A 99887-nucleotide genomic window follows, 5' to 3' on the forward strand; every position below is an offset into this window, starting at 1 on the left:
TCAGCGCTTTCCAGCCCCGCTCCAACCTGCTACGGGTGCTTTTTGAGCCGCAATCCCGTTTAACCGACTCCGTTACTTACGATATTACGGCCTGGGCGCTGCCTTATGCCTACGGGCTGCAGGCCTATGCACTGCGCCAGCAACTGGCGCCGGCAGCAGATTCATTGACGGCAGCCGGGGAAGAGCCGCCATCGATCAACCGGCCCTATGCTTACCTGGCGCCCTGGAACAGCCTGCAGGATGTAAAGCTGCTGACTGCCCTGCTGCAACGGCACATCAAGGTGCGGTATGCGGAAACCCCGTTCACCATGGGCGGGCGCAGCTATCCGCCGGGCACCCTCATCATACCCAGGGCCGGCAACGGGGAACTGGGCGGCCGGTTTGACACCTATGTGAAAGCTGCAGCCCAGGCAGCCCGGGTACGCCTGGAAGCAGCCGTGACCGGCTTCGTAGATAAAGGCACTGATTTCGGATCGGATAAGGTGCGCTACATCCAGCCCCCGCAGGTAGCCATGCTGGCAGGAGATGGCGTTTCTTCCCTGAACGTGGGTGAAATATGGCATTTCTTTGAGCAGCAGATAGGCTACCCCGTTACCCTGGTGAACCCGCAGGATATCAAGCGGATCAACTGGAAAACGGTGAACGTGCTCATTCTGCCCGACGGGCACTATGATTGCCTCGAAGATAAAACAACTGTCAACCGCCTGAAGGAATGGGTGAGCAGCGGCGGCCGGCTGATAGTCCTGCAGGACGCGCTGGCCCAACTGGCGGAAGGCGACTGGGGCTTCCGGCTGAAAAAGGAGACGGAAGACAAAGACAGTACAAAGGTGGACGCTTACGCGGCCCTGAAGACCTACGCCAACCGGGAACGGGAGCGTGTAAAGCAATTCATTCCCGGCGCTATTTACAAGGTACAGTTAGATAATACCCACCCGCTGGCATTTGGATACCCCGATGAATATTATACCCTGAAGCAGGACGACCATATCTATGAATTCCTGGACGAGGACGGCTGGAACGTGGGCGTGCTGAAAAAGGACAACTACCTGAGCGGTTTTGTAGGTACGGATACCCGTGCCCGCCTGAAGGACGGCCTGCTGTTCGGCGTAAGGGAAATAGGCAGCGGGCGTATTATCATGCTGGCGGACAACCCGCTGTTCCGCAGCTTCTGGGAAAACGGCAAGCTGCTGTTCTGTAACGCGGTGTTCCTGGTGAACTAAAACCGCTTGATATTACAGCCAAGCGCAGCAGTAGTGTTCACTTTTACCGGCTTGCCGGCCAGCATTTCATTGATGGCGTTTTGCAGGTGCTGCGTTTTTACTGCGCCTGCATTGCCGGGACTGTCGTCAATAGCGCCTTTGTAGGCCAGGCGCCCGTTCTTGTCAAACAGGTAGCATTCCGGCGTATGCGCCGCATCAAAAGCGGCGGCTATCACCGCTTTCTTATCCATTACATAGAACCAGTTGTATTGCTGCGCCGCGGCATAGGTTTTCATGGCAGCCAGTGATTCTTCTCCATTATGCAGCGTGGTGTTGGAATTGACCAGGATCACGCCTACCTGGTGCTGTAGCGCATATCCGCAAATAGCTACCGTCCTGGCCTGGTTACGCAGTATATAAGGGCAATGGTTGCCGGAGAACATTACCAGCAGGCCATTGCTGCCCCTGGCTCCGTTCAGGGATATTTCCCGGCCGCTGATATCCTGCAGCTTCACATCTGCGCCGGGAATAGGCGCGCCAATTTCCAGGGAAGTTTCCTTTGGATAGAAGGCGGTAAGCAAAGCACAGGCGATCAGTACGCAAAAGGTACGCATCATGTTGCAGGTTTTTGGTTGGACAGGTATAGGTTGATGGTTTAATATTTTAAATAAAGGTAATGTAATATCGGCGATTGTGCAAATGGATGGGCCGCACATTAAGAAAGGCCCTGTATCTCAACAGGTTCGTCTTCCATCCTGGAAGCGGCTATTTCTTTCAGGGTGCTGATGCTCACGTTCAGCTCAAAACCAATGAGCAGTATGAAGGAGTTGAAATAGAGGAACAGCATCAGGATGAGGATGGTGCCGATGGAGCCGTATATCTTGTTGTAGTTCACAAAATTGTTCACAAAAAGAGAGAAGCCCAGGGTGACCAGTATCATCAGCATGGTGGCAAGGGTGGAGCCGGCGTTAATGAATTTCCATTTTTTGGCGGTAGCGGGCGCAAAACGGTAAATGACCGCCAGCATGGAAAAGAACAGCATCACAATGAGCAGCCAGCGCACCAGTTGCACGCTTTTTCTTACCAGCTCGCTTTCTACGTGCAGTTGGTTAAAAATGTAGCGCAATATTGTGCCCTGCGCGATGATCAGCACAACGGTGATCAGCAGCAGGAACACCAGCACGGCGGTCAGTTGCAGGGCCAGCAGCCGGGTTTGCCACCATTTTCGCTGTATAAAGCCGGGCTGCATCTTGTTGAATGAGCGCATAATGCCCATCAGGCCGTTGGAGGAGTAGAAAAAGGCCATCAGGAAAGCGATGGACAGCAAGCCGGTGCGGTTGGTGTACAGGAAATCATGGATCATGTTCCGCACGATCATGTAGGTATTGTAGTTGGGCGTTACGTCCTCCGCCAGCCGGTACAGTGTGGGCTCTACGTTCTTCATGGGAATGAAGGGCACCAGGGTGAACAGAAAGATGAAAAAAGGCGGTATGGCCAGCAGGAAATTAAAGGAGATGGCCGCCGCCCGGTCGGCCAGGCTTTTGCTTTTGATTTCGCGGAAAAAGAATGTCAGCACATCATATAAAGGCAATCCCTCAAAGCCCGGCAGCACCCATACCTTGCTCTTGTCCACCAGTTTCTGGAACAGCGTTGTATTATGTAGCCTTGTTTTGAGATTGAGCATAAGTAATTTATCTCAGTAACCCAAGCGGTTCAATGCAGCCTGGTATTGGCGGGCATTCTGCAAATGTTCCCGGTAGGTGGCGGCAAATGCGTGATACCCGGAGAAGTCAGACCGCGCACAAAAATACATATAATCTGTTTCCGGGGTATTCAGCACCGCCTCCAGGGTTTTGGATGATGGCGTACAGATAGGTCCCGGCGGCAATCCTGTATAACGGTAAGTGTTATACGGAGAATCATACAGCGTGTGGCTTTCGCGTATCCTTTTCAGGCCAAAGTCCTGCAGGGCAAATTTCACGGTGGGATCGGCCTGCAGGCGCATGCCTTTGCGGTAGCGGTTCAGGTACACGCTGGATATCAGCGGCTTCTCGTCATTTTTGTTGGTCTCTTCCTCCACGATGGCTGCCAGTATGGTCACCTCGTTAAGGCTCAGGCCCAGGCGCCGGGCTTTGGCCTTCCGCTCTTCCGTCCAGAACTGTTCCCTGGCTTTTTCCAGCTTGGCAAAGGCGCCTTCTGCGGAAGTGTTCCAGTAATACTCATAGGTATTGGGCATGACGGCGCACATCACGGTATTGGAGTCCAGCCCGAACTGGCGCAGGTATACCTGGTCCTGCAGCAGCACCCGCAGTGCATTGGAGTCGGCCTCCAGGTTGCTGCAGAGCTTCTTTACCAGGTCTTTCTTCGTACGGAGCTTGGTGATCACCAGCTTTACCGGCACCTGCCGCCCGGAACGCAGCAGCCTTACTATCTCGAAGTTGCTCATTCCTTTCTGTATCTGGTACCGGCCGGCCTTCACACGGGTAGGGTAGTTCAGTTCCCGCGCTACCCAGTCAAAACTGTTGCGGCTGCGGACAACGCCCTGTTCTTCCAGTCCTTCCAGCACATCCTGGTAGGTGCTGCCGGTGCGCACGTAAAAATATTTCTTGTCGCCGAATGCTTTCGTGTTAGGGCCGAATACGCGATAGGCCACGTATACCGCTGCGCCTGCTACCAGTGCGCAGACAATGACAATAATACGCCTGATCCAGATGGTCCTGCCGGAGCTTTTAGTGGTGCTGTGTCTTTTGTTTCCCATAGCAATAGTGTTCGCCGGCAGGAAAGGGGGACCTGCCAGACGGGTACCGGTTACATAAAAAAACCTCGCTTTTTAACGGCGAGGTGCTGCAATTAGTTTTAAGGAACTGATTATTTATTCTCAGCCGGCTGTTGCTGCTGCTGTGCCGGTTGTTGTTGTTGCTGTTGCGGCTGAGCTGGTGCTGCATTGGGCAGAGTGGTGGTGTTACCGGCCGGGGCAGGTACGGTTCTGCCTACGTTCCGCTCTATTACACCGGGCGCCTGCTGGGTGCCTGCATTCTTATCTACGAAAAAGGAGGAGGTGAGGCAAAGCACTGCAATGATGGCAGCCAGTATCCAGGTGCCTTTTTCCAATACATCCGTCGTCTGGCGCACGCCTATCACCTGGGTGCCGATACCGCCGAAAGAGCCGGACAGCCCGCCGCCTTTAGGATTCTGCACCAGCACAAAAAAGCCCAGTAACACACATGCCAGAATGATCAGTATACCAAAGAATAATAACATAATATTTTCTGTTAATTTTTATCTGTTTCGGACTGCTGCAGTTGCTGCATTTGCAGTTCCTGAATCTTTTGCGCAAAATAAGCGCTTTTGTCGGGATTAAGCAAACTTAATTTTTGATAGATCTGGATGGCGGTTTGGTACTGCTGCTGCCTGGCCCAGATCTCCGCCAGGGTCTCGGAAACGATATCGTCATTCAGCGTAATGGACTCCATGGCCATCTTTTCCACTGCTTCGGATACCTCCGGTTCATCATCCTCGTAAAGACGGTGTAACTGCTGTTGGTACCAGTCCTTACTGGCCCTGTGGGAGAAGCTTTGCTTCATTTCCCGCAGCCAGTCGGTAAAACTCCTCATTTCTGCCTTGCCTTTTGCATTCATTTCTTCTGCATTTTCAGGTTCTTTCAATCTTTTGTATGCAAAATAGTCATCGGTATAGAGGGGTTGGAAAGTGAGGGTGGTTTCCTCTTTTTCCGGTATGTCCAGGGGGAATATCCTGATCGGTTCTTCTTCTGCTGTTCCGGGAGCGGGGGCCGCCGCTGCTTCAGTTTCGGTTTCTTTGGTATTCGTGGTAATATCGTCCTCCGTTCCGGGGGCGGGGAATGCTTCCGCCGGCGCGGATGGCGCGTCCTCGAATACAAATACGGGTGTTGCGGGTATTTCAGGCGCAGCAGCAGGAGCTTCGTCCGCCACCGGGGCTTCCTCTTCCTGCGTTTCTTCTTCCTGCACTGCATCTTCCGTTGGCGTGCCGGCTATGGCTTCACTGAAGGAGAAGGTTTCCTCAACGGGCGCTTCCGGTTCCGGCAGGGTCGCTTCCCAGGTTGCTGGTACTTTCCCTGCTGCGGGCTCCGTTTCTTCAGGAGCAGCGGTTACCGCCTCCATGGTTGCAGGCTCCTCTTCCCCTGCGGGAAGATCAATATCCTGTATAGCGGTGGTATAGGTATCCGCAGGTTCCTCTTCCGGCTGGCCGGCTTCGGTTGCAGTGTCGGTTTCGACACGGGCGTCTGTTTCCTGGTAAGTAAAAGCGGGAGCAGGTTGCGGCTCCGGCTGTACCGGTGCCGGCGCTTCCACCACGGCCGCTTTTTCCAGCTCACCGGTTACAAACTGGTAAAAATAATGTGGGTTATCGCTGTACAACTGCGCCTTTTTAACGGCGGGCGCATGCAGGCTGGGATAGTGTTCATAATTCTTCCGGGCCAGCAGCAGGCGGGCAGTGGTAAAGTACGGGTATTCCGCCACCAATTGATCCAATGCAGCTTCTGTTACCTGCGATAGCGCCGGTTGCTGAAAAATATGCTGGATGATCCTGTTTGCGGTCATAAGCTGCTAAAGTATGAAAAATATACTATATCTGTGGGTTACCAGTTTGCAAAAGCCCGGTTAAATATAGCGTCTGTGATCTGCGGTATAATGGTTTCGTCTAACAGGCTGTTCTCCACCTGGCTGGGCAACTGGCTGGCCTGGAAATCGGCTGACTGGGAAAATGATTGTGTCCAGCCTTTTTTATCTACACCCACTCGTTTTACAAAGACAACATTCATGGTCACGGTGAGGCGGGAAGTGGCCGCCTGGTCTACATTGGTAACCGCGGCATTGGAAAAGGAATACCCGGTGACAGTGGCCCTGAATTCATAGTCAGCATTGTCATCGTTCACCTGGGTCAGCTTTGTCTGTGACTGGATCTTCTGGCGCAGCCTTTCCGTAAGCCGTTGCGCCAGCGTAGGGTTGTTGATGGGCGCCCGGTTCTCCACGAAACGGATGTTCACGGTTTTGGCATCCGGTTCAACACTGGCGCCGGTAGCGGAATATTTAACGGTGCAGCTCCCCAGCGACAACAGCAGGACTGCAGCGGCAGCACCTTTCAGTAATCTTAACATTATGATGAATAATTAAAGTTAATCCCCAATATTATACTCTTTCAGCTTGCGGTATAAGGTTCTTTCTGAAATACCGAGGTCCAGCGCGGCATCCTTGCGTTTGCCTTTATGTTTTTTGAGCGCTTTTACGATCAGCTCTTTCTCCTTGTCGGCAATAGAAAGGGTTTCTTCCACTTCTTCGTGATGGTCTATTTTATGGTCATGCAGGATAATGGCCTGCGGGGGCGCCAGCATGTTACCGGGCTTACCGCTTTCAGCCTGGGCATAGCCATGGTGCAGCATATGATCCTGATCTTCCTCCTGGTAAGCGGCGGCATGCGCCAGGCTGGGATTCTGCAGGATGTCGAAGAACATTTTCTTCAGCTCCGTTACATCCTTTTTCATGTCAAAGAACAGCTTGTACAGGATATCCCTTTCGCTGGCAAAATCGCTGCTGCCCTGCTGTGGCGCCGCCAGCATCGGCAGGCGGGAAGCATGCGGTATGTCCGGGAGGAAGCGTTTTAATTCCTGGGCGGTCACCAGCTTGTCCTGCGCCAGCACGGAAATCTGCTCCGCCATATTCTTCAGCTCGCGCACATTTCCCGGCCAGGGATAGGACACCAGCAGGTTGCGCGCCTCGTCATCCAGTTGTATGGAGGGGGTTTTGTACCGTTCGGAGAAATCCACGCAGAACTTGCGGAACAGCAGGGGAATGTCCTCCTGGCGGTCGCGCAGGGAGGGTACCCGGATGGGCACCGTATTCAACCTGTAGTACAGGTCCTCGCGGAACTTGCCATGCTGGGTATGGGTGAGCAGGTCGCGGTTGGTGGCGCCTATCACCCGTACATCTGTTTTCTGTACTTTGGAGGAGCCCACGCGGATAAATTCCCCGGTCTCCAGTACGCGCAGCAGGCGGGCCTGGGTACCCATGGGCATTTCCCCGATCTCGTCGAGGAAAATGGTGCCGCCGTTCACGGTCTCGAAATAGCCTTTGCGGTTGTCTACCGCGCCGGTAAAGGAGCCTTTTTCATGGCCAAATAATTCAGAATCAATGGTTCCTTCGGGGATGGCGCCGCAGTTTACCGCGATGAAGGGGTTATGCTTGCGGGCGCTCAATGCATGTATGATCGTGGAAAATACTTCCTTACCTACACCGCTCTCGCCAAAGATCATGACTGTCAGGTCTGTATTCGCCACCTGTGCGGCTACCTGCAGGGCATAGTTCAGTGCAGGTGAATTTCCGATAATGCCAAATCTGTTCTTAATGGACTGTATTTCCATAGCGTCAACCTCCGGCTTAATGTTTTGATATCATGTTTGCGCTACTACTTTTCCTATTAAAGTAGCGGCGGTACAATCTTCTACTTTTACATACACGTACTGCCCTTTATGGTACTGTTCCCTGGGGAATACGATCACCTTGTTCTGGTCGTTCCTGCCAAAAAGGTCCGCTTCGGAACGTTTGGAGGTGCCTTCCACCAGTACCCTGAAGGTTTTGCCCAGGTCTTTCTGCATGCTTTCCAGGGCATGGCGGCGGTGCAGCTCCACCACTTCAGCCAGCCTTTGCTTTTTTACCGTTTCGGGCACATCGTCCTGGTAGCGGCGGGCAGCCAGGGTACCGGGCCTTTCGGAGTAGAAGAACATATAGGCCAGGTCGTACCGGGCATATTCCATCATGCTGAGGGTATCCTGGTGGTCTTCTTCCGCTTCCGTGCAGAAGCCGGTGATAATGTCCGTAGACAGGCCGCAGTCCGGCAGTATCTCGCGGATGCGGTCCACCTTTTTCATATACCATTCCCGGGTATAGGTACGGTTCATGAGCTGCAGTATACGGGTGCTGCCGCTTTGCACGGGCAGGTGTATGTAGTTGCAGATGTTATCGTGGCGGGCCATGGTGTACAATACCTCGTCGGTAATATCCTTGGGATGGGAGGTACTGAAGCGCACCCGCAGCAGGGGGCTGATCTGCGCCACTCTTTCCAGCAGCCCGGCGAAGGTGATGGTTTCCTCGTTGCCGTTTGCGGGAGAGGGGCCTACCCAGTAGTAGGAGTCTACGTTCTGGCCCAGCAGGGTCACTTCCCGGTAGCCGTTGTTGAAGAGGGCTTCGGCTTCCTGTACAATGGAGTATGGGTCGCGGCTGCGCTCCCGGCCACGGGTGAAGGGCACCACGCAGAAAGTGCACATATTGTTGCAGCCCCGCATGATGGATACAAAGGCGGTTACGCCGTTGCTGTCCAGCCTTACGGGGTTAATGTCCGCATAGGTCTCTTCGCGGCTCAGGAGCACGTTCACGGCTTTCTGACCGGTTTCTGCTTCCTCTACCAGGGCGGGCAGGGTGCGGTAGGCATCAGGGCCTACTACCAGGTCTACCAGCTTTTCTTCTTCCAGCAGCTTGGATTTGAGGCGCTCCGCCATACAGCCCAGCACGCCTACCAGCATACCAGGATTGCTTTGCTTTATCTTGCGGAACTCCTGCAGGCGCTTGCGTACGGTCTGCTCCGCCTTTTCACGGATGGAGCAGGTATTGAGCAGCACCAGGTCGGCTTCTTCATAGTTGCGGGTAGCGCCAAAGCCTTCCTGGTTGAGTATGGAAGCCACGATCTCACTATCGTTGAAGTTCATCTGGCAACCATAACTTTCTATATAGAATTTCTTGTTATATGTTTGGGCATCTGCTGCTACCGGGGCGTATGCTTCACCCTGGCGGCGTTCATCATGCACTTTGGTAACCTGGTCCAGCATGTCCTTTCAGAAAAATTTTAGAAAAGCAAAAGTAATAAAATAAATGGAAAAATGACAGAATGGCAGCGGTAAGGGATTATATATGTTCCAGGATGAATTTGGGATCAATTTTCAGGTGCCGGTAGATGGCTTTCAGGAACGTTGCATCCGGCTCCCTTTTACCATTCAGGATCTGCGAAAGCTTGGATTCCGTTACCCCTAAAAGGGCCGCCAGCTCTTTCTGCTTCATGTTCATTTCAAACATCTTCATTTCTATCATGCCGGCCAGGGTAGTGGGCATAGGCAGGGCATAGTGCGCATCTTCATATTGTTGCGCGGCTGCTACAAGGGATTGGAGGTGGTTTACATCTTCTTCCGTAAGATGTTGCTCTCCCTTTTTCATAAGGGCATGAATTTCCTCCATCACCATATCATAATCCCTTTCTGAAGAGATTACTGGGCGAAGGTTTGTGGTCATAGTCAAAATACTTTAAGCTTTTAAGGGATATACACATCACCCATGCATATCAATTGGGCCTCGCTGTTAAAGGTCGTCCAGGTTCACCTTATCGTATTGTGCATGCGTGCCTATAAATCTTATATACACGGTACGCACTTTAAAAATGATCCGGGCAATTAAACGATAATCATTGCCCCTGATATTAAAAATGTAAAGATTATTACCTACATAGTCTACATGGTTAAAGGAGGCTTTTACCTCTGCAAAATTACGCCAATCCGCCTGAAATGTAATTCTGTACCAGTTCCATAAGGGGTCAATAGAATCAGGATGCATATTCGCAAATTCATTGATCACCTTGCGTGCAATAATGACCATTTTACGCTGTCTGATTTAAACAAAGGTAAATAATTAATTGTTGTTTCTGAAACAAAATTTCATTTAATGAAATTTTAACTAAAATATTTAGTATTCACTGCGATAAAAAAAGGCATAGCAGCCTTATTAACAAATTAACGAGAGAAAGAAATTAGAGCGGAAAACGGGGCTCGAACCCGCCACCTACGGCTTGGGAAGCCGTCGCTCTACCAAATGAGCTATTTCCGCTTGTCCGGAACATCCCAACCGGGATCATCCGGGCATCAAATGTAAGGATATTTTAAAAATATTATACACTTACTTTCTTCATTACCCAACTGTCCCTTAGGGGTACCAGCCAGCGCTGCTCCATTTCCTGTTTGGTGAGCACGGTATTGTTGAGGTAGAGGGTATCCTCGTTGATAAATCCCTTTTCAAAAGCATAGGTTACCTGCGCCATGGGCAGCAGCTCCAGTTTGTCCTTTACCACGAAGGCCAGCAGCAGGCGGTCAAAAAGATTTACGTCGTACTGCCGCTCCAGGCTTTTGATAACCCGCACGGAGCTGTCTGTACTGCAGCCGCTTACGCCGGTGGCGCTTTCGTCGGCCATCAGTACGATCACCTGGTTAAAAAGCAATTGCCCCCAACCTTTTACCGGGGTGCCATGGGAATTCCACTGGGCGGCAAATTGTTGCAATTGCTCGTTTATTTCAAGGCTTTCCCGTTCATTGAACGGGCGGTTGCTCTGGTATATCCATATGCGTGACGACGGTGCAAAGCCGGCAGGCAGTAGTTGTTGTATCGTGTTTGTTGTGATCATCATGCTGCAAAATTACGATATTCCGGGGCTAATCGCCCAATTGCCGGGCTACGATCTCCGCAATGTCCAGCACCTGCACGCTGTCTTCCCTGCCTTCTTCCTTTACGCCATCGGTGAGCATGGTCATGCAGAAGGGGCAGTTGGAGGCAATAACGGAGGCGCCGGTGGCCACTGCTTCCCGGCTGCGCTCAAAGTTAACGCGGGTATTGCCCTTTTCCTCTTCCTTGAACATCTGTGAGCCGCCCGCCCCGCAGCAGAGGCCATTGGTGCGGCAGCGCTTCATTTCCACCAGCTCGGCATCCAGGGCTTCCAGCACCTTGCGCGGCGCTTCATAGATGTTGTTGGCCCTGCCCAGGTAGCAGGAGTCGTGGTAGGTGATACGGCGGCCTTTGAAGGAGCCGCCTTCCTGCAGTCTTATTTTTCCTTCATCTATGAGCTGCTGCAGGAAAGTGGTGTGGTGCAGCACCTCATAGTTGCCGCCCAGTTCGGGATAATCGTTACGGAATATATTGAAGCAGTGTGGGCAGGCGGTTACGATCTTTTTTACCCCGTAGCCGTCCAGCAACTGTATATTGTTCTGGGCCATCATCTGGAAAATGAACTCATTGCCGGCCCTGCGCGCGGGATCGCCGGTGCAGCTTTCCTCCTTGCCCAGTATGGCAAAGCGGATGCCCGCCTTGTCCAGTATGGTAGCAAACGCTTTGGTGATCTTTTGTGCGCGCTGGTCAAAGCTGCCGGCACAGCCCACCCAGAAAAGCACTTCCGGGGTTTCGCCGCTGGCGGCGTATTCGGCCATTGTTTTGATATTCATTCCTCTTAGTTTGCAATTGGCAGTTTGCAATTAGCAGTCAAGTAAGATAGTTTAATAGTCTGCGTTGTACAAACTGCAATTAGTTATTTAAGGTTTACTGTTTTAGGTTGATATTTTTCAGGATACATTTGCATATGATATAATAATCTGCCAATTTCCAACATTTGCTGCATACAATGTTCGTAATCTTGTTTGTTCAAGTAATTACAACTTAATGCAAAGTCCAACCAGGTTTGTGTTTCAGTGCTTTCCATATCTGCATCGGATATTTTGGCAATAAAATGAGCGGGATAAATCCTTTTACGGTAAGCTTCTGCAATATTTATACAAACAGCTCTGGAAGATCTTCTGATCTGATCAATGAGACTATATTTTTCTTCTTTTGGAAACTGTTTTGTGATCTCAAATATTCTCATAGCTACATCAAAAGCCTTTTTATATGCAATCAAATCTTTATGGGTGCCCATTGGATGAAATTTGTTAATTAATTATTTTACTATTTGCTTTGATAACTGCCCACTGTCAACTGCCAACTACCCATCCGTCCCGGTCGTCCGGCGAGAATTTCCAGGGGGCCATGTTATTCTCAATATTACTGAACATCATATTCCATTCGGCGGGCGCATTGGACTCCTCCATGACGAGGTACCGGCGCAACTGCAGGATGATGTGCAGCGGATTGATGCCCACCGGGCATTCTTCCACGCAGGCGTTGCAGGTAGTGCAGGCCCACAGCTCCTCCGTAGTGATATGCGCATGCAGCAGGGTTTTGCCATCCTCCTCAAACTTGCCCTGCTGTTTAATAATGCGGCCGATCTCCTCCGCCCGGTCCCGCGTTTCCATCATGATCTTGCGGGGAGAGAGTTTTTTACCGGTGATATTGGCCGGGCAGGCGGCGGTGCAACGCCCGCATTCCGTACAGCTATAAGCGTCCAGCAGGTTCTTCCAGGTAAGGTCCGGCACGTCTTTGGCGCCAAATTTAGGAATGCCGTCGGCCGGTGGCTCGCTGCCGGCCTGTTCCGGCTGCAGCATCAATTGCACTTCCCTTTGTACGGACGGCATATTCTCCATTTTACCTTTGGGCCGTACATCGGTGTAATAGGTGTTGGGGAAAGCCAGTACAATATGCAGGTGCTTGGAGTAAGGCAGGTAATTGAGGAAGGCCAGTACGCCCAGTATGTGGAGCCACCAGCAGGCGCGCTCCAGGACCATGAGGCTGCTGTTGCTCATACCGTCCAGCAGCGGGGTGAGCAGGCCGGATATCCAGAACGATCCGGTGGCAATGTAATGCTCCTCTCCCCGTGACTGCAGCACCTGGTCCGATGCGTTCATGGTTAGGAACAGCAGCATGAGCGCTATTTCCGTGATCAATATATAATTGGCGTCTGAACGGGGCCATCCGTCCAGGTCATGGCCGGTAAAGCGCCGTATTTTCAGGAGGTTGCGGCGCACCAGGAAAATGGCGCAGCCAAGGATCACCAGTACGGCCAGTATCTCAAAGCAGCCGATGAGCACCGGGTACAGCCCGCCCAGCACGGGGGCAAAAAGGCGGTGCGTGCTCAGCGCGCCGTCCAGTATGATCTCGAGTATCTCTATATTGATAATGATAAAGCCCGCATATACGAAAAAGTGCAATACGCCCACCAACGGCTTCCTGAACATCGTTTTTTGTCCCAGCGCAAACAGCAAGGTATTGCGCCAGCGTTCGGCCGGGGTGCCGGCCGGGGTAATATCCCGCCCCAGCAGTATATTGCGCCTGATGTCCCGTACTTTACGGGCAAACAGGTACACGGCGGCTACCAGGACAATGATAAATAAAAGCTGCTGTAACAGATGCATATTCCAGATTTGACTTTTCTAATTTACGGTTATTTGGCAATGTAAGTAAATATCGTATTATTTTTACCACCTCAAAGCATTCATATGAGTACAAGGAATGTGATCCTTAATGCGGACATTATACAAAAGAAACTGGAGCGCATCGCTTATGAAATATACGAGCATAACAGCGGGGAGAGCGAGATCATCCTGGCGGGCATATGGGACCGGGGCGTGATCCTCTCGCAGCGCATCGCGGAAATACTCCGGAAGATCGCGCCGTTCAATATCCGGCAGATGGAGCTGCGCCTGGACAAGCAGCACCCGCTGGAAGTACAGTTGTCCGAAACGACGGACCTTACGGGCAAGGTGATTGTAGTGATAGATGATGTGGCTAATTCCGGGCGGACCATGTTGTATGCGCTGAAGCCTTTCCTGCAATACCTGCCTAAAAAGATACAGACGGCGGTGCTGGTGGACCGCCAGCATAAATCATTCCCCTTGCTGGTAGACTTTGTAGGCTTTTCCCTGGCTACCACGCTGCAGGAGATGGTGATGGTGGAGGTGGAAGGGGAGGAGATCCGGTCGGCGTATTTGATATAAAAAATAAAAAAGAAAAAGTAAAAAAGAAAAACCGGTAGCGGCTCATTGCAGTCTTTTTTACTTTTTCTTTCGTTACTTTTTATTTATTTCAGCTTCATATCTTTTATAATCTGCTGTATGCGGTCGTCCAGCAGCTTGTTCACCCGCTCAAAGTCTGCAGCCCCGGGCAGTGGCGCCTGTACGCTGAAATAGAATTTGATCTTTGGCTCCGTGCCGGAAGGCCGGGCAGATATCTTGCTGCCGTCTTCCAGGATGAACTGCAGCACATTGGAGCGGGGCAGCTCGATCGGCTGCACATCGCCGGTCTTGAGATCCTTTACCTGCTGCAGTTGATAGTCGTATAATTTAACCACCGGGGAGCCGTTGATGGTGGCTGGCGGTGCATCGCGGTAGCCGCGCATCATTTCCGCAATTTCATCGGCGCCGCGCATGCCCTTCTTGGTAATGGAGATCAGTTGCTCTTTGTAGAACCCGTACTTCACATAGATATCGATCAGTTGTTCGTACAGGGACCGGCCTTCGTTCCGCGCATAGGCGGCCATTTCGCAGATCATGGCTACGGAAGCAATGGCGTCCTTGTCGCGCACGTTATCGCCGATCATGTAGCCATAGGATTCCTCACCGCCGCAAATAAATTTCTCCTGGCCTTCCTTCAGCCGTATCAGGTCCGCGATCCATTTAAAGCCGGTAAGCACGTTATAGCAGCGCACGCCGTTCTTCGCGGCAAATACGTCTATCAGGTCGGAGGTAACCACCGTTTTGCCCACAAAGTCCGTAGGGCCGGCCAGGCCTTTCTTTTTACGGCCTTCAATAATATAATTGAACAGCAGTACGGCGGTCTGGTTGCCGTTCAGCAGTATCCATTCGCCCTCCAGGTCTTTTACGGCAATGCCTACACGGTCGGAGTCCGGGTCGGTGCCCAGCAGTATGGCGGCGTCCAGCTCCTTTGCCTTTTTGAGGCCGATGCTCATGGCTTCGGATTCCTCCGGGTTGGGATATACCACGGTGGGGAAATTGCCGTCCGGGGTGGCCTGCTCTTCCACTACGTGCACATTGGTGAAACCGAAGCGCTTTAGAATTTCCGGGACCAGGGTAATGCCGGTGCCATGGATGGGGGTGTACACGATCTTCATGTCGTGCCGGGCAGCAATGGCGTCCGGGTTGATGGAAAGGCTTTGCAGCATCTGCAGGTAGGCCTCGTCCGCTTCCTTGCCGATGAGGGTAATGTTGGCCTCGCCGCCGCTCCATTTCACCTCATCAATGGAGGAGATGTTCTCCACCTCCCGTATTACATTCGCATCGTGCGGGGGCACCAGTTGCCCGCCATCTTCCCAGTAGGCCTTGTAGCCGTTGTATTCCCGGGGGTTGTGGGAGGCGGTGAGCACCACGCCGCCCTGGCACTGGAGGTGGCGGATGGTGAAAGAAAGCTCCGGCGTGGGGCGCAGGCTCTCAAACAGGAACACCTTGATGCCATTGGCCGCCATTACATTGGCCGTTACTTCCGCAAAGTAGCGGCTGTTATTACGGCTGTCATGGGCGATGGCTATTTTTATCTCTTCAGTAAATGCTTTTTTAAGGTAGTTGGCAAAGCCCTGGGTGGCCATGCCTACGGTATATTTGTTCATGCGGTTGGTGCCTACGCCCATAATGCCGCGCAGGCCGCCGGTGCCGAATTCCAGGTTACGGTAAAATGCGTCAGCCAGCTCATCGGGGTTGCCCTGCTGCAGTTTTTGCACGGCCGTCACGGTCTCGGGGTCAAACCCGCCTTTGAGCCATTGTGTTACTTTGTTTTCAATAATAGTATCCATGGTCCTAATTTATTTGTGGTCAAATATAAAGAGTAAAAAACGTTTTTTCCGTTCCCTGTTGCTCCTAATGTTAGTAAAACAAGTAATCCACATATCATTGAAAATTGGGGGTAATAGTTAATTTTGCGGCTATGAGGCGGTACGAAGATTCTTACAGGCAAAAGGGATTGCGCAGACAATTGGTAGATAATATCCGCCAGAAGGGCATTACGGATGAAAATGTACTTGCGGCCATTAACAACATTCCCCGGCATTATTTCCTGGACACCGCCTTTGAAGGCATTGCCTACGAGGACCGGGCTTTCCCGATAGGGGAGGACCAGACGATCTCCCAACCCTATACGGTGGCTTACCAAACCCAGTTGCTGGAGGTAAAACCTTTTGAGAAGGTGCTGGAGATAGGCACGGGCAGCGCCTACCAGTCCTGCGTGCTGGGAGAGCTGAAGGCCAATGTATTTACCATTGAGCGGCAAAAGAAGCTGTTTGACCAGGTAAAGCAATTCCCCTTCAAATCCCGGTATCCTACCATTCGCTTCTTCTACGGCGACGGCTACGAGGGCCTGCCTACCTTTGCCCCTTTTGACAAGATACTGGTAACGGCTGCTGCGCCGGAGATACCGGAAAAGCTGCTGAAACAGTTGAAAATAGGCGGTAAAATGGTGATCCCTGTCGGCGGGCAGGACGTGCAGCGCATGCTGCGCATTACCCGTACCGGCGAAGACGACTATGAAAAGGAAACCTTTGACAACTTCTCTTTTGTACCTATGCTGACCGGGAAAAAGTCGTAGGCGCGCCGCCTACAACCTTTGCATCCCTTCCTGCCCGGGTATTTCCTCCACCGGCTCGTCCGGCTGTCTTTTCTTTTTAAAGAGGTTCGGGTCCATTTTCCCGAAACGGTAGCGCAGGTTCAGCCTGATAAAACGGGTGGCGCGCTTGCGTTCATAATTCTGTATGAAGGCGTCGGTCTCATACCGGGTGCTGAACTGCTGGGTGTTGAGCAGGTCCGATATGTTCAGGGAAATGGCCAGGGCGTTGTTCTTCAGCATTTCCTTGCGGATGCCCAGGTCCATGCCGTTCATGGCCCGGAAGGTGCCCTGCGGCAGTACCCTGGGAGAGCGGTAGTGCCCCTGCAACTGTACGTTGAAGCGGGCCGGCAGGCGCAGGTTGCTGTTCACCCGTACGCCATAGGTCACGTACTCGTTGGACAGGGTGCTGTTATCACCGGCGCCGGTAAGGCGGCTGTATTCCAGGTTGAAATTGCTGGTCACGTTCCACCACCTGAAAATATGCAACTGGTAGGTGAAATTACCGCCCCAGTCTTGGTCCGTAGCCAGGTTCATGGGCATGGTGGTGGTAACCCCGGTAGTGGTGTCCAGGGTGCTGATGCGGTCTATATCGTCATTGGCCTGCGAGTAATACACCCCGGTGTTCAGGAAGTCGCGGGACTCCGGGAAGTAGGAGGAATAGTTCACTTCAAACTTGTGGGTGAGGGAAGGCTGCAGCTCCGGGTTACCCACGCGGATGTTCTGCGGGTCCGAGTTATTCACGTAAGGCAGGAGCTCGTCAAAATTGGGCCGGTCCACCCGGGTGGCGTAGTTGAATATCAGGCTCTGGTCCTCGTTATGGGGCAGGTTGTATTTGAGGAACACGCTGGGGAAGATGTTGAAGAAACGGTTGTCCACCGAGGTGTCCCTGCTGTAGGAGTACCCTTTCAGGCTGGCCTGCTCCACGCGGGCGCCTACCTGGTAGCCCAGGTTGCCCAGTGCGCCCGCCATGTTGGCGTAGCCGGCATAGACGTTCTCCTTGTACTCATAGCTATTGGAGAGCTGCTCGCTCTTTTCATATGCCTGGTTATCCCAGTTGTATAGCAGGGCGTTGTAATCATTTTCATTTTTGCGGGCCGTGGCCCTGAAACCGGCCTCCAGCTTACCTTTTTCGCCTAAGGGGGTAGTATAGTCCGCCTGCGCGTTCAGGAACTGGTTGTGGCTCCGGCCGGTGTTGGACTGTTGGTCGGGATCATCTGTACCGCTGTTGCCCGGCTTTTCATACAACGTATAGTAGTAGCTGTTATTACTGCCGTGGTTATTGCTGTAGCTCACATAGGCGGTCAGCTCCTCATCCTCCGTATCGGTGGTATGCCGGAAATGGAGGTTGGTATGGGTGTTCGGGTTATAGTGGTCGCTGGTGTTATTGCGGTTGCCGTATCTCAGCGGCTGCTTGTCCGCATCCAGGTAGCTCAGCAGGATGTTGTCCTCGCTGTTGCCGTTGCCGAAGTTCAGGCCCTGCACCAGGGTGATGGTATTATGATCGTCCAGGTAATAATCCAGGCCCAGCCGCCCGCCGTGGGAGCTGTTTTTGCTGGTATTGCGGCTTACCTGGGTAAAGTAGGAGGTGTTGCTGCTGTCGGGCACCAGGTTCTGGCGGTTGCTGTAGCCGCTGCCATTCCGGTTGTCGTAGCGCCCGTAATAGTTGCCGAAGAAGTTGAACCGGCGCATGCGGAGGTTGGCATTGGCGCTGCCGTAATATTGCCCGCGGGTGGCTGCCCCGGCGTTCACCATTACATTGTAGCCGATGGCCTTGTCTTTTTTCAGCACGATGTTGATAATGCCACCGCCGCCCTGGGCTTCAAACCTGGCGGAAGGATTGTTGATCACTTCCACGCGCTCGATGGTCTCGGCGGGTATCATCTGCAGGGCGGTCTTCGGATCGCCGAAGGGGGAGGGCTTGCCATCTACATAAATGGTAACGCTCTTGCCCCGCAGGGATATGTTATCGTCAATGTCCACTTCCACGCTGGGAATATTTTTGAGTATATCCGTTCCTGTGCCACCGTCGGCCGTTACCAGGCTGCCGGCGTCAAACACCTGCCGGTCTATCTGCATGGAGAAGGCGGGCTTTTCCGCTTTCACTTCTACGGTAGACAGCGTTTTGCCGGCGCCCTGCATCTTTAAGGCGCCGAGTGCGAGGGCAGGTTTGGCAGCGGTTACCTGCAGGGCTTTTTCCAGTTTGTCGTAGCCCATGAAAGTAATGCGCAGCACATAAGGGCCTGCGGCTATGCCTGCAAAGCGGAAACTGCCGTCGGGCTTTGTATACATGCCATAAGCTACGGTGGAATCCGGTAAATGCAGCAACACTACGGAGGCATACTCCACGGGTTTACCGGTAGCAGCATCCAGCGCTTTGCCGGACAGTTGAATGGTGGATAGATCGTTCTTGCTTTGGGCCACGCTGTAGCAATAGCTGTACAGCAGTGTGCAAACAAACAGTAAGCGCCTGTACATCATCAGTGGAATAATAGCATTTGGTCTCCCGTAAAAGTAGAGATATAGGCGTTAAACAGATGCTATTTATGATGAATGGCGATAATCAGTTGTTAACTGCGTAGCTGCGTAGCAGCAGGCATTGCGCTTGCCTATACGCTAACTGCTACGCAGCTAACAGCCGGCTTTACATGCTCTGGCTGGGATCGCCCTGCATGTTCTGCATGTTCTCGCGTTCAGCCTTCATGTTCTTGCGTTTGAATATCTGTGAATCAAACTTGCCGAAGCGGTAAGAGAAGGTGAGGCGCAGTATGCGCGATTCCCGCTTGCGGATATAATCCTGTGTGAAGGCCGGCGCCACCTGGTTCAGCTCGTACTGCCGGGTGTTGAACACATCGGAAAGGCTGAGGGTGAGCGAGGCCGCTTTGTTCTTCAGGAAATCTTTTTTCAGTCCCAGGTCCACGCTGCTCATGCCTTTGATGGTGCCCTGGGCGGAAGCCGGTATCATCATAAAGCCACGGCCGCCGCCGCTGTTGTTATTGGGCAGCGCAATGGTAGGCGCCTGGTAGTTGCCGCTGACCTGCAGGGTGAAATTAGCCGGCAGCTTCAGCTCGGAATTGATCTTGGCATTCCAGCTAAAATCGCTGTTCTTATAGGTTTCCTTGTCCTGCGTGGTGGTTATTTCCATGTGGTACAAGTTGGTATTAGCGGTAATGTCCCAGATGCCGAAGAGGGTTTTCTTCAGCGTCAGCTCCGCGCCGTAGGAGTTGTTGTGGTCTGCATTCACAAAGGTGGTGAGCAGCGTGTCTTTTCCCAGCGGCGTGCTGATGGTGGACAGCAGGTTGTTGGTGTTCCGGAAGTAGGCGGTGCCCAGGAAATTGCTGTTCTTCCAGTTCTTTACATAGGAGAACTCAACGCTGTTGGTATATTCCGGCTGCAGGTTGGGATTCCCTTCGCGCTGGTTCAGCGGGTCCGTATAGTCCCGGTAGGGGATCAACTGGAAAAAGTTGGGCCGGGTTACGCGGCGGGAATAGTTCAGTTGCAGCTCCTGGTCATGCTCCAGCTTACGGGTAAGGTATACGCTGGGAAACAATCCCGGCCTGGCTTTGGTGGGCTTGAACGTTTTACTCTCGCTCGGTATCTCGCCGGAATACACGTATTGCTCCACGCGCAGGCCGCCCTGGTAGCCCCACTGGCCAAAGGTGCCGGCATAGTTTACATAACCGGCATAGATCTGTTCCTTGTATTTATAATCGTTGGACAGCAGGTCGTTGAACACGTACTGGCCGGTAGCGGTATCCTGGTCAAACACATCGTAGATGCTGCTGTAGTTGCGCAGGGTGGTTTTCAGGCCCAGCTCCAGCTTGCCGTTCTTGCCGATGGGATCAGTATAGTCCGTCTGGATGGTGAGGAAAGTGGTTTTGCCATCGGAATGGTTGTTCTGCAGTATGGGCTGGCCCGTAGCGTTGCCCGCCGGGGTAAGCGGCTGGGTGCTGAAGCTGCCATTGCGGCTGTTGGTGCTGCGGTTGTAGCTGGCATCTGCCGTCCATTCCCTGTTGGGCTCTGCAAAGGTATGCTTGAAGCCCAGTTGGGTGGTATAGTTGCGGAAACCGAAGTTATTGTTGTTGATACGGCTGCTCAGGGAGTCGCCTTTGTTGAAGGTGCTGCGCAGGTCCTCGTAGTTCTTGAAGTTGCCATCCACGATGTTCTGGGAAATGGAGATGGTGTTCCGGTTGTCCAGGTAATAATCCAGCCCGATGCGGCCAAACTGGAAACGGGGAGTATTGCGGCTGTCGCTGTGCTGGTAGAGCGAGCTGGTATCGCCGTTGATAAAGTTGGTGCGGTCGGTAGTGCCGTCTCCCCAGTTGCGCATGGCGTTGATCATGTAGTTGGCGAACACGTTCACCTTGCCCTGGCGCACGTTGATATTGCCGCCGCCGTTATATTTATCGCCCGTGCCGGCGCCTGCCATGATCATACCGTTGATGCCGGCTTTCTTGTTCTTCTTCAGCACGATGTTGATGATGCCGGACATGCCTTCCGCATCGTACTTGGCGGAGGGGTTGGTGATCAGCTCCACGCTTTCGATGGCATCCGCCGGTATCTGGTCCAGGGTGAGGGTAGAGGGCTTGCCGTCCACGAATATATTGGGGGAGGCGTTGCGCACGGTCACGTTGCCGTCAATATCCACGTTTACGGCCGGCACGTTCTTCAGCACATCCTGGGCGGTACCGCCCACGCTCACCAGGTTGCGGTCTACGTTGAACACCTTTTTATCGATGCCCATGGTAAAGGCGCTTTTCTGGCCGGTGACCTCCACGGTGCCCAGCAGTTTGGCATCGGCGCGGAGGGGAATGTTGCCCAGGTCCTGGTCAATGGATTTGGGGCTGATGGATACGCGCTTGTAGATGGTTTCATACCCCATGAACGTAATGCGCATATTGAAGGTGCCGAAGGGCAGCTTTTCCAGGCTGAACTCCCCGTTCTCCCTGGTGAGCATGCCATTTACCACGCTGGAGTCGCGGAGCTTCAGCAAAGCGATGGAAGCGTAGGGGACGGGTTTTTTGGTGGAGGCGTCCACCAGCTTGCCATACAGGTGGCCGATCTGCGGCAGGTTCTGGGGGCGCTGCCCGCCTGCGCCCTGCTTCCCCCCGGTGCCTGCTCCCGGGGCGGTGATGATCTGTGCAAACAAGGGGGCTTGCCCAAGCAGGACGGCAGCCACCATTAAATACCATTTGTTCATCGGTGTTTCTTCTATTGGTTGTCAACTGGTGGCAAAAATATCAGTCCCCTGTATAGGTTGCGGGCCATTATGACGAGTGGGTAAATTATGCCGTGGAAACCGGGAAAAAACGCGGTAAAAGGTCTTAACACTAGTTAACAGTCAGGGAAGGGAAATTCCAAATTCCAAATTCCAAATCCCAAATTCCAAATCCCAAATTCCAAAAATACTGCCGGCTCATTAATGAACAGGTAACGTTGCTCAATTGCTGAGTCACGACCGCCACTTTGGGATTTGGTTTTTGGGATTTGGAATTTGGAATTTTAAAACGGTTGCGTCATCAGCAGTTGTACCAGCCCTATCACGAAGCCCAGCACACCGCCCAGTATTTCCACGAAACGGAATTCCCTGGACATAATGCCCTGGAGGATCTGCTCCAACTTGTCGGAGGAAAAGCCGGCCACCTTTTCTGTAACGATGCGTTCCAGGTCCAGCTCGTCTTTAGTATTCTGGAGGTATTTGTCGATCATAACGGGGAAGAGGCTGTCCAGTTCGGCCACCAGCACTTCCTTGATCTGCTTGATGGTGTTGTCGCCAATGAACATGGAGAGCACGGGCATGGCGTCCGGCAGTTTTTTGCGGAGAAAATGTTCCAGGTGGTCTTCCACCACGGGGATGATGCTTTTGATCTTCTGCGGGTCTGTGAGCTTCTGGCGGATATCTTCAAAAGACAGCAGTTCATCGGCTACCAGCTTGCCCAGCTTTTCGGCAAACTGCCGCTGCCGTTTTGGAAAGATGCCCTGCAGGGTAATAAAGCCCAGCCTGCGGGGCTCCCGCGGGTGGAACAGCATCTTAATGGCGATCCAGTTGGTAAACCAGCCTATGAAGGCAGAAATGAACGGTATCAGGTATATCGTCATCAATCATCATCTTTTAGAGAGGGCAAAGAAAGGGAAAAAAGTGCTTAGTAACTACTTGTTGAGGACCGGTGGCGGGTGTCAGCAACTTTTTTTGTTTACATTTGGAAATTGCGCATGAATTACTTTATCTTTGCAGTCCTGAAAAATCGAGATGGTGGCTATAGCTCAGTTGGTTAGAGCACCAGATTGTGGTTCTGGGGGTCGTGGGTTCGAGCCCCATTAGCCACCCCACCGTAAAAATTTCATGGAAGGGCTTCTGTAAAAAGAGGCCCTTTTTTTATGCGCAATTCCCTATTTTGTACCTGCCCTGGCATCACTTAATCTACGCTTATGCATGAAACCCAACAAACCTTCCGGCGTCGCGCCCGGAAATGGCTGCAGCAAGCCCTCACTTTTATCACTCCTTCCCGGGCTACCCTGAAAGCTGCCGGCATCGGGATACTGATCGCTGCCTTGCTGTTCCTGGTCTTTACCATGGCGGATGGATTGCTGTTCAGGGGAGTGGGATTCGGGTATTACCTGCTTGCGCTGCTTAGCCGCGTCATTCCTGCTTTGCTGGCGGCCTGGCTGATCAGCCGGGCGGTGTTCCTGGCCGGCAAAACGCCTCCTTATTTCAGGATGGGGGTGGCCTTTACCATTTTCTGCATCCTTTATTTCTTCCGGCTGCGGGCGGCCGGCTGGATATTGATCACGATGCTGATCCTGTTCCCGGCGCTGCTGCTGGGGGCATTGTCCTACTGGCGCAGGCACCGCGGGGAAAAATGGTCCCGGCCTCAAAAGGTCCTTACCCTGCTTGCGCTGTTCACCGGGCTGGCCGGCATTATCATTGGCCTGTACCTTTTCCGGTATCCCGGCAACCCGGTGGCGCCTACCCGGAACTATAAAATGACAGCCCCGCTGCCGCCGGCTATTGCGGCAGCCGATCCTTCCCGGCCGGGCAATTATAAAGTGTCCTTCCTTACCTATGGCTCGGGGAACGACAAGCGCCGGCCGCTATACAATAAAGCCGTGAAGATCAAAACCCCCACGGTGGATGCCTCCCTGCTGCTCAAATCCTGGAGCGGCATCTATGGTAAATTACGTACCTGGTACTTTGGTTTTGATGCTACCGAACTACCCCTGAATGCGATGGTATGGTACCCGGAAAACCTGCAGGGGCCTGCGCCGCTGGTGCTGGTGGTACATGGCAACCACCTGGCGCAGGACTGGTCGGAGCGGGGGTATGATTACCTGGCGGAACTGCTGGCCAGCCGGGGATATATTGTAGCGTCTGTGGACGAGAACTTTATGAACACCAGCTTTACGGACATCACCTCGGGAGGATTGAAAAATGAGAACGGCGTCCGGGGCTGGCTGATGCTGAAGCACCTGGAGCGCTGGCGGAAATGGAACCGGGAGCCGGGCAATCCTTTTTACCACCGGGTAGATATGGACCGCATTGCTTTAATGGGGCATTCCAGGGGAGGAGAGGCCATGTCCCATGCGGCCCTGTTCAATACCCTGCCCTGTCACCCGGACAATGCCAGCGAGGCGTTCGATTTTAATTTCAATATCAAAGCCTACGTGGCCATCGCCCCGGTAGACGGGCAATACAAGCCCGCCGGCATATTGGCGCCGCTGAAGAACATCAACTATTTTGTGATACAGGGCACGCACGATATGGATATGAAGTCATACGGAGGCCTGAGCCCCTGGCACCGTATCCGGTATGACGATGGCTATACGGGCTTTAAAGCGGGCTTGTATGTGCATCATGCTAACCACGGGCAATTCAACACCACCTGGGGAAAATATGATGGCAGCAGCCCTTACGCCAACCTGTATAACATTACCAATGTAATGCCCGTCAAAGACCAGGAGCAGATCGCGAAAGTGTATATCAGCGCTTTCCTGGATATAAACCTGAAAGGTGATACAGCCTACCGGCCTCTTTTCATGGATTACCGGTACGGGCGGCAATGGCTGCCGGAGCAGATCTATTTCAACCAGTTCGAGGATAGCCGGTCCACTTTCATTGCCCGCTATGAAGAAGACCTGGACCTGCGGACGGCTACCCTGCCGGGCGTATCCATTGCCGCCAGACACCTGAGCGTATGGCGGGAGGCCCGGCACGACCTGATGTGGAAGGATCATATCAGCCGTGCTGCGTATATCGGGTGGAGCAGGGAAGGGGCGGACTCTTTGCCCGGACGGTATACTTTTATACTGCCCGACAGCGCCCGCCTGCAACTGGCGGGCCGCTCGCTGGTGTTCAGCCTCGCGGAAAGTAAGGAAAGCGCCCGTCATGTCAGGAAAGGGAAGCAAGCGAAGGATGAAAAGAAAGCTGAAAAGAAAGCTGAAAAGGAAGAAAAGGACGAGGCGATCGACTTTACCCTGGAATTAACGGACCGGCAGGGTCACCAGGTCCGCTTCCCGTTAAGCGCCTGTGCGCCATTACAACCGCAGATACAGAAAAAACTGGCAAAGTTCGCTTTCCTGAGTAAGGATGATGATGCGGAGTCGATCCCTGACTTTTTTTATTATAACCTGGATATGCTGCAAAAGCAGCACCCGGCTTTTTTGATGAACAGCCTCTATAGCATCGGCTTTATTTTTGACCGGACAGCATCGGGCGTGGTGATACTGGATGATGTTGGGCTGATGGAGCTGGGGCAATAAAGAAAACTGGTCGCTTAAAATTGCATCTTTTGGCAGTGTAACTTAAAAATGCCATATTTATGCATAGAATACTGTAAAATAATGAAAGCATTGCACATAAGGAAAAGAGGAGACCGGGTTTCGCTTCCGGAAAAGGAATTTAAAAAGTTATTGGCAAAAGCAGAAGAGCTGGATGATATTAAAGCTTATGACCGGGCTATGAAGAAAATCAATTCCGGTAAAGCAGAATTTGTGACGCTGGAAGAAGTACTGAAGGATATGCCTAAACCCAAATCAAAGCGCTGATGATATGTATAATGTCATCCTTGAGAAAGGCGCACAGAAGAAATTGTACAAACTTCCTGCCAGAGAACGGGAGAAGATCACCGAAAAGATAAAAGCACTGGCGGGTGATCCCCGCCCGCCGGGCTGCAAGAAATTAATGGGAAGGGAAGGTTACCGTATCAGAGTAGGTAATTACCGGGTAATTTACAATATACACGACAATATTCTTACAATCTTAGTAATAGATATAGGCGACAGAAAGTCAATTTATGATTAACTGTTTGCCTGTATCCCTCACTAAAACTCATTCCGCCACATCATGCTTTCTACCGGCTTCACGGTACGGTTGTTATATTTGGCATTGCCTTTCTTATTGTAAAAGGTAGCCACTTCGCCTTCCACCACAAAATAGATCAACTGCCCGATGGGCATGCCGGCGTATACACGTACCGGTTGGGCGCAGGAAATTTCCAGGGTCCAGGTGTTGCAGAAGCCCACGTCCCCTTTGCCGGCAGTAGCATGTATGTCTATACCCAGGCGGCCGGTGCTGCTTTTGCCTTCCAGGAAGGGCACATGGGCATGGGTCTCGGTATATTCTTCCGTCACGCCCAGGTACAGGGTGCCGGGTTGCAGTATGTAACCCTCCGCCGGTATCTCGAAATGCTCGATCTCATTATGCCGGCGGGCGTCCAGCACACGGTCCTTATAGGTAGCCAGGTGCCTGCCCAGGTGCACGTCATAGGAGTTGGTGCCCAGGTATTTCCGGTCAAAGGGCGAGATCACGATGGTCCCTTTTTCAATTTCTTCCAGGATGCGTGTATCAGACAGGATCATGTGTTAGTTAATTTTGTATTAATTTGGCAAGATATGCCATTAATACGTACCATACAAATGGATCAGGGCACCAGGCTGGGAGTGTGGAAAATAGGTGAACAAGAGGGCTTTTTTCGTACCAGGGTCAATATATCCCCGGAAATACATCATCCCCATAAGCGCCTGCAGCATTTTGCCGGCCGTTACCTCCTGCTGGAGCTGTTCCCGGATTTTCCCGTACCGGAAATACGTATCATGGACAGCCGAAAGCCGTACCTGCAATGCAACAGCTTTCACTTTTCCATTTCCCACTGCCAGGATTATGTGGCCGCCATTGTGAGCAAAACCAGGCCGGTAGGCATTGACATAGAGGCCATACAACCCAAGATAGAAAAGGTGTCCCACAAGTTCCTGGGCCCGGCGGAGCAGGCGTTTATAGATCCGCTGCAGGGCCTGGCGCATAAAACCGTGTGCTGGAGCGCCAAGGAAGCGGTCTACAAATGGTACGGGCTTGGAGGCGTTGATTTTAAGGAACATATGCAATTGGAGCCCTTCCTTTTTCACCCGGCCGGCTTTATATCCTGTAATTTTAACAGGTTGGATACAATTGCACGGCTATATTTGCAATATTATGTGATGGAAAGCGAGGAAGGGATGGTGCTTGCCTGGACGGCGAATTAGTTTGGAACCTGTAAAAAATCAGACAGCTTGAAGATATTTTTAATCGGTTTTATGGGCGCCGGCAAGACCTATTGGGGAAAACAGCTTGCCGAACACTGGGAACTACCCTATTATGACCTGGATGAAGTGATCGTGGCGGAGGAAGCCATGGCGGTCAGCGACATTTTCGCGACCAAAGGGGAGGACTATTTCCGGGAAAAGGAAAGCGCCCTGCTGCGGGAACTGGGGAAAGAAGAGCGTTTCCTGATCTCCTGCGGGGGCGGTACGCCCTGTTTCCAGGATAACATGGACTTTATGAACGAGAACGGCATCACCATCTGGCTGAACCCGTCCGTACCCGTCATGGTGGAGCGCCTGCAGCGCAAAAAGTACAAGCGCCCGCTGATACAGGACCTGCCGGACGAGGACCTGACCGCTTTCATAGAAAAGAAGCTGGCGGAGCGGCAGCCGTTCTACCAGCAGTCACAGCATATCATTGACTCGGATCATATCTCGTTGGAAACATTTGAAATCGTAAAGCATGCATAAGGGTTTTTTAGTCTGGGCCGCTGTGCTGGGCGGACTGGCCGTGATATTGGGGGCATTTGGGGCGCATAAGCTCAGGGAGCTGGTGCCGCCGGAAACCGTAAGCACCTTCCAGACAGGCGTTACTTACCAGTTCTACCACGTATTTGCCCTGCTGGCAGCAGGCATTTTATACGCGCATATACCCGGGCCTCAACTATTATGGGCCGGCAGGTGTTTTATAGCGGGCATCCTGCTCTTTTCCGGTTCACTCTACCTGTTAACGGTACTCAAAATGACCAATACCGTTGGGCTGCGGGGTGCAGGCATCATCACGCCCATTGGCGGTGTAGTGTTTATTGCGGGATGGATCAACCTGTTATTGGGAGTTTTAAAGATCAAATGATGGTAAAAGTAAAATACTGGCTGCTGGCCATGCTGCTATGCATGGGCCAGGCAGGCGCCGTATGCGCACAGGACCTGGAGCACGATATTTCCGGCACCTGGTACGGCGTGTTCAGCAACTACATGGGCGAAAAACAACGCCTGCTGGTAGTGCTGGAAAAAGATAAGCACGGTTACCACGGGCAGCTCAGAAGCCCGGACAAGACGGATGTAGCGCTGCCAATGGACAGTGTGACCTATGCGCACGGTATATTACGCTTCCGGATAAACGAAATAGGGCTGGCCTACAAAGGCGGCTGGGATGCCGCCAACCACCGGTTCAACGGCCACCTGCAGCAGAGCGGCGACGAGTTCCCGCTGAATATTTCCAAAGACGAGATCCGGCGGGAAGCGCTGTACCGCCGCCCGCAGGACCCGCAGCCGCCCTTTGACTACCGGCAGGAGGAAGTGATGTTCAGCAGCCAGGACCCCGGGATAGCGCTGGCCGGCGCCTTTACCCGCCCGGCAGACAGCGCGCGGCGCTACCCGGCCGTGATCCTGCTCAGCGATGCCGGCCCCCAGAACCGGAACGAGGAAATGCTGGGCCACAAGCCCTTTGCCGTGCTGGCGGACTATCTTACCCGCAAAGGCATAGCCGTGCTCCGCTATGACGATCGTGGCGCCGGCGCCAGCTCCGGTAATTACGAGGCGGCTACCCTGGACGACCAGGCGGCGGATGTGCGTGCGGCCATCGCTTACCTGCGCAGCCGCAAGGATGTGGATGCGCAGCATATCGGCCTCCTGGGCCAGGGCGAAGGCGCCGCCGTAGCCCAGATCGCAGCGGCGGGCAATGACAGCGTGGCTTTTGTAGTGTCCATGGCCGGCCCGGGCCTTAGCGGCCGGCAACTGCAGGAAATACAGTTAATGCAGGTGCTGCACGCCGTGCAGGGAAATGCGCAGGACTCCGTTATACAGCAAAACCTGCGCTATGCAAAGCCCTGGTTTGACCTGCTGACTTCGGCAACCGACCCGGCCGCCGTGGCCGAACAGGGACCGGCCATCCTGCAGGAACTGTACCGGCACATTCCCAACCTGTATGCGCTTATGAGCGAGCAGCGCTTTGTGGAAGCCTCGCTGGCAGCACAGGCTACGCCGCACCGCCTGTCCGTTATACAGCACCGGCCGGCGGAGTACCTGGCGAAAATACGCTGCCCTTTCCTGGCCGTGAGCGGCGCGGCAGATGTGCAACTGGATGCCGGCAGCAACCTGCAGGCCATAGAGCAGGCGCTGCTGAAAGGCGGCAACCAGCAGGTAACGGTACGCAGCTTTGAAGGGCTGAACCACCTCTTCCAGCGCTGCAAAACCTGCCGCATAGATGAATATAGTTCCCTTGACCAGACAATAGATCCTGCCGTACTGGAGTTTATAAGCAGGTGGATGGCGGCGATCAGCAGCTTATGACGTACATATGGGCACATCCGCACATTACTAAAATATCTTTCCTATTTTTGACACCATATTATGTCAAAAAATAAACTGAAATCAGAAAAACCGGAGAGCAAAAAGTTACGTAGTAGTGCACCTGACGCGAATACGCTGAAGAAAGACAAGGAAGCAGAAGTGAAGGTGAAAGAGCTGGTAAAAGACGAGCGCACGCATAAGGTATTGGGGATGATATGTTTGTTGTTGTCCGTGTACTTTTTTATTGCCTTTACCTCCTACCTGTTCACCTGGCAGGAAGACCAGGATAAGGTGTTCCGTTATTCCGCTGACGTATTGTTCATGACAGACCTGAAGGTAGACAACCTGCTGGGCAGGCTGGGCGCCTTTGTTTCCCACTGGTTCTTTTACAGGGGCGTGGGCGTAGCATCCTATTTCTTTTGTTACCTGTTCTTTATCCTTGGGATCAATTTCATTGTAGGCCGGCGGGTATTCCGTATCTGGCGCAATATCAAGCATATACTGTTCGGGCTGTTGTTCATCAGCACCGGTATGGCCTTCATTGCCATCCACGATGGTTTCCCCTGGGGCGGCGCCCTGGGCGATGCCATTAACCGCTGGAGCATCGGGTTTATCGGTAAAACCGGCACCGCCCTCTTACTCATAGTGGCCGGCCTTTCCTGGCTGATCTGGAAATTCAATTTTGATTTCAAATGGCCGGAGCGCAAGCCGCGTCCGCCCAGGGCGGTACCGGAACCGGCGCCTGCGCCCGTTTCCACTGCTGCGGCCACTGCCATGGTGGCCGCGGAGCCCTCCGCCAAGCGTAGAAATGCGCTGAAAGGCGACGGCGGCGTAATGGTGATCCCGCCCAACGCGGACAATGAGCCGGAAGAAGATACCGATATGCAGTTGGTAGAGCGGGAACAGGCGCCCGCCGGCCCTGGCATCACCTACATTCCGCCCGCCCCGGACATCCCATTGGAGGAGGAAGAGGAGCCGGCAGCAGCCGAAGAGCCGGAAGAGGAAGAAGAAGCCGGGCCCTTATTATATATAGAGGAAACGGTAGAGCCCGCGCCTAAAAAGAAACGCACCCCGCCGGAAGAGGTGGCCTTCGAGATAAAGGAGCTGAAAGACGCCGAGGAGGACCTGCCGGAGGATGTGGAGCTGGTGCGGGAACCGGTACATGCGGATCCTTATGACCCCATGCTGGACCTGCGCGATTACCAGTACCCCGGCCTGGAGATGCTGGAATCGCATGTGAATGAGAAAGTGGTGCAGGACGCCGGGGAGCTGGAAAAGAACAAGAACCAGATCATTGATACGCTCAAGAACTACGATATTTCCATACAGAAGATCAGCGCTACCGTAGGGCCTACCGTTACCCTGTACGAGATCGTGCCGGCGGCCGGTGTGCGCATATCCCGTATCAAGAACCTGGAAGATGATATCGCCCTGAGCCTGGCCGCCCTGGGCATCCGTATCATTGCGCCCATACCGGGCAAGGGTACCATCGGTATAGAAGTGCCCAATGTGAAAAAGAGCATCGTGTCCCTGAAGGCGCTGCTGGCCTCTGAGAAGTTCCAGCACAACAACATGGACCTGCCTATTGCCATCGGCAAAAAGATAGACAACGAGAACTTTATTGCGGACCTGGCCAAAATGCCGCACCTGCTGATGGCAGGGGCTACCGGCCAGGGTAAATCCGTGGGTATCAACACCCTGCTGGTATCCCTGCTGTACAAGAAGCATCCTTCCCAGCTCAAATTCGTGCTGGTGGACCCGAAAAAAGTGGAGCTGAGCCTCTACAAGCTGATAGAGAAGCATTTCCTGGCCAAGCTGCCGGGAGAGGAGGACGCCATTATCACGGATACCAAGAAGGTGATCCACACCCTCAATGCCCTGTGTATTGAAATGGATGTGCGCTACGACCTGCTGAAAGAAGCCGGCACCCGCAACATCCGGGAATATAACCATAAGTTTGTGCAGCGCCGGCTCAACCCCCAGAAGGGGCACCGGTACCTGCCTTTCATTGTGCTGGTGATAGACGAGTTTGCCGACCTTATCATGACGGCGGGCAAGGAAGTGGAAATGCCCATCGCCCGCCTGGCCCAGTTGGCCCGCGCCGTGGGCATCCACCTGATCATCGCTACGCAGCGCCCGTCCGTGAATATCATTACCGGCACCATTAAGGCCAACTTCCCGGCCCGCATCGCCTTCAAGGTATCCTCCAAGATAGACTCCCGCACCATCCTGGATATTGGCGGCGCGGAGCAACTGATAGGCCAGGGCGATATGCTGGTGTCCTTTAACGGGGAGCTGGTGCGCCTGCAGTGTGCCTTCGTGGATACGCCGGAAGTGGAGAAGGTGGCGGAGTTCATCGGAGATCAGCGCGGCTACCCGGAAGCCTTTATGCTGCCGGAGTACGTGGATGAGAAGGAGCTGGAAGGCAAGGAGTTCAGCCTGCAGGACCGGGACCCGCTGTTCGAGGAAGCCGCCCGCGTGATCGTGCAGAACCAGCAGGGCTCTACCTCCCTGCTGCAGCGCCGGATGAAGCTGGGCTACAACCGCGCCGGCCGCCTGATGGACCAGTTGGAGCAGGCGGGCATTGTAGGGCCTAACATGGGCAGCAAGGCCCGCGATGTAATGGTTAAGACAGAGGCCGACCTGGAAGAGATACTGAACACCTTATAGCGATTTTGGCATTTCTTTAACGGGTGTTTTAAACGTACCGGCATAACATTTGTCTATTGTTGAGTAGAAACAGAAAACCAAAATATACTTAAACGATGAAGAAAATTGTATTAATGGGCATGTTGATGGGGAGCGTGGTATTTAACAGTGTGGCGCAGTCCGGGGGGCAAAATGATCCGAAGGCCAAGTCTGTACTGGATAATGTGAGCAAAAAATTCAAATCCCTCAAATCTGTAGCAGCCGATTTTGTACTGAAGGTGCATGGCGCCAATAACAGCGTGGCAGATTCCCGGAAAGGTACCGTATACCTGAAAGGGCCTAAATATAAAGTGACGATGGAAGGGCAGGAGATCATCAGCGACAACAAGACCTCCTGGACCTATTCCAAAGACGTGAACGAGGTGACGATCAACAGCGTAGACCAGGGCGCAACCACTATTACGCCTGCCAAATTATTTACCAACTTCTATGACAAGGACTTCCTGTACCGCCTGGCCGGGGAAACCTCCGAAAAGGGCAAAACCCTGCAGAACATAGAAATGACCCCGACGGACAAATCCAAAAGCATTTTCAAGGTCATTCTTTCTGTAGACAAAAAACAGCAGAACATTGCCCGTATGAAGGTGTTCGAGAAGAACGGCAACCAGTATACTTACGAGATCACCAATTTCAAGCCTAACGCCAATGTGTCAGACGCTACCTTTACTTTTGATCCCAAAAAGTACCCGGGAGTGGAAGTGGTAGACCTGCGATAAGGCATGGTATAAGCATATATGGATGTGCTGATGGATATGCACGGGGATTTCGTGCTGCTTCATCAGCACATTTACATATTAGCATATCAACACATTATTACCTATCTTTGGCAAGTTTTTAATTAAAATTAAGCAATATGGCATACGACGTAATCGTAATTGGTAGCGGCCCCGGTGGATATGTGGCTGCTATCCGTGCTTCTCAGCTTGGATTTAAAACAGCCGTTGTAGAGCGGGAGAGCCTGGGCGGTATCTGTTTGAACTGGGGATGTATCCCTACCAAGGCACTACTGAAATCGGCGCAGGTATTTGAATATATACAGCATTCCAAAGATTACGGCATCAGCGTGAGCAAGGCGGAAGCAGATTTTGAGGCCATCATCAAGCGCAGCCGCGGCTCTGCAGATAAAATGAGCAAGGGCGTGCAGTTCCTCATGAAGAAGAACAAGATAGACGTGCTGATGGGTACTGCCAAACTCAAAGGCAAAAACCAGGTGGAGATTACGGATAAGGACGGTAAGACCTCTGTACAGGACGCCAAGCATATCATTATGGCTACCGGCGCCCGCTCCCGCGAGCTGCCCAACCTGAAGATAGACGGCAAGAAGGTGATCGGCTACCGTGACGCCATGGTGCTGCCCAAGCAGCCCAAATCCATGATCGTAGTGGGTTCCGGCGCTATCGGTGTTGAGTTTGCCTATTTCTATCACAGCCTGGGCACCAAAGTGACCATCGTTGAGTTTATGCCGCGCATAGTGCCGGTTGAGGACGAAGATATTTCCAAAGAGCTGGAAAAGATATACAAGAAGAAAGGCCTGGAGATCATGACCAACTCCTCCGTTGAGAGCGTGGACACCAGCGGCAGCGGCGTAAAAGCCAGGGTAAAGACCGAGAAAGGCGAAGTGACCCTGGAAGCAGACGTAGTGCTGAGCGCCGTGGGCATTACCGCCAACATCGAGAACCTGGGCCTGGAAGCTTTAGGCATCAAAACCGACAAAGGCAAGGTGCTGGTGGACAAGTACTACCAGACCAATGTACCGGGCATCTATGCCATTGGTGATATGGTACCGGGCCAGGCACTGGCGCACGTGGCTTCCAAGGAAGGTATTGTTTGCGTAGAGGCCATCGCCTATAACGAAAAGAAATACGCGCACAAACCGGAGCCGATCGATTATATGAATATCCCCGGCTGTACTTACTGCGCACCGGAGATCGCTTCTGTAGGCTATACCGAAAAGGCCGCCAAAGAAGCCGGCTACGAAGTGAAAGTGGGCAAATTCCCCTTCTCCGCTTCCGGTAAGGCTATTGGCGCCGGCGCCCCCGAGGGCTTTGTAAAAGTGATCTTTGACGCCAAATATGGCGAATGGCTGGGCACCCACATGATAGGGGCCAACGTGACAGAGGTTATTGTACAAACCGTTACCGCCCGTAAGCTGGAAACCACCTACCAGGAAGTACTGGATTCCATCCACCCGCACCCGACCATGAGCGAAGCCGTGAAGGATGCCATAGAAGCTGCGTACGGAGAGGCAATACACCTGTAATAATACGAATGTGCAAATATGCGAATGTGCAAATGGTTGTTCCATTTGCACATTTTTATTTTGTGCACATCAGAGCTTCACGATCTTCCGCACGAATACCCGCTTCCCTTCTTCATATACCGCTACAATGTATACACCGGGTGTTAGCGGGGCCACGTCTATGCTTTCCTGCATGTTGCTGACCACGTAAGTTTTTAACAGGCGGCCGCTGATGTCGCTGATTTGCACCTGCCGTATTTGCGGCGCGCTGCTGAGCAATTGCAGGGTATTGCCGGCCGGGTTGGGGTATAGCAGGAAGGTATTGCCGGCCCCTATCATGGCTACCGATACGGTGTCGGAGTACAGCATGCGCCCGTCCGCGGTTTCCAGGCGCACCCGGTAATAATTGGTGCCGGCATGCGGCGCATTGTCCGGTATGGTGTAACTGAGATTGCCGTCCACCGGGCTGGATTGCAGCACGGTAAAGCCGGTGGGGGCCAGCTTTTCCCACCAGATTGTCTGCAGGTTATACAGGCTGCCCAGGCTAAGGGTGAGCCGTACCTGTGCATCGTCCACCGGGTCGGCCAGCAGGCTGGCCACATAGCAGCTCAGGCCCTGGTTGCGGTAGTCCAGGGAATAGCTTTTCTGCCCGGTCCACCCGTCGGCATGTACGGCGCCGACGGCCAGCCAGGTGGCGTTCAGATCCTGTTTGTGTATAACCACGAAGGTGTCACGGGTAAGGGTATACCTTTCCAGGTATTGTTCCCCCAGCGCATATACCTCGTAGCTGCCTGCCCCTGGCAGGCCGGTCCAGTACAGCAGCAGGGAATCCGTACAGTCAAAGCCCACGCGCGGCTCCGGCGTGGGCGCAATAAAAAAGGAAGGACTGATGTAGGCGGTATCGGTCGTTTGCATGCGCAGCCAGGCCCTGGAAAATACCGCTGGCACGGCCCAGTTGTAGGAGCCGTCCGCCAGCGGCTGGTCCTGTACGATGCTTTGCCAGGTGACCCCACTGTCCAGGCTATACGAAATATTACCATTGCCATCCAGGGAGGTGGCCCAGCGCAGGGGCACGGTACTGCCGGCGGCCAGCAGGCTTCCCGGGCCGGGATGGTCCCAGTTGAAATAGCGGGCGGGTATGTATTCATACACGATATAGTAGGCCTGCGGCCCACGGGGAACATTACTACCGCTTACGTGTATACGTATTTCCCCGGAGGGATGATCCACTGTTACCTGCTCGGTATTGTTCAGCGTATCCCGGCCGCGGTGCGCGGGCGCCAGCAGGGAGTCCGCATCCGGGTAAGCGCTCAGTATCCAGGGATCGTAGCGGTTGCCGGCAGCATCTGTTACCCAGAGGTCCAGGTCATTCACCAGGGCTTTGGGGGCGTCGGCCGCGGCGGGTGGGTCGTTCCAGCCGATGCTCACCTTGAGTTGCTGCACCCCCGCCGGTACGGTAAGGGAAAAAAGCTGGCTGCTGCCTGTGGTGACGGCGCCGGAGCGGAAACGTTCTTCCTGCACCGTTTGCACGGCGCGGAGCGCATTCACCGCCCCGAAACCGCTGCTGTAGTCCACCTGCGGGGTGCCGGTATCGTCCGCGCTGTTGATCAGCAAGGTTCTCAGCAGGGCGGTGGAGGGCGCGCGGCCATACTGCTGTATGTAGGCATCCTGTACCAGGGTGGCAATACCACTGGTGAGTGCAGCAGCATTGGAGGTGCCGTCCAGGCCATAAGCTACCAGCTCGGGTTTTACACGGCCGTCGTAGGCGGGGCCTTTGGAACTGGTGGCAGGCACATGGTTGCTGCCATCTGTAGCGCCGGCCACCAGCACGTTCTTGGCCTGCTTGTAGGTGCCGGACAGGTTGGCAAAGCCGGGCATGCCGCTGTAGATGCCGTTGCCCGGGGCCTGGTCGCCATCGTTGCCGGAAGAGAACACGTGCAGCAGCGTATCCATGGTAGCGGTTTGTTCATCGTAGGCAATGGATTCCGTGCCGTAGTAATTCTCTATGCCGGTGCCGTAGGAATGGTTCTGCAGCCGGATGCCCAGGGCCTGGTATGCGGCCGCATCGTCCGGCAGCAGCTTATTGTCCGTACTGGTGCTGTTAAAGTCCGAGGAGCTGAGGAAAGCCTGCATGGCTGCGCCCTGCCCTTCCGGGGCGGAGTTGGCGGCGCCGGCTACGAGGGTGGCCATAATAGTGGCATGCGCATCCACACTGGTGGCGGCAATGCCGGAAGCCATATACCGGCCCTGTATGTCCGCATCGGTGGTATCGAACAGGTTCTCTTTCAGGGATACTACCATGTTGCGGCCCTGCAATTGCGGGTACTGCCGGTGCACCGCGGTAATGCGGTTCAGTGTGAGGTCATTGTTACTGATCGCGGTTTCGGTGCCGGGCCGGCGCAGGGCATCTGCAAAGCGCAGTGCCGGTTGGGCAATGAAATCCGCCCAGTCACTTTTTTTGACCCGCATAATGGCGATGCTGCGGCTTACCTGCCGGTATATGCGGCACCAGGCGGGCAGCGCCAGGCCGGTATCCAGGCTGGCCTGCACGGTAATGCTGTCCGCATCCCGCAATTGTTCCAGTTGCCGCAGCAGGACTGGTGTGCTTTTCCAGTTGCTGTTGGCCGCATAGGTATACGCCACTTTGCGCAGCAGCGCGGTATCGGTGACTGCCTGCTGCAGGATATAATGATGGCGGGTAAGGGCCTTTACCAACCCGTAAGGTTGGAGTGCATTTTTACCGGGATAGGCGCGAAATTTTACCAGGTAAAAAACGGATTTATGCCGGGCAGGTTGCGTAGTGCCGCTATCCGTTAAAATACCGTAGCGTTGTAATATAGTGTCTTTGCCAGGTTGTTGCCGGGCCGGGAGCTGCAGGGAAACAAACAGGAACAGCAGCGCCAGTAGCGATCTTGCGACGATGAGTTGCATGCAGGGAAATATCATTGTAGTGCGCATATTAAAGCTACGGCAAATCAGTTGCACCTCCCAATTTTTTATATTGCTTAAGAAAAATGTTTTTTTTAAATTATTTGAATGTTGTAATATTGGAAACGTGAAAAATGAATGAGCGACCCAGCAGACCAAGATCTAATTGAAAACAAGCAAAATCTAAATCCGAACTGTTTTAGCAGAGCACAGGTTACAGCACAACGCACTATGTCTGACGTTTAAATTCAGGACTTCTTCGTACGGTTATTGGTGAAAAAATGAAAGGTGGAACGCCCCGTTTCACACCGGCAGTATTTTGCCTGTACCTTTCCTTTAACCGAGATCATACAACCCTTTCTGACGCCCGCCATCGGGGCGCCAGCGTCCTGCGTATGGCCGTACTTATCCTAAACACACATATACTATGCAAGAGCAAATCAAGTCGATTTTCCAACAACCAAAACCCACAAGTATGATCAGACAAGTAACCCTTTCGCTGGCTGGCTGCCTGCTGGCCGGCGCCCTGTTCATTTCCTGCCAGAAAGAGAGCAATGAAACGGCACAACAGCCGGAAGCCGTTTCACAGGATGTATTGCAAGCTATCAGTAACAAAGGTTTCAGCACCGCCGGCGTAAGAAAAATAGAAGGCGGCTACCTGGTAGAAGGCGATATATTGCTGGATGAAGAGGACCTGGCTTCCACGCCCACCTCTCCCAACCTGCGTATTGCAGAAGTGGAGCAGTACCGCACCAACAACCTGGTGACCGCGCTGCCCCGCGTGATCACCGTTCGTGTGAGCGGTTTAAGCCAGGCCTTTATTGACGGCACCGACCTGGCCATCTCCCGGTATAATGCATTGGGCCTGCGCATTACTTTCCAGCGCGTGACCAGCGGCACTGCCAACATTACCATACAGGGCTTTTACCAGGGCCCCAGCGGCGGCTTCATCACCCTGGGCTCTGCCGGTTTCCCCACCAGCAGCGGCAACCCTTACAACACGATCCGCATGAACACGCACCCGCAGGCTTACGGCTCCAATCCCAATGTAAATTATGTGGGGTCTGTGATACAGCATGAGATCGGGCATTGCATCGGCTTCCGCCATACGGATTACATGAACCGCGCTTACAGTTGCGGCAGCGGCGGTAACGAAGGTTCCGCCGGCGTGGGCGCCGTACATATTCCCGGTACGCCCACCGGCTCGGATGCGGCTTCCTGGATGCTGGCCTGCTCTAACGGCGGCAACCGTACGTTTAACGCAAATGACCGGGTAGCGCTGAATTACCTGTATTAATGAATATGCGGATGTGCAGCCTTGCACATCCGCATATTTTTACGCCAGTTTGCATTCGTAGACAATGGAACTGCAGCGGTCCGTTTCCTTCAATCCTTTCCGGTAGGAGCGGAACCCGTGCCAGGCGCCGGCCAGCATGCGCTGATGGCCGGTTTTGTATTTTTCGCTTAGCAGGCTTACATAAAAGGCGTCGAACACCATGGGGTGTTTTTTCACGATCTTCAGCCGGTGCTGCTGCAGCAATTGTTCCATGGAGGAAGGGGAGAAGTGGTACAGGTGGCGGGGCACGTCGTAGGCGGCCCAGTACTCACCGTAATATTCCGCATCGGGGGAGGTATAGTTCGGCACTGCGATCAGCAGCGCGCCTTCAGGTTTCAGCAGGGTATGTATCTGCCGCAGGTAGGCATGCACCTCATGCACATGCTCCAGCACATGCCACATAGTAATGGCATCGTAAGCGCCGGCGGGCAGGGAGAACAGCTCCTCCACCGGCAGGGCCTCCACTTTATATATTTTCTGCGCGTTCTGCCGGGCCTGTTCATCCGGTTCCAGGCCGGTGGCCTGCCACCCGTTCTGCCGCATGTAATGCAGGAAGGCGCCGGTGCCTGCGCCGATGTCCAGCAGGCTGCCCTGTTTGAGACCGGTAGCGGCGCGTACCCAGTTCTGCTTGGAGCGGAGGGTGATCTTCCTAACGCTGTGGTATAAACGATTGATGATGCCTTTTTTCGTTTCGGAATGACTGATGTATTCCTGGGACTGATAGTAGCGCCCGATGTGGCTGCTGTCGGGTACGTGCTGCGTAAACCGGCCGGTGCAATGGCCGCAATGCCAGATCTCAAACTTTTCTGCTGATACCGTATGGTCCTTTGCTGCAAGTGCCTTTCGTATGTTGGACGACCCGCAGAGCGGGCAGGTATTGTAGTAAATCAGATGCATGCTGTAAAAATAGTGAAAACTACCTATGTTCTCCCCATACCTTCCGCAGGGTGTCGGCAATTTCTCCCAGCGTACAATAGTTTTCCACGGCCGTTACCACCAGCGGCATCAGGTTATCTTCCGTGCGGGCGCCTGCTTCCAGTTGCTGCAGCAATGCCTGCACCTGCTGGTTATCCCTCCTGGCGCGCAGCGACTGCAGGCGTTCGGCCTGTACCCTGCGGATGCTGTCGTCTATGCGGAACACGTCCGGTGCGGCCTGCTCTTCCATTGTGAATTTGTTCACCCCTACAATGATCTTTTCGCCATCCTCCACCTGCTGCTGGTATTTGTAAGCGCTGCGCGCTATCTCCTCCTGCACAAAGCCCTGCTCTATGGCGCTTACCGCGCCGCCCATCGCATCAATGCGGGCCACCAGGTCCCAGGCTTTTGCCTCTACCTCATTGGTAAGGGCTTCTACGTAGTAGGAGCCGGCCAGCGGGTCTACCGTATCCGTTATCCCGCTTTCATACCCGATGACCTGCTGGGTGCGCAGCGCAATGCGGGCTGCTTCTTCCGTGGGCAGGGAAAGGGCTTCGTCATACCCGTTGGTGTGCAGGGACTGGGTACCGCCCAGGGTGGCGGCCAGGGTTTGCACGGCCACCCGTACAATATTGTTGTGCGGTTGCTGGGCCGTGAGGGTGCTGCCTCCGGTTTGCGTATGAAAGCGCAGCATCTGCGCCTTGGCGTCCGTAGCGCCCAGGGAGCGGGTAATGTTGGCCCACATGCGCCGGGCGGCCCGGAACTTGGCCACTTCTTCAAACAGGTGGTTGTGCGCGTTGAAGAAAAAGGACAGGCGCTGTGCAAACACATTTATATCCAGTCCTTTTTCCAGTGCGGCTTTCAGGTATGCCTTGCCGTTAGAGAGGGTAAAGGCCAGCTCCTGCACGGCATTGGCGCCTGCTTCCCGAATGTGGTAGCCGCTGATGGAGATGGTGTTCCAGCGGGGCACTTCCCGGCTGCACCAGGCAAAGATGTCGGTAATGAGCCGCATGGAAGGTTGCGGGGGATAAATAAAAGTGCCCCGCGCGGCGTACTCTTTCAGTATATCGTTCTGGATGGTGCCGGACAATTTTTTCAGGTCTGCGCCCTGTTTTTTGGCCAGGGCCACATACAATGCCAGCAGGATGAATGCCGTGGCGTTAATGGTCATGGAAGTGGAGATATTTTCCAGCGTAATGCCTTTGAACAGCCGCTCCATATCTTCCAGGGAATCAATGGCTACGCCTACTTTGCCTACTTCGCCCTCCGCCATGGGATGGTCGGAGTCATAGCCTATCTGGGTAGGCAGGTCAAACGCTACGCTCAGCCCCATTACGCCCTGCCGCAGCAGGTAATGGTATCTTTCATTGGAAGCCTCCGCCGTGCTGAAACCGGCATACTGCCGCATGGTCCACAGCTTGTCGCGGTACATGGTAGCATGTATGCCGCGGGTGTAAGGGAACTGGCCCGGCAGCTCCGTTAAAGGTACCGGCTGGGTGTATACCGGTTGAATAATAATGCCGGCATCTGTTACGTGTTTTTCCATAAACAATGTTACATAATTTTGTTCTTTTGCATATGTTCATTTACGGCATTTTATTCATCACACTGGCATTGGCGTTACTGAGCCTGGTGCTGATGCTTACAGCCACCGGCAAACCTTTCCGGTATGGCTGGTCCCGTTTATTGCTGGCCCTGACCCTGGGCCTGTTCGTATACCTGTATGGCACCTGGGTGTACCTTACGGTGCATGCCAAGTTTGCATTCGGCATCTGCCTGCTGCTATGCCTGCTGTCCGTTTTTTTCCGTAAAAAAAGGGGGGCGGCGCCACGCGCCTGGAAGCGGGTCCTGTCACTGGTATGGGCAGGGATATTCATCCTCCTGTGCACCGGTTATTTTACCGGCACCACCGGCCTGCGGCAGCAGCGTATAGAACTGGCTTTCCCGCTGAAAACGGGCCGCTATTTTGTGCTGCAGGGCGGTAAGGGGCTGCCCACCAATCTTTTTCATTTCAGCCTGCGGGGCGCTATCTATGCCATGGACATCGTGAAGCTGAACGACTGGGGCGGCCGGGCCGACAAGATATTCAGCCGCCGGCTGGAAGACTACGAGATATTCAACGATACTATTTATGCGCCCTGCAGTGGCCGCGTAGTGCGGGCATACAGTGATAACCCCGACAATATCCCCCCCAACATGGACCGGGGTCCGCAGAACACCAACCAGGTGCTGCTGGAAACGGATTCCAGCTACGTATTCCTGGCGCATATGAAGAAGGGCAGCGTAGTGGTGCATGAAGGCCAGTGGGTGCAGCAGGGCCAGGCGCTGGGTTGCGTGGGCAATTCCGGCTTCAGCTCGGAGCCGCACCTGCACATACAGGCACATGCCAAAACCACTCCCGGATCGCCCTGGTACATGGGAGAGCCCTTGTATATCTCCTTTAACGGCAAGGGATACCTGCTGTATGAGGTGATCCGGCCGAAAAGGGTAGAGATGGTGAAGAAATAATTATCTCATTATTTTTTTGGCTTCCGCGTTCAGTATCTGCGCGGCCACGTCTGAAGGGGATTCACCGGACTGCAGGAAAGTTTCCAGTATCTGTTTGTTCAGCTCCTTGGCCGGTGCGTCCGGCGGCAACTGGGTGGCTATCTGGTTAATGAGGGTGATGGTCTGTTCTTTCAGCGTTTTCACGGTTTCCCATGCCGCGGGCGATACATAGATCTGCTGGGAAATATTATGGTCAAACTCCGCTTTGATAGTCTGTACCAGGGATATCTGCATGTCCACCACCGTCATTTCCGGCTGGTATACCCGGCTGATGAGGCTTTGCGGGTTGATGCGTTCCACCAGCAGCACCAGCCGCTCATAGGCCTGTAACTGTAACGGCAGTACGGCGCTCTGCGCGCTCCTCCCGTCGCCGCTGCCGGCTGTGTCAGGTTCCTGTTTTCCCGGCTTGCGTAGCAGGTCCTTAATGGTCATATATACCAGTGCAATAGCGCCTATTGTGATAACGATGTAAAGTAATGTTTGGCTGGAGGGCATGGATCGGTAGTAATTTTCATGCAAATATATATAAATAATTTGCAGATGTGCGAATGTGCAGATATGCAAATGAATTTCATTTGCACATCCGCACATTTGCTTAGTGGCGCTTTATTTCAGCGCAGCCAGGGCTTTCTGCAGCCTTTTTACGCCTTCCTCCAGCTTTTCCATGGAGTTGGCGTAAGACAGGCGGATACAGTTGGGCGCCTGGAAGGCCGCACCTGATACCATGGATACATGACCTTTGTTCAGCAGGTACATGCAGAGGTCATCGGCATTATTGATGGTAGTGCCTTCGGCGGATTTGCCGAAGAAAGAGCTGGCATCCGGGAAGAGGTAGAAAGCGCCCTCCGGCTCGGATACTTTCAGGCCGGGAGTTTCAGAGAGCGCTTTGTACACGAAGGCGCGCCTTTTCCGGAACTCCTCCACCATCGCCTGGGTAGGGGCCAGGTCGCCGGTAAGGGCGGTGATGGTAGCCCTTTGGGTGATGGAGCAGGTGCCGGAGGTGAACTGGCTCTGGATCTTGTCTGCTCCTTTGGCCACTTCCAGGGGAGCAGCCATATAGCCCAGGCGCCAGCCGGTCATGGCAAAACCTTTGCTCAGGCCGTTGATAATGATGGTGCGCTCCTGCATGCCCGGGAACTGGGCGATGCTTTCGTGCCGGCCTACATAGTTGATATATTCATAGATCTCGTCGGAGATCACGAACACGTTGGGATGGCGGTTAAATACGGCTGCCAGCGCTTCCAGCTCGGCTTTGGAGTACACCGCGCCGGAGGGGTTGCAGGGGCTGGAGAACATGAACAGCTTGGTTTTGGGCGTAATGGCCGCTTCCAGTTGCTCCGGCGTTATTTTAAAGCCATTCTCCAGGCTGCAGTTCACAAATACGATCTTGCCCTCGGACAGCTTTACCTGTTCGGAATAGGTGACCCAGTAGGGGGTGGGAATGATCACCTCATCGCCCGGGTCCACCACGCTCATGATAGCGTTGATCAGGCTCTGTTTGGCGCCGGTGGACAGCACGATCTGTTCCGGTGTATAATCCAGGCCGTTGTCCCTTTTCAGCTTCTGCACCACTGCCTGGCGAACATCCAGGTAGCCGGCTACCGGCGTATAGTGGGTATAGCCGTCGTCTATGGCCTTTTTGGCCGCTTCTTTAATATGTTCGGGAGTATCAAAGTCTGGCTCCCCGATGCTCAGGTCTATAACGTCTATGCCTTGTGCTTTCAGCTCCCGGCTGAGTTTAGACATTTTGATCGTTTCTGGCTCCGAAATGCGTGATAGTCTTTCTGCTATTTTTGTCATGGAATGATGGATTGAGCGGGACAAACCTACAGTTAATCAGGTTAAAATCAAAGAAAAAACAAAAGCTGCCATGAACATTCATGGCAGCTTCGCGCCGTTGCCGGTTGTAAGGCTATTGTGCGGCTGTAAATTGCCTAGAAATAACTGATCACGGTATTAACCGTCGGCTTGTAATCGCCGGTAGTGCCTTTCAGGCCCGTGTAGTAAATGGTAAACACGCCTCCCGTTTGCAATGGATATAATGGGCTGGTATTTTCCGCCAGTACGGAGTCTGTGCCGGCTGCCTTCACTGTTAGCCTGGAGGTGCCAACGGGGTCTAACTGCATAAAACCGCTTCTCAGCGCGCCGCCGTCATAGCTGCGCATGCTGTCCACCTTCTTGCCGTCTATAAACAGGTCCACTGCGCCTTCGCTGGGGCTGAGCTGGTAAAAACGGTAGTTGACCTTGGTGTTGCTGGCATTGGTGAAATCGTTCTCTACTGCCCTTACCTGCGGGTTTTCCCCGTAGATCACCATGGTGTAGTATTTAGTGGAGTCAAAATTCGCCAATATGCTGCCTACGGTGCTGTCCTTGCCACCGGCTTTGAATACAAATTCCTGGGTGCCCCCGTAGGTATAGTAATCGTCTATCGCCCCGAACTTGAAGGGCCCGTTGTTGGTAAGCTTGGTGCTGTTATGGAAAATGTCCACGCCTGCGCTATAGGTGGATGCATTCAGAAATACGTATGCTGCCTGTGGCCGTTGGGGCGTCACATTATCATCCGATTTCAAACAGGCGGTAAACCCGGTTACAGTTACTGCAAGGGCGGCGGCCCAAAGACGATACTTTTTAGTCCTCATCACACTGATTTTTTTATTGATTTGATATTGGTTAAAAGTTATTGCTATTTATAACGTGAAAGATCCGGCCGGTATTTTCTTTTACGCTGCAGCTCATATTCATACAGCACCTGCCCCAATGCTTTCAGGAAGGGTTTACCGGTCTCGCTGTATTCGTAACGGTTTCCTATCACCCCGTTCTTATTTACATACACTGTGGCGGATACCATGAACTCTACCTGGTGGGTAAAGTCCGCAATATAGGCTACATCCGTTAAAAACCCATAAGCCCATCCCGGTTTGTTAAAAATGCGGACGCCTGGGGGCACCTGCGCATTTTTTTCTCCGCCGAACAACAGAAATTTTACATATGCCGGGTAAAATTCCGTGGAATCGTAGGCCGGGTGCCCCGTTGCTGCAGGCAACCGGGACATGCAGCGGTACAGGAACCGGTAGTCGTTCTCCGTTAAACGGAAACGGCGTTGTTTTGTTACAGCTTCCGGAAAAATTATGCTGCGCAGCAGGTCATGTACGGCGGTGAGCGGCAGGCGGTTACGCTCTGAGAAGTCCATGGGCTGCTGCACCAGCACCCGCTGCGGCGTATAGTAGGCCCGGCCTGCACTGTCGTGCCGGGGCGCAAAGGCCAGGGTGCTGTAACGGGCGGGCTGCCGGTACAGCACTTTCCCGTCCCGCTCAAACCTGAGGGCATTGGTGTGGCGCTCGGCCTCAGTGGAGAGGCGCAGGCCGGTGCGGTGCCGGATCTGTACCCGGGTGTACCTCATTTCCCAGAGGCGCCGGTTCAGCTCCTCCTGTCCTATGAATTCATACAGGCGGTTAAAGGCGTCGTTATCGCTCACCAGGAATATTTTCCGGATGTAATGGGCAATGCTGGGCAGGCCATTGGCCGCGGTGCTGTCCTGTAACACGGCCGGGGTAATGCCCGGCAGGCTGTCCGTGTACATAGGTGTTTCCCGGTCCAGGCCGGGAATGGCCAGGTCGTTCAGCTTTTCCAGCGCCAGTGCGGCCCCCGGCAGCTTTACGGTAGAGGCCGGGTAGAAATAACGGTCCGGGTCCACCCGGTAATAATAATCCCGGAACCGGGGGCGGTTGCGGGCGTCCCGGTCTATCCGGGTGTAAATAACCTGTACGTAGAAGGAGTCCGGGTAGCGAAATACAGGCCCCAGCCTTTGGGCATGCGCCTGCAGCAGGGTGTCCAGAAAATTATCTGTAGCGGGATAATGGCGGGTTTGTATATATTTGCCGGTGTTGCACGCAGATAGCAGGAGCAGTAAAAAAACGGGATAGCGCATATCGGACAGATTGGATAAAAAATAGCACAAAAAGCCCATTCCAGGCAGGGCTTTAATATATCAATTTAAATTCTATCTTTGCAACTCTTAAAAAAAATTTATAAACCCGTACGAATATGCAACTAAAGGGACTGGTTAGACTTTTTGCCGCGGCGTTGATCCTTATATCGCTGTACCAATTGTCCTTTACCTTTTTGGTGCGCAACTACGACAAGAAAGTAGCGCAGCAGGCCAAAAACGATGTAACCAAAAAAAATCCTACACCTGAACAGAAATATCCGGACAGTAAGGAGCTGCGGGCTTTTTACCAGGATACCCTGAACGACCTCGTTAAGCTGAGAAAACAAGCGATACTGGACAGCGTTGGCAACAAGCAGATTGCCGGTTTCCCCTGGTACGTAACCTACACCAAAGCCAAGGAAAGAGAACTGAACCTGGGCCTGGACCTGCAGGGCGGTATGAACGTGGTGCTGGATGTAAGCGTGGAAGACGTGATCCGCGCCCTGAGCGGCCAGTCTAAAGACCCGGGCTTTAACAAGGCGCTGGAGCTGGCGCGCCAGCGCAAGAAATCCAGCCAGTCCGATTTTGTGACCCTGTTCGGGCAGGCCTACGAAGAAGTGCAGCCCAACGGCCGCCTGGCTACCATCTTTGCCAATGCCTACCAGAAAGATATTGACTTCAATTCCTCCAACCAGCAGGTGCTCAACGTGATCCGCCGCGAGGCCAGCGCTGCCATCAGGAATACCTACCTGGTGCTCCAGAAACGTATTGACAAGTTTGGCGTAGCCCAGCCCAATATCAGCCTGGACGAGAATAAAGGCATTATTTCCGTGGAACTGGCCGGTGTGGACAACCCGGACCGGGTAAGAAGATACCTGCAGGCCAGCGCCAATCTGGAATTCCGTGAAACTTACAAGAACGACCAGAACTTCGTGGTAGGCATCCTGCAGCCGGCCAACGAGGCGCTGAAGAACGCCCTGGGCGGCAGCACGCCGAAAGCAGACACCATCGCTCAACAGGCGGAAGCCGCCCCGGCCGATACCGCCAAGGCAGATACTTCCGCCACCGGCAGCCTGGAAAGCTACCTGGCCAAGGACAGTGGAAAAGGCGGCAAAGCCGATTCCCTGAAGTCCCAGGCTGAGCTGGACCAGGACTTTGCCAAAGCCAACCCGCTGTTTTCGGTACTGCGCCCTTATATCTCGCAGGACGGGCAGATCATTCCCGGCCCGGTAGTGGGCGTTATCCTGCCCAAGGATACCGCTACCTTCCACCGTTACCTGCAGATGCCGGCCGTTAAGAGCATTTTGCCCAAAGACCTGGTATTTGCCTACGGACAGGAAAACAAGGAAGACCGCAACGGCGCCATCGAAGTGTACGCCCTGAAGGTGAACCCGGCCAACCCGGCCCCCCCGGTAAGCGGCGAAAGGGTAGTGGACGCCCGCCAGGATTATGACCAGAACGGGCAACCCGAGATCAGCATGACCATGGACAACATCGGCGCCCGCGAATGGAGAAAGCTCACCGGCGAGCTGGCCCCCACCAACCCGGACGACCGCTCTACCTATAATTATGTAGCCATTGTGCTGGATGATATCGTGTACTCCGCTCCGTCCATCCTGGGCGAGATATCCGGCGGCCGTTCCTCCATCACCGGCAGCTTTACCGTGGAAGAGGCCAAGGATATGGCCAACATTCTGAAATCCGGTAAAATGCCCGCTCCCGCGCAGATCGTGCAGGAGCAGATCGTAGGCCCCACCCTGGGTGCGGAGTCTATCGCTGCCGGCGCCAAATCCTTTATCATCTCCTTCATCATCATATTCGCCCTGATGCTGGTGTACTACAACACCGCTGGCTGGGTGGCCAACATTGCGCTGATCCTTAACCTGCTGTTCACCGTAGGCATCCTGGCCTCCCTGGGCGCTACGCTTACCATGCCCGGCATTGCCGGCCTGGTGCTCACCATCGGTATGGCAGTGGATACGAATGTGATCATATTTGAAAGGATCAAGGATGAGCTGAGCCGGGGCAAAACCTACCAGCAGGCCGTAGAAGACGGCTACAAACGTTCCTACGCCCCCGTGCTGGATGGTCACATCACCTCCCTGCTCACCGCCATCATCCTGTTCTACTTCGGTTTGGGCCCGGTACTGGGCTTCGCCACCACCCAGATCATCGGTTTGCTGCTGTCCCTGTTCTGCGGCATCCTGGTATCCCGGATGGTGACTGACTGGTGGACCAACAAGAAAAGGCACTTCGAGTACTTTACACCGATATCCCGTAAAATATTCAAGCACGCGAACTTTGATTTCGTAGGCAAAAGAAAGATCGCCTACGTGATCTCCGCCTTCGTGATGATACTGGGCGTTTCCTCCTTCTTCCACGGCTTTAACCACGGCATCGACTTTTCCGGTGGCCGCAGCTTTACCGTGCGCTTTGAGCAGCCGGTGAATGAAAATGAGGTAAGGGAAGAGCTGAAGAAGGAGTTTGAATCCGAGCCGTATGTAAAGACCATCGGCGGCAGCAACAACCAGTTGAGCATCACCACTTCCTATAAGGTGGACGAGCAGAGCATCGCGGTAGACAAGGAAGTGACCCAGAAGCTGTTCCAGGGACTGAAGAAACATTATGATCCTTCCGTTACCTACGAAGCCTTTGCCTCCCGTTATATTGTAGGGTCACAGACCGTGTCGCCCACCATTTCGGACGACCTGCGCGCCGGCGCCGTAAAAGCCACCGTGCTGTCGCTGGTAGTGATCTTCCTGTATATACTGCTGCGCTTCAGCAAATGGCAGTATTCCATCGGCACCATCTTCTCCCTGCTGCACGACGTACTGGTAACGCTGGCGGTGTTCTCCTTCCTGAAGGACATTGTGCCCTTTACCCTAGAAATAGACCAGCATTTCATTGCGGCTATCCTGACGGTAATAGGCTTCTCCATGAACGATACCGTGATCGTGTTTGACCGGATACGCGAGTATTTCCGTGAAAGCAAGGGCGGCAACCGGAACACTATTATCAACCGTGCGATCAATGATACGCTGAGCCGTACCATTATGACCTCGCTCACGGTGTTCCTCACCATCCTGATCCTGTTCATCTTCGGCGGCGACGTGACCCGCGGTTTCGCCTTCGCCATGCTGATCGGTGTGATCATCGGTACTTATTCCTCCATCTTCGTGGCAGCGCCCGTACTGGTGGATTTTGACAGGCGCAACGAGCTTTCCAACGAAAGCGAGGCCGTACCTGCCAAGAAAGTAGCGGAGCCCGCTACCGCAAAAAAGTAACACGGCAACTAAATGTTTGATACCGGTAAAAGTCCGCCTTCCAGGTGGACTTTTGCTATTTTAGTCATTTCACCCCCCTTATTGGCAGCCTGGCCCCCGGAAATGTGCCTTTAATTCCCCGGATTTCGCCATATTTGGCGCATGCAACCGGTTTTTGAGAAGAAGATCATCTTATACAGCTCCCTGCTGGTAGCCTTGCTGATGAATATTCCCAAGCTGCTGCAGGTGCGCGGCAACGGTTGGGTGAGCCAGTTCGTGACCTTTAACCTGCCGGAGGTCATTTTCCAGCTCGGTTACAACTTCCTGTTCTGCTGGCTGACGTTTGAGCTGAACCTGCGCTGGTTTCCCAGGCTGCGGCCCGGGAAGGGCGGGACGGGCTTTGCCGTTTATCCCTTGTGGAATTTCGGGTTGCTCCTGCTCTTTTCCGCCATTGGCATATTTACGCAACGGCATTTGTTTGCGGACACCTCGCACCTGCCGCTGCGTTTTTACCGCGCCACGTATTTTGCCCGCCTGGGCCTAAGCCTGGTGCTGGTGATGTTGATGGTGCGCATTATTTACCTGCTGCGGCAGGCGCAGGCCCGGGAGCTGGAAACGGAGCAGCTCAAAAGCCGCTACCTGCGGTCCGAGCTGGAGCTGATGAAGCAGCACCTGAACCCGCATTTCTTTTTCAATTCCCTGAGCACGCTGTCCGGCATTGTGCGGGAGAACCCGGCACGCGCGCAGCAGTTCATCAGCCACCTGTCGCGTATTTTCCGGAACCTGCTGCAGGAGCAGCAGCAGTTGATACCGCTGAAGGATGAGCTGCAGCAATTGCACTCCTTTACAGAGCTGCTGCAGATGCGCTTTGAGGAAGGCATTGTTATAAAGGTGGAGGTGCCGGTGCGCTACCTGGACCGGCAGGTGCCGCATCTTTCCCTGCAACTGCTGATAGAGAATGCAGCCAAGCATAACCGCGCTTCCGCCACGCAGCCTTTGCGGGTGGAAGTATTTGTGCAGGACGAGGAGATATGGGTGAGGAACAACCTGCAGCCCGTGCATTTCCCGCAGGAATATTCCGGCAAGGGCTTGCTGAACCTCAATGAGCGCTGCCGGATACTGCTGAAGAAAGAGATCACCATTCTACGTACGGACCAGCATTTTATTGTAAAAATACCATTACATGCATAGTACGGCGCCGCTGCAGGTGCTGATCATCGAAGACGAGCCGGTAACGGCCAGGAACCTGCAGCATATTTTACAGGAAATAGACCCGGCCATTACCGTGGCCGCCATTTTGCCCGGCGTAGCGGAATCCGTAAACTGGCTGCAGCAGCACCCGGCCGCCTGCCAGTTGATATTCATGGATATCCGCCTCACAGACGGGCTTTCGTTCGAGATATTCGGGCAAACCAGGGTGGAGCAGCCCGTGATCTTTGTGACCGCCTACAACGATTATGCGCTGCAGGCCTTTAAGGCTAACGGTATCGACTATGTGCTGAAACCTTATGATGCGGAGGAGATCAGCCAGGCCCTGCAGAAGTTCCGCAGGTTCGCCGGCAATGGCCCGGCTGCCGGCGCCCGGGAGCAGGTATTGCAACTGATGAAGATGCTGCAGCAGGAGCAGCCGGCCTACAAGCAGTCCTTCCTGGTGCATTTCCGGGAAAAGCTGCTCCCCCTGGAGGCCGCGCAGATCGCCTGGTTCTACACGGCCAATGAAGTGGTGCAGGCCTGCACTTTTGAGCACAGGCAGTATACCATTGATTTTACCCTGGAGCAGTTGCAGCAGCAACTGGACCCGCAACTGTTCTTCCGGGCCAACCGGCAATTTATCATCCAGCGCAGGGCCGTGCAGGAAGTGAACTTTTTCTTTAACGGGCGCCTGCTGGTAAGAACCCTGCCGGAAGCCACGGAGAAGATACTGATCAGCAAAGCCCGTGTGCCCGCCTTCAAGGCCTGGATGAATAATTAGCGGCTAATGATTTCGCCCCCCAACCTGGCCGCTTCACCCGTTCCCTGCTTTCCCGTCTTCGTATTCCGGTGCAATTTGCTGCTGTATTCTTAAATGCACAGTTATGCATAGTACTATCGGACATTACAGGGGAGGCATACTGTTGTTCATCGCCTTCCTGGTCATCGCGGAAATGATATGGAGCTGGCGGCGGGATAAAAAGGCGTACCAGTTGAAGGAAACCCTGGCCAATATTGCCATACTGACCGGCTTCCAGCTCTCCAAGTTCCTTTTTGCCGGCTACCAGCTCACGCTGCTGCATTTCTTTGCCGACCTGGCGCCGGTACATTTGCCATTTAACATATGGGTATTCCTGGCCTGTTTTATCACGGCGGATTTCCTTTATTATTGGTTTCACCGCGCCTCACACGTATGGAAGCCCTTATGGGCTTTTCACGTGGTGCACCATTCCAGCCCGTTGATGAACCTTACCACCGCCTACCGCCTTCACTGGTTCAATGCGCTGGTAAGCCCGCTCTTCTTTATACCTGCGGCGCTCCTGGGCTTTCCACCGGGGCTGATCGTGCTCTCTTATGCGCTGAACCTGCTGTACCAGTTTTTCCTGCATACGGAGGCGGTGGGCAAGCTGGGGCCCGTAGAAGGCATTATCGACACGCCTTCCGCCCACCGGGTGCATCACGGGAGCAACCCGCTTTACATTGATAAGAACTTTGGCGGCGTGCTGATGATCTGGGACCGCCTGTTCCGTACCTACCAGCCGGAGACGGAAAAGGTCCGGTACGGCATTACAGAGGGTTTTATCAGCCATAACCCTTTTGTGCTGATGCTGTACGGGTTCAAAAAACTGTTCAGGAAAAGATCAGGGGAAGTAAAGGACGCTTCAGCGGCCGGTTTATCCGCTTCACCCCTGCAGCCATAACCTATGGGGGCGTTAAACGGTCCAAGGTAAACAACAAAAAAAACAAATAGTAACAACATGAAAAAGCAACAATTCTTACTACGCATGGCCGGCGGCCTGTTGGTACTGCTGCTGGGCCTTACGCCCATGGCCCTGCGGGCCCAGTCCATGGAAGACTTCAAAAATTCCACCCCGGAAGAGCGGGCGCAGATGCAGACGGAATACCTGAAAACCAACCTGGGCCTGGATGAGCAACAGACGCAAAAGGTATCCGGCATCAACCTGAAATACGCAGAAAAAATGCAGTCCGTGCTACAAGGTTCCGGCGGCCGGTTCGCCAAAATGAAAGCGGCCAAAAGCGTCAACCAGGAGAAGGACGCGGAGCTGAAGCAGGTGTTCACTTCAGAACAGGCCAAAAAGTATGATGAAATGAAGGCTGAGATGAAGGCTAAAATGAAGGAAGCCATAAAAGAAAGGAAGGCACAGCGCAGTTAGTTGAGCTGTTCAGTATATAGGTTAGATCAACCCGTTCCGGTTTCTCCGGGACGGGCTTTTTGCTTGTATGCCCCGCTGCCGGCGCTCAGGATACCGGTACGGGCTCCTCTTCCGGTACCGGCTCGGATTGGGACATATTTTCCCTCAGCCAGCGGAGGGCGGCCGGGTTGTGCTCCAGGCCAAAGAAAAGGCGGTTCAATGTAGCAAATTCCTCCGAGAACAGTAGCTGCTGGTAGTCGTCCAGGGTTTGGGCCTGGCCCCGCAGGTTGATCTCCGTGATCTTTTCCACGATAGGCCCCGGAATGTGGAAGATGCCGGTTAGCTCCTCCGGCCGGGCATAGTTCAGTATCCTGCCGGTGCAAACCTTGTAGCAGGGCACGTGAGGACTAAAAGGGAAATCCGTGCATTTGCAGTGTTTCATTGGTTGGTAATATTTATTTCGTAGTCTTCAGTCTTTTATGGCGTTACCGGTAATATCCACAGGAGCAGGTAGGCCAGCATCCAGGCGGCAAACACCATCACCCCGCAAATGAACCAGTTGATCTGCCGCCGGAACCGCAGGTTCACCTGTTCCACGATCCCGTCCAGGTATACCTTTTTCACAAACAGGCTGGCCAGGTAGCCGCGGGTGACCCGCTGCCCCCAGTACACGGACAGGCAAAGGGATACCCAGCCCAGGATATAGATCAGGTAGATAGCCCTGTAAGGACCGCTGGTTTTCAGGTAGTTATTGTCCAGCAGCGCCAGCAGGGAACCGCCGATGATCAGCAGGGACCAGCCGCTGATCCTGTTGGATTCTTCATGAACGATCCGTAAAGCCTCGGTATGGGAGGGACGGGAAGGCTGCTTGCCAGGGGACCAGGACCGGGGAGGTGCCATATCATGCTGGTTTTTGGAGTTACCACTGGTGTATATCTGTTATAAATGTAGGCTTTTCCCCCGGAATTTGCTATATTTGCATTTCGCAAACCTACTTACTAGCTCGGCGAATTGCTGGGCTTTTCTATTTATCTGGGACACCCATTCTACTTACTACCCGATACCTGGAACGGACTGGCATTGCCGGTAAGCTAACCTATTGATCATTAATATCATAGATATATTGATCAATACAGGCATTTTGTCCCGGGGGACTTATTTACAAATAAAAACAAATCAATATATGGACCAGCTAAAACTAAAGTTGCAGGAGTATTACCAGCGTTACCGGCAATTGGATCAACGGGTGAAACCCGGAAAAGAGGAGGTGGGGGACATGGAGAACGATATCCTTTCGCAGTTCGGACTGCCCGCTTCCAAGCGTTTTGTGCAGATCCTGCATGATTTCGTGAACCATGCCCAGGTAAACGACCACCTGTTGGATTACGTGAGCAAAAAGCTGCGTTCGGCAGCCCGAACATATTTATTATCACCTGTTATGTCAGACGTTGAAGTGTTGAACCATGCGCGCAACCAGAAAAGGAGCCCGTATGATGTGCTGCCTGAGCTGGGCTATACCGTGCATGAGTATGCCCTGTTCCTGGTAGGAGAGCTGCTGTACCGCCGCAATATGGCGCCGGTGGATGTGCTGGACGAGCTGAAGAAAGTACAGCATTTTGACAGTTGGAATGAGCTGTTGCTGCTGAGCAAGATCAGCCATTACACTACCCATGAGCTGTATGCCCGGCTCAAAAAGCAGGAGCTGCGCTTTGTAGACGATTTTATCCTGCACAGCCGCCGCCAGGAGTCTGCCAAGGCGCCTGCGCAAAGGGCCACCCCGGAGGCACAGGGGTACGTGCCTAATTATCGCACGATCAGCAAGCTGCAGGTGGAAGATATTGTGTTGGACGAGCATGCGTCTCCCTGCCTGTATGGCAAGATCCGCTCCGGCAACCGCTACAACCGCATCAGCATCGGCCTGGAGTTTTCCGAGCTAAACCAGCTCCTGATGAGTAGCGGGGACATGGGCGTGGCTGTCAGCGACCTGATCAAAAAGAAGCTGGCGAACCCTGCCGCAGAAAAACCCACGGTTATAGATATACGTACGGAGTTTGGCAAGATGCTGCGCCTGGAAAACTGCTTCCTGGAAGTGTACAAGCCCCAGCACCGGGAAGGCCAGGAATGGATAGAGGACAAGGACAACTTTTATTTCGTGGGCAAGATCCTGACCCGGAAGGAGTTTGAAAAGCGCGCCAAAGAAACCGAGATCAAGGAAAAGATCCAGGAATGCCTGGAACTGATAGGCGGCTCCTATGTACATTACCAGCGCCTGCGCCGTTTAGGCATTACCGATGAGGAGGCCAAGCTGCGGGCCGGTCTGCAGGACGAGCTGCTGTTCAAGCTTTCCTCTTTCCTGCATAAGCTGAAAGATTAACATAGCCGGTTGACAGCCGGCAGACCACTGCCTGTTATTGTAGTAATGGTGCAGGAAGCGGCAGCGGTCTGTAGTCTGTAGACTATGGTTATGAACTGTTAAAGTGAAAAGGCTGTTTCAGTTCTGAAGCAGCCTTTTCTTTTGTGCCCTGTACAAAGTAAGAGGCCGCCTCCTTACCGAGACGGCCCCTTTGCGCCCTGATTGATGATGCTCTCTTCCCTGTTCCCGGGACGAGTATACTGTGAAACGAAAAAACTTTTCAGTCTTTCCTTACAAACATAGTATATAAAAATTCCTTATTCGTTAATCTGATGTTAAGCCGCCCCGTTTTTTTTTAACCGGCAGGTAATTGCCAGCCATTGGCCATTAAAAAACAGGGGTTCGTCGGGTGAAACAGCGGATAGCCTGTTTTTTTTCCATGACCGCGAAGGTTCTGTCTTACTTTGTCGTCCAATAAGGTAGCATGTTCAACTATGATACAATGATACAACGTAGCACCTTACTGGTATTCTTTATACTGGCCGCAGCGCCCGCGCTGTGGGCGCAGGACCTTTCGTTAAAAGGCATACTGCAGGACGGACAGGAAAAGTTTCCCCTGCCCGGCGCCACGGTAAAGCTTACGGCTGCAGGCGATACCAGCCGGGTGGCCGGCATGGTGACTGATGCCCGGGGCGCATTTACCTTTGAGCACCTGTCACCGCAGGTATACCGGCTTACCGTGTCCTTCCTGGGCTATAAGGAAATGACCCGGACCATCCGCCTGGGGCCGGGCACGCAGGACGCCGGCATACTGTACCTGGAAAGAGGGTCCACTACCCTGAAAAGCGTTACGGTGGAGGGCCTTATCCCGCCTGTGCAGCAGAAGGGCGATACGCTTTCCTACAACGCCAGCGCGTATAAAACCAACCCGGACGCCACCGCCGAAGACCTGGTGAAGAAGATGCCGGGCATTACCGTGGAAGGTGGGACCGTAAAAGCCCAGGGCGAAGATGTGAAGAAAGTGCTGCTGGACGGCAAGGAATATTTCGGGGAAGACGCTACCCTGGCCTTGCGCAACCTGCCTTCCGAAGTGATAGACAAGATAGAGGTGTTTGACAAGCTGAGCGACCAGGCGCAGTTTACCGGCTTTGATGACGGCAATACCTCCAAGACCATCAACATTGTAACGCGGGGCGGTATACGAAATTCACAGTTCGGGAAAGTGTTTGCCGGCTATGGCACGGACGACCGTTATATGGCAGGCGGCAACATCAGCCTGTTCAACGGCGACCGGCGGATCTCCATCATCGGACTGGCGAACAACATTAACCAGCAGAACTTCGCCACCCAGGACCTGCTGGGCGCGATCAGCAACAGCAGCGGCGGCCGGCGCATGCGTGGCGGTGGTGGCCGTGGCGGCTTTGGCGGCGGCGCGGCCGGCAATTTCCTGGTAGGGCAGCAGGACGGCATCACCAGGACCAATTCCTTCGGTATCAATTTTTCCGACCAGTGGGGCGAAAAGGTATCCGTGAGCGGCAGCTATTTTTTTAACAACACCAACAACCAGAACGACCAGTTGACCAACCGGGAAACCTTCCTCAGCGCCGATTCCAGCCAGTTCTATGATGAAAAGCAATTGACGGACAATACCAATTACAACCACCGCATCAACCTGCGTATTGAATATAAGATAGACTCCGCCAACATGCTGATCTTTACGCCCGGCGTGAGCTTTCAAAAGTATGACGCTTTTTCGCAGACCAACGGGATCAACTCCTTTGCGGATGGCAGCCTGCTGAGCCGCTCGGACAATTTGCAGACCAGCAATACATCCGGCTTTAATGCCAATAACGGCATCCTGTTCCGTCATGCCTTCCCTAAAAGAGGCAGGACCATTTCCCTGGGGCTGAACTTCAGCGCCAATGACAAGGACGGGCAGCGCAACGTGGAAGCGTTCAATACCTATTATAAGGGGCAGACGGGCCTGGACGATTCCACCCGGCAGCAGTCCAGCCCGCAAAGCAACGGCTACCAGCTCTCGGCCAACATTGCCTATACGGAGCCGGTGGGCAGGAGCGGTCAGTTGCAGGTGAACTACAACCCGAGCTGGTCAAAGAACAACGCGGACCAGCAAACCTTTTTGTTTGACGATGCCAGCGGCAAGTACGCGATACCGGATACCAGCCTGTCCAACGTGTTTGACAACACCTACCAGGCGCAGCGCGCGGGCCTTACCTACCGGGTGGGCAACCGGGACAAAATGTTGGCCCTGGGACTGTCTTACCAGTATTCTGAGCTGAACAGCAACCAGGTGTTCCCGCTTAGCACTACCGTGCACCGCACCTTCAGCAACCTGCTGCCCAATGCCATGATGCATTACCGGTTTTCCACCAACAGCCGCCTGCGCCTGATCTACCGGGCCTCTACCAGTGAGCCCTCTATCAGCCAGTTGCAAAACGTGATCAATAACAGCAACCCGCTGTTCATCTCCACCGGTAACCCAGACCTGCAGCAACAGTCCACGCACCTGCTGATCAGCCGTTACAGCTTTACCAATCCCGGCAAGGGGCTGAGCTTCTTTGCCAATGTATTCCTGCAGAACACGCAGGACTACGTGAGCAACGCCACCTATGTGGCATCGCAGGACTCCGTACTAACGCCTACGGTTACCCTGTACCGGGGATCGCAGTTGTCCAAGCCCATCAACGTGGATGGCTACTGGAGCGTGCGCTCCTTCCTGACCTTTGGCGTGCCGCTGCAGTTCATCAAGACCAACCTGAACTGGAATGCCGGCTTTACCTGGGCGCGCACGCCGGGCGTCATCAACAATGTGATGAACACGGCCAACAGCTACAACTATAACCTGGGCGCCGTGTTTTCCAGCAATATCAGTGAATACGTAGACTTCACCGTTTCGTATTCCGCTAATTTCAATGACCTGAAGAACAGCATACAGCCTACGCTGAACAATACCTATTTCTCCCAGGCCGCCGGCCTGCGGCTGAACCTGTTGTCGAAGAACGGCTGGGTGTTCTCCAACGACCTCACCAACCAGTTGTACAGCGGCCTTACAGACGGGTTCAACCAGCAGTACTGGCTGTGGAATGTGAGCGCCGGTAAGAAGTTCCTGAAAGGGCAGCGTGGAGAGCTGCGGGTAAGCGTATTTGACCTGCTGAACCAGAACCGCAGCATTACGCGCACCAATACGGAGACCTATGTGGAGGATGTGCAGACGCAGGTGTTGCAGCAGTACTTTATGCTTACATTTACTTATAAGATAAAGAACTTCAAGACCAATAAAGCAGCTTCGGAACCGGAAGGGGATGAGGAAAGGTTCCGCCGCCCTGACGGGCTGTTCCGCAGGCCGGGCGAAGGGCCGCCTCCCGGGATGATGAGACCGGGCGGAGGAGCGGGAATGCCATAAAGTAGTCAAAATTGAGCAATTTGAACAGGTTCACGGATCAGCATTTAACGGAAGCGCTAAAACAGGGTGATGCAACCGCTTTTAAAGAGCTGGTGGAAACCTTCCGGGACATGGTGTACAATACGGCGTTGGGCATTATCCAGCACGAAGCGGACGCGGAAGATGTAGCGCAGGAAGTATTTGTACAGGTGTACCAGTCCATCGGCACTTTCCGGGGAGAGGCAAAGCTCTCTACCTGGCTGTACCGCATTGCAGTGACCAAAGCGCTGGATCATGTGAAGAAGCAGCACAGGAAAAAGCGCTGGGCCGTGGTGTACAGCCTGTTTGGCGAGCAGCAGGAAACAGTGGCCGCTGCAGCGGACTTTCATCATCCCGGCGTATTGCTGGACAATAAGGAAAGGGCGGCCGTGCTGTTCAAAGCGCTGGAGCAGTTGCCGGACCGGCAAAAGGCGGTATTTGTGCTGCATAAGCTGGAAGGGTTGCCCGCGAAGGAGATCGGAGAGGTGATGCAGATGAGCCAGGCCACTATAGAAGGCCTGCTGCACCGGGCGCGGAACAACCTGCGGAAACTGCTGGAAAAATATTACAGGAATGAGCAGGAATAGCAAAGGTTTTGACAGGAAAAAACGTCTAATGAACAGGAGGCGGGAGATAGGAAGTAGGAAGTAGGAAGTAGGAAGTAGGAGGTAAGAAGTAGGATAGAGGACGATATAAAAAAAAAGTCGTGAAAAAGAAAGACAAACAACAGGAAATAGAGGCGATTATGCGCAGCCTGGATGGCGCCGGCAGGGCCAGCGCGGGGGATTTCTTCTTTACCCGCCTGCAGACCCGTTTGCAACAGAAAAGCAGTAGCGCCTGGGAGCGCGCTACGGGCTGGATAGCCCGTCCCGCAGTGGCCATTACCGGGCTGCTCCTCATCCTGCTGCTGAACAGCATTATCGTGGTGCGCCAGGTCGAAAAGCTGGCGGACGGCACGGACCAGGCATCGCTGCAGGCATTTGCAGAGGAGTACCGCCTGGAGGTGCCCACTTTTTATGACAACACTGATAAAACGGAGTGACAATGGCCATAGCTAAAAACAAGGTATTACTGATCATAGTGGGCGTGCTGCTGCTGACCAATATCGGCATGCTGCTGTTCTTCCTGAACCTGAAATCGCCCGGCGGGCGCTTTACGCGCAACATAAAGGGAAGGCAGGTTTTTGTGAAGGTACTGGAGGAGAAAGTGGGATTCTCCCCCCAGCAGGTAAATGCCTACCAGGAGCTGCGCAGCCGGCACTGGACCAAAATGAGGCCGCTGATGACCGATATGCGCAATGCCAAGGACAGCTTTTACCGGATGCTGTACCGGCCGGAGGCAACGGATTCCGCGCTGCAAAACGCGGCGGCGCTTATCGGGCGCAGGCAGGCGGCCATTGACCTGCAAACGTTCCATCATTTCCAGCAGGTGCGCAACCTGTGCAACGCTTCCCAGCGGCCGGCATTTGACTCGCTGATACACCAGGTGGTGTACAAGATGTCCGCACCATTCCGCCGGGACCGTGACAGCCTGCGTATCCGCCGGATACGGAGGTAATGCTTCAACATGTTTTCCGTCATTTATTTACAATAAACATTACAATCATGAAAAACAGGATCTTTTTAGCACTGGCCTTTTTACTGGCAGGCCATATGACCATCCAGGCGCAGGGCGGTATGCAGCGCCGTACCGTGGAAGAAAGGGTAAAGATGACCATGGACAAAATGACGCCCGAACTGTCCCTGAAGGAGGACCAGCAAACAAAGTTCAGCGAAGCCTACACCGAGTTCTATAAGAGCATGGACAAAATGCGGCAGGAAGCCCGCGAAAGCGGCAACCGCCCCGACCGTTCCGCCTTTAAGAAACTGATGGACGACCGCGATGCGAAGATCAAAGGTTTCCTGAGCGAAGACCAGTACACGAAGTACACCGCAGCGATGGAAGAGATGAGGAAGGACCGTGGCGGCCGCGGTGGCGGTGGGCGGCAGCGGTAATTTAATGTGCTGACGTGCGATGTGCAGGTGAAAGGAAATTCACCTGCACATTTGCATATTAGTCCATCTTGTATTGTTGTTTCAGCAGGTACAGATAAGGCGGGAACATGTGATGCACAAAAACATTTTTGCCATCGTAAGGGAATTGCTCATCATAGTCCTTGCCGGCGTAGAGTATGACCGGTGAGCCGGCCGGCATATAGTGGTGGCTGTTCACAAAATCCGGCCTGGCATATCCCGGCACGGACTTACGCACCTGTTTATAGGCCAGTTTTCCCAGTATCCGCTGCATGCGGCGGCTGGCCCTCCTGGAAGCGCGGTTGAGCCGCCCATACATATAGTTGATGGCCAGGCGCGCCATGAGCTTTTGCTGGCGGGTCCGTTTCTTTACATCCGCAAATGGATTGACCGCCGTAAAATCGCTGGTGGTCTGCAATGAAAAGGGCGTTTCCGGCACCCAGTCCCGGGTGCTCACTACCCTGAAACCCCATCCTCCCCGGGTAATATAATCAAAGTCATACGCGTAGTACAGGTTCCCCGGTTTGGGCGCCGCGCTGCAATAGGTCTTGAAGACAATGTCCTTCGGAAATGCGGGATCATCCATGTATTGCAGGTAAGAGCGCAGCAGGAACGCAATGGCGCCACCCTGGCTATGCCCGATGATGATGAATGCGCGCACGCCTTTGCCGTAGTATTCCTTTATTTTAGCCACTATATCCGGGGCCATGGAGGCCAGGCCCAGCAGCCAGCCGGCCATACAGACGGCCAGGAAGCATTTGGGTAAGCGCATCATATATTCAATGAGTTATAACAGTTTTACCGCTGCATCTTCCCAGTTCAGGATACGGTCATAGCCCTCTATGTGCACATTGTGGTGACCGGTGAACAGGTAGGGCTTACCCCTGAAATGCGTGAAGTTGCGGGTAAGATCGTCTATCATAATATCCGTTTGCACCAGGCTTTTGTCGCCGCAAAGGCAGAACTGCCGCCAGCCAAGGAAGGGGAAGTGCTCCATCAGCCACTCGTATTTATCCTTCAGTGAGTTGGGAAACTCCATGGCGGCGGAAACAATGTACAATTTATACTTTTTGTTCAGCTCCTCCAGCACCCGCTGCGCGTGCGGGAATACGGGCAGGTCCCGGAAAAAGCCGGGCGTGTTCAGGTATTCCAGCACCGTTCCCTTATGGTCTACGGGCAGCGCTTCCGAAAGGGTTTTGCCCCAGAGCTCTTCCTCGGAGAATACTTTACCATAATCACGGTAATACCATTCCCGTGCCTTGGTGATCGGGTCTGCAATGGTTTCGTCCATGTCTATGGCGATAGACAGTGGTGAATGATCCGTCATAAACAGCTATTAGTGGTTAGATGAACAAATATAGCCAACCCTTAATAAACCTGTTCCACTCTACCCACGCTGCCATCGGCGCCGATGCCTTCCACCACTACGCGGAAGTGAGTGGTAAAGTCATTGTTATAAAAAGATATTCTGGCCGTGTGCGAAAGGGTATCCACCGGCAGGTTCGGGTTCCAGTACAGCGTGAGCCGCTTGTCCGGCAGGGAATGCACCTCCTTGTGCAAGGCATAGTCCGGTGAATAGAACTCCTTCACCACGGCATAACCCGGCTTCCGGTACAGCTCAAAGCCCCGCATGCTGTCGTCGCCGCCTTCGCCGCCTTTCTTCGTATATACGGCAATAGCGCCGTTAGCGCCGCCAAACCCGCCCATGAAGGGGGGGCGGAACACTTTCACCATCGCAATATCCGTTACCGGTATACCGCTTAGCATGCTGGCGTCTGAAGGCATTTCGTTGAGGTACAGGGCCGGGCGGCCGCCGCGCCACATCAGGCTGGGATCATTCAGGTTGCCGGTGATCTGCAGGCCGGCTACGCGCGACTGCAGGTACTGGAAGATGTTCATGTAGCTGTTGTTCTCCTTCGTCATGTCGAACGTATAGCCGTCGCCGCCGGCAAAGAGCCCGGTGGCGTAGCGTTTTTCCAGGGATTCCTCCTGGCGTATCTTCCGTTCGGTGATGTTCACTTCCCGCAGGAGAATGGCCCGGCTGCTGATGGAGCGCCTTACCCGGTTGCCGTCATCGGCAGTGGCCAGGTAGTCCTTCAGCACGCTGTTATCCAGCTTGGGCGGCAGGCGCAGCGGGTAGGCAACGGTAACCGGCGCCGTATTTTCGAAGAAGTGGGTATTGAATTTAACGGTAACATCCTTCCAGCGCTTTTGCTGGTCGTTGCCCTGGTAGTATACCAGCGCGGTGTCCAGGAAGGACAGGTTGGGAATGGAGAACTCGCCCATGGCGTTGGTAGGCGCGGAGGCGATCACCGTGGAGCTGTCTGTTACCTGTTTGATGATGAAATCCACCTTGCCGTTCATGAGCTGGAAGCGCCCGTTGTTGGTAAAGGCGGTGCCTTTGAGCATGATGCCCTGCTCGTATTCGAAGGGCGTGGACGGGAACTGGTTGTTGAGGATCTGCTGCCAACTGAAGCGCCGCCAGCCGTTTGTCATCATCACCAGGTCCAGCGCGTGCAGGGTGGCCTGCGTGGTGTCCCTGAAATACCAGGCCGGGTTGTGGATGTATCCTTTCAGGTCGGAGGTGAGCAGCAGGTTGGAAACTATGTTGTTCTGGTCCGGGTCCTGCTGCACCAGGTCGGCATCCGTTACGGATACGGACAGGATCGTGGACAGGGAGTCCGGTACTTTCAGTATCAGTGTGTTTTTGGTGCGTCCTTCCTTGTCCAGGTCCGTTTCCTCAATGTGCAGGGGCAGCAGGTCCATTTTGCGGACAAATGCCAGCCTTTCCGCCAGCGGCTCGCCGCGCTTGCTGAACAGGGTGAGCTGCATGATGCCGGAAGGCATGTATTGCGTAGGCACAAAGCCGCTGATGCGGCCTTCGGACACTTTCAGCGGCGCCTTGTACACCAGTTGCTGTCCCATCTGGCCGATGATCACCAGGTCGTCATACGCGGTATCTTCCGGGTTGGCGATCAGCGCCTGGTAGAACACGCGCAGCCCGCGGTTGTATACTTTCAGCCCCACGCCGCTGGTTTTCACGGCGGGCAGCTCAAAGGTCTTTTCCTGGCCGTTGGCGGCCTTTACCTGCGCGCGGTAGGTAGCGCCGGCCGGCGGCGCCAGGTCAAATGCGCCCATGCCGTCATGGATGGTCCTGATCTCCGCTACTTTTTCGCCCTTGCCGTTCTGCACACTACCGCTTACGGCTATAGGATAACCGTTCTGATCCACCGCCTTGAAGGCCACCTGGTTGGGCTGCCCCTTGATCAGGTCACCGCCTTCGGGAAAGAACTGCACGGAGAAGTCCGTTACCCTGGCGCTGTCGCGCGGGGCCGGGTTGTTCTTTCTCGGGTCAAACACTTCTATGGTACGGTAGTACAGGAAATTATGGTCAAAGTTCAGCATCCAGGAGGTATAGGCCCTGATCTGGTACATGCCGGGCTTCTGTGTTTCCGGCAGGTCTATATTCCCGGCTGCGCCGGCATTGCCCACGGCGAAGAGCTTCTTTTGCACGAGGGCGCCATTCTTGTCCAGCAGCTCCACGTACAGGTTGGCCGCCCGGGTGTCCGGCAGGCCCTGCAGGGTTAAATAGGCTTTGAACCACACGGTTTCCCCGGCGGCGTAATAATCTTTATCCAGGTGCAGGTATACCTTTTGCTGCGGGTAACGGCCCGCAAATTCTTCCAGCGCCTGCACGATCCTGTCGGACCAGTGATCGGCGGGTTTAAATGTAAAGGCGCACAAAATGATCAGTACACAGGCAGGGAGCCACCACTGCAAACGCAACAGCTTTAAAAGGGTGCGTAGGTGTTGCATGAAAAAAAATTTAATTCTCGATGGTTTAGCAAATAATGCTGCACAATTTATACAATATAAGAATACGAGGGGTTTACTTATTATTGCGCATTGGTTTTAAGAAAATTTTAGGATGCTATACAGGCGTGCCTGTTCCTACATCCGCAGGCTGGATATTTTTTTATGGAAAAGAGACTCATCGTGATCGGTGGCGGCGCAGCAGGCTTTTTCTGCGCGGTGAATGCGGCCCGTATGTGCCCGCAACTGGAGGTGCTGCTGCTGGAAAAAACCGGCAAGCTCCTGTCCAAGGTAAAGGTGTCCGGCGGCGGGCGTTGTAATGTAACGCATGCCGCGCCAGACATTTCCTACATGGCCCGGCATTATCCCCGGGGACAGCATTTCGTAAAAAAGGCGTTCGGGCATTTCTTCGTGCCGGATACGATTGACTGGTTTGCAGCAAGGGGCGTGACGCTGAAAACGGAGGCCGACGGCCGCATGTTCCCGGTAACGGACAACTCCCAGACCATTATCGACTGCCTGCTGAGGGAAGCAGACCAGCATAAAGTAAAAGTAATGTTGCACCAGGAGGTGGCCGCGCTGGAACCTTTACCCGGCGGGCGCTGGCAGGTACGCCTGCAGCAGGGCGCTCCCCTGGAGGCGGATTACCTCTGCGTGGCGGCAGGCGGGTATGCGCAGGCGGCAAAATTTGATTGGCTGCAGGCTACCGGCCACGAAGTGATGGCACCTGCGCCTTCATTGTTCACCTTCAATGTGCCGGGCCATCCGCTTACGGCGCTGATGGGGGTGAGCGTACCGGCCGCGCAGGTGAAGGTGGCCGGCACCAAACTGCAGGAGCGGGGCCCGGTGCTGATCACGCACTGGGGGCTGAGCGGACCGGCTGTGTTGCGGCTCTCCGCCTGGGGCGCCCGGGAGCTGCAGGGATTACAGTACCGGTTTACCGCCCTGGTGAACTGGGTGCCGGCCTACCATGAGCAAAGCCTGCGCGATGCATTGCAGGAGCTGCGCTTTTCCCAGGGCGGGCAAAAAATGTACCTCCGCAACCCCTTTGAGCTGCCGCAGCGGCTGTGGCAGTTCCTGTTGCAGCAATCCGGCGTGGAGGAGGAAACCCGCTGGGCAGACCTGCCCGCAAAAGCCCAGCACCTGCTGGTGAAAAACCTGTCGGGCATGGAGCTGGCCGTGCAGGGGAAAACTACTTTCAAGGAAGAATTTGTGACCTGCGGGGGGATTGCCTTACCCGGGATCAACCCCGCTACCATGGAAAGCAAAATAGCGCCCAACCTGTTCTTTGCAGGGGAAGTGATGGATGTGGACGGGATCACCGGCGGCTTTAATTTCCAGCATGCCTGGACAAGCGGGTGGATAGCCGCCAGTAGCATAAGGAGTAAAATGTAATCCTTCGCGGATCACTTTTCACTATTCACTTCCAGGTAATGTATGCCCGGAGCATAGTCTTTTTCCAGCGCCTGCAGCAGTAGCTGAAAGTGGGCCGGTTCTCCCAGGAAATCCGTTTTGGTAGTGTCTATCATCAGGGTGCGCACGGCGTGCTGCCTGAGGTATTGGGTGTACATGCGCTGCACTTTCTCCAGGTAGTCGTCCCCGATCTGCTGCTCATAGGAGCGGTTGCGTTTCCGGATGTTCTCCTGCAGCCTGGAAACGGGCGCGTTCAGGTAGATCAGCAGGTCTGGCTGTACCAGTTGCGGGTTGATGATATCGAACAGTTTCTGGTAAAGGTTGTACTCTTCCTCCGGCAGGTTGATCTTGGCAAAGAGCAGGCTTTTGACGAACAGGTAATCGGACACCACCAGGTCGCTGAAGAGGTCCTGCGTTTGCAGCATTTCCTTTAGCTGCTTGTAGCGCTCCGCCATAAAGAACAGCTCCAGCGGGAAAGCGTACTCCCGGGGTTTTTCATAGAATTTCGGCAGAAAGGGGTTGTCGGCAAACGCTTCCAGTATCAGCCGGGCGTTAAAATGCCGCGCCAGCATGTGCGCCAGGGTGGTTTTGCCGGCCCCGATGTTTCCTTCTATGGTGATAAACCGGTAGTTCATTTTTAATGTTAATTGCTGACAGCCAGTTTCCGTACCGGGCTTTCATCTTTACAATTGGCCAGCAGGGTGCGGATGGGCTGGTGCAGCACCGGGTGCTCCCAGTCCGGCAATATCTCGTTGAGCGGCACCAGCACAAACTGGCGGTGCTGCATGCGCGGGTGCGGCAGCTTCAGTTCCGGCAGGGAAATGACCTGGTCGTCATAAAAGATGATGTCAATGTCTATCACGCGGGCGCCCCATTTTTCCTGGCGGATGCGGCCAATGTCCCGTTCTATTTTCAGCAGGGTATGCAGGAGGGGCAGGGGGCTCAGCGGGGTGCTGATCTGCAGCGCCTGGTTCAGGTAGTCCGGCTGCTGTACGTTTCCCCAGGGAGCGGTCTCATAAAGCGCCGATGCTTTTATCACTTTTCCGGCCTGCTGACCGATGAGCGCTGCCGCCTCTTGCAGGTGTTGGGTACGGTTCCCCAAATTGCCACCTATAAGTAATATTGCTGTATTCATGTATATTTATCGGCGCAAAAGTAGCCATATTCCGTACATTTGAAAATGTAAAATTTCAAATGTAAAAGGGGAAAAAGGAACAGGAAGAAAGGAAAAAACCGCAAAAGAAGAAAATAAACTCGCGCCACTTTTCCCTTCCTCTTTCTCCCTTTTGTGTTTTATATTCAGCATTTTACATTTGATATTCTAATGTATATTTTATGCGTAGTTTTTTAAAATTCTTCCTGGCTTCCCTGCTGGCATTGGTGATCTTCTTCGTTATCGGTTTCCTGATCCTGCTCGGGATAGCAGGCAAGGCCCTCTCCCCGGAAAAGGTAGTGATAGACCCTAACGGCGTGCTGGTGATAGAAACCAGCCAGCCTTATGCGGAGCAAAAAATAGTGAACCCGCTCAATGCCCTGCTCCACGGGGAGGCCAACGAAATACCCGGGTTGTATGATGTAGTGCGTTTGATAGAACATGCCGCCACGGACGATAATATCAAAGGCATTTACCTGAAAACCAACGGCAATCCCAACGGCTTTGCCACTACTGAGGAAGTGCGCAAGGCGCTGCTGGAGTTCAGGAAATCCAAAAAATTCGTATATGCGTATGGGGAAGGTATCAGCCAGCAGGCTTACTACCTGGCCTCCACGGCAGACAAGATCTTCCTGCACCCGCAGGGAGGGCTGGACTTTGCCGGGTTTGCCACCCAGATCATGTATGTAAAAGGCACTTTGGAAAAGCTGGATATTCAGCCGCAGATATTCTACGACGGCAAGTTCAAGAGCGCCACCGAGCCGTTCCGCGAAACGAAAATGACGGAGGCTAACCGCATACAGACCAGCGCTTTCCTGGGCGACCTGTACGGGCATTACCTGTCCGGCATCAGCGCCATGCGCAAGCTGGACACTGCTATCCTGCACCGCTATGCGGACCAGGGGCTGATACAGAACGCGCAGGACGCGCTAAGCCACAAGCTGGTAGACGGGCTGAAGTATGACGACCAGGTGATGGAAGTGCTCCGTGCAAAGCTGGGCCTGAAAAAAGATGCCGACATCAACTTTGTGTCCCTCGCCAAATATGAAAGCGCGGCAGATTACCGCGATGCTTCCGGCGAGAACAAGATCGCCGTATTGTATGCACAGGGGAGTATTGTAAGCGATGAAGGGAATGAAGATGTGCTGATCAGCAGCGAAAAATACCTGCAGGAGATCCGCAAGCTGCGCGAGGACAAAAGCATTAAAGCCATCGTATTCCGGGTGAACTCTCCCGGCGGCAGCGCGCTGGCTTCCGAAACCATCTGGCGGGAGCTGGAGCTGGCTAAAAAAGTGAAGCCCGTAGTAGTATCCATGGGCGACTACGCCGCCAGCGGCGGGTATTATATTTCCTGCATGGCGGACTCCATTTTTGCCCAGCCCAATACGCTGACCGGCTCCATCGGGGTGTTTGCCCTGCTGCCGAACCTGCAGAACTTCTTCAAGAATAAACTGGGCATCACCTTTGACGGGGTAAAGACCGGGCAGTATGCGGACCTGGGCACCGCCACCCGCCCGCTGACCGAAACGGAAAGGAAGTTTGTCCAGAACGCCATTGACAGCATTTACAGCACCTTTAAAGCCAGGGTAATAGCCGGCCGCAAGCTGAGCCCCGCCGTAGTGGACAGCATTGCACAGGGGCGCGTGTGGAGCGGCGTACAGGCGCAGCAGTTAGGCCTGGTAGACCGGCTGGGAGGCGTGAACGAAGCCGTTGCCTGCGCCGCCCGTATGGCAAAAGTGTCCTCCTCTTACCGCCTGCGCGAGTACCCGGCAGTAAAGGCCCCGCTGGAGAAGCTGATGAAAACCCTGGGCAATGATGTGCGCACCAGCATGGTAAAACAGGAGCTGGGCGAACAGTATTCCCTGTACCGCCAGGTAAAGCGCCTGCAGGAAATGTGCGGCGAAGTGCAGGCCCGGTTGCCGTTTGATATGATCATCCGGTAAGGGGCATATTTGCACATCCGCGCATTACTCCTTAGCTTTACGCGATTTTTCTAAAAGCAGATCATATTTATGGCGGTGCAGTACAGTCAGTGGAGGGCCATGCTGGCCATTACAAAAGCCAGCCTGCGGTCAATCTTCAGAAGCCCATCCACCGTGGCGTTCAGTATAGGTTTTCCTTTGGTATTTATCCTGGTATTCGGTTTTATCGGTAGGAGCAGCGTAACGGTAAAAGTGGGAGTGGCCCCGGGTGCGGACACCGGCAGCTACATCTACCGGGGACTGGCGGCCGTGAATACCATCAAGCTGGTACAGGAGCCGCCGGCCGAGATGGAGGACGATATGATCAAAGGGCGTATTACCGCCATTGTAAATATTACTGACCGGCCCGGGCAGGGCGCTGTACCCGCTTACGAAGTTAGCGTTCGTTCCTCCACTGCCGGCGTAGACAAGATACACGTATTCCGCTCTATCCTGACGGATGTGATCAACCGCATAGATGACCGCTTTTACCAGCGCCCTTCAGTGGCGCACCTCAGCAGCGTGGTAGTGCCGGGCCGCGCTTACAAGACCATTGACTTTATATTGCCCGGTATGCTGGGCTTTTCCCTGCTGAGCGCCGCCGTATTCGGCACTGCTTTTCTTTTCTTCAGCCTGCGGCAAACACTGGTATTGAAACGTTTCTTCGCCACGCCGGTAAAGCGCACGCACATTATACTGGGCGAAACCTTTTCCCGCCTGCTGTTCCAGCTCTTTGGCGCCATCGTGATCATCGGGCTGGGGCATTTTGCCTTCGGTTTTACGCTGGTGCATGGTTTTGTTACTTTTATTGAAATGCTGATCCTCTCGCTGTTCGGGCTGGTGGTGTTCATGGGCTTCGGTTTCCTGGTGAGCAGCGTAGCCCGCAATGAAAGCACCATACCGCCTATTGCCAACGTGATCAGCATGCCGCAGTTCCTGCTGGCCGGCACTTTCTTTTCAGTAGACGCGCTGCCTTCCTGGCTGCAGCCGGTATGCCGCATGATGCCGCTCACTTACCTGAACGACGCTTTCCGCAAGGTGGCCTTTGAGGGGCTGCATTTGTGGAATGTGGGACTGGAACTGGGCGTGCTTACACTCTGGGGCGTGATCATTTACGCCGTTACCATCCGGGTGTTCAAGTGGGAGTAAACGGCCGATTATCACCTTTTTTTCTTAATTTGGCTGCATGCAAGTCCTGTACATTATCCTGGGCGCTTTGGCTATGCTGATACTGGGCCTCTTCGTTTTTTCCCTTTACCTGCCTTCCCGCTTAAAGATCGAAAGAGCCTTACTGATGGTTGCACGGCCCGAAGTGATCTTCCGGGAAGTGGATACGATCCGTAACTGGGAGCGGTGGTCGCCCTGGCACCAGTTGGACCCCGCCATGAAGATCGTGTATGGCGAGAAGGAAAGCGGGGCCGGCGCCAGCTACAGTTGGGAGAGTAAGAAGCGCAACGTGGGGCGCGGCAGCCTTATCATTACAGAATCCCGTCCTTACGAATATATTGCCCTGCATATCAATTTTATGGAGCAGGGAGCCAGCAAGGGGTATTTCCGTTTTGAACCTGCCGGCGACCGTACCCGCGTTACCTGGGGCATGGAAGTAGCCATCGGGCAGCATCCCGCCCGCAAGTTTATGGGGCTGATGATGGATAAATGGATCGGGCGCGATTTTGAGCGGGGGCTGCATAAACTGGAAGAGGCCTCCCGGGTATAAATTTGAAATTTCAAATTCCAAAACCCAAATTTCAAATTCCAAAACCGGGTATATACGTCCGGAACTATTGGAAAACTGCTATTTTCGCTGTACCTATCCAACGATTTGGAATATGGGATTTAGAATTTTGGAATTTTTTCAACATGCGCTTTATAAAATTATTACTGGTAAGCGTTATCAGTTTTGCTGTCCTTATTTTCCTGCTCTCGCTGTTATTCCCGTCCAAAGCGGTGGTAGACCGTTCCGGCGTTATAGACGCCCCGTTAGCGGTGGTATACAGCCAGATCAGCGAATTAAAGACCTGGCCCCAATGGAATCCCTGGACCCGGCAGGCCGGGCCATCCCTGCAGTTCTCCGAGCCTTCGCAGGGCGCCGGCGCCTGGTACACCTGGACCAACCCCGCTGACGACCGCTCTTCCGGCAAGCTGACGATACAGCGCAGCGATCCGGCCAAAGGCGTGTATTACAAGATGGAATTCAAGGATATGAAACCGGTATTTTCCGGGCTGGAGATAAAACCCTCGGAAAATGGAAAAAGCACGGTGATCCACTGGTACCTGGAAACGAGGCTGGGCTGGCTGCCCTGGTGGAAATTCCGCGGCTTTATGGCGGACCGGCTGATGGGGCCGCAGGTAGAGCAGGGGCTTACCGAGCTGAAAGCCCGTTGCGAAGGTATGCGTTAGCAACAGGACACCTGTTTATAAAATTGGATGAACGGTACCCGCTGTTCAGTTGAATAGGTGTAATTTTCTGCAAAACAAATTTGACCAATGAAACAGATCTTCTTATTCCTGGCTATACTGGCTACCACCGGCAGTATAGCGTGCGCACAGCAGGTGAAAAGCCCGCGTGTGACCGCAGAAGGCGAAAACGTAAAAGTAAGCTACGGACAACCTTCCAAGCGGGGCCGCGTTATTTTCGGTGGACTGGAACAATACGGCAAGGTATGGCGTACCGGCGCTAACGAAGCTACCGAGATCACCTTTGCCAAAGACGCCACCTTCGGAGGAAAACCTGTTAAGGCGGGCACTTATACCCTGTTCACCATCCCCGGTGAAAAAGAGTGGACCTTTATCCTGAACAGCGAATTAAAGCAATGGGGCGCTTATAAATACGACGAGATCAAGGACAAGGACGTTTTGAAAGTAAAGGTACCCGCCACCACCATCAGCGGCGAACCCGTAGAAAAGCTGACCATCACCCTGCCTCCCGGCAAGCTGGTGCTGGAATGGGACAAAACCCATGTAGAAGTGCCGATCGAGTCATAATATGCAGATGTGTTAATGTACTCATATGCTGGCGAATCAGCACATCAGTACATTAACACATTCAATAATGCTCTCATATACCTGCCCCAGCTCCTCATCTGTAATACAATACGGCGGCATAATGTACAGCGTGTTCCCCAATGGCCGCAGCATGATCCTTCTTTCCCGGAAAAAACGGTGCAGTAGATCCGCCAGTTGGTTGGTATAGCTATCCTGCCCCGGCGTTACCATTTCAAAAGCCAGTATGGTGCCCTGCAGCCGTATATTCTTCACCGTTTTATACTCAGACAGCCGTTGCGCAAATTGTTTGTGCTGCACGTGTATCCGTTCCCGGTGCTGCGCACAGGCCGGGTCCAGGAACAGGTCCAGGCTGGCCAGCGCTACGCTGCAGGCCAGCGGGTTGGCCGTAAAGGAGTGGCCGTGGAAGAGCGTTTTCAGCTTATCGTCCGAGAGGAAGGCATCGTAGATGGCGGCGGTACAGGTAGTAACGCCCAGCGCCATGCTGCCGCCGGTAAGCCCTTTGGAGAGGCAGATCATATCCGGTCCGGTGGACACGTTTTCCATAGCAAAGTTTTTCCCGGTTCTGCCAAAGCCTGTCATGATCTCGTCGGCTATCAGCAGGATACCTTGCTGGCGGCAGTATTGCAGCAACTGTTCCAGTGCGGCGGCTTCATACATACGCATGCCCCCCGCGCCCTGCACCAGCGGCTCAAATATGATGGCCGCAATGGTATCCGGCTGCAGCGCCTGTATAGCGGCTTGCAGCGCCGGGATATTATCCGCTGCGGGCGTGTCTATGAAATGCACTTCAAACAGCAGGTCGTTAAAAGGAGCGGTAAAAACGCTGCGGCTGCTCACGCTCATGGCCCCGAACGTATCCCCGTGATAGGCGTGGTGAAAGGCCAGTATCTTATGCCGGGTGCTGCCCTGGTTATGCCAGTACTGCAGGGCCATTTTCAGCGCCACTTCCACGGCGGTGGAGCCATTGTCGGAATAGAACACCCGGCTTTGCCGGCCGGGCAGTATGGGCAGCAGCCTTTCCGCCAGGTTTACGGCAGGAGCGTGGGTGTAGCCGGCAAAGATGCAGTGCTGCAGCTCCATGGCCTGTGCCGCCAGTTGTTGGGCGATGTGCGGATGGGCATGCCCGTGTATGTTTACCCACCAACTGGAGGTAGCGTCCAGGTAGCTGTTGCCGGCTTCGTCAAACAGTAATGCGCCTGCGCCGCGTACAATCCCCACGGGGGGCGGCGCTGTCTGCATTTGCGTGTACGGATGCCATATCACCCGCAGATCGCGTTCACTTAATGTTTCAGACATAGGTGTAATGATCGTTGAAGGGGCAAAGGTAGCAGATAGTTTGTTAGTTTGTGATACCTGCCAGCCTGCACAGTATCCGGTACAGCGCGGAAGCGTCGTAGGGTTTGTGCAGGATCGCGTTTACCTGCAGGTGCTGCAGCTTTTCCTTTACTTCGGGGATCACGTCGGCGGTAAGCGCAATGATGAAGGCGTGCGGTTGTATTTTTTTAATGAAGGGAATGGTGTCGTAGCCATCCATTTCCGGCATATGCAGGTCCAGTATGATGCCGTCAAAATGGTGCTGCTGCATTTTTTCAACCGCTTCCTTGCCATTGGTGGCGGTAATGGTGGCGGCGCCTGTTCTTTGTAGCTGGTAGCCCAGCACCATGGCGTTGATAGAATTGTCTTCCACTATCAGTAGCTGCTTATGTTTCAGCCAGTCCTGTAATTCCGGCTGGTGGTAGGGCGGACAGGGTTTGCCGGCTGTGCGCAGCAGGTGGAAGGTGATATCGAAGCGGAAAGCGGTGCCCTGCCCCGGCTCGCTTTCCACGGTAATGTGGCTGTTATGCAGCTCCACCAGGCTTTTGGTGATGGCCAGCCCCAGCCCGGTGCCGCCATGCTGGCGGGTGGTGGTGGCATGCTGCGCCTGCACAAAGCTTTCGAATATCCGGTCCTGCATGGCTTTCTCGATGCCGATGCCGGTGTCCCTGACACAGAACTGCACGGTAGCGGTGCCGCTGTCCTGGCTTAGCAGGTGGGCTTCAATGAAAACGCCGCCGCTGTGGGTGAATTTGATAGCGTTATTGATCAGGTTGTTCAGTATCTGTCCCAGCCGTACCGGGTCGCCGCAGAGGGCAGGAGGGAGGTCCGGGTCGATGGAGGTATAGAGCCGGATATGCTTGGACTTGGCCAGGGGCTGGTAATTGCTTTCTATGTCCTGGATCAGGGTTTTGAGATCGAGGGGGATATGTTCCAGCTCTACCTTGCCGGCTTCTATTTTACTGAAATCGAGTATGTCGTTGATCAGCGTCAGCAGGTGCTGCGCGGAGTATTTGAGGCTGTGCACCAGCGAGGCGTGCTGGCTGGTTTCTTCCAGGAGGTTGGCAATGCCGATGATGCCGTTGAGGGGTGTGCGTATCTCGTGGCTCATAACGGAGAGGAACTCGGAGCGGGCCCTGGCGGCTTTTTCCGCGGCTTCTTTGGCATTGATCAGTTCCTGCTGGGCATTCTTATAATGCGTGATATCCTTGATGACCACCATGATGCAGCGTCCGCTGTAATGCCATCCGCGTTTGATGAGGGAGATGCGCAGGCGGAACCATTTGTTTACTTCCGGTCGGTGGTCCGGGTATTCCAGTTCCTGTGGAATGCCTGTTTCCAGCAGCTCGTCCATAAGGGACGAAAAAACGGTGCTCTGCGGGCCTAATACGGCGTGTAGGCTGCGGCCGATGATCTGCTCCCGCGGCGTAAACAAGAGGGAATCATCATTACACCATACGCGTGTAAAGATCTTTTCCTCGTTCAGCTCGAATACAATATCATCCAGGGAGGTCAACAGCGCTTCCAGGTCGCTTGCCAGCCAATGCTCTTCCGTTTCCGCTTCCTGTTTGTCACAGGCTACCATATTGCCTGCCATGTGTAAAGGGTCGGACATGTATTACTACCTTTTTAGGGTAAAACAATAAATATGCATGTTTCCGCTGAGCGACGGTGTCTTGGTTGATGATTAACGCAGGAAAATAAATTTACTGAATTAAACAATACAAGCGGGGGATGTGCATAACTTCTTGCGGCTAGCGCGCAAAAAGCGCATCATCAATCCGTTGTTTTTGCCTTTGATGGTGGCGCATATGCATTTCCGCGAACTGCAGCCATTCTGCCGCATTAAAAAAGCGGAACCCGGGGTGTTCGGTTTTGCCGGTGGCGGCGGAGAAATCAAACCTTGCGTACAGGCGGTTCACTTTTTCGTGGATGGCGGTCAGGCCCTGCAGCAGTGCTTCCCGGCTTTGCGGTTGCGGCATGCCGGCATTGGCCGGGTTTTCCAGCGGCCCGTCGGGGAAGCGGTTGTTCCGGAAGATGGCTTTAGCATGTTCGTGCATTTCCTGTTCGCTGTTGATATTGTTTAACAGGCAGGCTTCCATCTGGTCTGCAAACCAGGCCGTATCCCCTATAATATGCACGTACACCTGTCCCATGGACCAGGAGCCGGGCTGCGGCTGCCGTTGCAGCATGTCCAGCGTATAAGCGTCCAGGTATGCGATCCATTGTGTGATGGTATCGTTGAATTGGCGGAGTAAGGTAGCGGGAGGAGCTATGGTCATTTTTTTAGTATTAATGCAAATATAGAAATAGCCAGGCAGGCAGTGCGGCCGGCCATGATTATTTATTATTAAAATATAATATATGAATGAAAAATTGGTAATAAATAAAAAAACCTTCTTACATTTGCAATCCCTTAAGGACGGGATGTAGCGCAGCCCGGTAGCGCGCTTCGTTCGGGACGAAGAGGCCGCTGGTTCGAATCCAGTCATCCCGACTACAATTTTACCTTTTTTTGTAAAGCCTGCTACAAGAGCAGGCTTTGTTGTTATGAGAATAATTAACCCGATTACCTGGAAGACTGCGAGATGACAAAAAATACACTGGAACAAAGGGGCTTCCTGTTCAATAAAAAGTGGTTTGATATCACGTCAGATGGATTATCCGTCCGTAGTAAGCACCTGCTTGATAGCAGCGAATATTATGTCAGGTTCGAGGATGTGGGCGTAAAGATAATAAAGTCAAAATCAGGAAATATAGCGTGGCTAATTGCTGGTTTTTTTCTTACGGGTATTGCCGCTCTCCTGTTTGTGGAAGAACTGGAGGGAGGGGAAGTGGAAGATAACGCTTACCTGTTTTATTTGGTAGCAGCCGTGCTTTGCGCGCTCACTTATCTTTTTACTTTTAAGCGTGTATGCTATCTGGCGAAGAATGATAATTCAAACGCCATTGCCTTTCTAATTGATAAACCTTCAAAGTCGGAACTTTTGCATTTCATTGAGCATATTAAGGAGAAGAGAAAGAGTTACCTTGTGGAAAAATACGGGCACTTAACTACCATGTTGCCATATGAGCAACAATATCAGAACCTTTTATGGCTTAACAATGTGGACGCGTTAACCCATGAAGAATATAAAGCAAAAGTAGATGAATTGAATAATCTGTTCCAGGCCTTTCCCGGGATGGACCATATACACTTAAGTTAATGCCCGGATATTAAAATCATCTGAAATGAAGTATTTGAACACACTTTTAGTAACAACGATACTGGTATTGGCAACAAAAATGGCTTGTGGACAAACCACCGTAAACGAAACAATCACAGAGACTTTTTTTAAGGCCTATGAAAAAAATCCAACTGGAGCTTATGAAGATCTATTCATAAGCAACAAATGGATGAAAGACAACAAGACTCAAATCCAGACAATTAAAATTAAGTTCGGTGATCTTTTGAGTAGCCTGGGCGACTACTTTGGATATGAACTTATTACAGAAAAAAAGGTGGGTGAAAGTTATGTGCTGAAGAGCTATTTAGTGAAATATGAACGTCAGCCACTAAGATTTACATTTGTATTGTACAAGCCGAATAAGGAATGGCAGATCCAGAACTTTTCCTACGATACAAACATCCAAGAGGAATTGGAGGAGGCGGCCAAAGCATATCGGTTGAATTATAATTACTAGATGTATGGACGTTCACCTATGTCTCTTAAGAGCTAATTTCAAGCTTATATCCTTTTCCACGTATAACCACAATTTTGATATTCGGATCAGGTTCCAATTTTTTCCTGAGCTTTGATATGAACATATCCAGGCTACGTCCCACAATAACCCCTTCATCTTCCCATATCTCTTTTTGTAGCCTGCTTCTCTCAATTATCTCGTTTTGAGACTTTGCGAAAATACTGAGTACACGGGTTTCAGTTTCGGTCAGGTCTGTTGTTGTGCCGTCCAGTACCAGCTTCCGGTTCTTCGAATCGAATAACACTGCTCCCAAAGTGATCATGTCCGTATGCTGATCATCCACAGATAAAACTCCCCGCGGTTTAACAGACCTGAAAAAGATAAAACCGACAACTGCCAAACATAACAAGCCTCCTCCCAGCAAATATTTATTCTTTGTGGCAGTGACACCGGGCGGTTTAAATTTAATGTTGATAATGTAACATGCTACGGGTTGCCTTCTTCCTAAACAGGTTACAATATCATCCTTCTTATTTTTTGATATAGCATATCCATAAGCTACACTGGCATTGGCACAGTTAAGTACGTTAACAACATAATCACTTACGAACGGGTCTTTGGCCAACAAACGCCGGGTAGTACTTACCAGGGAGTCGGGTTGAAAAGTAAGTTTTTTCTCAAACCTTACCTGGTATTCATTGTCACTGAGTTTTTCCACCGGAAGTACCCGTGATGTACTGTCACCCGACTGTAAAAGTAGTTCATGTCCTATTCTGCGGAGCAAAACTTCTCTCCTGGAGATATCAAAATCATCAATATCTCTTATGCTGAAAGCCACACATATTACAGAGATAAACAAAAGTAATAACAGCCCGAACAGGTATTTGCGTTTCCCGGAGAGGAGGTTTTGGCTATCAGACATACTGTTTTACAATTTATTTACAAAGATTACATTTTTATTTACAATCCTGATTTCCAGGCTGAAAAATAGCAAGTTAATTTCGTTGAAATCAATTTTATAAGATATGAAAAATAAGAAAAATGCCTTCAACGGATCCGATTTATCAGGAGATAGATCTATGTTAATTAAACCCCAAAAAAATATGAAAAAAGTTATTTATGCGCTGATCTTACCGCTGGTTGTGGTAAGCGGACTGGTATTTGCTAATCACGAAATCAAAAATGACACTTCTAAAAGATCAACCCCAAAGCCACTTTCTGCTGCTGAAAGGGAAGCCGAATTGAAAAAATGGGAGGCTACCCCTGCTGGTATAAAGTACAAAGAATGGAAAGCGTCTCCCGAAGGTAAAAAAGTGCTTGCCGGGGCTGCTAAAATAAGGAAGCATATAAGTGCTTTTACCAATATGGAGGCTGTTGTAACCTCTCTTTCACTTCCGCCAGGATCAAGATTAGGTTTCGGTGTGATGGCCAGGATTGATGGCGTCGATTATATTGTAAAATTTGAGCCGGAAAAGTCTCAACTTGAGCAATTGCGTAGCCTGAAAGTTAACGACAAGATAATTATAAGAAGCCATAGCGTATCGCACGCGCCCAAGTATTCATATCCAATAGTATCAGGCGACTATGTAGAGCGAGATAGTAAAATAATTTATAAACGTGCCCCTCGCAAAGGCGGTTGCTGAGTAAATGAATCATGAAATACACACACGTATATGCTTTGTTCCTGGTGTTTGTTTTTCACTCCTCCTGTGGACAAAACCGAACAAACGTGCCACAAGATAATTTCAGTAAAGAACACAATGGCTACTCCGAGTCTCAACTTAAAGAGTTGGCTACCTCCAGGGTGCCTATGAGTCAGGTCCGGAATGTAAAGCAAGACAGAAACGGAGACATTTTGATTGCTGCAACATGGAGTGGCGTTTTTCGCTACGATGGAAAATCGTTTACTAATCTCACGAGTAGTAAAGTAGGTTCGCACAGATTCTGGGATGTTCTCGAAGATCGACGCGGAAACCTTTGGTTCGCTTCCACTGATTCCGGAGTTTATCATTACAATGGGAAAACCTTTCATCATTTCACAACCAGGGATGCTCTCGCCAATAATTTGGTGATGTCTATTTATGAAGATAAAGCCGGTAATATTTGGTTCGGCGGAAGTGGACTAACCCGCTACGATGGGGAATCCTTTCAAAATTTTACAACTAAAGACGGACTGCCCCATAGTGGTGGTAGGACTATCATGGAAGACAGAACCGGGAAATTATGGATTGCCACAGGGGACGGGCCTTGTTTTTATGATGGAAAAACATTTACCGTTTTAAAAAACAAAGATGGCAAAGCGTTTAAAAACGTTTGGTCAATAATCGAAGATAAAAAAGGAAGTATTTGGTTCGGTGACAATGAAGGTCTTTGGCGTTATGACGGCAGCACCTTTACTAAGGTGTCGCAGAGGGGTGCTTATGCTATAATCGAAGATAAAAAGGGAAATATCTGGACTACTGGTGCTGTAAACCGCGAGGTCTGGGCGCTTTCACGTTATGATGCAAAGTACCTGTACAGTAAAATGCCCACTGTAACCGAAATCATGTCAGGGCCACCGGCTTTTTTGGGACTTTTGGAAGCTAACGATGGAAGTATTTGGTTTGGATCTGTAGGCGGGGTGTATCGTTATGATGGAAAGACCATCACGGACTTTAAAAGTAAAGAGGGCCAGCAATAGTTTCAGCAGGTTTGTTGGGAGTACGGTTCTCTAATTATCTGTTAAAGCTAAGATTTAATAATACGACGCTGTGGCTCTGGTTTAAACTTAATCTTACAAATCACCTGCCACAGAAGGAGATAATAAACTGTCAAAAATATGTATAATTTGTATCGCTATCCTATTGTACTTGCCTTTACTAAAAGCTTTCTTATATGAGACGTACGCTATTTGTATTAGTTTGCTTTCTATTATTTCGGAACCAACCCCTGTATAGCCAAGGAGAGGGCAATGGAGAAAATATTACAGGTGTGTCTATTGGAAACCAGGTATGGTCGGCGACTAACACGGACGTGCTGACGTTTCGAAATGGAGACACGATTCCGCATGCAAGGTCTGCCGGGGAATGGGAAAAAGCGGGACGCGAAGGCACACCGGCATGGTGCTATTACCAGAGCGACACGGGTGAAGTCAGAAATTATGGTCGTATGTACAATTGGTTTGCGGTGAACGATGAAAGAGGACTAGCGCCCGTTGGTTGGCATGTTGCTACGCAGGATGACTGGATAACACTTGAAGATTTCCTGGGTAAAGATAAAGCCGGTGTTTTGTTCAGAAACGATTCGGTGTGGAACACAGGTAATACCCATTCCGGTACCGGGATACTTTTGGGTGGATATCGAGGTAGGGATGGCCGCTTTACAGGAATGGGTGAGTTTACTTACATGACAAGTGCAACAGAAACTGATATCAGGGACTCCCGAAATGATCAAATGGCTATCTGGGGTCGTGGTGTGCATATTGACAATAAAACTGTCATGAGATGCGCGCTGGATAAACAATTTGGGTTGTATGTACGGTATGTGAGAGATGCTGCTATTCGTGTCAAAATGTGATCATAGCCAGGCGTGGCCTTCAGAATTTTCTGCAAAGGTGAAGTTTGACATTCTTAAGGGCCTAAAGATATGATTCTATAATGTTACGTTGTAAGATAAACAAGTAACAGTCAGCAATCAATTGTTCGATCAAATAGTGGCTATTACAAATTATCCAAAATGATTATCCGCTTTCTTATACCTAATTTCTACCATCTCTGCGTCCTTAGCGCTTCTTGGCGATCTTTGCGTCCAAAAGATATTCCTGGGACGCAAAGCCCGCAAAGTAGCGCGGAGACCGCAAAGTCTATGCATGCGAACACTAGCTCCTGGTATAAGAAAGCGGATAATCATTTTATCCAATAAAGCCGCCAGCATCCTTAAATCTTGCGGGAATAAGTTCGGAATTTGTACAGGCAGGGCTTTTCTCTTTTTAGGATTTTTGTGAATGTATCCTTCTAACTGGCAGCCCACGGCAGGGATGCATTAATGTTGTCCCAGGGAAAAAACACCCTCCCGACTGCAAAAAAATCAAAACCTGAAATCAAATTTATCAATGTCAGCCCTAACTGATTTTACGGCATCTTCCGGTGTTTGCAGACCTGCAAGAATTGCCTTAATTCCAGGTAAATAATCGTCCATCACAACAAGGTTCGCCATAATCAAGGGATCCAGCAAACCAGTTGTAAAATCACTCTTGCTTACATCCAGACTTGTTTTATACCTGAGTTCGCCATCTTCAAAATCAAATTCGAAATTGCCTATGTTAAGGCCCCAATTAGCCCTGGTAATAAACTCAGACATGATCATATGTTTATCCGCAGGTATTTTGTCTGGCAATACAGACACGCATATTATTTGTTTCAGGTGCTCATTAATTCTTATAAAACACGCCCAGGAAGCATTTTTCGTTTCATAATTGAACCGGTAAACAGGTTCGGTTTCATGTTGCTGTAAGGGCCATCCCTTTTCCTGGAAATATTCGAGTATTGTATTGCCTAGATCATTCATTTTTTACCTTTTTAATATATAGATATCCGCTTTACCAACCTGCTAAACTTAAATTTGACTCACCTGCCTGGTCGATGAAATTTTGCTTTGAATGACCGGACCATTTGGTAGTGTGAAATTCCGCCCGTAAGTCGGCTACCGGTGCTTCTTTTAAATCGATCGTTAAACGTACCCCTTTATTGGTAGTTAACCTCCCAAAGTTACCCGCGCCGTAGATCATTAAAAACTCGCCCCTGTGATGCTGGCTGTATGCTCCGGCAACATCCAGGGCATCGCCCATTACCCCGCCGGCGAGTAATCTCAGTCTTTCTTTCTGTGCCGCATTTAATATATTAATAGTTGGAACGGATTGCATTTTTACCACCATCACCCTTTTTCCAGGGGCCGCTCCATAGCCGGATGACGTGGTGACTTTTCTGCCAATATACAGGCCGGGCCCCTGTGTGCTTGGAACATTGGAAGTGGCATCGCGCAGGGAGGGGGAAGCAATTTTACTTAGATGATCATCTCTTGAGTTCCACGTATACCAGGTGCCGCTTGTTTTTTCCATTTGTGCAATTTGTTCAAGCTGGCTTATCCGGTTGAGCCTGTCGGCTTCGGTAGCCCCGGCACCACCAACACCACCGGGTAAGTAGGCATCCCCATGATAGCGCCTGATAAGTGCTGCTTTGACCTGGGCTTTTTGTGTGGCGCCAATAGTTAATGTCATTAATGCCGCATCAATGCCGCCCATCGCCAAAGTGCCGGGTGCCGTAGGAACGGCAGCCTGTACGGCGGCCCTCACAGCTTCAAGCGCCGTCAGTTGAACTGGCGTGGCAAAATCAAGAATTACTTTCGGAATATCTGCTTTTTCAAGGATGGCTCTCTGTTCATCTTTGATCAGCCCTTTACCTGGATGATGATGCAAGAGCAACGTGTTAAGAAGTGATTCCGCATGCGCTTCACCAAAAGTATTACCAAGATGGATATAAGATGTATGCAGTTTTATCCGGCGTACGGCTTGCTGTTTTAATGCGGGTTTATCCGCACCGTTAATGGTCTGTGCGGCGGTTACTTCGCCCAGCCTGTTTAAATGTGCGGTATCCCTTTCGGTCATCACTCCTTGTGGCACAGCAGAAATCCCCTGGGCTGATATAGTATTCTTAAGATCAGCTTGAGTTTGTGCCGGATTTGGCAGGATGCCCGCGAGATAATTTTTCCAGGTCATAGATAAATAATCCTTCGGGTACACGTTTGTCAACACGCCATCATCAGCCAGTAAACCTGCAAAATCATCTTTTTTCATCGGGAATAAGTTCCCGTTATCCTCGTACTCCATACCAGGGTTAGCACGGTCAATGATGAAAGGAAGCCCATAACTCTCTGCCGCTTTAAATACTTCATAAAAGCTATGATCCCTGTTGGCCATCATCCAGCCCGCAAGGCCGAGGCGTAAAGTTTTCAGCATCGAAAGATTTTTAACACCCAGGTTTTTTGCTGCATGCAGCATCAGGTCTGTAGATCCGGAAATACCGGCCTCCAGGCGGGCATTAATTGTAGCTGCTTCGCGCGCGCTTTCCGAACCTAATTTGATGTTGAAAAACTCACCACCCTGCGACCATGGCACCTTGGTGGCGGGGTCTGCCTTATAAGCGGTGCGGGCGGCATTATCGGGTGCAATATTGCCCCGTCGTTTTAAAACAAGATCAACTTCCTCATCGGTCAAATCAGGTAGATCATTTATCGTCAATGTACGTTGTTCGTTGATTGCCAATCCCGCGCTTCCTCCACCTTCGCGTTCTCTGTTGGCTTTGCTCGTTGCCGGCGCCCACTTTACAATATCACTGGGGGTATCAGTAAACACATCGCGTTTGGTAAAAAAACCGGAGGTTACACGTTCCCTGTTGGCAATTTGAGCAAACTCAGTTATTTCCATCGGGGTAAGAGCCTTCTTTAATCCGGAATCCTCTGCGAAATCCGGCGCCACACTACTTTCCGTTGTTGTTTTAACTACTGTTGGCCCGCTTGGACGGTGCTGTACTTTATGCGCATCTGATTTTATATTCCAGGACCTGCGCGTTTGCCCCTTTGCTTCCCTGTCCAGTTGTATGGCCGCAACTTTCATCCATTTGGACAGATTGTTATTTCTTACTGCATTATAAACCAGTTTAAGCTTCGTACGCAGTGGCAGTCCTTTATCTGAGAATACTCTTTTAATGTTCGTAGCTGTCATATCAAATGCGCCGTAATAACCATCGCCCGGAGGCCACCCAAATTCGCTTTCATAGGTTGCCGCCTTAGATTGGGCCGTATTTTTTGCCCAGGCATCTACAATGTCCTTGACCATCCCCAGGATGATATCGACGATATTATGCACGTGCGCGTCGTCCATAATTAGAGGGGCCATTTTTGCTTCGAACTCAAGTGCCTTCGCCGCATACTTCTCTTCTGCCTGCTGATCTACCCGTGCTTTACCGGTGGGGGACAACGCTGCATACATCCGCTGTACAGGTTGTTGTGAACTAAGCACCGCCATCTTTCTTTGAGCAGGCGCCTCCGTAGTTAGCAAGGCCTGCGTGCCCATTATGTCAGCTTCCCTCTCAAGTGCAGGATCATCATTCATCCCAACACCTGATTTCATTTGCATGGTTGCCTGTACTCTTCCCTGCTTCTGCTGAACAACATGCCATGCTTCATGCGGTAAATGTTGTTCCTGGCCGGGAGCAAGGTGAATATTTGTTCCCTGCGCATAGGCCAGGGCTTGTAATTGTGCAGGTTTATCAGAATTATAATGCACCTTTACGTCATCCATTGCGAAGCCAGATATAGATTCAATCCCCTTTTTTAAATCTCCGGGTAAATTACCACTGCCTTCTTTTTGTGGTACAAATGGTGTGGGTGCTGATGCGCCACTTTCTTCTTCTCTTTTCTGCGCAATGAATTTTCCAGGCATAGATGCACCTGCATAGCTGGCTGGACGATAATTGCCTGGATCACCAACCGGAGGCGCTTCCCCTGTTGCTTTATATTGCAAGGGCCCTACGGCATCACCTGTTTCTGCTTGTTCAGGGGGTGATTGATCAGCAACAGCAGTAACGGCAGGCAATGCAATGCCACGTTCCCTCTCGCTGGTATTTGCAGCGGGTTGCGCAGGCACGGAGGAGGATTTTTGTGAGTGACCGTTTTTCATATGAGCAAGAGGGTATCATAAAATACATATGAATATATTGATTTTTTTATGGAAACAGTATTAAAAAAGTGTTCCGCAGACAGCTTGTTGTTTTTCGACCATCCGGGCAATAAACCAAATAAATGGCTCTACCTGGCCGCTTAATACGCAAGTGCCCTTGCTGATACTATGCAGCAGCTCCTGAACGTCTGATGTATACAAAGCAGCGGCCGCCTCGTTATTTTTAAGCAGCAGGGAACACATGGGAAGATCCGGTATATCTTCAATACCCGGTGTAACATCTCGTTCATTGATCACTATGGCAACCGGCTTTTTATGACCAGGAATACGGATAGCCACAACAAGGTTCGGAGTCTGATGAGCGCGTTTCTTAGCTATCGATTCTTTCAGGTAAGCAGCGAAGTCTTCCCTCCACTTCTCCACGTCAGATTGCGTAATAGCTATCTCTCCTGAGCCATCAGTCCGGGAACCGGTTGGCTGCCCACCCTCATCGATTTCGCGTTCTGCTGCGATAAGCGCATCGAGCGTTTTATCGACATCTTCCCGTGTATGAGCAGATGAGCATATAAGCCTGAGACGCCCTCTTCCACTCTCCACAATAGGATAGGTAACCGCTGATGTTTGAACACCGCGCCTGTACATACCCTGCACTATGGCGTATAATTTATCCTTATCACTAAAGTGCGGCGTAATGATAGGGCCGTCACCCGTACCTAAGTCATAACCTGCTTCCATAAATCGCTGGCGCATGTACCGGGTTGTATCCCAGAGTCGCTCTCGCAGTTTGTCGTCTGAACGTAAGCGGCGCAAAGCGGCAAGTGCTGCCGCTATATCTGCAGGGCTAATGGAAGCCTGGAAAATATAGGCTCTTGAAGATGATTTCAGAAGATCTATATGTTCCTCCCGGGCAGCCACCACTCCTCCAATACTACCAAGCGCTTTACTGAGCGTGGTCATAATGAAATCCACCTCTTCGGTGATACCCTGGGCAGCGCAAATACCGGCTCCACGTTCACCGTAAAAACCGAATGAATGGGCCTCGTCCACTAATACAAGCGCATCATATGCCTTTGCGGTGCGCACAATTTCTGCGACCGGCGCGGCGCCTTCCCCCATACTGTAAACACCTTCAAGAACGACCAGTACAGAACGGTAGGGGGATACTTCCGACTTAAGAACTGCTTCCAGGTCAGCCGAGCTGTTATGTTGAAATGTTCTGATCCTGGCGCCGCATAAACGAGCGCCGTCAACGATGGATGCGTGGCAAAGCTGGTCAATAACGACTACATCGTTTTTACCCAGCAGCCCCGCCACAGCGCCAACATTTGCAGTATAGCCGGTAGGGAAGAGGCAGGCGCCCGGCTTTCCTACTAACTCGGCAAACTCTTTTTCGAACGCTAAATGGAGATCCGTCATTCCAGAAGCCGCTGCAGAGGTTCCCATTCCGCTCCCGAATTGTTGCAAGGCTTTAGAGGCTTCCTCAATCACTTCTTTATCACGGTTCAAACCAAGGTACAGGTTGGTGGTCCATATAATGGCTTCTTGCGCTTCATCATTGTACGCGTCAGTTACAGTACCTTTAGTAGCGCTCCCTGTACGGAGCACCTTGCTGTAAGGATTTCTACGGAGCTTGTTCACCATACGCAGCACTTCCTGCACAAGCTTACTCTTGTCATCAGCAGACCAGGAGGGGGCTTTTGCCGCCTGAAACGTCGGGTGGCTGGACCGGATACGTTCCTGAAAAGTTCCAAGCGTATCCGAAACTACTTTACATGCCTGCTCCCCCGGTTCATTACCTGTGCCACTGTCCATCAGTTTTAGCAGATAATTGGTCAGTGCTGCAGGGGTGGAATGCTCCACCGCAACTGTTCCGGAAAGCCTTAGATCAAATATTTTTGAAAGCCGCACGCTTAACTCCAGGCTGGACAGTGAATCAAGTCCCAGGTTATCGAATGAACGGTCTGGCAATATTTGCCCGGGATCATTAAGATGCAGCAGAGCGGCCACCTCTTTCTGTATTACCGGCAGTATGGCTACCTGCCGGCTGGCGCCGTTACCTGCCCGGCTTTGCGCCTGTCCGTTAGTATGGAGCCGGGCCCCGGAGCTTACATCAGTCACCTGTTGCTCCTGTTCTGCATCACTCACTTTCAGGTGCTTTAGCTTATTACGGTCAAGCTTTCCGTTGGGTAAAAGCGGCAGTTCCTTAAGGGGGATCACGACTTGAGGAACCATATACTTTGGCAGTCTTTGCGCTAAATATGCCTTCACGTTCTCGCCTGTTATCCCTTCCTGCTGACTCACTATATATACTGCGAGCATTTTCTGCTCTGCGCCACCATCTACGGCTGCAGCCGCTGCAGCGGTAATACCTTGCATTGATTCCAGCACAGCTTCAATCTCTTCTAATTCAATCCGGAAGCCCCTGATCTTGACCTGTTGGTCTACCCGTCCTAAAAATTCGATCTCTCCGTTTTCCGTCCTCCGGCAAAGATCACCTGTTCTGTACAGCCGCCGCTCCGGGATCGCGCTACCGGGTTTCATCTCTATAAATCGCTCGTTGGTGCGTGCTTCGTCATACAAGTACCCGCGCGCAAGCTTGTTTCCTGCTAAATACAGTTCTCCCTCAATACCATCGGGAACCAGGTTCATATCATCGTCAAGTATATAGGAGCGGGAATTTACCACAGATTTCCCGATAGTAATGTTTTGCATGCCGTTAAAGATCTCAACGGCCGTTGAGAAAACAGTATCTTCCGTAGGGCCATATGCGTTGATCACCCGGGCCCCTGTTTCCAGGGCAAAAAGTTTTTCTACCAGCGGTTGCTTAAGCGCTTCACTACCAAAAACGATACAGCGGATGCCATGAGGCACCCATCCTGAAGACAGTAACGCCTGTATTGCAGAGGGAACTACAACGCAACTCTTTATCAGGTTCTCTGAAGATAAGGCTGGTAAGTCGAGCATGTTCTTTGCCAGGACCACTGTTCCTCCGAGTGATAAAGTTCCCAGGATTTCCATGACGGAGGGGTCAAAACAAACCGAGGTAGCGGCCAGCATTCCCTCCAAATCCTTGTCATCCAATAAATTGCCCATAGCCTCAATCATCGCAACTACATTTCGATGCTCGATAGCGACCCCTTTGGGGTGTCCTGTTGAGCCGGAGGTATAGATCACATAAGCAAGATCATTTGCAACCGGCCCGGCTAATTTGTCTGCGGTCTGTTGCTTCACGGTATCAATCCATATCAGCTCATGTACTCCCTTACAAAGTTCCGCACAGCTCTCATCGTCCACGATGGCAGCTACCGCCCGGGAGTGCTCCAGCATATAGCGTACCCGTTCCCGCGGATAAGCGGGATCAAGCGGTACATATGCGCAACCTGCCTGTAATACGCCAAGCAAAGTCGCAATAAGTTCCCGGTTGCGGTTCATACACACGCCAACCAGGGAACCCTTTGGAACGCCGCGGTTCACAAGCTCCCCGGCGATTGCGTTCGCCCGGTCCATCAGGTGCCTGAAATTTATCGTTGTCTTTCCATCAATAATCGCCGTCCGTTCCGGATGCGCCTGCACTTTTTGTGCGATCAGCCCGCAGATTGTTTCCGTTGAGTTGTAGCGCTGTTGTTCATCTGGCATTTGTTGTGTCCGCATTAGCGTTTTCGTGTTTTGCCGATCGCTGCTGTTGGCATTTTCAGTACATTTTTTTTCCATAAACAGGTGTGAATTTTTAGGAATCGGCCCCGTTGCTGCTTCTGCATCTTTCATACTGGCTTAAGTCAGCATATCAGGTCGGTTTGGGCAATTTCTATGTTTACTTGTATTGATTAACAAATCGGCAAAAAACCGGGTCAACTTATCTGTATATCTTTCTTTTTGCCTCGTAAATGCAAGGTAGTTAATTTTTTTCATCTTATTACTGTGCTAAAGGGGGGCAGCGCAAGCGGCGTGGAATTTCCATTTTGTCCTGGCATAGCTCAGGATACTTTTTTGAAAGTGCGATCTAATCGGATCGCTTCTTCTAATAGCTTTTTAATAGGCTTTTCATCAATCTCCTCCGGTGTTTGGTAGATCTTATAAAAAATTTGCTTGTTATTTCCACGAGACAGCAATCCATCGGGGTCATTTAATCTGCATCCATACCAAAAGCCTAAAAGCACTCCCTTTTTGATGCCTCCCCGGGGAACAGTTGAAGGCCAAATAATACAAATACCTTTGTTGCCATAAAAAAATGGAACATTGTATGATATTTTCTCTTTGCAATATCCCGGAAGCGTTTCAATAATTATCTGCCGTAGCACATCTACAATTATTTTTTCGTCTTCAGGAAGAATAGAGAACAGTTCAATTAAATTGCTGATCTTCATCGGAATTTAGACCGGATTTTCGTTGTTACTAAATTCATCCGCCGGTTTGTTACCAGCAGGGACTGAAAGTTAAAACTGCAATTCCACACTCGTATGGTACTGCATTTACCAGTGAAAGCTTTTGCCGGTGCTCAAGCAGATCAAAAATCCTCAATCCTTTGTTTATCAGTACAGGATTGACAAAGAAGTTGAACTCATCGATTAGCCCTTCTTTGATAAGTGATGAAACGAATCCTGCACCGCCATACACAATCATGTCTTTACCTTCTTTGCTTTTGAGATTTTTAATTGCAGTTACAAGGTCGCCATTTTCCACAGAAACATTTTTCCCGTCAATGGCCTTCACTGTTTTGCTGAAAACAATCTTTGACATGCTAACCATCCGGTTAGCGTATGCAAACTTTTCATCCAATGCCTTGTCGCCACTTTGGGCCTGTAAATTGTTCACGGTGTCTTCAAAATGTGGAATAAATCCCTCCGCCATCTTTCTGCCAAGGAGGATGATGTCACAGCTATCGCGCAGGTTATTCGCGAACGCTTTTAATTTGTCGTCATAAGTCCATGTTCGCCAGTCAAGGTCGCCGTCCGGGCCTCCAACATATCCATCAACAGATATTTGCACCAGTAGTTTTAATTTCCTCATTTTTATGATGTTGTTTCATAAAGATAGTAGTGCGTTTTTGCAACCATAGGGGGTGAATATGACATTGTGAAGGTATATTACGACGAATCCTATGACATACAACGGGTCTGAAACTGTTTTTGTCTTGATTGCCCCCTTGTAATGTCGTTTATTGCCTCCTTTGTATCGAAGATGGGAACTTAATTTCAGGAAACAACTTGTTGAAGCAAAGAAAGTAATTATGAAACTTCTGCTCACTTCCGCCGGCATCAGCAATACGAGCATCCACAACGCGCTGGTTGACTTCATGGGTAAACCGGTTAGCGAGGCAAGCGCCCTTTTTGTCCCCACCGCTATATATGCCCTGCCCGGCGGCGCTGATATAGCGCGAAGGGTGATTAACGGATCAATAGGCGACCCATTCTGCGAAATGGGTTGGAAGTCGTTAGGAGTGCTGGAACTCACCGCTTTGCCCAGCATCAGGCAGGATCTTTGGGTGCCCATGCTTCAGGGGACTGACGCCTTGTTGGTTGGAGGCGGTGACTGCCAGTATCTGACCTATTGGATGCAGCAATCCGGGTTGGCAGACCTTTTGCCGTCGCTGCTGCGCAAGACAGTCTACGTAGGCTTGAGCGCAGGGAGTATGGTAATGACCCGTTTTGGAACGAGCTACGGCGGCCATACGCTGCCGGCAGAAAGCGGTAAATCGCTCGGGTTGCTTGACTTTGCAATACATCCGCACCTGGATCATGAGTGGTTTCCGGAGAATTCCCTGGACAACCTGGAAAAGTTGGCCGCCACAATACCCCTGCCGTCATACATAATTGACGACCAAACCGCCATTAAAGTGACCAACGGCGCCGTTGAAGTCATCTCCGAAGGACGCTGGAAGCTGTTTACCCCTTAATGGTCTTTAGCGAAAACCTTAACACGTAATGCGTACTCCTTCCCCCACCAGCATCCACCAGTGCGCCCATTTTTACCAACGCCTGCAAATCCCTGGTAGCCGTTGCCTTTGATGCTTTGGTAATAGACATATATTTCTTGGCCGTCATGCCTCCCTTAAAGCCTTCCGGTCCGGTATCCAGCATCTTCCTGACAACCTTTAACTGGCGTTCATTCAGGATATCCCTGAACCGGTCAAAGAACCGGGTTTTCTGAAGTATAAACTCAATAAGCAGCCTTGCTTGTTGCTGGGCATCAAGTGCTGTACCGACAAAATAACGAATCCAGTCAGTGATTTCATTATTGCGTTGCGCCGCTTCAAGAGCGGTATAGTAAACGCTTTTATTCGCCTCTATGATACGGGACAGGCTTAACAAAACCGGCCGTCCGATAGTTTGTGACAGCGCTTTTTCCGCAATGGCCCGCCCGATCCGCCCATTACCATCTTCAAAGGGATGGATGGATTCGAAATATAAATGTGCAATCGCTGACCGGACAGGAGCCTTTTTGATCTCCTTTTTTCCGCCGGGCGCTGTGTCATTAAACCACTGGATAAACTGCTTCATTTCTTTCGGTACCCGGGAGGACGGCGGCGCCTCAAAGTGGATTTTCTCCCGTCCAACGATACCTGAAACTACTTGCATCGGTTCAGCAGCTTTGCGCCAGGCCCCCACATTAATGCCCCGGCTTTGTTTCAGGAGCATTTGATGCCACTCAAATAACTTCTCTTTTGTCAACGTTTCAGCATAAGTATTCCGCACAACTACCATCAACTCCCCGGCACCTAAAGCCCGTTTGTCTTTAACCGGGTCCGGTTTAGGGTTTAATCCCAGTTTATTGCGGATCGAAGAAACAACGTCCTGCCGGCTGATAAACTCGCCTTCAATAGCTGATGTATTCACAGCTTCTGCCACCATGGTATTAATAATGGCTTCCATCTGGATGTCTTCCGGCAAGCCTTTCAATATTCCGCTAATATGCCCCGTTTCTTCCGCAAACGTGAACAAGGCATCCTCAACTGCCTGCTGATCATACTTGAAATCCGGCCAGTCCGGTTGCTGCCAATTATAGCTCATGAGCCGATTATTTAACTTATTCGGCTCAAATATAAGGAAAAATTGAGCCGAATGCCGCATTTATTTGACTCAAAAAATGCAAAATTGTAGCACCTTGTTGGGCTCCATTCAACATATTACAAAGGCTATAATTACGGCATCAATACTTTTCGCTGATGTGCCACAAAAATGATTGGATCACTGTAATTTTACCCCATTCACCATTTCCAATCGAAAAATAGTAACCATGAAAGCATTTCTCGGCATGGGACTTTTAGGGTCCAATTTTGTAAAAGCAATGATAAAAAAAGGAGACCAGGTGCAGGTGTGGAACCGGACCAGCGCAAAGGCGACGGTACTGGAAGCCATAGGAGCAAAGGCGTTTCCGGATCCTGCAGCGGCCGTGCAGCAGGCAGATATCGTTCATCTTGCGTTAAAAGATGATGATGCCGTAAATGAAGTGCTGGCCCTGGCAGCACCGGGGTTAAAGCCCGGCGCAACGATCATTGATCATACCACTACGGCGGTTGCCGGCGCTATACAAAGAACGCAGGAATGGAAAGAACGCGGGTTTACCTACCTGCATGCCCCTGTGTTCATGGGACCGCTGAACGCCCTGGAAAGCACCGGGTTGATGCTCGTGTCCGGTGACCAGGAGGTGATTGGCCGCCTGCAGCCTGTGCTGGCCGCTATGACAGGTAAGGTGATCAATTTTGGTCCTGCAACGGGAAGGGCGGCCGGTATGAAGCTGACCGGCAACCTGTTCCTGGTAGGTCTCACCGCTGGTCTTGCAGATGCGCTTTCCCTGTCCAGGTCATTAGATATTCCTCTGGATAACCTGGTGACACTTTTTGATTCCTGGAACCCGGGAGTCGCCATACAGGCCAGGTTGCAAAGAATGGCCGGCGGCAGTTATGATCAGCCTTCCTGGGAGCTGTCCATGGCAAGAAAAGATACCCGGTTGTTTATGGATGCCGTTGCAACGGGAGGCGGCCGGCTGGCCGTGATACCGGCTATTGCAGCAGAAATGGACCGGTGGATCAGCAAAGGTCATGGGAATGAAGACTGGACCGTGATCGGGAGCGGGCAGTATAAGGATAAGGGATGAGGGCGCTGCGGTCCTGCTTGTTCTCGCATAGTTTTTGTGCAGCTATCCTGTAACAGATCAGCAGCATGCAGCTTTCTGAGATCATAAGGGAAAAGATCGGCAGGAACGGGCCGATGGCGTTCCGGGATTTTATGGAAATGGCATTGTATTACCCGCAATTGGGGTATTACACCTCTGACCGTAATAAAATTGGCGCAGCAGGAGATTATTATACCAATACTGACCTGAGCGCCGTTTTTGGCGCCATGATAGGCCGCCAGTTGGAAGAAATGTGGGAGCTGACAGGGCAGGGGACATTTACAATAGTTGAATATGGAGCAGGAACAGGCGCGCTTTGTCATGATCTGCTGGATTACCTGGAAAGCAACCCGCCATTTTACGATCGCCTGAAGTATTGCATCATCGAAAAGAGCCCCTTCATGCGGGAGCGGGAAAAAGTACGCCTCGGGGAGCGGGTGGGATGGTATGATACCATTGCTGATATTGGTAAGTTCACCGGCTGCGTTTTATCGAATGAGCTGCTGGATAATTTTTCAGTGCACGAAGTAGTTATGGAAGATGAACTGATGGAAGTGTTTGTAGACTACCGGGACGGTTTTTTTGAATTGCTGCAGCCGGCCCCTGAGGCACTGAAGGATTATTTAAAACAATTACAGGTAACTTTACCTAAAGGTTTCCGTACAGAGATCAATTTACAGGCAATAGACTGGATCTGCGATATTGCACAGTCATTGGAACGGGGATTCGTACTGACCATTGATTACGGTTACCCTTCTGCGGAATTGTACCGGGAATGCAGATGCGGGGGTACCCTAATGTGCTATCACAGGCACCAGGTAAACGATGATCCCTATCATCACATAGGAGAGCAGGACATTACCGCGCATGTGAACTTTTCTGCATTGAATTACTGGGGCTTGAAAAATGGATTGGAATGCTGTGGATTTACAGAACAGGGTTATTTCCTGCGTTCCCTCGGGCTTATGGATTATTTAAACACGATTGAACGAAGTGCCAACGCCGGCTTTTTTGCCAGTCCCGGAAAGGCGATAGCGATCCATAACCTGCTGAACGGCATCGGGAGCAAACTGAAAGTGCTTATCCAGCGAAAAGGACCGATGCCAAAGCAGCTAACAGGTCTTGCACTGGCCGGCACCGTTGTATAAATGCTAAAACGCCACCTTATGCTTACCAACATGTATTTCTCCGTAGCCGCCGCCACTGCCTACCTGGTGATATACTGCATTTTGCTGCAGGTGGAGCGGCTGCAATGGCTGGCATTCATCATGCTTATCCTTTCTCCCTTTGTGCTTTGCCGGATGATATATATTATCCTGAAGCACGGCCGCTATACCGGCCGGGAGCTGTTGGAGGACGAAGAATACGGGTACGGGGACTATTAACCCGGTAATATTATGGTTGCTGCTTGACCGTCCCTTCCAGGTTCATGATCCTGATGTTCCTGAAGTCGATCTCCTGGCCCTCGCTTTGCAAGGCAATGTATCCTGAAGACAACACCTTACCGTCCTGTTTCTGTTCCGGGTCATACCGGTTTACTACCGGCCCGCCGATCTGTGGTTTTGAATAGCGTAGCACGGTGTCTCCGTTAATAATATGCGTGATCAGCGAATCGCCCAGTACGATCAGCTCCGCCTGTATCCACTCGTCCTTGTCATAGGTTTTGGAGCTGGAGTTAATACAATGGCGGGTGTCCAGCTTGCCCTGGTATACCACGTGGGTGCCGGGCGAGCACATATTGCCCGTTGGGCGGGGCTGCCCGTCGTCCAGGCCGGCCAGGAACTGCATTTCAACGGAAACGGGCCAGTCCTGCTCTTTAGGCATGGTGCGCGGGTCCTGGGAATGGTACATCACCCCGCTGTTCAGCAGGGTATAGGAGGGCGCGGTTTTTACCCACTGACCGGTAAAGCGGTATTCAAGTTTGAGATGGTAACAGGAAAAGGGTGTTTTATAGTAAAGATGGCCGAACTGCTCGTTAAAGTCGCCATATTGATCGTAGCGTACCTGGATCATATTGTCCTGTGCGCGGAAGGTGTTCCCGAAATTATCACCGGTTTCATGATGATGGATCTTGACGATCCAGTCATTGATATCCTTACCGTTGAATAGCGGGATCCATTTTTCCTGCGCCCGGGTGGAATGTGGAAATAAGAGGGTAACCAGCAGCAGGGTTACCAGTGCACGCGGAATATTCTTGCCTGTCATAATGCATGTTAAGTAGCCTGCTTTAAATATAGGGAGAAATTATTTCTTTTTCTTTTTCCGTTTGTTCTCCTTCAGGGCTTTTTCATGCTGTTCTATCAGCAGTTGCCAGTTTTCGTTGGGTACTTCTTCCGAGAAGGCGATGGTTGCGCGGTAATCGCTTTTATCTATTTGCATCACCTGTATCTCTTTCCCGAGAAAGGTTTGTATCTGTTCCAGGATGGGCTTTTCCTCCTTGCTGCAGAAGCTTACGGCCTGGCCTTTCTGTACGCCCCGGCCGGTACGGCCTACACGGTGCACATAGTTTTCCGGCTCGTCTGGCAGGTCGTAGTTCACCACATAGTCTACATTGGGAATATCGATGCCACGGGCGTTGACATCCGTGGTGATCAGCACCTTGATGCTTCCTTTTTTAAATTCCTGCATTACGGAAAGGCGGTCGTCCTGCTCTTTTCCTCCATGCATGGTCAGGCTTTTGATGCCTACCCGGTCCATGGCGGCGGCTACGCGCTCCGCCCGCACTTTGGTGCGTACAAACACCAGTATTTTATTTTCCGGGAATTCCCTTACAAGTCTTTCGAGGAAGAAGCGTTTATCATCCATTTCCACGAAAGCAACCGAGTGCTGTACATTTTTGGATACCGGGTCGTCCGGCGATATCTGGATACGGATCGGGTTACGAACGATGTCATAGGCGAGGTCCTTGATCTCCGCATTGATGGTGGCGGAAAAGAACAGGGTCTGGTGCTGCCGGGGCAGGTGCCGGATCACGTCGCGTATATCGCGGATAAAGCCCAGGTCCAGCATCAGGTCCGCCTCATCCAGGATAAGCGTCCGGACATGGCGCAGGTCCAGGTGGCCCTGGCTGATGAGGTCGAACATACGGCCGGGCGTAGCGATCAGTACATCCACGCCTTTGTCAAGTTTCCTGATCTGGCTCTCCTGTTCCACGCCGCCTGTGAGGGCCATGATATCCACCCGGGTATACTTACCGATCTGTTTGAACACATCAGCCACCTGGATGGCCAGCTCGCGGGTGGGCTCCATTACCAGGCATTTTACCTCCCCCTTTGTGCGGGAGCGGCTTTGCTGATGCAGCAACTGGAGCACGGGAATGGCGAAGGCAGCGGTTTTGCCGGTGCCGGTTTGTGCAATGGCCAGTACGTCATCTCCCTTCAAAATGGAGGGAATGGCCTTGTATTGTATATCTGTAGGGCGTTTAAAGCCCAGCTCGGCCAGGCTTCTTTTAACCTCTTCTGCAAAACGGTATTGTTCAAACTTCATGAGGGGACAAAGGTACCTTAATTTTCGATGCGTGTTCCGGGCGCTCCACCGGCATCATTGAACATTATATTCAAAAAATATTTAACGTAATAGGAAATTATATATATATTTGCAGGTTATAGGACCGGTGGTAACCTATTATCACATTAGATGTGATATACAGGATCAATAACCATTTATACTCCCCTGCTCCCATCTTACCAGTGACAATGAGTTATTCCCTGTGCCTATGATTACCGGCAGCCCTGTGGCCGTCGCCTATCCGCTATATCTATGAAAGTAAGTATCGTAAGGGGCTTATTAAGCGTCTGCTTGATATTTTCCTCACTATTGGCATTTGGCCAGATGCCCTTCAGTCCTTGTAGCCCCAGTGGCGGTAAAAAGGCTGACCTGCTGGGGGTAGAAGCCAAATACAAGGCGCCCGGAGCGCCGGCGCCTGTTTTCAACATTCCCGCCGGCACCCGGTCCATCAACGTTTACATATCTTCGGAAACCGGGATCACTTCCGGGGGCGACAATGCGCAGGGGGATGAAGATTTCATTACCATCAACGCCATTATCGACCTGTCGGCCAATACTTCCTCCGGTTATGTGAACTACGCCAAAAACACCAATACCGACGGCTCGGGCACAAACGTATACGGGTGGCAGAATGCCCCGCTGGGCGCTTTCATACCCGCTGCCAGCAAAGTAGGGGATGCCACCCCTGACCTGAATAACGTGAACTTTTCCGTTTCCGGCAGCACGCTTACGATCACGGAAAGTGTTACCACCACGCACTCCTCCTACTACCTGGAATATACGTCGCCCTACAATAACTCGCTGAACCCGCTGGAACCGCAGGTACAGGCATTGGTGCACGGCACGGCTACCGCCAATACAGATTTGCTGGTGCCTATTCCGGCGGACGCTGACATCATCTGCATCTCCGGCAAGGGCACCAATTCGAGCGCTACCGATCTGAATACTTCGAGCGGCACGGAAGAAGGATACGCCAACCTGCGCTTTACCATCGACCTGGATGCCGGCCTGACAGACGGGTTTATCACCCTGGCCAATGGCGGGTCTGTGGACAGGCGCTCCACCTACGTGATCAACAACCTGCCCGCCACTTCCACCGTGGATTTTCTCAGCTCCTCCGCTATTACCGGCGACTACACCGGTAAGCTGACCAGCCAGGGAGCAGTAGGGGTATTCAATCCCCGGATATATGTGGCCGGCGCTAACCTGGTTATCCGGCGCGATGCCAGCTATGCCCGCGATTTTGACGACGCTTACGTGGTGGAGTTTTACCGGAGAGCAGGGCAGGGCATGAGTGCCGAGTTCATTAATTCCGATATCCAGGTCATTCCGAAAGGGATCAGCTCTACTACCGGCGTTACCAGGACCTTTACCATTCCGCCGGGCACCAATGCCATGTACCTGAATGAGACCGGCAATGCCTGTAACACGGACCGGGAAAGCAATGAAAACTCCCTGGCCGCCTATGCATATATAGACCTGACCACGGAAACAGCGACAGGATATTTTTACCAGCAGGTGGGACTGGATGGCGCTACAAGGAGGGACGATAATTTTGCCTTTAAGGGCGTGCCGCTCAACAACAGCAGCACCCGTTCCCATGCCAATACCGTGGGATTCAAAGGCCCAAGCAACTACGATATTTCCTTTTCACTATCTGCCGACAAAACACAGTTAACCGTTACGAACAAGACCGGCCTGGGCAACCCCCACTATCAATTCCTGTTATCCATGGATTATTTCGGGGCGCAGCCGGACATTGCCTTTGATGTTTCTAACATTACCTTCAGCAAAGGCAGTACCTGTAACGTGGTAAGGGCCAATGTGCAGGTGTGCAATCCCGGGTCGGGCAACAGCAGCGGGGGGATGCCGGTATCCTTCTATCATGGTGATCCTACCAGTGATCCGGCCGCGGTGCTCCTGCATACGGGCGCCTTTGACCAGGACATTAATGAAGGCGCCTGCAAGACTTTCAGCTACGATATTGACCTGGCTGGTTTTAATAACCTGGATATTGACCTGACGATCATCATCAATGACAATGGCAGCTTTGTGCCCGGTGGGGTGGGCCATGCCGTAGGCACTCCTTTCACCCTGGGGGCGCTTGCCAGCCAGCACACCGGTTATAAGGAATGTTATTATGATAACAACCTTGTTACCAAAACAGTAGATGTAAATAACTGCCCGGTGGTGAACCTGGACCCGGATAACAGCTCCGGGGCTGCCGGCAATTATAACTACCTGAATTATTTCAATGCAGGTGGTGCGGGCGCGAAAATTGCAGACGCGGACCTGGATATCGTGGACCCGGATGCAGGGGATATACATGGTGCTGTGATCTCCCTGACCAACCTCCTGGAGCCGGGTAGCGAAGGGCTCTTTGTCAATGGCGCACTGCCCGCAGGTATGGTTGCTACGGGCAGCGGCACCGGGACGATCACCCTGTCCGGCCAGGCCTCGCAGGCGGACTACATTGCTGCCCTGAAGATGATCGAGTACCGGAACTCCAATGGCTCTCCCAATACCAGTAACCGGACCATCACTACAGCGCTGAACGACGGTATAGAAACAGGACCGGCGTCCACTACGACCATTGTGATCGTTACCGACCCGCGTATCAATGTTACCGGCAACGGTACGCAGATAACGGATAACAGCACCACGGTAAGCGTGGTGGACGGGACGGACTTTGGTACTACTACCAGCGGTATAGTGGCGCATACCTTTTTCATTCATAATGTCGGCACGGGCGTCATTAACCTGACGGGTACACCCGCTGTGCTTGTTGTCTCCGGTGATCCCGGTTTTACCATTACGGCGCAGCCGGCCCTTACCGCTATTGCTATTGGCGGCAGTACAGATTTCGTCATCAGCTTTGATCCTGCAGCTCACCCGGTGGGCGTGTATACTGCCGTGATCCGTATCGAGAATAATGATGCCGATGCTGACAGGGCGGACTACACTTTTACGGTTTCCGCCATCGTCAATAACCTGCCGGTGCTGACCAATAGCACCGTGTACGGACCCGAGGATAACACGCTTACCTTTTCGGCCACCGATTTTACGGCTCATTATACCGATCCGGATGGTACGCCCTTGAGCAGCATCAGGATCACCAGCCTGCCGCTCAACGGCAGTTTCCGTTTGAGTGGCGTTGTTATTACGGTGGGACAGGAAATACCTGCTTCCCAATTGGGCAACATCACGTTCACACCTACCGCCAACTGGAACGGCAGCACTGGCTTTGACTGGCGGGCATCGGACGGTATTTCTTACTCAGCCGCCGCCCGTACCACTATCAACATTCAGCCGGTAAATGACGCTCCGCAGATCTCGGTACCTACCAGTGTAGCCGTTACGGAAGATGTACCAGCTACACTGAAGGGTATTTCCTTTGCGGATATTGATGCTGCTACCGGCCTGGTAACGGTTACTTTCACCGTTCCTGATGGCTCACTGGGCGCCGTTTCCGGATCCGGGGTAACCGTCGGCGGTACGCCGGGCGCGCTGGTGCTGAGCGGCACCCTGGCGGATATTAATGCTTTCCTGTTTACCAACAAGCTGACCTATTCCTCCTCCCAGGATCCGCCTGCGTCGGTAATACTGACGGTAAATATTTCGGACAATGGAAATACCGGTTCGGGTGGAGCTTTACAGGACACCAAAACTGTTACCCTGGGTATCACCCCGGTGAACGATGCGCCCACCGGTACAGGAGATATGCAAACGACGCCTGAGGATATACCTATAAGTGGCGCTGTATCCGGTTCAGATGTGGATGGTGATGCTTTGTCTTACAGTAAGGGAAGCGATCCTG

General features: G+C 52.4%; 87 protein-coding genes and 3 tRNA genes (1 of these 90 running past the window's edge). 44 read left to right on the forward strand and 46 right to left on the reverse strand.

From position 1 onward, the window contains the following. A protein-coding gene (locus tag LX66_RS14705) for a M14 metallopeptidase family protein (protein ID WP_145714786.1) crosses the window boundary here: on the forward strand, positions 1–1220 show its 3' end. Its footprint begins 1297 nt before the window's first position; the window shows 1220 of its 2517 coding nt (coding positions 1298–2517); its start codon lies beyond the left edge, outside the window; the stop codon is at positions 1218–1220. Here LX66_RS14705 and LX66_RS14710 read toward each other — a convergent pair. The 15 genes from LX66_RS14710 to LX66_RS14780 form a co-directional block, all read right to left on the reverse strand. Then, positions 1217–1816: a redoxin domain-containing protein gene (locus LX66_RS14710; RefSeq protein WP_244620404.1), complete on the reverse strand. Its 600-nt coding sequence runs from the start codon at positions 1814–1816 to the stop codon at positions 1217–1219. The genes LX66_RS14705 and LX66_RS14710 overlap by 4 nt on opposite strands. Positions 1817–1914: 98 nt before the next feature. Continuing rightward, positions 1915–2883, reverse strand: coding sequence for a YihY/virulence factor BrkB family protein (locus tag LX66_RS14715; RefSeq protein WP_145714788.1), 969 nt, complete (start codon positions 2881–2883; stop codon positions 1915–1917). A gap of 12 nt (positions 2884–2895) precedes the next feature. Beyond that, a complete protein-coding gene (mltG, locus tag LX66_RS14720; protein WP_145714790.1) occupies positions 2896–3957 on the reverse strand; it encodes an endolytic transglycosylase MltG in 1062 nt (353 codons plus the stop codon). Between the two features lie 110 nt (positions 3958–4067). After that, positions 4068–4460, reverse strand: coding sequence for a preprotein translocase subunit SecG (gene secG, locus LX66_RS14725; RefSeq protein WP_145714792.1), 393 nt, complete (start codon positions 4458–4460; stop codon positions 4068–4070). A gap of 11 nt (positions 4461–4471) precedes the next feature. Then, positions 4472–5776 (reverse strand): hypothetical protein, encoded by a 1305-nt coding sequence (locus tag LX66_RS14730; RefSeq protein ID WP_145714794.1) that lies wholly within the window; start codon positions 5774–5776, stop codon positions 4472–4474. 38 nt (positions 5777–5814) lie between these two features. Further along, positions 5815–6333, reverse strand: a complete 519-nt coding sequence (gene lptE, locus LX66_RS14735; RefSeq protein WP_145714796.1) for an LPS assembly lipoprotein LptE — start codon at positions 6331–6333, stop codon at positions 5815–5817. 18 nt (positions 6334–6351) lie between these two features. Then, positions 6352–7593: a sigma-54 interaction domain-containing protein gene (locus tag LX66_RS14740; protein WP_145714798.1), complete on the reverse strand. Its 1242-nt coding sequence runs from the start codon at positions 7591–7593 to the stop codon at positions 6352–6354. A gap of 30 nt (positions 7594–7623) precedes the next feature. Next, positions 7624–9054 (reverse strand): tRNA (N6-isopentenyl adenosine(37)-C2)-methylthiotransferase MiaB, encoded by a 1431-nt coding sequence (gene miaB / locus LX66_RS14745; RefSeq protein ID WP_145714800.1) that lies wholly within the window; start codon positions 9052–9054, stop codon positions 7624–7626. Positions 9055–9130: 76 nt separating this feature from the next. Continuing rightward, positions 9131–9436: a helix-turn-helix domain-containing protein gene (locus LX66_RS14750; RefSeq protein WP_211366222.1), complete on the reverse strand. Its 306-nt coding sequence runs from the start codon at positions 9434–9436 to the stop codon at positions 9131–9133. 141 nt (positions 9437–9577) lie between these two features. After that, positions 9578–9871: a type II toxin-antitoxin system HigB family toxin gene (locus LX66_RS14755; RefSeq protein ID WP_145714804.1), complete on the reverse strand. Its 294-nt coding sequence runs from the start codon at positions 9869–9871 to the stop codon at positions 9578–9580. A 155-nt stretch (positions 9872–10026) separates the two neighbouring features. Continuing rightward, positions 10027–10099 (reverse strand) — tRNA-Gly (locus LX66_RS14760). Positions 10100–10160: 61 nt separating this feature from the next. Further along, on the reverse strand, positions 10161–10673 hold the full coding sequence (locus LX66_RS14765; RefSeq protein WP_244620405.1) for a hypothetical protein: 513 nt from the start codon (positions 10671–10673) through the stop codon (positions 10161–10163). Between the two features lie 25 nt (positions 10674–10698). Further along, entirely contained in the window at positions 10699–11481 is a 783-nt protein-coding gene (locus tag LX66_RS14770; RefSeq protein ID WP_145714806.1) for a (Fe-S)-binding protein, read from the reverse strand. 83 nt (positions 11482–11564) lie between these two features. Further along, positions 11565–11948 (reverse strand): four helix bundle protein, encoded by a 384-nt coding sequence (locus LX66_RS14775; protein WP_145714808.1) that lies wholly within the window; start codon positions 11946–11948, stop codon positions 11565–11567. 55 nt (positions 11949–12003) lie between these two features. Beyond that, positions 12004–13320 carry a (Fe-S)-binding protein gene (locus LX66_RS14780; protein ID WP_145714810.1) on the reverse strand — a complete coding sequence of 439 codons (1317 nt, stop codon included), beginning with the start codon at positions 13318–13320 and terminating at the stop codon, positions 12004–12006. Between the two features lie 84 nt (positions 13321–13404). Between LX66_RS14780 and LX66_RS14785 the strand changes: the two genes are divergently transcribed. Further along, positions 13405–13902 (forward strand): phosphoribosyltransferase family protein, encoded by a 498-nt coding sequence (locus LX66_RS14785; protein ID WP_145714812.1) that lies wholly within the window; start codon positions 13405–13407, stop codon positions 13900–13902. Between the two features lie 83 nt (positions 13903–13985). On the opposite strand, the gene LX66_RS14790 is transcribed toward LX66_RS14785, so the two are convergent. Next, positions 13986–15710: a phospho-sugar mutase gene (locus tag LX66_RS14790; RefSeq protein WP_145714814.1), complete on the reverse strand. Its 1725-nt coding sequence runs from the start codon at positions 15708–15710 to the stop codon at positions 13986–13988. A gap of 131 nt (positions 15711–15841) precedes the next feature. On the opposite strand from LX66_RS14790, the gene LX66_RS14800 reads away from it, so the two are divergent. Continuing rightward, positions 15842–16498 (forward strand): protein-L-isoaspartate(D-aspartate) O-methyltransferase, encoded by a 657-nt coding sequence (locus LX66_RS14800; RefSeq protein WP_145714818.1) that lies wholly within the window; start codon positions 15842–15844, stop codon positions 16496–16498. Positions 16499–16507: 9 nt separating this feature from the next. Here LX66_RS14800 and LX66_RS14805 read toward each other — a convergent pair whose 3' ends face one another. The 3 genes from LX66_RS14805 to LX66_RS14815 form a co-directional block, all read right to left on the reverse strand. After that, complete coding sequence (locus LX66_RS14805) at positions 16508–18994, reverse strand: TonB-dependent receptor domain-containing protein (protein WP_145714820.1); 2487 nt, start codon at positions 18992–18994, stop codon at positions 16508–16510. A 163-nt stretch (positions 18995–19157) separates the two neighbouring features. Beyond that, entirely contained in the window at positions 19158–21713 is a 2556-nt protein-coding gene (locus tag LX66_RS14810) for an outer membrane beta-barrel family protein (RefSeq protein WP_145714822.1), read from the reverse strand. Between the two features lie 302 nt (positions 21714–22015). Beyond that, positions 22016–22612 (reverse strand): DUF445 domain-containing protein, encoded by a 597-nt coding sequence (locus tag LX66_RS14815; protein ID WP_145715735.1) that lies wholly within the window; start codon positions 22610–22612, stop codon positions 22016–22018. Between the two features lie 154 nt (positions 22613–22766). Between LX66_RS14815 and LX66_RS14820 the strand changes: the two genes are divergently transcribed. The 4 genes from LX66_RS14820 to LX66_RS14835 all read left to right on the forward strand — a co-directional run bounded on the left by LX66_RS14820 (position 22767) and on the right by LX66_RS14835 (position 25811). Beyond that, a tRNA-His gene (locus LX66_RS14820) sits at positions 22767–22843 on the forward strand. A gap of 99 nt (positions 22844–22942) precedes the next feature. After that, a complete protein-coding gene (locus LX66_RS14825; RefSeq protein ID WP_145714824.1) occupies positions 22943–25270 on the forward strand; it encodes a poly(ethylene terephthalate) hydrolase family protein in 2328 nt (775 codons plus the stop codon). An 81-nt stretch (positions 25271–25351) separates the two neighbouring features. After that, complete coding sequence (locus LX66_RS14830) at positions 25352–25555, forward strand: hypothetical protein (protein WP_145714826.1); 204 nt, start codon at positions 25352–25354, stop codon at positions 25553–25555. A 4-nt stretch (positions 25556–25559) separates the two neighbouring features. Next, the gene (locus LX66_RS14835; protein WP_145714828.1) at positions 25560–25811 is read left to right on the forward strand and encodes a type II toxin-antitoxin system RelE family toxin; all 252 of its coding nucleotides are present in this window, start codon (positions 25560–25562) and stop codon (positions 25809–25811) included. Between the two features lie 20 nt (positions 25812–25831). Here LX66_RS14835 and dcd read toward each other — a convergent pair whose 3' ends face one another. Next, positions 25832–26368 carry a dCTP deaminase gene (gene dcd, locus LX66_RS14840; protein ID WP_145714830.1) on the reverse strand — a complete coding sequence of 179 codons (537 nt, stop codon included), beginning with the start codon at positions 26366–26368 and terminating at the stop codon, positions 25832–25834. Positions 26369–26401: 33 nt separating this feature from the next. Here dcd and LX66_RS14845 point away from each other — a divergent pair, with 33 nt between their 5' ends. The 7 genes from LX66_RS14845 to lpdA all read left to right on the forward strand — a co-directional run bounded on the left by LX66_RS14845 (position 26402) and on the right by lpdA (position 34346). Further along, the gene (locus LX66_RS14845; RefSeq protein WP_145714832.1) at positions 26402–27028 is read left to right on the forward strand and encodes a 4'-phosphopantetheinyl transferase family protein; all 627 of its coding nucleotides are present in this window, start codon (positions 26402–26404) and stop codon (positions 27026–27028) included. Positions 27029–27055: 27 nt separating this feature from the next. Further along, the gene (locus LX66_RS14850) at positions 27056–27556 is read left to right on the forward strand and encodes a shikimate kinase (RefSeq protein ID WP_145714834.1); all 501 of its coding nucleotides are present in this window, start codon (positions 27056–27058) and stop codon (positions 27554–27556) included. Continuing rightward, positions 27549–27938, forward strand: coding sequence for a DUF423 domain-containing protein (locus tag LX66_RS14855; protein WP_145714836.1), 390 nt, complete (start codon positions 27549–27551; stop codon positions 27936–27938). Before LX66_RS14850 ends, LX66_RS14855 begins: the two co-directional genes overlap by 8 nt. Next, on the forward strand, positions 27935–29377 hold the full coding sequence (locus tag LX66_RS14860) for an alpha/beta hydrolase family protein (protein WP_158642643.1): 1443 nt from the start codon (positions 27935–27937) through the stop codon (positions 29375–29377). Before LX66_RS14855 ends, LX66_RS14860 begins: the two co-directional genes overlap by 4 nt. Before the next feature lie 60 nt (positions 29378–29437). Continuing rightward, positions 29438–32047 carry an FtsK/SpoIIIE family DNA translocase gene (locus LX66_RS14865; RefSeq protein ID WP_145714840.1) on the forward strand — a complete coding sequence of 870 codons (2610 nt, stop codon included), beginning with the start codon at positions 29438–29440 and terminating at the stop codon, positions 32045–32047. A gap of 95 nt (positions 32048–32142) precedes the next feature. Continuing rightward, positions 32143–32802: a LolA family protein gene (locus LX66_RS14870; RefSeq protein ID WP_145714842.1), complete on the forward strand. Its 660-nt coding sequence runs from the start codon at positions 32143–32145 to the stop codon at positions 32800–32802. Between the two features lie 137 nt (positions 32803–32939). Beyond that, complete coding sequence (gene lpdA / locus LX66_RS14875; RefSeq protein WP_145714844.1) at positions 32940–34346, forward strand: dihydrolipoyl dehydrogenase; 1407 nt, start codon at positions 32940–32942, stop codon at positions 34344–34346. A gap of 69 nt (positions 34347–34415) precedes the next feature. Here the strand turns inward: lpdA and LX66_RS14880 are convergent, their stop codons facing one another. Then, positions 34416–37256: a S8 family peptidase gene (locus tag LX66_RS14880; protein WP_158642644.1), complete on the reverse strand. Its 2841-nt coding sequence runs from the start codon at positions 37254–37256 to the stop codon at positions 34416–34418. Positions 37257–37728: 472 nt separating this feature from the next. On the opposite strand from LX66_RS14880, the gene LX66_RS14885 reads away from it, so the two are divergent. Continuing rightward, entirely contained in the window at positions 37729–38550 is an 822-nt protein-coding gene (locus LX66_RS14885; RefSeq protein ID WP_145714848.1) for a M57 family metalloprotease, read from the forward strand. A gap of 39 nt (positions 38551–38589) precedes the next feature. On the opposite strand, the gene LX66_RS14890 is transcribed toward LX66_RS14885, so the two are convergent. Both LX66_RS14890 and LX66_RS14895 read right to left on the reverse strand, forming a co-directional pair. Continuing rightward, a complete protein-coding gene (locus LX66_RS14890; RefSeq protein ID WP_145714850.1) occupies positions 38590–39486 on the reverse strand; it encodes a class I SAM-dependent methyltransferase in 897 nt (298 codons plus the stop codon). A 19-nt stretch (positions 39487–39505) separates the two neighbouring features. Beyond that, positions 39506–41050, reverse strand: coding sequence for an acyl-CoA mutase large subunit family protein (locus tag LX66_RS14895; protein ID WP_145714852.1), 1545 nt, complete (start codon positions 41048–41050; stop codon positions 39506–39508). Between the two features lie 32 nt (positions 41051–41082). Between LX66_RS14895 and LX66_RS14900 the strand changes: the two genes are divergently transcribed. Beyond that, a complete protein-coding gene (locus LX66_RS14900) occupies positions 41083–42012 on the forward strand; it encodes a M23 family metallopeptidase (RefSeq protein WP_244620437.1) in 930 nt (309 codons plus the stop codon). Here LX66_RS14900 and LX66_RS14905 read toward each other — a convergent pair whose 3' ends face one another. The 4 genes from LX66_RS14905 to LX66_RS14920 form a co-directional block, all read right to left on the reverse strand. Then, positions 42013–42546 (reverse strand): DUF7935 family protein, encoded by a 534-nt coding sequence (locus LX66_RS14905; RefSeq protein WP_145714856.1) that lies wholly within the window; start codon positions 42544–42546, stop codon positions 42013–42015. It lies immediately after the preceding gene. Between the two features lie 111 nt (positions 42547–42657). Continuing rightward, the gene (locus tag LX66_RS14910; RefSeq protein ID WP_211366225.1) at positions 42658–43797 is read right to left on the reverse strand and encodes a pyridoxal phosphate-dependent aminotransferase; all 1140 of its coding nucleotides are present in this window, start codon (positions 43795–43797) and stop codon (positions 42658–42660) included. A gap of 188 nt (positions 43798–43985) precedes the next feature. Beyond that, positions 43986–44690: a DUF4397 domain-containing protein gene (locus tag LX66_RS14915; RefSeq protein ID WP_145714860.1), complete on the reverse strand. Its 705-nt coding sequence runs from the start codon at positions 44688–44690 to the stop codon at positions 43986–43988. Positions 44691–44734: 44 nt separating this feature from the next. Further along, on the reverse strand, positions 44735–45979 hold the full coding sequence (locus LX66_RS14920; protein WP_158642646.1) for a serine hydrolase: 1245 nt from the start codon (positions 45977–45979) through the stop codon (positions 44735–44737). A gap of 116 nt (positions 45980–46095) precedes the next feature. Between LX66_RS14920 and secDF the strand changes: the two genes are divergently transcribed. The 5 genes from secDF to LX66_RS14945 all read left to right on the forward strand — a co-directional run bounded on the left by secDF (position 46096) and on the right by LX66_RS14945 (position 52607). Further along, positions 46096–49263 (forward strand): protein translocase subunit SecDF, encoded by a 3168-nt coding sequence (gene secDF / locus LX66_RS14925; protein ID WP_145714864.1) that lies wholly within the window; start codon positions 46096–46098, stop codon positions 49261–49263. Between the two features lie 141 nt (positions 49264–49404). Beyond that, positions 49405–50433, forward strand: coding sequence for a sensor histidine kinase (locus LX66_RS14930; RefSeq protein ID WP_145714866.1), 1029 nt, complete (start codon positions 49405–49407; stop codon positions 50431–50433). After that, on the forward strand, positions 50426–51214 hold the full coding sequence (locus tag LX66_RS14935; RefSeq protein WP_145714868.1) for a LytR/AlgR family response regulator transcription factor: 789 nt from the start codon (positions 50426–50428) through the stop codon (positions 51212–51214). The genes LX66_RS14930 and LX66_RS14935 overlap by 8 nt, the downstream gene beginning before the upstream one ends. 103 nt (positions 51215–51317) lie before the next feature. Beyond that, the gene (locus tag LX66_RS14940; RefSeq protein WP_145714870.1) at positions 51318–52133 is read left to right on the forward strand and encodes a sterol desaturase family protein; all 816 of its coding nucleotides are present in this window, start codon (positions 51318–51320) and stop codon (positions 52131–52133) included. 57 nt (positions 52134–52190) lie between these two features. Continuing rightward, the gene (locus tag LX66_RS14945; protein ID WP_145714872.1) at positions 52191–52607 is read left to right on the forward strand and encodes a hypothetical protein; all 417 of its coding nucleotides are present in this window, start codon (positions 52191–52193) and stop codon (positions 52605–52607) included. An 85-nt stretch (positions 52608–52692) separates the two neighbouring features. Here the strand turns inward: LX66_RS14945 and LX66_RS14950 are convergent, their stop codons facing one another. Both LX66_RS14950 and LX66_RS14955 read right to left on the reverse strand, forming a co-directional pair. Then, the gene (locus LX66_RS14950) at positions 52693–53028 is read right to left on the reverse strand and encodes a hypothetical protein (protein ID WP_145714874.1); all 336 of its coding nucleotides are present in this window, start codon (positions 53026–53028) and stop codon (positions 52693–52695) included. 35 nt (positions 53029–53063) lie between these two features. Then, complete coding sequence (locus LX66_RS14955) at positions 53064–53486, reverse strand: hypothetical protein (protein ID WP_145714876.1); 423 nt, start codon at positions 53484–53486, stop codon at positions 53064–53066. Positions 53487–53769: 283 nt separating this feature from the next. On the opposite strand from LX66_RS14955, the gene LX66_RS14960 reads away from it, so the two are divergent. From LX66_RS14960 to LX66_RS14985, 6 genes are all read left to right on the forward strand, one after another. After that, positions 53770–54960 carry a hypothetical protein gene (locus LX66_RS14960; protein WP_145714878.1) on the forward strand — a complete coding sequence of 397 codons (1191 nt, stop codon included), beginning with the start codon at positions 53770–53772 and terminating at the stop codon, positions 54958–54960. Between the two features lie 481 nt (positions 54961–55441). Next, on the forward strand, positions 55442–58363 hold the full coding sequence (locus LX66_RS14965; protein ID WP_145714880.1) for a TonB-dependent receptor: 2922 nt from the start codon (positions 55442–55444) through the stop codon (positions 58361–58363). Between the two features lie 20 nt (positions 58364–58383). After that, positions 58384–58968, forward strand: a complete 585-nt coding sequence (locus tag LX66_RS14970) for an RNA polymerase sigma factor (RefSeq protein ID WP_145714883.1) — start codon at positions 58384–58386, stop codon at positions 58966–58968. Positions 58969–59087: 119 nt separating this feature from the next. Next, positions 59088–59423, forward strand: coding sequence for a hypothetical protein (locus LX66_RS14975; RefSeq protein ID WP_145714885.1), 336 nt, complete (start codon positions 59088–59090; stop codon positions 59421–59423). Positions 59424–59425: 2 nt separating this feature from the next. Next, entirely contained in the window at positions 59426–59938 is a 513-nt protein-coding gene (locus LX66_RS14980) for a periplasmic heavy metal sensor (RefSeq protein ID WP_145714887.1), read from the forward strand. A gap of 47 nt (positions 59939–59985) precedes the next feature. Further along, complete coding sequence (locus tag LX66_RS14985; RefSeq protein ID WP_145714889.1) at positions 59986–60375, forward strand: hypothetical protein; 390 nt, start codon at positions 59986–59988, stop codon at positions 60373–60375. Between the two features lie 58 nt (positions 60376–60433). Here the strand turns inward: LX66_RS14985 and LX66_RS14990 are convergent, their stop codons facing one another. Genes LX66_RS14990 through LX66_RS15000 form a run of 3 tightly spaced genes read right to left on the reverse strand, consistent with a single transcriptional unit; the run spans position 60434 to position 64209 of the window. Beyond that, the gene (locus LX66_RS14990) at positions 60434–61168 is read right to left on the reverse strand and encodes a lipase family protein (protein WP_145714891.1); all 735 of its coding nucleotides are present in this window, start codon (positions 61166–61168) and stop codon (positions 60434–60436) included. Positions 61169–61180: 12 nt separating this feature from the next. Further along, positions 61181–61720, reverse strand: coding sequence for a 5' nucleotidase, NT5C type (locus tag LX66_RS14995; protein WP_145714893.1), 540 nt, complete (start codon positions 61718–61720; stop codon positions 61181–61183). 41 nt (positions 61721–61761) lie between these two features. Further along, the gene (locus LX66_RS15000; protein ID WP_145714895.1) at positions 61762–64209 is read right to left on the reverse strand and encodes an MG2 domain-containing protein; all 2448 of its coding nucleotides are present in this window, start codon (positions 64207–64209) and stop codon (positions 61762–61764) included. Between the two features lie 162 nt (positions 64210–64371). Here LX66_RS15000 and LX66_RS15005 point away from each other — a divergent pair, with 162 nt between their 5' ends. Beyond that, the gene (locus LX66_RS15005) at positions 64372–65601 is read left to right on the forward strand and encodes a BaiN/RdsA family NAD(P)/FAD-dependent oxidoreductase (RefSeq protein ID WP_145714897.1); all 1230 of its coding nucleotides are present in this window, start codon (positions 64372–64374) and stop codon (positions 65599–65601) included. 11 nt (positions 65602–65612) lie between these two features. On the opposite strand, the gene LX66_RS15010 is transcribed toward LX66_RS15005, so the two are convergent. Together LX66_RS15010 and folK are read right to left on the reverse strand one after the other, a co-directional pair. Next, entirely contained in the window at positions 65613–66254 is a 642-nt protein-coding gene (locus tag LX66_RS15010; RefSeq protein ID WP_145714899.1) for a deoxynucleoside kinase, read from the reverse strand. A gap of 8 nt (positions 66255–66262) precedes the next feature. Continuing rightward, positions 66263–66754: a 2-amino-4-hydroxy-6-hydroxymethyldihydropteridine diphosphokinase gene (folK, locus tag LX66_RS15015; protein ID WP_145714901.1), complete on the reverse strand. Its 492-nt coding sequence runs from the start codon at positions 66752–66754 to the stop codon at positions 66263–66265. Positions 66755–66954: 200 nt separating this feature from the next. Between folK and sppA the strand changes: the two genes are divergently transcribed. The 5 genes from sppA to LX66_RS15040 all read left to right on the forward strand — a co-directional run bounded on the left by sppA (position 66955) and on the right by LX66_RS15040 (position 71718). Then, a complete protein-coding gene (sppA, locus tag LX66_RS15020) occupies positions 66955–68715 on the forward strand; it encodes a signal peptide peptidase SppA (protein WP_145714903.1) in 1761 nt (586 codons plus the stop codon). A 69-nt stretch (positions 68716–68784) separates the two neighbouring features. Further along, the gene (locus LX66_RS15025) at positions 68785–69882 is read left to right on the forward strand and encodes an ABC transporter permease (protein ID WP_145714905.1); all 1098 of its coding nucleotides are present in this window, start codon (positions 68785–68787) and stop codon (positions 69880–69882) included. Between the two features lie 37 nt (positions 69883–69919). After that, on the forward strand, positions 69920–70450 hold the full coding sequence (locus LX66_RS15030; RefSeq protein ID WP_145714907.1) for an SRPBCC family protein: 531 nt from the start codon (positions 69920–69922) through the stop codon (positions 70448–70450). 143 nt (positions 70451–70593) lie between these two features. Continuing rightward, positions 70594–71133, forward strand: coding sequence for an SRPBCC family protein (locus tag LX66_RS15035; RefSeq protein ID WP_145714909.1), 540 nt, complete (start codon positions 70594–70596; stop codon positions 71131–71133). A gap of 87 nt (positions 71134–71220) precedes the next feature. Continuing rightward, positions 71221–71718 (forward strand): DUF2911 domain-containing protein, encoded by a 498-nt coding sequence (locus tag LX66_RS15040; protein ID WP_145714911.1) that lies wholly within the window; start codon positions 71221–71223, stop codon positions 71716–71718. A 36-nt stretch (positions 71719–71754) separates the two neighbouring features. On the opposite strand, the gene bioA is transcribed toward LX66_RS15040, so the two are convergent. The 3 genes from bioA to LX66_RS15055 form a co-directional block, all read right to left on the reverse strand. After that, positions 71755–73035 carry an adenosylmethionine--8-amino-7-oxononanoate transaminase gene (gene bioA / locus LX66_RS15045; RefSeq protein ID WP_145714913.1) on the reverse strand — a complete coding sequence of 427 codons (1281 nt, stop codon included), beginning with the start codon at positions 73033–73035 and terminating at the stop codon, positions 71755–71757. 43 nt (positions 73036–73078) lie between these two features. Then, positions 73079–74668: a PAS domain-containing hybrid sensor histidine kinase/response regulator gene (locus LX66_RS15050; protein ID WP_145714915.1), complete on the reverse strand. Its 1590-nt coding sequence runs from the start codon at positions 74666–74668 to the stop codon at positions 73079–73081. Between the two features lie 139 nt (positions 74669–74807). Then, on the reverse strand, positions 74808–75335 hold the full coding sequence (locus LX66_RS15055; RefSeq protein ID WP_145714917.1) for a DinB family protein: 528 nt from the start codon (positions 75333–75335) through the stop codon (positions 74808–74810). 141 nt (positions 75336–75476) lie between these two features. Between LX66_RS15055 and LX66_RS15060 the strand changes: the two genes are divergently transcribed. The 3 genes from LX66_RS15060 to LX66_RS15070 all read left to right on the forward strand — a co-directional run bounded on the left by LX66_RS15060 (position 75477) and on the right by LX66_RS15070 (position 76737). Beyond that, positions 75477–75550 (forward strand) — tRNA-Pro (locus LX66_RS15060). Between the two features lie 91 nt (positions 75551–75641). After that, a complete protein-coding gene (locus LX66_RS15065) occupies positions 75642–76259 on the forward strand; it encodes a hypothetical protein (RefSeq protein WP_145714919.1) in 618 nt (205 codons plus the stop codon). 25 nt (positions 76260–76284) lie between these two features. Then, positions 76285–76737, forward strand: a complete 453-nt coding sequence (locus tag LX66_RS15070; protein ID WP_211366228.1) for a hypothetical protein — start codon at positions 76285–76287, stop codon at positions 76735–76737. 25 nt (positions 76738–76762) lie between these two features. On the opposite strand, the gene LX66_RS15075 is transcribed toward LX66_RS15070, so the two are convergent. Continuing rightward, positions 76763–77659, reverse strand: a complete 897-nt coding sequence (locus tag LX66_RS15075) for a helix-turn-helix domain-containing protein (protein WP_145714920.1) — start codon at positions 77657–77659, stop codon at positions 76763–76765. Positions 77660–77762: 103 nt separating this feature from the next. On the opposite strand from LX66_RS15075, the gene LX66_RS15080 reads away from it, so the two are divergent. From LX66_RS15080 to LX66_RS15090, 3 genes are all read left to right on the forward strand, one after another. Then, positions 77763–78380 carry a hypothetical protein gene (locus tag LX66_RS15080; protein WP_244620407.1) on the forward strand — a complete coding sequence of 206 codons (618 nt, stop codon included), beginning with the start codon at positions 77763–77765 and terminating at the stop codon, positions 78378–78380. 86 nt (positions 78381–78466) lie between these two features. Next, entirely contained in the window at positions 78467–79417 is a 951-nt protein-coding gene (locus tag LX66_RS15085) for a ligand-binding sensor domain-containing protein (protein ID WP_244620408.1), read from the forward strand. Positions 79418–79611: 194 nt separating this feature from the next. After that, positions 79612–80292, forward strand: coding sequence for a fibrobacter succinogenes major paralogous domain-containing protein (locus tag LX66_RS15090; RefSeq protein WP_145714924.1), 681 nt, complete (start codon positions 79612–79614; stop codon positions 80290–80292). Positions 80293–80802: 510 nt separating this feature from the next. Here the strand turns inward: LX66_RS15090 and LX66_RS15095 are convergent. From LX66_RS15095 to LX66_RS15115, 5 genes are all read right to left on the reverse strand, one after another. Continuing rightward, positions 80803–81282, reverse strand: coding sequence for a YbjN domain-containing protein (locus LX66_RS15095; protein WP_145714926.1), 480 nt, complete (start codon positions 81280–81282; stop codon positions 80803–80805). Positions 81283–81313: 31 nt separating this feature from the next. Beyond that, a complete protein-coding gene (locus tag LX66_RS15100; protein ID WP_244620409.1) occupies positions 81314–84451 on the reverse strand; it encodes an eCIS core domain-containing protein in 3138 nt (1045 codons plus the stop codon). Between the two features lie 60 nt (positions 84452–84511). Continuing rightward, positions 84512–88216: an amino acid adenylation domain-containing protein gene (locus LX66_RS15105; protein WP_211366231.1), complete on the reverse strand. Its 3705-nt coding sequence runs from the start codon at positions 88214–88216 to the stop codon at positions 84512–84514. 209 nt (positions 88217–88425) lie between these two features. Further along, entirely contained in the window at positions 88426–88815 is a 390-nt protein-coding gene (locus LX66_RS15110) for a DUF1801 domain-containing protein (protein ID WP_145714928.1), read from the reverse strand. A gap of 49 nt (positions 88816–88864) precedes the next feature. Next, a complete protein-coding gene (locus LX66_RS15115) occupies positions 88865–89458 on the reverse strand; it encodes a dihydrofolate reductase family protein (protein WP_145714930.1) in 594 nt (197 codons plus the stop codon). A gap of 220 nt (positions 89459–89678) precedes the next feature. Between LX66_RS15115 and LX66_RS15120 the strand changes: the two genes are divergently transcribed. Continuing rightward, positions 89679–90344, forward strand: coding sequence for a Type 1 glutamine amidotransferase-like domain-containing protein (locus LX66_RS15120; protein WP_145714932.1), 666 nt, complete (start codon positions 89679–89681; stop codon positions 90342–90344). Here LX66_RS15120 and LX66_RS15125 read toward each other — a convergent pair. Beyond that, positions 90334–91458 carry a Fic family protein gene (locus LX66_RS15125; protein WP_145714934.1) on the reverse strand — a complete coding sequence of 375 codons (1125 nt, stop codon included), beginning with the start codon at positions 91456–91458 and terminating at the stop codon, positions 90334–90336. The two genes, LX66_RS15120 and LX66_RS15125, sit on opposite strands and share 11 nt — an antisense overlap. Before the next feature lie 226 nt (positions 91459–91684). Between LX66_RS15125 and LX66_RS15130 the strand changes: the two genes are divergently transcribed. From LX66_RS15130 to LX66_RS15140, 3 genes are all read left to right on the forward strand, one after another. After that, positions 91685–92545, forward strand: coding sequence for an NAD(P)-dependent oxidoreductase (locus LX66_RS15130; protein WP_145714936.1), 861 nt, complete (start codon positions 91685–91687; stop codon positions 92543–92545). Positions 92546–92610: 65 nt separating this feature from the next. After that, positions 92611–93711 (forward strand): class I SAM-dependent methyltransferase, encoded by a 1101-nt coding sequence (locus LX66_RS15135; protein WP_145714938.1) that lies wholly within the window; start codon positions 92611–92613, stop codon positions 93709–93711. 18 nt (positions 93712–93729) lie between these two features. Next, the gene (locus tag LX66_RS15140) at positions 93730–93948 is read left to right on the forward strand and encodes a hypothetical protein (RefSeq protein ID WP_145714940.1); all 219 of its coding nucleotides are present in this window, start codon (positions 93730–93732) and stop codon (positions 93946–93948) included. 10 nt (positions 93949–93958) lie between these two features. Here the strand turns inward: LX66_RS15140 and LX66_RS15145 are convergent, their stop codons facing one another. Together LX66_RS15145 and LX66_RS15150 are read right to left on the reverse strand one after the other, a co-directional pair. Continuing rightward, the gene (locus LX66_RS15145) at positions 93959–94768 is read right to left on the reverse strand and encodes a 3-keto-disaccharide hydrolase (protein ID WP_145714942.1); all 810 of its coding nucleotides are present in this window, start codon (positions 94766–94768) and stop codon (positions 93959–93961) included. 39 nt (positions 94769–94807) lie between these two features. Continuing rightward, entirely contained in the window at positions 94808–96049 is a 1242-nt protein-coding gene (locus tag LX66_RS15150; RefSeq protein WP_145714944.1) for a DEAD/DEAH box helicase, read from the reverse strand. A gap of 345 nt (positions 96050–96394) precedes the next feature. Here LX66_RS15150 and LX66_RS15155 point away from each other — a divergent pair. Next, on the forward strand, positions 96395–99887 hold a 3493-nt coding region (locus tag LX66_RS15155; RefSeq protein ID WP_158642647.1), incomplete at its 3' end, for a choice-of-anchor D domain-containing protein.

The sequence above is a fragment of the Chitinophaga japonensis genome, assembly GCF_007830125.1.
GTDB classification, from domain to species: Bacteria; Bacteroidota; Bacteroidia; order Chitinophagales; family Chitinophagaceae; genus Chitinophaga; species Chitinophaga japonensis.

Coding starts and splice junctions, on each gene's coding strand:
- LX66_RS14710 (WP_244620404.1), bottom strand. CDS start 1,816: ATGATGCGTACCTTTTGCGTACTGATCGCCTGTGCTTTGCTTACCGCC.
- LX66_RS14715 (WP_145714788.1), bottom strand. CDS start 2,883: ATGCTCAATCTCAAAACAAGGCTACATAATACAACGCTGTTCCAGAAA.
- mltG (WP_145714790.1), bottom strand. CDS start 3,957: ATGGGAAACAAAAGACACAGCACCACTAAAAGCTCCGGCAGGACCATC.
- secG (WP_145714792.1), bottom strand. CDS start 4,460: ATGTTATTATTCTTTGGTATACTGATCATTCTGGCATGTGTGTTACTG.
- LX66_RS14730 (WP_145714794.1), bottom strand. CDS start 5,776: ATGACCGCAAACAGGATCATCCAGCATATTTTTCAGCAACCGGCGCTA.
- lptE (WP_145714796.1), bottom strand. CDS start 6,333: ATGTTAAGATTACTGAAAGGTGCTGCCGCTGCAGTCCTGCTGTTGTCG.
- LX66_RS14740 (WP_145714798.1), bottom strand. CDS start 7,593: ATGGAAATACAGTCCATTAAGAACAGATTTGGCATTATCGGAAATTCA.
- miaB (WP_145714800.1), bottom strand. CDS start 9,054: ATGCTGGACCAGGTTACCAAAGTGCATGATGAACGCCGCCAGGGTGAA.
- LX66_RS14750 (WP_211366222.1), bottom strand. CDS start 9,436: ATGAAAAAGGGAGAGCAACATCTTACGGAAGAAGATGTAAACCACCTC.
- LX66_RS14755 (WP_145714804.1), bottom strand. CDS start 9,871: ATGGTCATTATTGCACGCAAGGTGATCAATGAATTTGCGAATATGCAT.
- LX66_RS14765 (WP_244620405.1), bottom strand. CDS start 10,673: ATGATGATCACAACAAACACGATACAACAACTACTGCCTGCCGGCTTT.
- LX66_RS14770 (WP_145714806.1), bottom strand. CDS start 11,481: ATGAATATCAAAACAATGGCCGAATACGCCGCCAGCGGCGAAACCCCG.
- LX66_RS14775 (WP_145714808.1), bottom strand. CDS start 11,948: ATGGGCACCCATAAAGATTTGATTGCATATAAAAAGGCTTTTGATGTA.
- LX66_RS14780 (WP_145714810.1), bottom strand. CDS start 13,320: ATGCATCTGTTACAGCAGCTTTTATTTATCATTGTCCTGGTAGCCGCC.
- LX66_RS14785 (WP_145714812.1), top strand. CDS start 13,405: ATGAGTACAAGGAATGTGATCCTTAATGCGGACATTATACAAAAGAAA.
- LX66_RS14790 (WP_145714814.1), bottom strand. CDS start 15,710: ATGGATACTATTATTGAAAACAAAGTAACACAATGGCTCAAAGGCGGG.
- LX66_RS14800 (WP_145714818.1), top strand. CDS start 15,842: ATGAGGCGGTACGAAGATTCTTACAGGCAAAAGGGATTGCGCAGACAA.
- LX66_RS14805 (WP_145714820.1), bottom strand. CDS start 18,994: ATGATGTACAGGCGCTTACTGTTTGTTTGCACACTGCTGTACAGCTAT.
- LX66_RS14810 (WP_145714822.1), bottom strand. CDS start 21,713: ATGAACAAATGGTATTTAATGGTGGCTGCCGTCCTGCTTGGGCAAGCC.
- LX66_RS14815 (WP_145715735.1), bottom strand. CDS start 22,612: ATGACGATATACCTGATACCGTTCATTTCTGCCTTCATAGGCTGGTTT.
- LX66_RS14825 (WP_145714824.1), top strand. CDS start 22,943: ATGCATGAAACCCAACAAACCTTCCGGCGTCGCGCCCGGAAATGGCTG.
- LX66_RS14830 (WP_145714826.1), top strand. CDS start 25,352: ATGAAAGCATTGCACATAAGGAAAAGAGGAGACCGGGTTTCGCTTCCG.
- LX66_RS14835 (WP_145714828.1), top strand. CDS start 25,560: ATGTATAATGTCATCCTTGAGAAAGGCGCACAGAAGAAATTGTACAAA.
- dcd (WP_145714830.1), bottom strand. CDS start 26,368: ATGATCCTGTCTGATACACGCATCCTGGAAGAAATTGAAAAAGGGACC.
- LX66_RS14845 (WP_145714832.1), top strand. CDS start 26,402: ATGCCATTAATACGTACCATACAAATGGATCAGGGCACCAGGCTGGGA.
- LX66_RS14855 (WP_145714836.1), top strand. CDS start 27,549: ATGCATAAGGGTTTTTTAGTCTGGGCCGCTGTGCTGGGCGGACTGGCC.
- LX66_RS14860 (WP_158642643.1), top strand. CDS start 27,935: ATGATGGTAAAAGTAAAATACTGGCTGCTGGCCATGCTGCTATGCATG.
- LX66_RS14865 (WP_145714840.1), top strand. CDS start 29,438: ATGTCAAAAAATAAACTGAAATCAGAAAAACCGGAGAGCAAAAAGTTA.
- LX66_RS14870 (WP_145714842.1), top strand. CDS start 32,143: ATGAAGAAAATTGTATTAATGGGCATGTTGATGGGGAGCGTGGTATTT.
- lpdA (WP_145714844.1), top strand. CDS start 32,940: ATGGCATACGACGTAATCGTAATTGGTAGCGGCCCCGGTGGATATGTG.
- LX66_RS14880 (WP_158642644.1), bottom strand. CDS start 37,256: ATGCAACTCATCGTCGCAAGATCGCTACTGGCGCTGCTGTTCCTGTTT.
- LX66_RS14885 (WP_145714848.1), top strand. CDS start 37,729: ATGATCAGACAAGTAACCCTTTCGCTGGCTGGCTGCCTGCTGGCCGGC.
- LX66_RS14890 (WP_145714850.1), bottom strand. CDS start 39,486: ATGCATCTGATTTACTACAATACCTGCCCGCTCTGCGGGTCGTCCAAC.
- LX66_RS14895 (WP_145714852.1), bottom strand. CDS start 41,050: ATGGAAAAACACGTAACAGATGCCGGCATTATTATTCAACCGGTATAC.
- LX66_RS14900 (WP_244620437.1), top strand. CDS start 41,083: ATGTTCATTTACGGCATTTTATTCATCACACTGGCATTGGCGTTACTG.
- LX66_RS14905 (WP_145714856.1), bottom strand. CDS start 42,546: ATGCCCTCCAGCCAAACATTACTTTACATCGTTATCACAATAGGCGCT.
- LX66_RS14910 (WP_211366225.1), bottom strand. CDS start 43,797: ATGTCTAAACTCAGCCGGGAGCTGAAAGCACAAGGCATAGACGTTATA.
- LX66_RS14915 (WP_145714860.1), bottom strand. CDS start 44,690: ATGAGGACTAAAAAGTATCGTCTTTGGGCCGCCGCCCTTGCAGTAACT.
- LX66_RS14920 (WP_158642646.1), bottom strand. CDS start 45,979: ATGCGCTATCCCGTTTTTTTACTGCTCCTGCTATCTGCGTGCAACACC.
- secDF (WP_145714864.1), top strand. CDS start 46,096: ATGCAACTAAAGGGACTGGTTAGACTTTTTGCCGCGGCGTTGATCCTT.
- LX66_RS14930 (WP_145714866.1), top strand. CDS start 49,405: ATGCAACCGGTTTTTGAGAAGAAGATCATCTTATACAGCTCCCTGCTG.
- LX66_RS14935 (WP_145714868.1), top strand. CDS start 50,426: ATGCATAGTACGGCGCCGCTGCAGGTGCTGATCATCGAAGACGAGCCG.
- LX66_RS14940 (WP_145714870.1), top strand. CDS start 51,318: ATGCATAGTACTATCGGACATTACAGGGGAGGCATACTGTTGTTCATC.
- LX66_RS14945 (WP_145714872.1), top strand. CDS start 52,191: ATGAAAAAGCAACAATTCTTACTACGCATGGCCGGCGGCCTGTTGGTA.
- LX66_RS14950 (WP_145714874.1), bottom strand. CDS start 53,028: ATGAAACACTGCAAATGCACGGATTTCCCTTTTAGTCCTCACGTGCCC.
- LX66_RS14955 (WP_145714876.1), bottom strand. CDS start 53,486: ATGGCACCTCCCCGGTCCTGGTCCCCTGGCAAGCAGCCTTCCCGTCCC.
- LX66_RS14960 (WP_145714878.1), top strand. CDS start 53,770: ATGGACCAGCTAAAACTAAAGTTGCAGGAGTATTACCAGCGTTACCGG.
- LX66_RS14965 (WP_145714880.1), top strand. CDS start 55,442: ATGATACAACGTAGCACCTTACTGGTATTCTTTATACTGGCCGCAGCG.
- LX66_RS14980 (WP_145714887.1), top strand. CDS start 59,426: ATGGCCATAGCTAAAAACAAGGTATTACTGATCATAGTGGGCGTGCTG.
- LX66_RS14985 (WP_145714889.1), top strand. CDS start 59,986: ATGAAAAACAGGATCTTTTTAGCACTGGCCTTTTTACTGGCAGGCCAT.
- LX66_RS14990 (WP_145714891.1), bottom strand. CDS start 61,168: ATGATGCGCTTACCCAAATGCTTCCTGGCCGTCTGTATGGCCGGCTGG.
- LX66_RS14995 (WP_145714893.1), bottom strand. CDS start 61,720: ATGACGGATCATTCACCACTGTCTATCGCCATAGACATGGACGAAACC.
- LX66_RS15000 (WP_145714895.1), bottom strand. CDS start 64,209: ATGCAACACCTACGCACCCTTTTAAAGCTGTTGCGTTTGCAGTGGTGG.
- LX66_RS15005 (WP_145714897.1), top strand. CDS start 64,372: ATGGAAAAGAGACTCATCGTGATCGGTGGCGGCGCAGCAGGCTTTTTC.
- LX66_RS15010 (WP_145714899.1), bottom strand. CDS start 66,254: ATGAACTACCGGTTTATCACCATAGAAGGAAACATCGGGGCCGGCAAA.
- folK (WP_145714901.1), bottom strand. CDS start 66,754: ATGAATACAGCAATATTACTTATAGGTGGCAATTTGGGGAACCGTACC.
- sppA (WP_145714903.1), top strand. CDS start 66,955: ATGCGTAGTTTTTTAAAATTCTTCCTGGCTTCCCTGCTGGCATTGGTG.
- LX66_RS15025 (WP_145714905.1), top strand. CDS start 68,785: ATGGCGGTGCAGTACAGTCAGTGGAGGGCCATGCTGGCCATTACAAAA.
- LX66_RS15030 (WP_145714907.1), top strand. CDS start 69,920: ATGCAAGTCCTGTACATTATCCTGGGCGCTTTGGCTATGCTGATACTG.
- LX66_RS15035 (WP_145714909.1), top strand. CDS start 70,594: ATGCGCTTTATAAAATTATTACTGGTAAGCGTTATCAGTTTTGCTGTC.
- LX66_RS15040 (WP_145714911.1), top strand. CDS start 71,221: ATGAAACAGATCTTCTTATTCCTGGCTATACTGGCTACCACCGGCAGT.
- bioA (WP_145714913.1), bottom strand. CDS start 73,035: ATGTCTGAAACATTAAGTGAACGCGATCTGCGGGTGATATGGCATCCG.
- LX66_RS15050 (WP_145714915.1), bottom strand. CDS start 74,668: ATGTCCGACCCTTTACACATGGCAGGCAATATGGTAGCCTGTGACAAA.
- LX66_RS15055 (WP_145714917.1), bottom strand. CDS start 75,335: ATGACCATAGCTCCTCCCGCTACCTTACTCCGCCAATTCAACGATACC.
- LX66_RS15065 (WP_145714919.1), top strand. CDS start 75,642: ATGACAAAAAATACACTGGAACAAAGGGGCTTCCTGTTCAATAAAAAG.
- LX66_RS15070 (WP_211366228.1), top strand. CDS start 76,285: ATGAAGTATTTGAACACACTTTTAGTAACAACGATACTGGTATTGGCA.
- LX66_RS15075 (WP_145714920.1), bottom strand. CDS start 77,659: ATGTCTGATAGCCAAAACCTCCTCTCCGGGAAACGCAAATACCTGTTC.
- LX66_RS15080 (WP_244620407.1), top strand. CDS start 77,763: ATGAAAAATAAGAAAAATGCCTTCAACGGATCCGATTTATCAGGAGAT.
- LX66_RS15090 (WP_145714924.1), top strand. CDS start 79,612: ATGAGACGTACGCTATTTGTATTAGTTTGCTTTCTATTATTTCGGAAC.
- LX66_RS15095 (WP_145714926.1), bottom strand. CDS start 81,282: ATGAATGATCTAGGCAATACAATACTCGAATATTTCCAGGAAAAGGGA.
- LX66_RS15100 (WP_244620409.1), bottom strand. CDS start 84,451: ATGAAAAACGGTCACTCACAAAAATCCTCCTCCGTGCCTGCGCAACCC.
- LX66_RS15105 (WP_211366231.1), bottom strand. CDS start 88,216: ATGAAAGATGCAGAAGCAGCAACGGGGCCGATTCCTAAAAATTCACAC.
- LX66_RS15110 (WP_145714928.1), bottom strand. CDS start 88,815: ATGAAGATCAGCAATTTAATTGAACTGTTCTCTATTCTTCCTGAAGAC.
- LX66_RS15115 (WP_145714930.1), bottom strand. CDS start 89,458: ATGAGGAAATTAAAACTACTGGTGCAAATATCTGTTGATGGATATGTT.
- LX66_RS15120 (WP_145714932.1), top strand. CDS start 89,679: ATGAAACTTCTGCTCACTTCCGCCGGCATCAGCAATACGAGCATCCAC.
- LX66_RS15125 (WP_145714934.1), bottom strand. CDS start 91,458: ATGAGCTATAATTGGCAGCAACCGGACTGGCCGGATTTCAAGTATGAT.
- LX66_RS15130 (WP_145714936.1), top strand. CDS start 91,685: ATGAAAGCATTTCTCGGCATGGGACTTTTAGGGTCCAATTTTGTAAAA.
- LX66_RS15135 (WP_145714938.1), top strand. CDS start 92,611: ATGCAGCTTTCTGAGATCATAAGGGAAAAGATCGGCAGGAACGGGCCG.
- LX66_RS15140 (WP_145714940.1), top strand. CDS start 93,730: ATGCTTACCAACATGTATTTCTCCGTAGCCGCCGCCACTGCCTACCTG.
- LX66_RS15145 (WP_145714942.1), bottom strand. CDS start 94,768: ATGACAGGCAAGAATATTCCGCGTGCACTGGTAACCCTGCTGCTGGTT.
- LX66_RS15150 (WP_145714944.1), bottom strand. CDS start 96,049: ATGAAGTTTGAACAATACCGTTTTGCAGAAGAGGTTAAAAGAAGCCTG.